Origin of the sequence: Streptomyces sp. NPDC059224 (assembly GCF_042754285.1) — a bacterium.
Taxonomy (GTDB): domain Bacteria; phylum Actinomycetota; class Actinomycetes; order Streptomycetales; family Streptomycetaceae; genus Streptomyces.
The window spans coordinates 1-112,814 of the sequence record NZ_JBHZAN010000032.1 but is presented as its reverse complement, the minus strand read 5'-3'; the positions used below and the strand labels follow the sequence as shown (position 1 = coordinate 112,814).

The window sequence follows — 112,814 nt, the reverse complement described above, 5'->3', positions numbered from 1 at the left end:
TACCTCACGCTGCTGCGCGGGATGTCCTTCGAGCGGGAGAACCTGCGATGGGGTGAGCTCGCGCTGCGCAGGCTGGCGGAACGGGCGGCCGTACATGTTCAACAAAGTGATTAGGTGCACGGACGGGGCGCCCGACATGCGGACGCCCCGTGACCGGGCTCGGATCAGCAGGTGGCGACCCCCGGCAGCCACGCCGGGCCCTTGATGTAGATGTTCGTCATCCAGGCGCCGTTGGTCAGCTTGGACCAGGCGTCGTTGGTGTACCCCTCGGCGGTGACCGTCTGCGCGTGGGACTGGCAGACCACGTTGACCGTCGTGGGCTGCGGGAAGTAGTCGACGACACCGGCGTTCACGTTGGGCTCGCTGTGCGTGCGCACGCCCGTGCCCCAGGTCTGGAACGCGGTGCTGCCCCCGGTCGGCGGCGGGGCGCTGTCGCCGCCGCAGTCCGGGATGCCGGGCAGCTCGGCCGGTCCCTTGATGTAGATGTTGGTCAGCCAGGAGCCGTCGGCCAGCTTGGACCAGATGTCGTTGGTGTACCCCTCGGCGGTCACCGTCTCCGCGTGCTCCTGGCACTGGACCGACACCTGGGTCGGCCCGGCGAAGGTGTCCACGACGGAGGAGCGCACGCTCGGCGTGGAGTGCGTGCGCACCCCCGTTCCCCAGGTCTCGAACGTCGTACCGCCGTTGGCCGGCGGCGGCACCGGCGTGCCCGACGGGTTGACGCGGATCGCGCCCGCGTAGTCGCCGCCCGTGCGCACCGGGGCGACCCGGATGTGGGTGCCCGACTCGTAGGCCTCGACCATCTGCCCGGCGCCCAGGTACATGGCGACGTGGTGGATGTGCCCGCTGCCCCAGAACATCAGGTCGCCGGGGACCAGGGGAGCGGTGCCCTGGGAGGCCGAGAAACGGGCCGTGGCCTGTGAGCTGTGGTACTGGTCGTCGGCCGTGCCGTTGAGCAGGTCGCGGCCGGTCGCCCGGTAGTACGCGTACCGCATCAGGCCCGAACAGTCGAAGCCCCTGCGCTCGTTGTCGTGCAGGCTGTCGGGGTCGGAGCCGTCGTAGTAGCCGTAGGTGGCACCGGGGGTGGCGCCGTGGCCGCCGCCCCAGCTGTACCAGACGCCGATCTGTGAGCAGGCCGCGCCGACGGCGGCCTCCGCGGTGGCCGAGGCGCCGGAGGCCAGTACTCCGCAGGCCGTGTCCTGGGCGGCACGCGGGGCGGCCGCGTGTGCGGTGGCGGGGAGGAAGGCGATCAGCGAGATTGCCGCGGTGGCGGCCAACGCCCGGCCCGGCGAGGTGATTTCGGAGAGTTTCAAGATGCACATCCTTGGTCGACGTGGAGCCGTGTACCGGGGGTCCGGTGGCGTGCCCGGGTGCCGCGCCCCACCCCCGTCGGGACGCGGCACCCGGTGTTCAGCCGCCCAGCGCGGCGCGCATCTTGGCCAGCGCCCGCATCCGGTTGCGCTGGACGGTGCCGCGATGGGCACCGAGCCGTTCCCCGGCCGTGTCGTGGGTGAGGCCCTCCAGATCGACGAGGATCACCGCGGCCGCCTCCTTCGGGGAGAGCACGCTCAGCAGGGCCAGGGCGGTGGCCGAGGCCTCGTACGAGCCGAGCCCGCCGTCCCAGCCGGCCTCGGGCAGGCGGTCGGTGGTGCGCTCACGGCGGGAGGGGTGCAGCCAGGAGTCGCGCAGCAGGTTCAGCGCGACCGTGCAGGTGTAGGCGTACGGATGGGTCTGGTGCGTGAGATTCCGGGCACGGGCCCGCCGGGACAGCCGCAGATACGTCTCCTGCAGCAGGTCGTCGGCGTCGTGCGGATTGCCGGTCAGGGCCAGCAGCCGTCTGCGCAGTCTGGGCATGTCGGCGGTGAAGGCGGCGTCGAAGTCGGCGGGAGTGACGGGTACGTGACCCGCCTCACCCGTTGCCCGTGCGGTTTCGCGCGGCTCCTGCGCACAGGTGCCGCCGTGGCTTTCCATGATCGTCCCCCGTCGGTCGGTCGTGGTCCTCGCGGTGTCCGCGCGGAAGAGGTGCGGTTCCGCTGGTCAGGCGGTGCGGACGGAGGCCGGGGCGGGTCCGTAGCGGGCGGCCGGCGCGCCGCTCAGCAGCGCCCAGTACCGGTCTCCGTAGGACCAGTGCCACCACTCCGTCGGGTAGTTGACGAAGCCGGCCGTGGTCAGGGCCTGCGCCATCAGCGCCCGGTTGGCGCGCGCCTCGGCGCCGATGCCTGCCGCCCCGGTACGGCAGGCGCCCGCGCTCTCCTCCGGGGTGGCGTTGACCTCCGTGCCCAGCGGCAGTTCGGTGCCGTCGGCGGTGCACAGGGTCAGGTCCACCGCCCCGCCGCTGACATGGGGGGCCACCTCCGGCGGGGAGATGTAGGCGCTGGCCAGCTCCCGGATCCGGTCCGGCGGCGCGTCGGGACGGGCCGCGCGCAGCGTCGCCGCGTACTGCTCGAAGTAGCGGCTCTGCAGTTCGGGCGGCCGGTACCCCTCCACCAGCAGGAACCTGATCCCGGCGGGCAGCAGCGACTGCGCGTCCAGGAGCCGGCCGAGCGCTCCGGAGCGCAGGTGCGCGTAGCTGCCGTCCGGGTCCGCCTGGCGGGGGTCGAGCAGCAGGCCGTCAGTGCCGCGCAGATCGACCAGCGGTTCACCGCACTCCTGCTCGGTGACCGCCGCGACCCGGGGGTCGGAGAGCGTGATGATGTCCGTCACGCAGACAACAGTGCCCGGTGCCCCTGCAATTGCCCTGCAGGTTCGCTGCAAGCCGGCACCAGGGGTGGCACGGACCCGGCCGGGTCACGACGGCCCGTCGGCCCGGCGTTCGCGGGCCTCCCGTCCGCCCGACGACCGGAACACCTCCAGCGCCTGTGCCCGGGCCGCCCGGGCGGTCTCCGGGTCGCCGTCCGCCGTCCACACCGCGGCCAGGTCCCAGACCGTCCGCGCCCGCCACAGCGACAGCCCGAGCTCCGTCCAGAGGGCCGTCGCGTGCTCCAGCGGCTCCCGGGCCCCGTCGGTGTCCCCGGCGGCAAGCCGCGCCTCCCCGAGCGTGCGCAGCACCAGCGCCTCGCCGAACCTGTCCTGCCGTTCCCGGGCCACCGCCAGACAGCGCACCAGCCGCCGCGCCGCCTGCTCCGCCCGGTCCGTGCGCAACTCCACCTTGGCCAGGGCCTGTTCTGTGTACATCGCGCCGAAGGTGTCGTGCAGGTCGGTGAAGAGCCGCAGCGCGTCGCGCAGCAGGCGTTCGGCCTCCGGGTACCGGCCCTCGGCCCGGTCGCACAGGGCCAGCGAGCGCAGGGTGAGCCCCTCGCCGTGCAGGTCGCCGGCGGCCCGGTAGAGGTCCAGGGCGCGGGACAGTGCCTTTCGGGCCTGTGTGCCGTGCCCCAGTTCACGGTGCACGTACCCGATGCCGTACAGCACCCGGGCCCGGGGACTCACGTCGCCGTCCTCGCCGTACCGCTCCAGGGCGGTCTCCAGCAGGTTCAACGACTCCGCGTAGCGGGCCTGTTCGTGCCGGACGGTGCCCATACCGGCCAGCGCAACCGCCGACCCCTCCGCCGATCCCTCCCCGAACAGCCGCAACGCGTCCGTGAAGTACGCATAGGACTCCTCGAACCGGTCCTGTTCGTAGCGGAGCTGACCGAGTCCGGCGAGCAGCCAGGCCTCGCCCTCGACGTCGCCGCTGCGGCGCACCGCGGCCATGGCGGCGGTGTGCGAACGGGACCAGGCGTCGAACTGGTTGTACAACGCGGCCGAACTCGCTATCAGCGCCCCGGCGAGGTCCCGGGCGGCCCGCGCCATGCCGTGGTCGGCGCAGTGCGTCACGGCGGCCAGCAGTCCGGGCTGCTCGGCGGCGAACCAGGCCGCGGGCCGGGCGAGCAGCGCATCCTCGGTCTCCGGGTCGAGCGGCCGTACGGCGGCCGGTTCCGGGAAGTGCCGTACCGCGCCGCCGGGGCCGCGGGCGGCCGCCTTCCGGGCCAGGTCCAGCCAGCAGCCGACCAGACGCAGCACCGCGGCGGCACGCTCCTCGGCGCTCTCCTCGGCGAGACAGCGCTCGCGGGCGTGTTCGCGGGCCAGGTCGTGGATCCGGTAGCGGGCGAGCCCGGTGCCGTCCATGCCGATCACGTCGATGAAGTGGCAGTCCACCAGCCGCTCGACGGCTTCCTCGGCCTCCTCGGCCCCTATGCCGAGGAGCGGGGCGGCGATCCAGGCCGCGAAGTCGGGCAGCTCCAGCAGGGCGAGGCGGCGCAGGGCCCGTCGCTCCTGCGGTGCGAGGTCGGCGTAGCCGAGTTCCAGACTGGTGCGCAACTCCAGGTCACCGGCGCGGAGTTCGTTGAGCCGGCGCTGTTCGTCACGCAGACGCCCGGCGAGCCGGGCGGGCGCCCAGTGCGGGCGGGCGGCCAGCCGGGCCCCGGCGATGCGCACGGCGAGCGGCAGCCGCCCGCACAGGGTGACGATCTCCGCGGCCCGCTCCGGATCCGCCCCGGTCCGCCCTTCGCCGGCCACCCGGCGGAACAGGTCGAGAGCCTCGGCCTCGTTTGGCGCGGCGAGGTCCAGATGGGCGGCACCCTCCAGGGCCACCAGCCGGCGGCGGCTGGTGATCAGCACCGCGGAGCCGGGGCCGGGCGGCAGCAGCGGCCGGACATCCGCCTCGCCGGCCGCGTTGTCCAGGACGACCAGGACCCGCCGGTGCCCGATGTGGGTGCGGTACAGGCCGGTCAGCTCCTCGACGCCGGAGGACACCGAGTCCGGGTCGACCCCCATCGCGCGCAGCAGCCGGGCGAGGGCGTCGGCGGGTTCCAGCGGGGTGGTGTCGGCGGCCCTCAGGTCCACGAACAGGCGCCCGTCCGGGAAGAGTTCGGCGGTGCGGTGGCCGACGTGCACGGCGAGGGCCGTCTTGCCCATGCCGGAGCGCCCGGAGATCACCCCGATCGGGGGTGCGGTGCGGCCGCTGTCGCCGACGCTCCGCAGCAGCTCGGTGGCCCACTTCACCTGTTCGGCACGGCCGACGAAGTCGGCGATGTCGGGCGGGAGATGGGAGGGAGCGGGCTCGGCGCTCCGCTGGGCGGGAACCGTGCGGGCCGGCTGCCCCGTCCCCAGCACGTGGGTGTCACCGCTCAGTACGGCCTGGTGGACCGCGCGGAGCTCCGCACCCGGGTCGATGCCCAGCTCGTCACGGAGGACCGTACGGCCGTCCTGGAAGACGCGCAGCGCGTCGGAGACCCGGCCGGTGCGGAACAGGGCCGTCATCAGCTGGCCGCGCGGCCGCTCCCGCAGCGGATGGGCGGCCACATGGGCGAGCAGCGGCGCGATCACCCCGTCGGCGCGGCCCAGCTCCAGCGCCAGCCCGAAGGACTCCTCCTGAGCGACGAGCCGCAGCTCCCCGAGCCGGGCCGCCTCGATCCGCGCGAACGACTGGCCGAGCCCTTCCAGCGCCTCCCGGCCCCGCCACAGCCCCAGCGCCTCGGCCAGCGTCTCGGCGGCCTCCTCCGGACGCCCCGCGGACCGACCCGCCAGGAGGAGTTCCTCGAAGCGGCGGGCGTCCACCCGGCCGGGGGCGAGGTCGGCGACATAGCCCGGGGGACGGGTGCGGATCACCTCGGTACTGCCGACCCGGGACAGCGCCCGGCGCACGGCCGAGACGTGGGTGGCCACCAGAGCGCCCGCGGTGGCCGGGGCCTCCTCGTCCCAGACGAAGTCCACCAGGCGTTCGGTGGAGATCACCTCGCCCAGGTGCACGACGAGTGCGGCGAGGACGGCCAGGGGCCGCGAACCGCCGAGCGGGGCCCGTCGGCCCCCTTCCCAGACCTCCACCGGGCCGAGCAGACGCACTTCGAACATCGGTCCCCGATCGCTCCTGGCGGATGCCGACAACGATATCGGCGGGGGCCGTCCGAGCAGGGCGAGAGGCGGGCCGTCGTGACCGGATCCGTGCTGCCCGGCCGGTGGCCGGCAACCTCCGGGACGCCCGGTCCGCCGATCGCGGGCGGGGCCGTGGGGGTCCCGGGGCGGGATCCGCCGGCGAGCGCAGTTGGCTGGTTTCTGTGGGTGGGCACAGCGGTCCCTGTGCGTGAGACGGGTGGCCGGAGGTCCTCGTATGACCGTGCCCCCGGATTCGCCGCGAATTCCGTCCCGCCGGAACTTCTTCCCGGCCGCATGTCATACGAACGCCCCGCCGGCACCGTCAACGGCGCGAAAGCCCCCAGCCGTCCGCCGCCGCCCAGGGAGTTGCCCGATGAAGCGCCCCGTCCTCCGTCGCAAGGTCGCGCAGCTGAGCGTCGTCGCCGCCGTGGCCGCGCTGGCACTCACCGGCTGCTCCCGGGAGTCCGGCGGCGGTCCGGCACCGGTCGCCGCCGCCAAGGCGCGCGAGCTGACCTGGGCCGAGGACCTCCGGATCTCGGACGCCGAACAGCGCCTGATCGCGCGGTGCATGGACCGCCAGGGCTTCCGCTACTGGTCCGGCAGCTCCCTGTCCCTGGCGGAGAGCCGGCCGGTGGGCTACGTCCAGGACGACGTCCGCTGGGCGCGGACCTACGGCTACGGCAGCCGGATCGCCGCCAAGGAGGACCGCGCCCGGCTGCGCAACCCCAACATCGCCTACCGCAAAGGACTTTCGGCGGACCGCCGAGCCGCCTACGACACCGCCCTGGACGGCGGACGCAAGACGGAGCTGCTGCGCACCGGGGTACCCGGCGGCGGCTCGGTCAGCAAGCGGTCCGGCGGCTGCGACGCGGCCGCCGAGCGCACGCTGTACGGCGATCCGGCCGCCTGGTTCCGGCTGGACTCCACCGCGAGCAACCTGCGTCCGCTGTACGTAGGCAAGCTGCTGCACGACCGGCGCTTCACCGCCGCCGTGCACGACTGGGCGAGCTGCATGAAGCGGGCCGGTCACCCCTACCCGGACCCGGACGCGGCCCGGCAGGCCACGCGGCAGCACCCCGCCGTGCAGAGCCGGGCCGAGGAGGCCCGCAGCTTCGCCGCCGAGACCCGGATCGCGGTCGCCGACGCCACCTGCGCCCGCCAGGTCTCCCTCAAGTCCGTGGGCCGGGACCGGGAGGCCCACTACCTGGCGCGGCTGAACGCGAAGTACGGCACCCAGCTGGACGCCTACCGGCAGGCGCGGCAGCAGGCGCTGGCACGCGCCGAACGGCTGGTCCCCGCCCGCGCCTGACACCGGCGGGCGCCCCACGAACTCCGCGGCACTCCGCCCGCGGCTCCCACCCACACCCACACCCACACCCACACCCGCCTCCGTCGAGGCAGAACGGAATCCGTCATGCGCAAGATGACCATCGCCCTCGCCACCCTGGGCCTGGCGGCCCTCGGCCTGTCCGTACCCGTGAACGCCCACGCCGTCTCCGGCTGCAACGCGAAGTGGCCGGGCCGGGACGGCTACGTGCGGGCCTGGCGGGACGCCGACTGCCAGGGCGAGCTGCTCGGTGCCACCGCGGGCAACGACCCCGACTGGGGCGACAATTACGACGCCTTCCGCAGCGGCGACCAGAACGCCGCCTCCTCGGTGATGAACAGCGGCTTCGTCGGCGGCAAGGACGTCGTGGCCTTCTACTACGTGGCCGGCTACCCGGACTGGGCCTACGGCTGCCTCAAGCCGGGCGAGCTGTACGTGGACAACCTCGCCCGCAACCACTTCACCAACGGCGAGAACATGAACGACAACATCATGTCCCACGTGTGGGTGGCGTCCAGCGCCTGCGCCCCGGGCTCCTTCATCAGCTGAGACCGCACGCCGGCCACGGCCGTCCCGGGCCGTGGCCGGCCCCGCCTCCGCAGCGGCCGACCATCACCTCACGTACCGCCGAGTTTCACATCCGCGCCACCGGACCCTTCCCTGACGTTCGATGCCCTTGGAACACTCGCACCTGCACACAATCCGCCCTGTTCCGGCCATCCCGTACGCCAGGATGAGAGGTCGCACACCCATGACCGAAGTAAACCGGCGCCGATTCCTTCAAGTCGCCGGCGCCACCACGGCGTTCACCGCGCTGTCCAGCAGTGTCCAGCGCGCCGCCGCGCTGCCCGCCAACCACCGCACGGGGTCGATCGAGGATGTCGAGCACATCGTCGTCCTGATGCAGGAGAACCGTTCCTTCGACCACTACTTCGGCACCCTCAGAGGCGTCCGCGGCTTCGGCGACCCGCGTCCGGTGACCCAGGGCGGCAGGTCGGTGTGGCACCAGTCGAACGGCACCAAGGACATCCTGCCGTTCCACCCGGACGCCGACGACCTGGGCCTCGCCTTCATCCAGGACCTCCCGCACGGCTGGGCCGACACGCACACCGCCGTCAACAACGGCAAGTACGACAAGTGGGTCCCGGCCAAGGGCTCCACGACCATGGCGTACCTGAACCGGGACGACATCCCGTTCCACTACGCGCTCGCCGACGCCTTCACCATCTGCGACGCCTACCACTGCTCGTTCATGGGCTCCACCGACCCCAACCGCTACTACCTGTGGACGGGGTACACCGGCAACGACGGCCAGGGCGGCGGCCCGGTCCTCGGCAACGACGAGGCCGGCTACTCCTGGACGACGTACCCCGAGCGCCTGGAGAAGGCGGGCGTCTCCTGGAAGATCTACCAGGACGTCGGCGACGGCCTGGACGCGGCCGGCGGCTGGGGGTGGATCCAGGACGCCTACCGGGGCAACTACGGCGACAACTCGCTGCTCTACTTCAAGCAGTACCAGAACGCCAAGCCCGGAGACCCGCTGTACGACAAGGCCCGCACCGGGACCGACGCCACCCAGGGCGAGGGCTTCTTCGACCGGCTCAAGGCCGACGTCAAGTCCGGCGAGCTGCCGCAGATCTCCTGGGTGGTCGCCCCCGAGGCATTCACCGAGCACCCCAACTGGCCCGCCAACTACGGTGCCTGGTACATCTCCCAGGTCCTCGACGCGCTCACCGCCGACCCCGCGGTGTGGGCGAAGACCGCCCTGTTCGTCACGTACGACGAGAACGACGGCTTCTTCGACCACCTGATACCGCCGTTCCCGCCGGCCTCCGCCGCGCAGGGCAGGTCCACGGTCGACCCGGCCCTGGACCTCTTCAAGGGCGACGCGAGCCACGCGGCCGGCGCCTACGGCCTCGGCCAGCGGGTGCCGATGATCGTCGTCTCCCCGTGGAGCAAGGGCGGTTACGTCTGCTCCGAGACGCTCGACCACACGTCGGTCATCCGGTTCATGGAGAGGCGCTTCGGTGTCCACGAGCCGAACATCTCGCCCTGGCGGCGCGCCGTCAGCGGTGATCTGACCGCCGCGTTCGACTTCTCCCGCAAGGACACCAAGCCGGTCGCGCTGCCGTCCACGGACGGCTACCGGCCGCCGGACAAGGACCGCCACCCCGACTACGTGCCGACCCCGCCCGCCAACCCGGCGCTGCCCAGGCAGGAGCGTGGCTCCCGGCCCACCCGGCCGCTCAAGTACGCCCCGCTGGTGGACGGTTCGCTGGACGCGGCGGCCGGCAGGCTCACGCTGACCTTCGCGTCCGGCGCGCAGGCCGGTGCCGCCTTCCTGGTCACCTCCGACAGTCGTACCGACGGCCCCTGGAGCTACACCACCGAGGCCGGCAAGTCCGTCTCCGACACCTGGAACTCGGTGTACTCGGGCGGCTCCTACGACCTGACCGTGCACGGCCCGAACGGCTTCCTGCGCGGCTTCCGGGGGCGCGGCAAGGCGGCCGGTCCCGAGGTCACAGCCCGGCACCACGGTGACGACATCGAGCTGACCTTCACCAACCGGGGCAGCGGCACGGTGAAGCTGCGGGTGGCGGACGGATACGGCGGCCGGGGCCGCACGTTCACGGTGCGCGCGGGCGCCACCGTCAAGCACATCGCCCACCTCAACCACAGTGACCGCTGGTACGACCTGACGGTCACCTCCGAGTCCGACGCGGCTTTCGTGCGCCGGTTCGCGGGGCATGTGGAGACCGGCCGTCCCGGCGTGAGCGACCCGGCGATCATCACCGTATGACAACGGGGAGGGAACGCATCGTGCGGACTGATCAGGTACCGGTCAGCCCGGGGTAATGTGCCCCGGTGACCACGCAATCGAACACTCCTGCAGACTCGTACCGCGATCCGAACGGTGCCTCTCCGACACTCTTCACCGAGCCGGTCCTGGTGGTGAACCAGAAGGCCAAGCTGATCGAGCTGACCAATGAGTACAAGGTCATGGACCAGCACGGCCAGGAGATCGGCTCGGTGGTCGAGGTCGGCCAGAGCGCTCTGAAGAAGATCCTGCGCTTCGTCTCCAGCCTCGACCAGTACATGACCCACCGGCTGGAGATCCGCGACGCCCAGGGGCAGCCGCAGCTGCTGCTGACCCGGCCCGCGAAGATATTCAAGTCCCGGGTGATCGTGACGCGCCCGGACGGCTCCACGGTCGGTGAGATCGTCCAGCAGAACATGATCGGGAAGATCAACTTCGCGATGATGGTGGACGGCCAGAAGGTCGGCGCGATCAAGGCGGAGAACTGGCGCGCCTGGAACTTCGCGATCGTCGACCACGCCGAGCAGGAGGTGGCCCGGATCACGAAGACGTGGGAGGGGCTCGCCAAGACGATGTTCACCACCGCCGACAACTACGTGCTGCAGATCCACCACCAGTTGCCGGAGCCGCTGCGGAGCCTGGTGGTGGCGACGGCGCTGACCGTCGACACGGCACTGAAGCAGGACTCCCGCGGACTGGGCTGAGGATCGGTCCGCGGCCGCGTGACGGGCCTGCGCACCGGGCGGGAGTGCGATCGGTCCGCGCGCGGCCGCGGGCGTGGGGGCCGGCCCCCCAGTTCCTCCCCCGGCCGAAGGCGGGGGAGGGTCACAGCGCCGTGAGCTGTCCGGGTTCCTGTTTCTGCTGAGGAAGCAGCGCCTGCTCCGCCGCGACCCGTGCCGACTCCAGGGCCAGCACCGCGGCCACCGGATGCTCGTCGCCGTCCGGTTCCACGACCCGGGCGGCCGCCGGGGTCACCCGGGTCAGCAGGATCACGCCGTAGGAGGCGAGGCCGGCGCCCGCCAGTGCGAGCAGGATGCCGGTCGCGCCGCCGTTCAGGCCCTGTCCCAGCAGGGTCAGGCCGATGACCGCGGCCGCCACCGGGTTGGCCAGGGTGACCACCGCGAGGGGGGCGCCCAGCCCGCCCCGGTAGGCGAGCTGGGAGAGCAGCAGGCCGCCCACCGCGAACGCGGCCACCAGGAGCGTCACCACGATCACCTCGACGCCCAGAACCGGGCCGGAGCGGTCCGTGGCCGCCACCGTGACCGTCTGGGTGAGGGCCGAGGCGACGCCCGAGGCGAAGCCGGAGGCCGTCGCGTGCCGCAGGCCCGGCCGGGCGCCGGGGCGCGACAGGGCGCCGATCAGGGCGGCGGTGGTACCGGCCACCGCGAGGGCCTCGGTGAGGCTCAGCACCCGATGGGGTGCGGGGCCGGAGGCCGTGACCAGCAGGGCACCGAGACCGAGCAGGGTCAGGGCCGTGCCCCGCCACTCCGTCACGCTGACCCGGCGCCCGGCCGCCCGCGCGCCCATCGGGACGGCCGCGACCAGGGTGAGTGCGCCCAGCGGCTGTACGAGGGTGAGAGGCCCGTACTTGAGAGCCACGACGTGCAGCAGCGCGGCGCCCGCGTTGAGGCCGACCGCCGCCCACCAGGCACCGGAGCCGAGCAGTCGTACCAGACCCGCTTCGGAGGTCTTCGCCGCGAGCCGCTCCTGGGCGACCGCGGCGGCCGCGTAGGCGACGGCCGAGACCAGGGAGAGCAGGACGGCGATCAGGGCCGCGGCGCTCATCGGCCCACCCCTGCCAGTGCGGGCTCTTCCACGGTGAGTCCCCGGGTGCCGCGTCCGGCCGTGGTGGCCGTGCGATGGGGCGGGTTGATCAGGGCGAGGGCGGCGGCCAGCATCACGGTGGCGACGATCGCGTCCAGCCAGTAGTGGTTCGCGGTGCCCACGATCACCAGCAGGGTGAGCGCCGGGTGCAGCAGCCACAGCCAGCGCAGGCCCGGTCGGAGACCACGGCGCGTAGCGCCTGGTCCGGGGTGGTGGGAGACGGGCGGGCGGGTCGCGACGATCAGGCCGACCGCCACCATCAGGGCCCAGCCGAAGTGCAGCGAGGGCATCGCGGCGAACTGGTTGGAGAGGTGGTCGCTGGCGGGCGGGCCGTACACGGAGGGGCCGTACACCCGGGCCGTGTCGACGAGGCCGGTCGCGGCCAGCATCCGCGGCGGGGCCAGCGGGAAGGTGAAGGGGAGCACCAGGGCGGCGGCGGTGACCACGGCGAGGACCCGGCGGGCCCAGACGTAGTGCGCGGGCCGCTTGAGGTAGAGCCAGATGAGGAAGGCCAGCGTGGCCGGGAAATGAATCGTCGCGTAGTAGGTGTTGGCCAGGTGGACGAGGGTGCCGTCGTGCAGCAGCGGGGACTGCACGTCGGCCTCCGAGGGCAGGTGCAGGGTGCGTTCCAGGTCCCAGATCCGGTGGGCGTTGTGCAGGGCCTCCGTGGTGTGGCCGGTGGCCAGCTGACGCCCGAACTTGTAGACGAGGAAGAGTCCCGCGACGAGCAGGAACTCACGGACGAGCGGCGGCCGGGCTATCGCCCCCGGCTCCGCTGCTGCCGGCTCGGACTGGGATCTCATCCCAGGCCCCCTCACTGACGGTGGTGCTGTACGGGGTCCGGGCGGTGGCCCGGACACGCCGATGCTCATCGATACGAATGCGTACCGATACGCCACTGTACCGATACGTCCGAGTACCGGTACAGTGGCGTATCGATAGACGTAGGCCACACTGGTTGTAGGTTTCCGCCCCGGCCGAACGGCGGGCGGGGAGCAGATGATCCGTAAGTGATGCGCGAGTGAGGAGCAGGGCACATGACGTCGCAGGCCGCGGACGAACCGGAGACGGTTGTCGCCTCGCGCCGCTCCAAGATCACGCCGGAGCGTGAGCGGGAGTTCTTCGACGCCGTGCTCGAACAGATCCGCGAGTGCGGCTACGACTCCGTCACCATGGAGGGCGTCGCCAGCAGCACCCGGTGCAGCAAGTCCACGCTCTACCGGCAGTGGAAGACCAAGCCGCAGTTCGTCGCGGCCGCGCTGCGGGCCACCCGCGAGGTGCGCTTCGCCGGCGTCGACACCGGATCGCTCGCCGGTGACCTGCGCGAGGTGGCGCGGGCCGCGGGGGACTGGTCACGCAAGGACACCAGGCTGCTCTCGGCGCTGAGCCACGCGCTCCACTCGGACGTGGAACTCGCGCAGGCGCTGCGCGAGGCGCTGGTCGAACCGGAGATCGCCGCACTCCAGGAGATCCTGCACCGCGGTGTCGAGCGCGGCGAGGTGCGCGCGGGCCATCCCGCGCTGGAGTACGTGCCCGCCATGATGTTCGGCGTGCTGCGGGTACGGCCGGTGCTCACCGGCGAGTACGCCGACGCCGGCTATCTCGTCCGCTTCGTCGAGGCCGTCGTGCTGCCCGCACTCGGACTGACCCAGACCCAGGCCGCCGTCCACGGGATGACTGGACGGTGACCTGCTCGCGCCGCACCGTGGGGACGGGGGCGGCGCGCACCCCCCGGCCGGGTGGGGCTCCCCTTTGAGCGGAGGGGCGCTCCACCCGGCCGATCTACGTTCCGGTGCCTGAGCGGATCAGACGGTCTGGCCGTCGCCGCCGCCGGAGGACACCTTGATGCCCTTGGTGATGTCGTCTATCAGCGACTGGTCCTGGCCGACGTCGACACCGAACCGGACCACCACGATCTGCTGGGGGTTCGAGGGCGACGGGAAGGCCAGCGACTCGACGTACCCGTCGGCGCCCTTGCTGGTCACCGCCTTCCAGCGGACCAGGTAGCCCTTCTGCCCGGCCACCGTGACCGCCTTGGAGGCCAGCACCTGGTGCGAGGTGATCGAGCCGTAGGTCTTTCCGCCGTACGACTCAGTGGCGTTGGCCGAGATGTCCGCCTTGGCGACCTCCTCGGCGGTGTCGCCCTTGGTGCCCAGCGCCACCGCGGGTGCCGAGTAGGCGCCGCCCGCGGTGCAGGACTGGGAGGTGTCGCCCGGGCACTTGTAGGAGTCGTCGGAGGTGATCTGGGCACCGACGTTGATCGCCTGCCCGGTCCAGCCCTTGGGCACCGGGATGCCGATGGCGTTGATGGAGTCGGACACCGTGCCGCCGCCCTGTACCTTCGGTGCCTCGGACTGGCCGGGCGCCGGTGAGGCGTCTCCTCCGGAGCCGCCCGAGCCGCCGGATCCGGAGCCGCCGCCGGACCCCGAGCCGCCCGACCCGCCGAACGGGAAGCCCTGTCCGCCGTCCTGCCCCTCGGGGCCGCCCTGGCCGAAACCGCCGCCCGCACCGCCCGAGCCCTGCTGCGAGGCCTGGCCGCCGCCGTCGCCACCGCTTCCGGCGGTGAGAGCCCACGCACCCACCCCGATGGCGGCGAGGACCGCCACGGCGACACCGACGGCCACGCCGGTGCGCAGCCCGCGCTTCCCGGTGGCCGGCGGCGTCGGATGGCCGGGGTGCCCCGGATGGGCCGGGTATGCCGGGTAGGCCGTGCCGATCACGTCGGCCGGGGGGTGCGCCGGGGGACCCCAGCCGATGCCCGACCCGGCGGGGCGGGTCTGCTCCGTCCACGTCCTGCCGTCCCACCAGCGCTCGCTGGCCGGACCGTCACTTGTCTGCCCGGGGTCGGGGTACCACCCGGGGGGAGTCGCCTGCGTCATGCCCCCACCGTATGAGGCGTCGGTGAAAGTCGGATGAGAGGATCCGGCGACTTTCGGATGAGTCACCTCGGCGCGCCTCCCGCGAGCCGCCGCACCTCCCCGGTCCGCAGCCGCACCGGCGGTCCCAGAGTCCCCGGCGGCATACGGGGACCGCCCCGCCCCGGGGCCGGGGAGCCCCGCTCAACCCCCTCCCGTCCGCACCGGCCGCGCCAGCGCGAGCACGCTCACCGCGCAGGCCGCCGCCGCGTAGTAGCCGGGAACGTCCAGGTCGCCGGTGCGCCTGACCGCCTCCGTGATGACGAGGCCCGCACAGCCCGAGAACACGGCATTGGACAGGGCGTAGGCGAGTCCCAGGCCCGTGCAGCGGGCGCGCGCCGGGAACATCTCGGCCAGCAGTGCGGGCCCCGGTCCGGCCATCAGCCCCACCACCGCGCCCGCACCGAACAGGGCCGCGCCCTTCACCCCGGCGGACACCCCGCCGTCCTGGAGGAGGCCGAGCAGCGGCAGGGCCAGCACGACCACGAGGCCCGCGCCCGCCAGCATCACCGGCCGCCGCCCAACCCGGTCGCTGACCAGCCCGGCCGGGAGGATCGATGCCGCGAACCCGAGGTTCGCCAGCACGGTCGCCAGCAGGGCCGCACGGAAGCCGGTGTGCAGCGCGGTCTGGAGGTACGACGGCAGGACGACCAGGAAGGTGTACCCGGCCGCGGACCAGCCCATCACCCGCCCGACGGCCAGCGCGACCGCCCCTGGCGACACCCGCACCGTCCGCTCCCCGGGCTCCCGGAACTCGGGCGTCTCGTCCAGCCCCACCCGCAGCCACAGCGCGAGCCCGCCCAGGGGCAGCGCCAGCAGGAACGGCAGCCGCCAGCCCCACGCGTCGAGTTGACCGTCCGTCAGTACGAAGGCGAGCCCGGCCGCCGCGCCCGCCCCGCCCAGCAGCCCCAGCGCCACGGTGAAGGACTGCCACGCCCCGTACAGCCCCCGCCTCCCCGGCGGCGCGAACTCGGTCAGCATCGCCACCGCGCCACCGAACTCCCCGCCCGCGGACAGCCCCTGAACGGCCCTCAGGAACGTCAGCAGCCAGGGCGCGAGCGCGCCTGCCTGCGCATACGTCGGCAGCAGACCGATGAGCGCGGTGGCGCCCGTCATCAGCGCGACGACGAGGATCAGCACCGGCCGCCGCCCGAGCCGGTCGGCCAGTCGCCCGAACAGGGCAGCGCCCAGCGGCCGGAAGAAGAACGCCAGCCCGAACGAGGCATAGGTGCGCACCAGCCCCTCGGCCGCGCTGCCGCCCTCCGGGGTGAAGAACCGCTCGGCGACGACCGTCGCGAAATAGCCGTAGACGCCGAACTCGTACCACTCGATGAAGTTGCCCACCGAGCCCGCCGCCAGCGCCCGGAGGGGGCGATTCCGCTCCTGAACTGCCCGATCTTCGAAAGCCGGCTTCATTTCCATGCCCGTTGGCGGTCCGTTCGCTCGACAGCGGCAGGTCGGGGCGGCAACAGGTGTCCGGTCCCGCCTCCGGACAGCCAACAGGAAGGCTAGGCTCGTGGTCTGTACGTCGTTCGGGCGACTTGGGGAGGTAAGGGATGACAGAGGACCTGTCTCCAGGGGGCTCCTCGGCACCACTCTGGGAGCGTGAGGCGGAGATCACCGCCGTCACCGAGGCGCTCGACCTCCTGTGTGCCGACCGGACGACCTCCGGGAACCTGCTGGTGCTGCGCGGCGAGGCCGGACTCGGCAAGACCGCGCTGCTGGCCGAGACCCGGCGGATCGCCGGGAGCCGCGGGTGCACCGTCTGGTCCGCCCGCGGCGGCGAGACGCTGCGCAGCGTTCCCTTCAACGTCATACGGCAACTGCTCCAGCCCGCGCTGGTCTCCCTGCACCCCGACGAGGCCCGGGAGTACCTCGGCGACTGGTACGACATCGCCGGCCCCGCCCTGGGCATAACCGACCCCGGCGAGCGCCAGGCCGACCCGCAGGGCGTCTGCGACGGCCTGGTCGCCGCCGTCCGCCGGCTGGCCAGACGCGACTGGCCGCTGGTGCTGCTGATCGACGACGCGCACTGGGCCGACCAGGAGACCCTGGCCTGGCTCGCCGCCTTCGTGGAGCGCCTCGACGACCTGTCCGTGCTCGTCCTGGTCGCCCGCCGCCCCGGCGAGGTCAGCGGCGACAGCGCCCGCTACCTCGACACCGTGGCCGCGGCGGCCGCGAGCCCGGCGCGCGATCTCAGCGCCCTCAGCCCGGAGGCCACCGCCGGACTCACCCTCGCCACCCTGGGCGCGCACGCCGACGCCCCGTTCTGCCGTGAGGTCTGGGCCGTCACCGGCGGCAACCCGTACGAGACCGTCGAACTCCTCGCCAAGGTCCAGGACAGCGAGGTCGAACCCGTCGAGGCCCGGGCCGGTGAGCTGCGCGCCCTCAACCGGTCGGCCCGCGGCGGCGGACTCGTCACCCGCCTCGAAGGCCTCGGTATCGACGCCACCCGGTTCGCCTGGGCCGCCGCGATCCTCGGTACCGGCATCTCCGTCGACCTGGTCGCCCAGCTCGCCACCATGAGCGTGGCGGACGCCGAGCGCTGCGCCGCCCTGCTGCGCAGCGCCCGTATCCTCACCGCGCCGGACCCCGCGGGCTCCCGCTCCCACGCCGGTGACCTGGAGTTCGTCCACCCGCTGATCGCCAGCGCCGTCTACAACTCCATCCCGCCCGCGATGTGCACCGCCATGCACGGCATCGCCGCCCAGATCGTCATCGACGACGGCCGGACCATCGCCGAGGCGTCCCGCCATCTGCTCAAGGTGCATCCGGACGACGACGAGGAACTCGTCCAGCAGTTGCGGGACGCGGCCAAGGAACACCTCGCCGTCGGCGCCCCGGACGCGGCCCGCCGCTGCCTGGAACGTGCCCTGCTGGAGCCGCCCGTGCCCGAGGTGCACGCGCGCGTGCTCTACGAACTGGGCTGCGCCACCCTGCTCACCAAGCCCGCCGTCACCATCGGCCATCTGCGCAGCGCGCTCGGCATGCCCGGCCTCGGCGTTGCGCAACGCGTCGACGCCGTCTTCCGCCTCTCCCAGGCCCTCCTCCACAACGACCAGCTGGAGGAGGCCGTCCGTACGGTGGAGGCGGAGGCCGCCCGGCACGAGGAGGGGCCGGCCAGACTCCGGCTCCAGGCCGTCCAGTTCATGTGGGAGGGCCTCGCCGGCGAGGCCGTCTCCCCGCACCGCTCCGAGCGCCTCGGCGCGCTCACCGACACCTGCACCGGCCGGGACAACTCCGAGCGCGCCCTGCTGATGCTGCGCGGCTTCGACCTCCTCATCCGGGGGGGAGAACGCCGAAGAGGTCGTGGAACTGTGCGACCGCGCCCTCGTCAACGGGCGGCTCGCGCCCGGACTCGGCTGGACCGACACCGAGTGGGGCGTCGAACTGCTGCTGATGCTCGCCAGCGCCTACGTCTACACCGACCGCCTCGACCGCGCGGAGAGCCTCTACAACGAGGCCCTGCGCGCCTACGAGGCCTCCGGCTGGAGCGGCGGTCATCTCGCCCTCGCCCATGCCTACGTGGGCCTCGGACACCGCAGGCGCGGCCGGCTGCGGGACGCGGAGACATCCCTGCGGGAGTCCTTGCGGATCGCCGAGCGGGTCGGCCGCGGACTGCCCCTGTACTGGACCGCGACCTGCAACCTGGTCGACACGCTGCTCGCCCGCGGCCATGTCCAGCAGGCCTGGGAGACGGCCGAGCAGTACGGTTTCGCGCCGCCTTACCCCTCCACGATCGTGATGCCGGACCCACGGTCCGTGCGCGGCCGGCTGCTGCTCGCCGTCGGCCGTACGAAGGAGGCCGTCAACGAACTGGAGGCCGCGGAGAAGGCCGCCGCCGCGCGCGGCCACTTCAACCCGGTGGTGGTGCCCTGGGCGCTCGACCTCGCGCGAGCCCTCGCCGTCGAGGACCCGGCGCGGGCGGCGCAGCTGACGGCGGACGCACGGCGGCAGGCCGAGCGGTTCGGCACGGACACGGCCATCGGCGAGGCGCTGCGGTGCGCCGCCGCTCTGGAGACCGGGCAGCGGCAGGTGCGGCTCGCCTCGCAGGCGGTCGCCTATCTGGAGGCGTCGCCGTGCCAGTACGAGCACGCGGCGGCGCGGGTGGAGTACGGGATCGCCGCCCGGTCGGTGGCCGAGTTGAACCGCGGGCTGGCGCTGGCCCGGTTGTGCGGGGCGGAGGGGCTGGTCGCTCAGGCGCGGGAAGTTCTGGACACGGGAAGAGGGCTGCGCTGACCGGTGCGCTGCGGGCCGCGGGTGCCTGGGGCTCTGTCGCGCGCTTCCCCGGGCCCCTGGAAAGAAGAGGTGCTACAGCGACAGGAGTTGGTCAGTGACCGCTGAGAGGCGTTTCTGTACGTCCCTGTCGTACGTCCCCGCGTGCGCCCTGGCGGGATTCGTGCCGTCGAAGTAGCCGCCCGTCCCCAAGTCCCGAGTGGCCAGGGCGAGTACCCCGGGCGCGCCGTCCGCCACCGTGTTCCAGGGCGCGACCCCGCCCTCCCGGACCATCGCGGTGTCCATGAACGTCGCCGGGTGCAGGACGTTCACCGAGACCCCCGTGCCCGCCAGCTTCTCCGCCAGGGCGAAGGTGTGGGCCGCCAGCGCGAACTTCGCCCGGCAGTAGGCCGCGAAGCCCTGGTAGCCGCGGGTGAACTCGGGGTCGTCGAAGTCCAGCGGCTCCTGGCCGGCCGAGCCCACGTTGACGATCCGGGCCGCGGTGCGGGCGCGCAGTACCGGCAGCAGGGCCCGGGTCAGGGTCACCGGGGCCAGGTAGTTCACGGCCAGGCGCAGCTCATGGCCGTCCGCGCTCAGTTCGCGTCCCGAGCCGGGCGCGCCGGCGCCCACGCCCGCGTTGTTGATCAGTACGTCCAGGCCGGGTCGCGCCTCGGCGACGCGGGCGCCCAGCTCGCGGACCTGCGCCAGCGAGGCCAGGTCCGCGACGAAGCCCTCCGCGTCGCCCTCGGCGCGCAACTCCTCGGCCAGCGCCGCGGTACGGCCCGGATCCCGGCCGTGCGCGAGGACCGCGTGTCCGGAGCGGACCAGCTCGAAGGCGACGTACCGGCCGAGCCCGGAGGTGGCACCGGTGATCAGAACAGTCGACATGCTGCCAGCGTAGGCACGGCCCGCCACCGGATGCTTGACCCTGCTGGGGCTACGACTGCCAGGATCACCCTTCCTCTTCCAGCACCCGCTGAGCCGTCGCGAACGCCGAGTTCGCCGCCGGGACCCCGCAGTACACGGCCGTCTGCAGCAGCACCGCGCCGATCTCCTCAGGGGCGAGCCCGTTGCGCCGGGCGGCCCGCACGTGCATGGCCAGCTCGTCGAGGTGACCGTGTGCCACCAGCGCGGTGAGGGTGACCAGGCTGCGTTCGCGGCGGGAGAGGGTGGGGTCGGTCCAGATCTCGCCCCAGGCGTAGCGCGAGATGAAGTCCTGGAAGCGTGCCGTGAACGGCGTCTGGCGGGCCTGTGCCCGGTCGACGTGCGCGTCGCCCAGTACCGCCCGGCGCACCGCCATGCCCCGCTCGGCGCCGCCGTCGAGGTGCGAACGGAGCGCCGTGAGGACGGCCTCGGGACACTGCGCGGGCGCCAGGTGGGAGACGCTCGGCAGCTCGACCAGGGTGGCCGCCGGCACCGCGTCGGCGATCTCCCGCAGATGCGGCGGCGGGGTCGCGGGATCCCGACGGCCCGCGACCAGCAGGGTGCGGACGGCGATCTCGCCGAGCCGGTCCCGCAGGTCGAAGGCGGCCAGCGCGTCGCAGCAGGCGGCGTACGCCTCCGGATCCACCGTCCGCTGGTCCTCGACCAGGCGCGGCACGGTGAAGCCGGGTGTGAACCAGCGGGCGTCCGCGTTCTCCGCGAGCCACGCCACGCCCTCCCGGCGCACCCGTGCGGCCCGTTCCTCCCAGGGCCCGGACCCGTTGAAGTGGGCGGAGGAACAGATCACGGCCAGGCTCTCCAGCCGGTCCGGGTGGTGGACGGCCAGGTGCAGTCCGACCGCACCGCCCAACGACACCCCGGCATACGCGAACCGCTCGATGCCGAGTGAGTCGGCGAGCGCGAGCACCAGGCCGGCGAGGTCACCGACGGTCGCCCCCGCCCTGACCAGGCCGGGCGCCGCACCGCCGTGCCCCGGCAGGTTCCAGCGCACCACCCGGTGGCCGCTCGACAGCTCGGGCGCCACCGCGTCCCACAGCGCGTACGAGGTGCCGAGCGACGGTCCGAGCAGCAGCGGGGGAGCGGAAGCGGGGCCCTCGGAGCGGTGGTTGAGGAGGTTCTCGATCAACGTCGCTCCAGTGCTCGGTCGGTGAGGACACCGGCGGAGCCGGTGTAGCGGGCCGGGTCGGCCGGATCGCCGAGGTCGATGTCCTTCACCCCGGGCTCCTGTGCGAGGAGTTCAGGCAGCGTGCGCCGTTCGGTGTGCGTGCGGCGGGCGAGTTCGGTGAGCAGCTCCTTCGCCCGGTTCCGGCCGAGCGCCGGGGCCAGTTCGGCGGCCAGCCGCTCGGAGACGATCAGACCGCGGGTGAGATCCAGGTTCCGGCGCATCGCGTCCGGGTGCACGCGCAGCCCCGCCGTCAGCTCCGCCGTGTCCCGGGCGGCGCCCCCGACGGCGCGCAGCAGGTCCCGCAGCGGCTCCCACTCGGCGTGCCAGGCGCCGGCCGGCCGTTCGTCCTCCGCGGCCAGTGAGCCGTACAGGACGGCGGCGAGCTGCGGGGCCCGCCGGGCGGTCGCCGCGACGAGCGTGGACCGCACCGGGTTCGCCTTGTGCGGCATCGCCGACGAGCCGCCCCCGCCGCCCTCGGACAGCTCACCGATCTCGGTACGGGACAGCGTCAGCACATCCACGGCGACCTTGCCCAGCGCCCCGGCCGTGAAGGCGAGACACCCGGCGAGATCGGCGATCGGAGTGCGCAGGGTGTGCCAGGGCAACAGGGGCGCGGCGAGGGCGAGTTCGCGCGCGTACTCGGGCGGCAGCTCTTCGGCGTGCGCGGCGCCGTACGCCCCGAACGCCGCCAGCGTGCCCGCCGCGCCGCCGAGTTGCACGGGCAGCGACGCCCGCACCCCGGACACCCGGTCCCGGGCGTCGAGGACCAGCGAACGCCAGCCCGCCGCCTTCAGCCCGAAGGTCGTCGGAACGGCGTGCTGGGTGAGCGTGCGGCCCGGCATGGGTGTGTCACGGTGCTCGGCTGCCGTCCGGGCGAGCGCCTGCTCGGTACGGCCGAGGTCGGCGCGGATCAGGTCCAGGGTGCGGGCCGCGACCAGCATCGTCGCCGTGTCCATGATGTCCTGGCTGGTGGCACCCCGGTGCACGTACGGTCCGTACTCCGCGCCGGCCGCCTCGGTCAGATCGGCGACCAGCGGGATGACCGGGTTGCCCCCGGCGCGGGCCCGCTCCGCGAGGGCGGCGACGTCGAAACGGGCCGGATCGGCCGCCTCGGTCACCGCGGCGGCGGCCTCGTCCGGGACCAGGCCAAGCGCCGCCTGGGCGCGGGCGAGGGCCGCCTCCGCGTCGAGCAGGGCCCGCAGAAAGGCGGTGTCGCCGGTCGCGGACGCGGCGGCGGACCCGGCCCACCCGGGACCGAGCAGCCCGGCGTCACCGCCCCCGTGCCCGGCGGGCGGGGGAGTCACCGGTACTCCAGGAAGACCGTCTCGCCCTCGCCCTGAAGGCGGATGTCGAAACGGTAGGTCTGCCGGCCCTCGTCGGCGGCGATCAGCGTGTCGCGTCGCTCGCCCACCCGGGTGAGCAGCGGGTCGGCCGCGAGCGCCGCGTCGTCGCCCGGCAGGTAGATCCGGGTGAACAGGTGCACCAGCAGCCCGCGCGCGAACAGGCACACGCTGAGGTAGGGCGCGCTTGCCCCGCGGGCTCCGGGCCGCAGCGTCCGCGCGTACCAGTGCCCGTCGGTGTCCGTCTGGATCCGGCCCCAGCCGGTGAACTCCACGCCGTTGCGGCCGAGGTGGCCACCGGTCGCCGGGTCGCGCCGGATCGAACCGTCGGTCGTGGACACGTTCCCGTCCGGGCCGGCGCCCCACAGCTCGACGAGCGCGTCCGGCAGCGGGGCGCCCGCACCGTCGAAGACGTATCCGTGGACCGTGACGGTGTCGGGGTGTCCGAGCGGTGCGATGTCCTCACCGCCGCGGAACGGCAGCGCGTAGCCGTAGAACGGGCCGACCGTGTGCGACGGGGTCGGCAGCACGTTCTCCGGGCTGCTCGTGTCGATCTTCGTCATGGCAGGTCAGCGTCCTTCTTCGAGCCAGGTGGCGTGCGGGCCGTCGAGCACGATGTCCCAGTGGTAGCCCATCGAGAACTCCGGCACGGACAGGCTGTGGTCGTAGGTCGCGACCAGCCGCTGCCGGGCCGCGTCGTCCGTCACCGACTGGATGATCGGGTCGTGGGGGAACAGCGGGTCGCTCGGAAAGTACATCTGTGTCACCAGCCGCTGCGTGAACGCCGTGCCGAACACCGAGAAGTGGATGTGCGCCGGGCGCCACGCGTTGAGGTGGTTGCGCCAGGGGTAGGGGCCCGGCTGGACGGTGGTGAAGCGGTAGCCGCCGCCGGCGTCCGTGATCGTACGGCCGACACCCGTGAAGTTCGGGTCCAGCGGGGCGTCGTGCTGCTCGCGCTGGTGCGCGTAGCGGCCCGCGGAGTTGGCCTGCCAGATCTCGATCAGCTGACCCCGGACCGGCCGGCCGTCCCGGTCGAGCAGCCGCCCGGAGACGGTGATCCGCTCCCCGATGGGCTCACCGTCGTGCTGCCGGGTCAGGTCGTTGTCCATCCCGGTGACGTCCCGCTCCCCGAACGCGGGTGAGTGCAGCTCCACCAGCTCCGGGTCCTTGCCGGTGTCGATGGCGACCAGGGGGTGTCCGGGATGCCGGAGCAGCGAGGACCGGTAGGGGGCGTAGTCCCGGCGGGGGTGGTGTTCGACGGGGGCGCCTTCGGCCACGCGCTCTTCGTAGCGGGCGTGCTCGGCCGCGATCTCGAGGTCGATGTCGCCTTGGGTGAGTGTCATAGGAAGTCCTAGGTGAGGCGCCCTCGTCCGGAGGGGCGTGGGCACGACCAGCCACGACGTCGAGCCACTTCTCGATCAAGGAATTAATCAGGGCACTGAGTATTCAGCGAGATGCCTCTCACGCTGCCACCGGCACCGCCCCCCGTCAAGAGCCTGCCGAGTGGTGAACCGTTGCACAGGACACGATGCGGCGACACCGAGTATCGTTCAGTGCACTTACCAATTACGACCTTGGGGGCGCACATGGCCGCGGTGGACCTCACCACCCACCCCGGGCACCTGGCCCGGCGGCTGCAGCAGGCCCACTACCTGCTGTGGAACACGATGGTGTCGGAGGAGATCACCTCCCCGCAGTTCGCGGTCCTGAACGCGCTCGTCGCCGAGCCGGGACTGGACCAGCGCACGGTGGGGGAGCGGGTGGGGCTCGACCGGTCGACCATCGCCGAGGTCGTCAGCAGGCTCGGACGGCGGGGGCTGGTGGACAAGGTGCGCGACCCGCAGGACGGCCGCCGCTCCCTGCTGCGCCTCACCGGCGACGGGCTGCGCACCCACCGCAAGCTCACGGTGCGCACCGCCCGGATGAACCAGGTGTTCCTGGCCCCGCTCGCGGCCGAGGAGCAGACCCAGTTCCTCGATCTGATCCGCCGGGTCGCGGACGCGGCGGAGGGGCTGCGCCATCCCGTCGAGCCCGTCGCCCCGCAGGCCTAGGACTTCGCGAACACCACCCACACCTGCCCGGCGGCGAAGTCCACCGGAGCGCCGTCGGCCCCGGTGAACGTCGTGGCGTCGGTGGCCTCCCGCCGCGTCCAGGTGGCCTCGAACGACCGCCCGTCCCGCAGTACCTCGGCCCTCCCCGTCCCCACCGTCTCGGTGAACGGCGTGTAGTTGCCGAGCACGTCGTGATACTCCGACGTGCGTATCCGCACGTGTTGCACCACGACCGTCGCGGCCGTCACCCGCCGGCCGGCCGTGGTGCGGGCCGGGGTGCCGTCCATCGACACCAGCCAGCACTGCCGGGCCGCGGACCAGGTGAAGGTGAACCGGGCCACGGGATACCGCACGGTGCGGGTGGTGGTGACCGTGCCGCCGGCCGGGGCCGGCCCGTGGCGGAAGCCGGTGGTGAGCGCCGCCTCGCCGGGTGCGCCGGACATCAGCCTGGCGGGGCGGAGGTACAGGTTGTGCGGGGCCGGCCTGCCGCTGTCCCGGTAGTAGGCGCCGGACGCCGTGTCGGGGGTCTCCGGCCGCAGCGGTGCCCGGTCGATCAGCGGGAGCAGCTTGCGCTGGGCACCGGAGAAGGCGAGCGTCGGCCGGTCGAACTGGCGCAGCAGTTCCAGATCGGACTCACGGGCGCTGCGCACCGGCCCGACGACCGCGGGCAGCCTGGTGGCGTACACCGCCATCAGCCTGCTGAGCCCGCCCTCCACCTGCTCCGCGTACACCACGTCGGCCGAGTCCAGCCCGGTCTGCGGGCGGGCCGCGCCGACGTTGTCGATCTTCACGGCGAGTACGGAGCCGGTGGGGGCGGTGGTCCGGCCGTCCGGTGTCCGTCCGCCGTGCGGGGCGCGGGCGTCGTCCGAGGGGCCGTGCCGGGTGCAGCCGGCCGTCAGCACGGCCGCGGCCAGTGCGGCCTTCAGTGCGGTCCGGCGCGTCGGCGCCCCGTGTCCCATGCCCACCGCTGTCACCCCGTTCGTCCCCTGATTGTGCGCTCGTCGGCACACAGGTGGCCATACCCCGTCGGAACTACGACCCCAGGATCTCCGCCAGGTCGTACCGCACCGGTTCGTCCAGCTGGGCGTAGGTGCAGCTGTCCGGCGTGCGGTCCGGGCGCCAGCGGCGGAAGCGGGCCGTGTGGCGGAAGCGGGCGCCGTTCTCCATGTGGTCGTACGCCACCTCGGCCACCCGCTCCGGCCGCAGCGGCACCCAGGACAGGTCCTTCTTGCCCGACCACCGGCTCGGGGCGCCGGGCAGCCGGGCCGACTCGTGGGCGGCCTCCTCCGCCCAGGCCGCCCAGGGATGCCCGGAGGCGTCGTCCATGCGCAGCGGCTCCAGTTCCCCGATCAGTTCGGCCCGCCTCTTCATCGCGAACGCGGCCGAGACGCCCACGTGCTGGAGGGCGCCCCGGTCGTCGTACAGGCCCAGCAGCAGCGAGCCGACCACCGGGCCGCTCTTGTGCAGGCGGTAGCCCGCCACCACGACGTCGGCGGTCCGCTCGTGCTTGACCTTGAACATGGCGCGCTCGTCCTGGAGGTAGCGCAGGGTGAGCGGCTTGGCGATGACGCCGTCGAGGCCCGCCCCCTCGTACTGCTCGAACCACTGCCGGGCCACGTCCACGTCGGTCGTCGCCGGTGCCAGGTGCACCGGTGGGGTGACCTGGGCCAGCGCCGTGGTGAGCAGGGCGCGGCGGTCGGTCAGCGCAACGTCCAGCAGGGACTGGTCGGCCAGCGCCAGCAGGTCGAAGGCGACGAACGAGGCGGGCGTCCGCTCGGCCAGGGTGCGCACCCGGGAGTCCGCCGGATGGATCCGCTCGCTCAGCGCGTCGAAGTCCAGCCTGCCGTCCCGCGCGATCACGATCTCCCCGTCCAGCACGCACCGCTCGGGCACCCGCTCCGCCAGCGCCGCCACCAGTTCGGGAAAGTACCTGGTCAACGGTTTCCCGGTGCGGCTGCCGAGCTCCACTTCGGCACCGTCCCGGAACACGATCGCGCGGAAGCCGTCCCACTTGGCCTCGTACTGCATGTCCGGCGGGATCGCCGCCACCGACTTGGCGAGCATCGGCTTCACGGGTGGCATCACCGGCAGATCCATGCCACGACTCTACGAGCGGACAACGGGCTGCGCGCGTCGCGCGGCAGACCTTTCGACGGCACTTGTCGATCACAACATGGACACGCCACCCGCACAGCACGTGCACGGACGGGATGATGCCCCTTCGGCAGACACGCTTCGCGGGGGAACATTCATGCGTATCCGTACGACCGTCACCACCGTCCTGCTGCTGGCGGCCACCGCGACGGCCTGCACCGGCGGTGGCTCCGGGACGACCGGCGCCGGCGCGTCCGGCCCGTCCGGCGCCGAGGCCCTCACGCTCGGCACCGGCGCGCACTGGAAGGACGTCGACGGCGACGGCAGCCACATCAGCGCCACCACGACCGCCGTCAGCTACACCCAGCCCGCCGAGGGCGTGCGCCTGCCCACCAACCTCGCCGACTTCCCCGACTCCGAGTGGGCCGTGCTGGAGGTGAGGACGTGCGCGGACGCCGACAGCACCAACGTCATCGTCGCGCAGTCCCCCTGGACCCTCCGGCTCAAGGACGGCACGGAGGTCAAGCCGCTCGGGCTGAAGGGATACGGCGTTCCCGCGCCGGCCTATCCCGTCTCGGCGGGCACCGTGCGACCGGGCGGCTGTCTGCGCGGGAAGATCACCTTCGGCGTGGCCGAGGGCAGCCGCCCCGACAGCATCGTCTACGACGTCCAGCGCCGGCCGGCCGTCACCTGGTCCGTCCCCCGGGCCTAGCCGAAGTCCGTGTCCCCGGGCCGTGCCGAGGCGAGCGGGCCGGCGCGACCGGAGGGTGCGGGCCGGGCACGCGGGTGGGTGCGGATCGGGTGCAACCGATGTGCGCGGGGCGGGCGGTGCGCCTACGGTGGCCGCATGGGCGATGCGGTGGAACTGGAGGTGGCCGGCCGGACCGTACGGCTGTCCAGCCCCGGAAAGGTGTTCTTCCCGGAGCGCGGCTTCACCAAGCTGGACGTCGCCCGCTACTACGCGGCCGTGGCCCCCGGCATCCTGCGCGCCCTGCGCGACCGCCCCACCACCCTGCAGCGCTACCCCGACGGCGTCGACGGCGAGTGGTTCTACCAGAAGCGGGCGCCCAAGAGCATGCCCGACTGGATCCCCACCGCCCACATCACCTTCCCCAGCGGCCGCACCGCCGACGAGATGTGCCCCACCGAGGAGGCCGCCGTGGTGTGGGCGGCCCAGTACGGAACCCTCACCTTCCATCCCTGGCCGGTACGCCGCGCCGACGTGGACAGCCCCGACGAACTCCGGATCGACCTCGATCCGCAGCCCGGTACCGACTTCACCGACGCCGTCCGCGCCGCCCACGAACTGCGCTCCGTCCTCGACGAGTTCGGGGGGCTGCGCGGCTGGCCCAAGACCTCCGGCGGCCGGGGACTGCACGTCTTCGTGCCGATCGAACCCCGCTGGACCTTCACCCAGGTGCGGCGCGCGGCGATCGCCCTGGGCCGCGAGCTGGAACGGCGGATGCCGGACCAGGTGACGATCAAGTGGTGGAAGGAGGAGCGCGGCGAGCGCATCTTCGTCGACTACAACCAGACCGCCCGGGACCGCACCATCGCCTCGGCCTACTCCCTGCGGCCCCACCCCGACGCCCCGGTCTCCGCGCCCCTGCGCTGGGTGGAGGTCGACGAGGTGCGGCCGGGCGACTTCGACCTCGCCACGATGCCGGCCCGCTTCGCCGAGGTCGGCGATGTGCACGCCGACATGGACGACCACGCCTACTCGCTCGACGCGCTGCTCGAACTCGCCCGCCGCGACGAACACGATCACGGCCTGGGCGACCTGCCCTATCCGCCCGAGTACCCGAAGATGCCTGGCGAGCCCAAACGCGTCCAGCCGAGCCGCGCACGGCCCGAACAGCCCTCCTGACGCGGGGCCTTGGGGTGATTCCCGGCGGCCCCCCGAGCCGCCGGGCGCTCCCGTCCCTTCGCCCGCCCGGGGCTATGCTGATCGTCAGCCGCCGAGGAGGAGGGCCGAGGTGTCCGAGGCAGTGTCGCGCCCCACTCTGGAGGCCGTGGCCGCACGGGCCGGGGTGTCCCGGGCCACCGCGTCACGGGTGGTCAACGGCGGGGACGGGGTCCGCGAACCCCTCGTCGAGCGGGTCCGCAAAGCGGTCGAGGAACTCGGGTACGTCCCCAACCAGGCGGCCCGCAGCCTGGTCACCAGACGCCATGACGCGATCGCCGTCGTCATCGCCGAACCCGAGACACGGATCTTCACCGACCCCTTCTTCGCTCTCCAGCTACGCGGCATCAGCAAGGAGTTGACCGCCCGCGACAACCAGCTCGTGCTGCTGCTCACCGAGGGACGGGACGACCACGTGCGGGTGGCCCGCTACCTCACCGGCGGCCATGTCGACGGCGCCCTCGTCTTCTCGCTCCACCTCGACGACCCGCTGCCCGGCCTGATCGAGGGCGCCGGAGTCCCCACCGTGTTCGGCGGCCGGCCCGGCTGGAGCGACGGCACCGACAGCGCCGTGTACGTGGACTGCGACAACCGGGGCGGCGCCCAGGACGCCGTACGCCATCTCGCGGGCCTCGGCCGGACCCGGATCGCCCACATCACCGGGCCCCTGGACCAGACGTCGGCCGCCGACCGCCTGCAGGGCTACCGGGACGTCATGGGCACGCTGGGGGAGACCGATCCGAGCCTGGTCGTGCCGAGCGACTTCACCCCGGCCGGCGGCGCACGGGCCATGGGCGAACTCCTCGACCGCTGCCCGGACGTCGACGCCGTGTTCGCGGCCAACGACCTCACCGCACTCGGCGCACTGCGCGTCCTGCACGAGCGCGGTCGCCGGGTACCCGAGGACGTGGCCGTGATCGGCTTCGACGACGTACTGCCCGTCACCGAACAGACCCGGCCGTCACTGACGACGGTCCGTCAGGACATCGAGGAGATGGGCCGGTTGATGGCCAGACTCCTGCTGGCCTCGCTGTCCCGGGGCAACCCGGCGACGGGGGCGCCGTCCAGCGTCATCCTGCCCACGACACTGGTACGGCGTGCCACCGCCTAGGCACCGGCCGGCTCAGCCCTGCTGCTCGCCCCTGATCACCGCGAACCGGGCGCCGTACGGGTCGGCGAGCTTTGCCATGCGGCCCACACCCTCCAGCGTGGTCGCCGGCATCCGCACCTTGCCCCCGGTCTGCTGCGCCTTCTCCACCACCGCGTCCGGGTCCTCGACCTCGAAGTACGGCAGCCAGTACGCGCCGACCTGCGCCTCGGCCGGGTCCTCCGCCAGCGGAACCATCCCGCCGAACATCGAGTCGTCGTCGCCGTCCGCCGGGTTGACACAGGTGTAGGTGCCGCCGGGGTAGGGCACTCCGGAGGTCTCCAGACCGAGCACCTTGTGGTAGAAAGCGGCGGCCGCCGCGATGTCCGGGGTGTACAGCTCCACCCAGCACAGCGAACCCGGATCGTTCGCCATCTCCACGCCCTTGGTCCGCCCGGGCTGCCAGATACCGAAGGGCACGCCCGCCTGGTCGGCGAGGATCGCCAGATGCCCCTGGCCCATCACGTCCATCGGCTGGGCGAGGACGCTGCCGTGCGCCTGCTCGGCGGTCTTGGCGGTGGCCTGCGCGTCCTCGCTCTGGAAGTACACGCTCCAGCTCGGCGGGCCCTGCTCGGGAGAGGTCTGCATACCGCCGGCGACGGTTTTGCCGTCCAGCTGGAAGAAGCCGTAACCGCCGGCGTCCGGTCCCGCCGACCGGAACTGCCAGCCGAAGAGGCCGTTGTAGAAGGAGACGGCGCCGTCGATCTCGGGGGTGCCGAGGTCGATCCAGTTGGGAGCGCCGTTGACGAAACGGGTGGTGAGCATCTTCGCCCTCCTCGGAAGGGTCCCGTGCGTTGCAGAGCCGAGTCTTCCACCGCCCACTGACAATCGCTGCCGGAGCGCGCCCACCGGCAGCCGGTTACCGTGGGTCACTTGACGCACTCGCCGAGTTCTGGATTCCGTTGCGCGCGCCGCCGTGCGCAGGTGTGGTGCCGTCCCGCATGATCGAGGCTGCCGCGGTCCGTCGCGCCCTCGTTGAGCGGGCGTTGATCGAACGTTTTTCGCCGCCCGGCACGATCCTGGCCATGCACTTCGACACCACCATCCCACCCCGCACGCCCGTCCCGGTCTGGCATGCGCAGGCGCTGTGCGCGCAGACCGGTGCGGACTTCTTCTTCCCCGAGCCCGGCAGCTCGGTGCGCGAGGCGAAGCGCATCTGCGGTATGTGCGAGATGCGTTCGGCCTGCCTGGAGTACGCGCTGGACAACGACGAACGCTTCGGCGTCTGGGGCGGCCTGTCCGAGAAGGAACGGCTCGAACTGCGGCGTGCCTCCCGCTGATCCGAGGGCGGCCCGGAAAACCCAGTGGGATTCCTCCGCCGCATCCGGCTAGGCTCCGGGCACGCGGCCGGACGTAGCGCAGAGGCAGGCGCACCGCCTTGCCAAGGCGGACACGCCGGTTCGAATCCGGTCGTCCGGATCGCCTGCCGAGGTCCTGTAGAGCAGAGGCAGACTCGCCGTCATGGCATGACGGATACGCCGGTTCGAATCCGGCCGGGACCACGAGCGGCGGACACGGGGCGGGACGGATGGGCGAGGCGATCACCGAGGCGGAACTGACGGCTTTCCACGACGTGGTGGGGAAGCTGCGGGCGCTGCCCGTCGACGACCCGGTGCGGCTGCGCGCCGAGCAGGTCGCCGCGTCCTTCGCCCGCGACGGACGGCTGCGCCGCCGCCGGACCCGCTCGACCGAACTGTCGTCGGAGGACGCCGCGGTGATGGCCGCGACCGTGACCGGTGCCCTGGACCGCCGCGAGGACGCGCCGCTGGCCGTATCCGGCGCCGGGGGTGTCTTTAACAAGCCACGCACCTGCTACGTCTGCAAGTCGCCCTACCGACAGGTCGACACCTTCTACCACCGGCTCTGCCCGGACTGCGCCGCCGACAACACCGCCCGCCGCGCGCTGAGCGCGGACCTGAGCGGCCGTCGGGTGCTGCTCACCGGCGGCCGGGTGAAGATCGGCTTCCAGCTGGCGCTGATGATGCTGCGCGACGGCGCCGAGGTCCAGGTCACCTCCCGCTTCCCGCACGACACCGTGCGCCGCTTCGAAGCCGCCCCCGGCAGCGAGACCTGGCGGCACCGGCTGGCCGTGCTCGCCGTCGACCTGCGCGATCCGCGCCAGGTGCTCGGCCTGTGCGAGGAGTTGCGGCAGGACGGCGAGCCGCTGGACATCCTCGTCAACAACGCGGCCCAGACCGTGCGCCGGCCGCCCGAGGCGTACGCGCTGCTGGCCTCCGGCGAGCGCGCCGCGCTGCCCCCGGGAGCCCGGCGGGCCCCCGGGTTCACGTCGCCGCGGACACCGGCCACCGGGGCCGCGGCCCTGCCGGCCGCGCTGCGCGAGGCCGACGAGGCCGGGCTGCTGCCCGATCCCTCGCCGGAGAACTCCTGGTCGGCCCGGCTCGGCGCGCTCGACCCGGCCGAGGTCCTGGAGACCCAGCTCGTCAACGCCCTCGCCCCGGCCCTGCTCTGCGACCGGCTGCTGCCGCTGCTGCTGGCCTCGCCGCACCCACGCCGGTACGTGGTCAACGTGACCGCGGTCGAGGGGCGGTTCGCCGTCCGTAACAAGATGGCGGGCCATCCGCACACCAACATGGCCAAGGCCGCCCTCAACATGCTCACCCGCACCAGCGCCGCCGAACTGGCCGAGCGCGGCGTCCACATGTGCGCCGTCGACACCGGGTGGATCACCGACGAGAACCCGGCGCCGAAGAAGGCCCGGATGGCGGGCGCGGGATTCCGCACCCCCCTGGACATCGTCGACGGGGCGGCCCGCGTCTACGACCCGATCGTGCGCGGCGAGGCGGGCGACCCGGTGTCCGGGGTGTTCCTGAAGGACTACCGGGAGGCCGCGTGGTGAGTGAGGAGCCGACGTTCGCCGGGGTGCCGCGCGTCGTGCCGCGCCCGGCCGCCGAACTCGCCCCGCTGCTGGACTGGTTGCGGGCCGGACGCCCGGCGGGGGAGCGGCTGGACTTCACGGCCGGGACCGCGCTGCCGGACGGGCGCCTCGACCTGTGCAAGCAGGGCGTCGGTGCGGCGGGGGCCGCCCTGATCGCCGAGGCTCTCGGCGCGGGTCCCACGCCGGTACGGCATCTGCTGCTCGGCACGGACGCGCTCGGCGACGAGGGCGCCGCCGCGGTGGCCGGGTCCGGCGCCGGGGTCGAGACGCTCTACCTCGGCTGCAACGGCATCACGGCGGGCGGCGCCTGCCGGATCGCCGACCAGCTGCGTGCCTCGCCCCAGGTCGTCACCGGTGTCTGGCTGAAGCGGAACCCGCTGGGGGGCGGCGGTGGACGAGCCGCCGCCGAACTCGTCGAGTCCGCGCGCTCCCTGCGCACCCTCGACCTCGTGCAGACCGGACTCGACGCGGACGGAGCGGCGGTGCTGGCCGACGCGCTGCTGGTGGCCGCCGACGGCGGGCGCCGGATCGAACGGCTCTTCGTCGGCGGCAACCCGCTGGGCGAGGCCGGTGCCCGGGCGCTGGCCGCCGTCGTCGCCCAGGGCGCGGTCGACGAACTGTACGTGTCCGCCGCCCGGTTGGGCGACGCGGGCGCGCTGCTGCTGGCCGACGCCCTGGACCGGGCCCCGTACGGGCGCCTGACCCGGCTCGCCGCCGCCAGCAACGGCATCGGTCCCTCGGCCGCGGCCCGTCTGGTGACGGCGTCCGCCTCGGCCGGGGTCACCCTGCTCGACCTCGGACGGGTCCGGGCTGCCGCCGTGCTCGCGGCACCGGACAACCGGCTGGACCTGGCCGCCGCCGACACCATCGGGCAGGCCCTGGCCGGCGCCGGGCACCGCCTCTCCCATCTCGTCCTGACCCACACCGGCATGCGCAGCCGCGAGGCCCACCGCCTCCTCGACCACGCGGCCCGGGCCGGCACGGCCACCCGCTACCGTCTCGGTGCCGGCATCGCCGCCAGCGTCAAACGCCGTCTGGACGACCTCAGCGCCCACGTGCCGGCACCGACGGTCCCGGCCGACGTGGCCGCCGTACGCAGTGTGCACCGGACGGCACCGCCGGAAGGCTGAGCGTCCCCGGGGCTGGTGACGCTGTCGCTCCGGCGTCCGCTCGGCGGTCCGGAGGCGCCCCTCTGGGATCTCCCGCACGCGCGGGGCCGTAGCGCAGAGGCAGGCGCGCTGGTCTCCAGAACCGGAACACGCCGGTTCGAATCCGGCCGCCCCGCCCCCCGGCAAGACTGCTGGACGGAGGCAGCGCACCGCCGCGGACCGGAGAGCATGCGGACCGCCCACCCGCGCGGCACGCTGGTAGGGGACCAGGTGGCGACGGGAGGAGCCCCATGGGACACACCGAACAGCGGCCGTCCGTCCGGGCCCGGGCCGGGAAGCCCGTCGGCAGCGGAGGCGTCTTCTTCTCGTTCGCCCCGTGGATCATCTTCGGCGTCGTCGCGAGCCCCAGTACCTGGGAGTACGCGGCGCTGGCGGCGCTGGTCGCCGCGGCCGTGCTGTCCGGCAAGGACATGCTCCGGGGCCGGTTCTTCCTGCTGGACATGGTCGCGATCGTGTTCTTCGCGGTGCTCTGCGTCCTCGCCCTCGCCCTGGACCGCCACGAGCTGATCTGGCTGGAGAGGTACGCCCAGGTCATCTCCAACCTGGTCGTGGCCGTCGTGGCGCTCGGCTCCCTGCTCTCCGACCCCTTCACCGCCCAGTACGCCCGCCACCGGGTACCGCGCGAGTACTGGGGCTCGCCCGTCTTCACCCACGTCAACATGGTGCTGACCACGGCCTGGGGGGTGGTGTTCGCGCTGATGGCCCTGTCCACCTGGCTGGCCATCAGGCTGCCCGGGCAGAGCGACTGGTTCAACTGGGTCGTGCCCATCGCGCTGCTGGTCTGGGCGGTGAAGTTCACCGAGCGCTACCCGCAACGGTACAAGGAGCGGTACCGGGAGCGGGCGGCGGCCTAAGGGCTGTCCCGTAATCCCCGGCGGGCGCACGACGACACCTACGGCACCTCGCAGCGTTGTCGGGCTCGCCCGAATACGCCCAGTATGGGGACGACCCTCCGCCTTGCGATGCACCGCATCTGACGCCGCGCGCTGATCCACCAGGGATTACGGGACAGCCCTTAGACGGACAGGGCGCACCGGGAATTCCGTGCGCCCCTCCGTCGTGGGGTCACGCCTGGGCGCGTGCCGCCATCCGTGCCTTGCGGGCGGCCAGCTTCTCGTCGAACTTCAGGGCCTCCGCGTCCAGTCCGCCCATGAACAGGCCGAGTTCCTCCTGCGCCTGCAGGCCCTCCGGGCCGAGACCGTCGATCTCCAGGACCTTCAGATGACGCAGCACCGGCTGGATCACGTCGTCGTGGTGGATGCGCAGGTTGTAGACCTCGCCGATGGCCATCTGGGCGGCGGCCCGCTCGAAGCCGGGCATGCTGTGGCCGGGCATCCGGAAGTTGACCACGACGTCCCGCACCGCCTGCATGGTCAGATCGGGGGCGAGTTCGAAGGCGGCCTTCAGGAGGTTGCGGTAGAAGACCATGTGCAGGTTCTCGTCGGTCGCGATCCGGGCCAGCATGCGGTCGCAGACCGGATCGCCCGACTGGTGACCGGTGTTGCGGTGCGAGATGCGGGTCGCGAGCTCCTGGAAGGCGACATAGGCGATCGAGTGCAGCATCGAGTGCCCGTTGTCGGACTCGAAGCCCTCGCTCATGTGCGACATCCGGAACTGCTCCAGCTGGTCCGGGTCGACCGCGCGGGAAGCGAGCAGGTAGTCGCGCATCACGATGCCGTGCCGGCCCTCCTCGGCGGTCCAGCGGTGCACCCAGGTGCCCCAGGCGCCGTCTCGGCCGAACAGCGAGGCGATCTCGTGGTGGTAGCTGGGCAGGTTGTCCTCGGTGAGCAGGTTCACCACCAGAGCGATCCGGCCGATCTCGGTGACCTTGGACTGCTCCTTGCCCCAGGCCTCGCCGTCCTCGAAGAAGCCGGGGAAGTTACGGGCGTCCCCCCAGGGCACGTACTCGTGCGGCATCCAGTCCTTGGCCACCTTCAGATGGCGGTTCAGTTCCTTTTCGACCACTTCCTCCAGGGCGTACAGCAGCCGCGCGTCGGTCCATGCGGACGAGCTGCCGAGATGGGAAGAAGTGATCGTCACGAGAACTCCAGGGGGACGCCGAACAAGAGCGGATGAACGGGAGAGAACCGGCGAGCGGTACCGGAAACCTACGTGATCGTAGGCTACGAATCCGTAGGTTACGAAGCCGTAGGTTAAGTACGCTGTAAAGATCGCTGATCAGGCGCTGTGCCCAGGTCGCGCCAGGACACGCCAAGCAGCCCTGGGACCCGCAGGTCCCAGGGCCGGGGGAGTGACTCGATCACCCGGTCAGGCGTGCAACTCCCGCAGCCGCACCGAGAGGCACGTCACACATCCCTCCAGTTTCTCGAACTCGGAGATGTCCACGGCGATCACGTCGTGGCCGAGGTCGGTCAGCAGTTCCGCCGTCTTCGGGGCGCTCGCCGACATCAGCAGCTTGCCGCTGCCCAGCAGCACCACATGGGCGCCGGCCTCCTCGGGCACCGCCAGGAAGCCCGGGAAGAGGGAGGGCCGGTCCACGTTCGGGATGTGCCCCAGCACCGTTCCGTCCGGCAGCGCGGTCACCGCCGACTTCAGATGCAGCACCTTGCTCACCGGTACCGCGACGACCCGCGCGCCCAGCGGCTCGAACACCGCCCGCACCTGCTGCACCCCGGCCGCGTTGGTCCGTCCGCCCCGGCCGACGTAGACGGTGTCGCCGACCTTGAGGACGTCACCGCCCTCCAACGTGCCCGGCTCCCAGACCCAGTTCACCGAGCAGCCGAGGCGGGCCACCGCCTCCTCGACCCCGGCGGTCTCCGCGCGCCGGGACTCGGCGCCGGGCCGGGTGATCAGCGCCACGTTCCTGTACATGACGACGGTGTCCTCGACGAAGACCGAGTCCGGGCAGTCGTCCTCCGGGTCGACCTCGATGGTCTCCCAGCCGTGCGTGCGCAACGTCTCCGCGTATGCCTCCCATTGGTCCTGGGCGAGCTCGACGTCGACCTTCTCCCGCTCGATGTGCGTCACCAGGCCTTCGGCCAGGCGCGGGCTGGGACGGCGGATGAGGGCCTTCTTGCTGGGCACGACGGGTCTCCGGGGTCGGCGGTCGGGTCCGGCGCCCAGTGCGGGGCGCCGGACGGACATCATGCAGTGCGGGTCCGTGCCGACAAAACCCTCGTTGTCAGGCTGTGCCCCTCCTGAGACTCGCCACCTCCTGCGGTGTGGTGCCCGTCAGCTCGCCGTCCGCCATCAGCAGCCAGCGGGTGATCCCGATCGACTCCAGGAAGGGGAGGTCGTGACTGGCCACGATCAGGGCGCCCTGATAGGACTCCAGGGCCGTGGTGAGCTGCCGCACGCTCGCCATGTCCAGATTGTTCGTCGGCTCGTCGAGCATCAGCAGCTGCGGGGCGGGATCGGCCAGCAGCAGCGCGGCCAGCGCGGCCCGGAAGCGTTCGCCGCCGGAGAGCGTGGCCGCCCGCTGGTCGGCGCGGGCGCCCCGGAACAGGAAGCGGGCGAGCCGGGCCCGGATCCGGTTGTTGGTGGCGCCCGGCGCGAACCTGGCCACGTTCTCGGCCACGGTCAGCTCCCCGTCGAGCACGTCCAGCCGCTGCGGCAGGAAACGCAGCGGCACGTGCGTGTGCGCCTGGCCCGCCACCGGTGCCAGCTCCCCGGCGATCGTGCGCAGCAGCGTCGTCTTGCCCGCGCCGTTGCGTCCGATCAGGGCGATCCGCTCGGGCCCGCGCAGATCGAGGATTCCCTTCACCCGTGAGCCGTGCGCGAGTTCCAGGTTCTCCAGCGTCAGCACGTTCCGGCCCGGCGGTACCGCCGTGTACGGCAGCTCGACGCGGATCTCGTCGTCGTCCCGTACCGCCTCGGCCGCTTCGTCCAGCCGCTCCTTCGCCTCGCTGAGCCGCTCCTCGTGCATGATGCGGTGCTTGCCGGCTGACTCCTGAGCGGCCCGCTTGCGCGCCCCCATGACGATCTTCGGCTCGCGTTTCTGCTCGGACATCTTCTGCCCGTACCGCTTGCGGCGGGCGAGCTTGACCTGGGCGTCGGACAGTTCGCGTTTCTGCTTGCGGACATCGGCCTCGGCGACCCGCACCATGCGTTCGGCCGCGTCCTGTTCGACGGCGAGCGCCTCCTCGTAGGCCGAGAAGTTGCCTCCGTACCAGGTGACCTCCCCGGCCCGCAGGTCGGCGATCTGGTCGACCAGGTCGAGGAGTTCACGATCGTGGCTGACCACGATCAGCAGGCCCGGCCAGGACGCGACCGCCGCGTACAGCCGCCTGCGGGCGTACAGGTCGAGGTTGTTGGTGGGCTCGTCGAGCAGCAGGACATCGGGCCGGTCCAGGAGCAGCGCGGCCAGCCGCAGCAGCACCGACTCACCGCCGGAGACCTCGCCCACGGTCCGGTCGAGCCCGATGTGGCCGAGCCCGAGTTCACCGAGGGTGACCAGCGCGCGCTCCTCGACGTCCCAGTCGTCGCCGAGTGTCTCGAAGTGCGCCTCGGACGCGTCGCCCGCCTCGATGGCGTGCAGCGCGGCCCGCCGGGTGGCGATGCCGAGCGCCTCCTCGACACGCAGCGCGGTGTCGAGGGTGACGTTCTGCGGGAGGTAGCCGACCTCGCCGGCCACCTTCACAGTGCCGTCGGACGGGGTGAGCTCACCGGCGATGAGCTGGAGAAGGGTGGACTTCCCTGATCCGTTGACGCCGACGAGACCGGTGCGGCCGGGGCCCACGGCGACGTCGAGGCCGTCCAGGACGGGGGAGCCGTCGGGCCAGGAGAAGGACAGGGACGTACAGGTGACGGAAGCAGACATGGGCGCCTCGCGGTTGCTTGCGGTGTCGGGGGACAGACGCGTGTCGAGACACCGCGGGACGGCAGCCGGGGCCAGGGGAGTTGCCTGTGCCGAAGGACGGCTCGCACGCCGAGGTCGAACGCCACGGACACACCTCACGGGTGTGACGCGGTGTCTCGAATCCTCAGACGAGCAACGTCCTTCTCCTATCGGCGGCAACAGAACCGTCGTCCAAGGTAGGAGGCCGCCGAGGGGGTGTCAACGCAATTGATCGGCGGCTCGCGTCCCACCTGCGTGTCGGATTCCTGCCGGCCCGCGCCCGGCCCCGGATGGTCGAGTCGTCCGCATGACGAACCTGACCACCCTTCGGGAACAGGCCCTTGCCTTTCACGCCCTGCACGTCCCGGGGTGTCCGCTCGTCCTCCCGAACGCCTGGGACGCGGTGAGCGCCCGGCTCGCCGAGGACGCGGGCGCCGCGGCGGTGGCGACCACCAGCGCCGGGCTCGCCTGGGCGCTGGGCGCCCCCGACGGCGACCGGCTGGACCGGGGCCGTGCGGTGGAGGCCGTCGCCCGCATCGTCGCCACGGTGCGGGTTCCGGTCAGCGCCGACATCGAGAGCGGGTACGCCACCGACCCGGCAGGGGTCGCCGACACCGTCCGCGCGGTGCTCGCGGCGGGCGCCGTGGGCGTCAACATCGAGGACGCGTTGTACGACGGCGAGGGGAGCGGGCCGCTGAGGCCGGTCGCGGAGCAGGCCGAGAGGATCGCCGCCGCCCGGGAGGCCGCCGACAGGGAGGGCGTGCCGATGTTCGTGAACGTCCGGATCGACACCTTCCTGTGTGCCACCGGTGACGTGGCGGCCACCCTGGAACGCGCCGCCGCCTTCCGGGGCGCGGGCGCCGACGGGATCTTCGTCCCCGGGGTCGTCGACCCGCAGACGGTCACGGCGCTCGTCGAGGGCGTCGAGGGACCGCTCAACGTGCTGGCGGGCCCGGGTGCGCCGACCGTCGCCGAACTGGCCGCCCTCGGCGTGGCCCGGGTGAGCGCCGGATCGGCCCTGGCCGAGGCGGCACACGCGGCCGTCCGCCGTGCCGCGCGGGAGCTGCTGGACACGGGGACCTACGGGGCGCTGGCGGACGGGCTGGGCTACGGCGAACTCAACGCCCTGCTGACCAGGGAGGGCTAGTTCAGCAGGCGTCCCGCATCAGCTCGGCCAGGTCGTGGTCGAGGTCCAGCCGGAGGTGTTCGAGGCCGGCGGCCACCAGCTCGCCGGTCGCCTCCAGGAAACGCCGGATCTCGCCCGTGCGCACATGGATGACGGCGGTGCCCTCGGGGGCGTGGAACTCCAGCACGGTGCGGTCGTAGCCGTACGGCCGCACCCGGACGTCACCGTCGCCCTCCGGGGCGTCCAGGCCCGCCGTGAGCAGGTCGCGGGAGAACGTCCAGCAGACGTCGACGCCCTCCAGGGTGGCCGGGGCCGGGAAGGTCATACGGACGGCGAAGGGATCCTCGCTGTCGTAGCACAGGCTGGCGGGAATGCTCGGCATCCGCGGCGACGCGGCGACCAGGCGGGCCTCTACGGGCTGCTCGATGACAGTGGACAAGGCCTTGCTCCCTAGCGACGGCTGGACGAATTCCCGGGCGTGTGAGACCTGGCAATGGAAGAGACGAGGGAAGCGCCCGATCCGTGCACGCGAAGTGCGAGTGACCTCTGTCACCGGGCTCATTCACACCCGGGGCTTACCCGGCCCGTGGGACGGCCGGGCCCTCTGGACGGCACCGGGACGGTGGGCTAACTTGCCGCGCCATGAGGCGCTTGGGGAGCACGCGACGGTCAGGACGGACGGGACGAACGAGCCGGACGGTGACGGTGGGGGTGGCGTGCGCGGCGGCGCTGGCCGCGCTGACCGCGGGTTCCGCGCACGCGGCGACACCGGCACCGCGGTGGGTGGTCAAGGACACCGGCACACCGGACGTGCGGTTCCGCGGTCTGGCCGCCGTCGACCGCCACACCGCGTGGCTGGCCGGAACGGCCGGCACCGTGCTGCGCACCACCGACGGCGGGACGACCTGGCGGAACGTCTCTCCGCCGGGCGCCGCCGACCTCCAGTTCCGGGACGTCGAGGCGTTCGACGCACGCCGCGCGGTGGTGCTGGCCATCGGCGAGGGCGAGGCCTCCCGGGTCTACCGCACCGACGACGGCGGGGCGACCTGGACCGAGTCGTTCCGCAACACCGACCCGGCCGCCTTCTACGACTGCATGACCTTCTTCGACCGCCGGCACGGCCTCGCCATGAGCGACCCGGTGGACGGGAAGTTCCGCATCCTGTCCACCGGGGACGGCGGCCGCTCCTGGCGGGTGCTGCCCGGCACCGGGATGCCGGCCGCCCTGGACGGTGAGGCGGGCTTCGCGGCCAGTGGCCAGTGCCTGGTCGCCTCCGGGCCGAAGGACGCCTGGCTGGCCACCGGCGGCGCCGCCCACGCGCGCGTGCTGCATTCCGCCGACCGCGGACTGACCTGGACCGCCACCGACACGCCCGTCCCGGCCGGCGATCCCGCCAAGGGCGTCTTCGCCCTCGCCTTCCGGGACCGTACCCACGGCCTCGCGGTCGGCGGCGACTACCGCCCCGACCAGTCCTCCCCGCGGGCCGCGGCGGTCACCCGGGACGGCGGCCGCACCTGGCAGCCCGCGACCAGCCCGCCGCCCGCCTACCGCTCCGGTGCCGCCTGGCTTCCGCACAGCCGTACCGCCGCCCTCGCCGTCGGTCCCACCGGAACCGACCTGACCACCGACGGCGGCCGCACCTGGCGGACCGTCGACACCGGTTCGTACGACACCGTCGACTGCACCCCCGACGTGAGCTGCTGGGCCGCCGGTGAGCAGGGACGGGTGGCACGTCTGGAGCGCTGACGCGCGGGTGTCCGGGCGGCGGGCGCGCGCATGACGGCGGGTCAGCCCTACCCCGCGTCCGCGGCGCCGTGCGGCGGTGGGCCGCACGCGCGCGTGTGTGCGTCGTACGCTCGTGGTCACCATGACGACCGTATCCGTACCCGCGGACTGGCCCGCGACCGAGGAAGCGGCGCTGGCCGTTCAGGACGGCCTGCGGGGGCGGGTGATCCTCGACGAGCCGGGACCGGCGCCCGGCGCCGGCCACGTCACCGGGGTCGACGTGGCCTACGACGACGAGCGGGACCTGGTCGCGGCGGCAGCCGTCGTGCTGGACGCGGCGACCCTGGAGCCCGTGGCCGAGGCCACCGCCGTCGGCCGGGTCTCCTTCCCGTACGTGCCCGGCCTGCTCGCCTTCCGCGAGATCCCCACGGTACGGGCCGCCCTGGCCGCCCTGCCGTGCCCGCCGGGCCTGGTCGTCTGCGACGGCTACGGCCTCGCCCACCCGCGCCGCTTCGGTCTCGCCAGCCACCTCGGCGTCCTCACCGGCCTGCCCACCGTCGGCGTCGCCAAGAACCCGTTCACCTTCGCCCACGACGACCCGGACACGCCGCGCGGCAGCCACGCACCGCTCCTCGCCGGCACCGTGGAGGTCGGCAGGGCGCTGCGCACCCGGGACGGCGTCAAGCCGGTGTTCGTCTCCGTCGGCCACCGGGTGAGCCTGGACAACGCCTGTGCCCACACGCTGGCGCTCACCCCGCGGTACCGCCTTCCGGAGACCACCCGCCGCGCGGACGCGCTGTGCCGCAGGGCACTGCGTCAGGCCCGGGCCTGAGCACCCGGACCGAGCACCCGGACCGAGCACCCGGACCGAGCACCCGGACCGAGTACGCGTACGGATGTGGCCGCCCCGGTGCCGGCGGCAGGCCGGCCCGCATGACGACACCCCGTGCGCCCAAGCCCCTGGCCGACCCCGCCCAGCCCGTCGAGCGCGCCGTCGACGCGGCGCTCGTCCTGGCCGTGGTGGCGGGGTTCGCCTGGATCACCGGCACGTTCTGCACGGTCGTGGCCTGGTCCTGAGCTAGCGGACGGCGGCCACCCGGAAGCCGATTCCGGCTGCGCGCAGGCGTTCGGTCAGCGCGTCGCCCATCGCCTGCGCCGTGGTGACCTGGCCGGACGTCGCCGGCAGGTCGTCGAGGGCGAGGCACAGCGCGGCCTCGGCGAACATCTTCGCCGTCTCGCCGTAGCCGGGATCGCCGCCCGAGACCTCCGTGAAGACCCGCCGTCCGCCGCCCTCGCCGACGAACCGGACCCGGAACCAGCTGCGGGCCCGCTTCTCCTCGCTCGGCCCCTCGCCGGGCCTGAGCCGGTCCGACAGCCAGCGCCGGGCGGGCGGCAGCTGGGCTGCCGCGGCCACCGCGCCCACCGCCGTGATCCCGCCGAGCGCCATCGGAAGACGCCGGACGGCCGCGTAGTGCCGGTAGCGGAAGTCCGGGCCGTAGCGGTCCAGTGCCTTCGCCGAGCGGCGCACGATCTGGGCGTCGATGGTGGGCAGCGGCAGTGCCCAGGCACCGATCTCGCCGGCGAAGCGCGGCGGTCCGGCCGGGGCGGTCGCCCGGCGGCCCATCAGACGGGGTTCGTACCGGGCGCGGTCCCGGGTGGCGGCGATCATCTGCCGGGGGCGCGCGAACTGGTCGAGGACGGAGGCGAAGGTGCCGCCGGAGAAGGCCGCGTCGGCGGTCACGAAGCCGTCCACGGTCAGTGGCACGCCCTCGGGCAGGTGGCGGACCGTGAAGTAGGCGCCCAGGTCGTGCGGGACCGAGTCGAAGCCGCACGCGTGCACCAGCCGGGCCCCGGTCTCGCGCGCGCGTGCGTCGTGCCGCACGTAGGTCAGGTCGACGAACTCGGGCTCCCCGCACAGGTCCAGGTAGTCCGCACCGGTGTCCGCGCAGGCCGCGACCAGGTCCTCGCCGTAACGGCCGTACGGACCGACCGTGGTGGCCACCACGCGCGCCTGCTCGGCGAGGGCGCGGACCGTGGCGGGTTCGGTGACGTCGGCGCGCAGCAGCCCGACCTCCGTGCCGGCCGGCAGCCGCTTGCGCAGGGACTCCAGCCTGCGCTCGCCCCGGGCCGCGACCGCCCAGCGCAGGCCTTGGGGCGCGTGGGCGGCGAGGTAGCCGGCGGTGAGTTCGCCGACGAAGCCGGTGGCCCCGAAGAGCACGATGTCGTAGGGACGGTCCGTCGTCTTCAGCCTGCTCATGACACCTCTCGGTCGTGCAACCCGTGCCGTTGTCGGTGGCTGAGGCTAGCGTGAGGAGTGCGGACGCACCCCCACCGGGTATCTTGACTAAGCGCTTGCTCGTCCACCCTTGTGCTCGGTAGAACGTGTTCTTAGCATCGTCGGTGTTACATCAGTTGTGTCAATGACTGGGGGCGGCATGACCACGGCAGGGACGCCAGGACACGGCCCGCTCTCCGGCGTGCGCGTGATCGAGCTGGCCGGCATCGGACCGGGTCCGTTCGCCGCCATGCTCCTGGCCGACCTGGGCGCCGACGTGGTCCGCGTCGACCGGCCCGGCGGCCAGGGCCTCGCCATCGACCCGGCGTACGACGTCACCAACCGCAACAAGCGCTCCGTGCTCGTCGACCTGAAGGCCCCGGACGGCCCGGCCCGCGTCCTCGACCTGGCCGAGCGTGCCGACATCCTCGTCGAGGGCTACCGCCCCGGCGTCGCCGAGCGCCTCGGCGTCGGCCCCGAGGACTGCCACGCCCGCAACCCCGGCCTGGTCTACGGCCGGATGACCGGCTGGGGTCAGGAGGGACCGCTGGCCCGCCGCGCGGGCCACGACATCGCCTACATCGCCCTCACCGGCACCCTCGGAATGATCGGCCGCCCCGACGAACCCCCGGCGGTCCCCGCCAACCTGCTCGGCGACTACGCGGGCGGCGCCCTCTACCTGGTCGTCGGCGTCCTGGCCGCGCTGCACCACGCGCGCGCGGGCGGCACCGGCCAGGTCGTGGACGCCGCCATCGTGGACGGCACCGCGCACCTGGCCGCGATGATCCACGGCATGGTGGCCGCCGGCGGCTGGCAGGACCGGCGCGCCGCCAACCTGCTGGACGGCGGCTGCCCGTACTACGGCACCTACGAGACCGCCGACGGCGGACACATGGCGGTCGGCGCCCTGGAGCCGCAGTTCTACGCCGAGTTCCTCCGGCTGCTGGGCGGCCTGGACGACCTGGCCGACGCCCGCAAGGACTGGACCCGCTGGGGCGAGCTGCGCGAGCGGGTCGCCGTCCGCTTCAAGGCCCGCACCCGCGAGGAGTGGACGGCCGTCTTCGAGGGCTCCGACGCCTGCGTGGCCCCCGTGCTCTCCCTGGGCGAGGCCCCGCACCACCCCCATCTGGCCGCCCGCGGCACCTTCACCCGCCACGGCGGCATCACCCAGCCGGCCCCTGCCCCCCGGTTCTCGGTGACCCCCACGGCCGTACGCACCGCGCCCGCCCGGCCCGGCGCGGACACCGTCGAGGTGGCCCGCGACTGGGCCGTACCCGCCCTGCTCGACGACGACAAGGACACCGCCTGATGGAGCTCTCGACCTTCCTCGACTACGCGGGCGACCCGCGGGCCGCGGCGGACCGGGCGGCCGCGCTGGAGTCGGCGGGCCTCGACACCGTCTGGGTCGCGGAGGCCTACGGCTTCGACTCGCCCACCATCATGGGTTACCTGGCCGCCCGCACCGAGCGGATGAAGATCGGCTCCGCGATCCTCAACGTCTACTCCCGCACCCCCGCCCTCATCGCCCAGACGGCCGCCGGCCTCGACGCGATCTCCGGCGGCCGGGCGATCATCGGCCTCGGCGCCTCCGGCCCCCAGGTCGTCGAGGGCTGGCACGGGAAGGCCTACGACAAGCCGCTCGGCCGCACCCGCGAGACCATCGAGCTGACCCGGCGGATCCTGCGCCGCGAGACCATCGACCACCACGGCATCACCGACATGCCCCGCCCCGGCGGCCTCGGCAAGCCCCTGAAGATCCTGACCAGGCCGGTCCGCGCCGAGGTCCCGCTCTACGTGGCCTCCCTCGGCCCCGCCAACGTCCGGATGACCGCAGAGATCGCCGACGGCTGGCTGCCCACCCTGTTCATCCCCGAGAAGGCCAAGGACGTCTGGGGGACGCCACTGGCGGAGGGTGCCGCCCGCCGCGACCCGGCCCTCGGGCCGCTGCGGATCGCCGCCGGCGGGCTGCTGGCCATCGGCGAGGACGCGGCGGCCGCCCGCGACCTGGCCCGGCCCCGGATCGCCCTGTACGTCGGCGGCATGGGCGCACCCGGCAAGAACTTCTACAACGACCTGGCCGTCGCCTACGGGTACGAGAAGGAGGCCCGGCTCATCCAGGAGCTCTACCTCGCCGGCCGCCACCGGGACGCGGCGGCCGCCGTACCCGACGAGTTCTGCGAGCTCATATCCCTGTGCGGCCCGCAGGGATACGTCCGCGAGCGCGTCGCCGCCTTCCGCGAGGCGGGCGTGACCACGCTGGACGTGATCCCCGTCGGCCCGGATCCGGCCCGCCTGGTCGAGACCGTCAAGAACTGGCTCTGACCCCCACCGCCACCGAACCCTCGTTGAAAGGCTTGTCAGTGAGCACCGAAGCGTACGTGTACGACGCGATCCGCACCCCGCGCGGCCGCGGCAAGGCGAACGGCGCCCTGCACGGCACGAAGCCCATCGATCTGGTCGTCGGACTCATCCACGAGATCCAGGGCCGTTTTCCGGGCCTGGACCCGGCCGCGATCGACGACATCGTGCTCGGTGTCGTCGGCCCGGTCGGCGACCAGGGCTCCGACATCGCGCGGATCGCCGCGATCGCCGCCGGCCTGCCCGACACGGTGGCAGGCGTACAGGAGAACCGCTTCTGCGCGTCGGGCCTGGAGGCCGTGAACATGGCCGCCGCCAAGGTCCGTTCGGGCTTCGAGGACCTCGTCCTCGCGGGCGGCGTCGAGTCCATGTCCCGGGTGCCGATGGCCTCCGACGGCGGCGCCTGGTTCAACGACCCGATGACCAACCTGGCCACCAACTTCGTGCCGCAGGGCATCGGCGCCGACCTGATCGCCACCATCGAGGGCTTCTCCCGCCGGGACGTCGACGAGTACGCGGCGCTCTCCCAGGAGCGTGCGGCGACGGCCGTGAAGGAGGGCCGCTTCGACCGTTCCGTGGTCCCCGTCAGGGACCGCGCGGGCCTGGTCGTCCTCGACCACGACGAACACCTGCGCCCCGGCACCACCGCCGACTCGCTCGCCAAGCTCAAGCCCTCCTTCGCCGACATCGGGGAGCTGGGCGGGTTCGACGCGGTCGCGCTGCAGAAGTACCACTGGGTCGAGAAGATCGACCACGTCCACCACGCGGGCAACTCCTCCGGCATCGTCGACGGCGCCTCCCTGGTCGCCATCGGCACCAAGGAGATCGGCGAGCGCCACGGCCTGACCCCGCGTGCGCGGATCATCGCGGCCGCCGTCTCCGGCTCCGAGCCGACCATCATGCTCACCGGCCCGGCCCCCGCCACCCGCAAGGCCCTCGCCAAGGCCGGACTCACCATCGACGACATCGACCTGGTCGAGATCAACGAGGCGTTCGCGGCGGTCGTGCTGCGCTTCGTCAAGGACATGGGCCTGTCCCTGGACAAGGTCAACGTCAACGGCGGCGCGATCGCGCTGGGCCACCCGCTCGGCGCCACCGGTGCGATGATCCTCGGCTCCCTCGTCGACGAGCTGGAGCGCCAGGACAAGCGCTACGGGCTGGCCACCCTGTGCGTGGGCGGCGGCATGGGCATCGCCACGATCGTCGAGCGCGTCTGAAAACCCCGGCGGAACCAAGAGACCTCACGGAGACCCTCACATGACCGAGAGCACCACCATCCGCTGGGAGAAGGACGACACCGGCGTCGTCACCCTGGTCCTGGACGACCCGAACCAGTCCGCCAACACCATGAACGCGGCCTTCGTCGAGTCCCTCGCCGCGGTCGCCGACCGGCTGGAGGCCGAGCAGGACTCGATCCGGGGCATCGTCTTCACCTCCGCCAAGAAGACCTTCTTCGCCGGCGGCGACCTGCGCGACCTCATCCGGGTCACCCCCGAGACCGCCCAGGACCTCTTCGACGGCGGCCTCGCCATCAAGCGCAACCTGCGCCGCATCGAGACCCTCGGCAAGCCCGTCGTCGCCGCGATCAACGGCGCTGCCCTTGGCGGCGGTTTCGAACTCGCCCTGGCCTGCCACCACCGGGTCGCCCTCGACACCCCCGGCACCAAGATCGGCTGTCCCGAGGTCACCCTCGGCCTCCTCCCGGGCGGCGGCGGTGTCGTCCGCACCGTGCGCCTGCTCGGCATCGCCGACGCGCTGCTGAAGGTCCTCCTCCAGGGCACCCAGTACAACGCGCGCAGGGCCCAGGAGAACGGCCTGGTCCACGAGGTCGCCGACAGCCCCGAGGATCTCCTCGCCAAGGCCCGCGCCTTCATCGACGCCCACCCGGAGTCCCATCAGCCCTGGGACGTCCCGGGCTACCGGATCCCCGGCGGCACCCCGGCCAACCCGAAGTTCGCGGCCAACCTGCCGGCCTTCCCGGCCTCCCTGCGCAAGCAGACCAGCAACGCCCCCTACCCGGCGCCGCGCCGCATCCTCGCCGCCGCCGTCGAGGGCAGCCAGGTCGACTTCGAGACCGCCCAGGTCATCGAGGCCCGCTACTTCGTGGAGCTGGCCGCCGGGCAGATCTCGAAGAACATGATCCAGGCGTTCTTCTTCGACCTCCAGGCCGTCAACTCCGGCGCCAACCGGCCGGGGGGCGTCGAGCCCCGCAAGGTCACCAGGGTCGCCGTCCTCGGCGCGGGCATGATGGGCGCGGGCATCGCCTACTCCTGCGCCCGCGCGGGCATCGACGTCGTCCTCAAGGACGTCTCCGCCGAGGCCGCGCAGAAGGGCAAGGCCTACTCCGAGAAGCTGTGCGCCAAGGCCGTCGCCAAGGGCCGCACCAGCCAGGAGAAGGCGGACGCGCTGCTCGCCCGGATCACGCCCACCGCCGACCCGCAGGACCTCGCCGGCTGCGACGCGGTCATCGAGGCCGTCTTCGAGGACACCTCGCTCAAGCACAAGGTGTTCCAGGAGATCGAGTCGGTCGTCGCCCCCGACGCCCTGCTGTGCTCCAACACCTCCACGCTCCCCATCACCGCCCTCGCCGAGGGAGTCGAGCGCCAGCAGGACTTCATCGGCCTGCACTTCTTCTCGCCCGTCGACAAGATGCCGCTCGTCGAGATCATCAAGGGCGAGCGCACCGGCGACGAGGCGCTGGCACGTGCCTTCGACCTGGTCCGGCAGATCAACAAGACGCCGATCGTCGTCAACGACTCGCGCGGCTTCTTCACCTCCCGGGTGATCGGCCACTTCATCAACGAGGGTGTCGCCATGGTCGGGGAGGGCATCGAACCGGCCTCCGTCGAGCAGGCGGCGGCCCAGGCCGGCTACCCGGCCAAGGTCCTCTCCCTGATGGACGAGCTGACCCTCACCCTGCCGCAGAAGATCCGCCGCGAGTCGAAGCTGGCCGTCGAGGAGGCCGGCGGCACCTGGACCGCGCACCCGGCCGAGGCCGTCATCGACCGCATGGTCGACGAGTTCCGCCGCCCGGGCCGCAGCGGCGGCGCCGGCTTCTACGACTACGCCGAGGACGGCCGGCGCGCCGGGCTCTGGCCGGGCCTGCGCGAGCACTTCACCGAGCCGGGTCGTGAGATCCCGTTCCGTGACATGCAGGAGCGGATGCTCTTCGCGGAGGCACTGGACACCGTCCGCCTCCTGGAGGAAGGCGTCCTGACCTCGGTCGCCGACGCCAACATCGGATCGCTCTTCGGCATCGGCTTCCCCGGCTGGACCGGCGGTGTCCTCCAGTACATCAACGGCTACGACGCCTACGGCGGGGCGGATGCCGGCCTGCCCGGCTTCGTGGCCCGCGCGCGTGAGCTGGCGGAGACCTACGGCGACCGCTTCACCCCGCCCGCGCTGCTGGAGGAGAAGGCGGACAAGGGGGAGACCTTCACGGACGGCCGCTGACCGGACCGCCCGGTCCCGGCCCCCGTCTCAGGAGGGCCGGGACTCCTCCGGGCCGGCGAGCCACTGGTGCACCTCGTGCCTGAGCGACCGCTGGAACGTGGTCAGCAGCGCCTGCACCACCAGCGGCTGCACATGGGCGGACAGTGACTTCACGTCCTGCTCGGTCCGCTCCGCCACCTCGGCCCGGAACACCTGCGCCAGCGCGTGGGCGGCTGAGCGCGAGTGCTCGACCAGCACGGTGCGCGCGGCCAGGATCGCCTGCTCGGACAGCGGTACGTCCAGCAGCTGCACGGCGAGCCGGAGCAGGCCCGGGTCGACGCGGTAGGCGTCTCCGTCGGGCCGTACGACGTCCATCGCGACGAGCCGCTCGACGTCCCCCTCGTCCAGCTGCCGCCCGGCCCGCCGGCGCAGCTCGCCGGCGCTCACCCGCTCCTCGGTGTCAGGCGCCCAGGAGGCCACCAGGGCCCGGTGGATGGCGAGGTCGTGGTCGGTCAGCCCGGGCGGCAGCCGGTGCAGATAGCGTTCGATCGCCGCCAGTGTCATGCCCTGGTGCTGAAGCTCCTCGATGAGCGCCAGCCGGGCCAGGTGTCCGGCCCCGTAGTGACCCACCCGGCGGGCACCGATCACCGGCGGCGGGAGCAGCCCCTTGGTGCCGTAGAACCGGACCGTGCGGACCGTGGTGCCGGCCCGGGCGGCCAGTTCGTCGATCGTGAGCACCGGCTCCCCGGAGTCGCTGTCGGTGTCGGTCGTCATGTGCAGCAGTATCGCTGTCACAGCGGCACTGTGACACCGGCATGGCCATGTCATCGATGATCATTTGTTCGCTGGAAATTCATCCACATGACTAGATCATCATCTTGTGAGAAGTGCCGCTGTGTGATGTGTGCCATCGCATACGCCCAGGTGGCCGGGGAAGGGGGCACCTCGGTCCGTGCCGTCACCGAGTGCGCCGACCGAGTACGTCCGGACACCCGAGCGCGACCCGCTCGGGCGCACCAGAGAGTGGAACCACCTGTGAGCAAGAACGCCGTGGACACGGCACAGGCCGTCGCCACCCGGACCCACGCGGCCCAGACGCCCGCGGACGCGGGCGACGCCGGCTACAGCAAGGACCTCAAGGCCCGCCACGTCAACATGATCGCCGTCGGCGGCGCGATCGGCACCGGCCTCTTCCTCGGCGCGGGCGGACGGCTCCACAACGCGGGCCCGGCGCTCGCGCTGGCCTACCTGGTCTGCGGAATCTTCGCCTTCGTCGTCGTACGCGCCCTCGGCGAGCTGGTCCTGTACCGCCCGTCGTCCGGATCCTTCGTGTCGTACGCGCGTGAGTTCCTCGGCGAGAAGGGCGCCTACGTCGCCGGCTGGATGTACTTCCTGAACTGGTCGACGACCGGCATCGCCGACATCACCGCGATCGCGCTCTACACCCACTACTGGTCCATGTTCACCAGCATCCCCCAGTGGACGCTCGCGCTGATCGCCCTGGCCGTGGTCCTCGCGGTGAACCTCATCTCGGTGAAGATCTTCGGCGAGATGGAGTTCTGGTTCGCGATCATCAAGGTCGCCACCCTGGTCGGCTTCATGCTGATCGGCATCTTCCTGCTCGCCACCCAGCACAAGGTCGACGGCCAGACCCCGGGGCTGAGCGCCATCGGCGACCACGGCGGTGTCCTGCCGCACGGGCTGATGCCGGTCATCCTGGTCATGCAGGGCGTGATCTTCGCCTACGCGGCCCTGGAGCTGGTCGGTGTCGCGGCCGGCGAGACCGCCGAGCCGGGGAAGGTCGTCCCGCGCGCGGTGAACTCGATCATGTGGCGCGTCGGCGTCTTCTACGTCGGCTCGGTCGTCCTGCTCGCCCTGCTCCTGCCCGGCTCGGTGTACTCGGCCGACCAGAGCCCCTTCGTGACGGTCCTCTCCAAGATCGGCGTCTCGGGCGCCGGCGACGTCATGAACCTGGTGGTCCTGACCGCGGCGATGTCCTCCCTCAACTCCGGCCTGTACTCCACCGGCCGCATCCTGCGCTCCATGGCGGTGGCCGGATCGGCCCCGAAGTTCACGGCCCGCATGAACCGCAGCCAGGTCCCCTACGGCGGCATCCTGCTGACCTGCGCGGTCTGCGTGCTCGGTGTCGTCCTGAACTACCTGGTGCCCAGCCAGGCCTTCGAGATCGTGCTGAACGTCGCCTCCCTCGGCATCATCAGCACCTGGGTGATCATCATGCTCTGCCACCTGGTCTTCGTCCGCCGCGCGAAGGCGGGTCTGGTCGGCCGTCCCTCCTTCCGCCTCCGCTTCAGCCCGGTCACCGAGATCGCCACGATCGTCTTCCTGCTGGTCTGCCTCGGCATGATGTGGAACGACCCGGAGGTGGGCCGCAAGACCCTCCTGCTCATCCCGGTCATCGCCGCCCTGCTGGTGGCGGGCTGGTTCGGCGTCCGCCGCAGGGTGGTCCAGACCGTCGGCGAGGAGCTGTCGCGGCTCACGAAGTAGCAGGTCAGCGCCACTGTCAGTGGCATAGTCCACGGTGGCGTCATGTCGGAGATCACTTACATCCGGGGTGACGCCACCGCGCCGTCGGGCAAGGGCGTCAAGGTGATCGCCCATGTCTGCAACGACCTGGGGGGCCGGGGGAAGGGCTTCGTGCTCGCACTCTCGCGCCGCTGGCCGGAGCCGGAGCGGGCGTACCGCGCCCAGATCCGGCAGCAAGGGCGTACCGGTCCGCTGCGAGGCGAGCGACACGGCCCTGACCAAGCTGGCCGACGGGACGCTCAGGGGCGCTGGGGGAGGAACTGCGCGACCAGCCGCAACCGGCCCGCAGCCCCCCGCTCACCGCACCCTGCAACCGCTCAGTGCACGTCGTTCGTCGCCTCGATCTTCTTCCAGGACCTCGGCTGGTCAGGCACGCCCGCGGCCTTGAGCGCAGGTACCGCCGGCTTCGCCGGCTCGAACAGCCACGCGTCGAACAGCCCCGACAGCGACTTCCCGGACACCTTCTCGGCGTACTCCTCGAAGTCGGCCACCGACGCGTTGCCGTACGCGTGCTCCCTCGGCCACCCCTTCAGGATCGCGAAGAAGGCGTCGTCCCCGACCGCGTTCCGCAGCGCCTGCACGGCCAGCGCCCCGCGGTCGTAGACGGCGATGTCGAACTGGTCGTCCGGACCGGGATCCCCCGGCTTGACCGTCCAGAACGCGTCGTCGGCCGGGTGCGACGCGTACACGTAGTCGGCGAGTTCCTGCGTCGTCCCCTCGCCCTCGTGCTCGGACCACAGCCACTGCGCGTAGCGCGCGAAGCCCTCGTTGAGCCAGATGTCCTTCCAGCCCTTGACGGAGACGTCGTCGCCGTACCACTGGTGCGCCAGCTCGTGCACCACCACGGAGGTGTTGGAGCCGTTCGCGAACTGCCTGGGGCTGTAGTACACGCGGGTCTGCGTCTCCAGCGCGTACCCCGTCGTCGTGTTCGGCACGTACCCGCCCGCCGAGCTGAAGGGATACGGCCCGAAATAACCGGAGAGCCAGTCGACCAGCTCCCCGGTGCGCTCCACGCTCGCCCGCGCCGCCCCGTCGTTGTCGCCGAGGTCCTTGCTGTAGGCGTTGACGACCGGCACCCCTCCCTCGGAGGTGCTCGTCGTGATGTCGAACCTCCCGACGGCCAGCGTGGTCAGGTAGGTCGCCTGCGGCCTGTTCTGCCGCCAGTTGTAGCGGGTCCAGCCGCGCTGCGAACTCGTCGACTGGAGCGAGCCGTTGGAGACGACCTGGGTGCCGTCGGGGACGGCGACGGAGACGTCGTAGGTGGCCTTGTCCAGCGGGTGGTCGTTGCTCGGGTACCACCACCAGGCGGACTCGGGCTCGTCCGCGGCGACCGCCCCGTCGGGCGTGCGGTGCCAGGTGCTGAAGCCGTACGCGCTCTTCGTGGACGGTACCCCGCTGTAGCGGACGACGACCGTGACCTGCGTGCCCTTCGCCAGTGGCGACTTCGGGGTGACGACCAGCTCGTGCTGTCCGGACGTGGTGAAGGCCGCTGTCGCGCCGTTGACCCGCACCTCGCTCACGTCCAGCAGGAAGTCCAGGTCGAAGCTGGACAGGTCCTGTGTGGTGCGCGCCAGGATCGTCGCCGTACCGGCCAGCTCGTCGGTGGCCGGCTGGTACTGCAGACGCAGATCGTAGTGGGAGACGTCGTAGCCGCCGTTGCCGTAGTACGGGTAGTAGGGGTCGCCGATGCCCGGCGCGCCGGGACTGTGACTCGCGGCCGATGCCGGGATCGCCAGCAGCAGGGAGGCCGCCGCGAGGGCGCCCGGCGCGAGGATTCTGCGGTGCACGAGAACTCCAGGTCGGTAGGGGGCCGAGGCGCCCGTCACGCCCGGACGGGAACGCCAAGTCGATGGAGCACGAAAACTGTTCGGAGCCTATTCAGTCCCTGTGGCCCCTGGCCTGTCCACGGCCCCTTCTGTCACACGATCGCCATTCGGCCGCAATCAGTGCTGCCGGTCCCTCAGATGCCGTCTTTTGCACAGGAGTTGACGGGGGTAGCGTCCGCCGCATGCCGAAACGCACGCGCTTCACGATCTGGAGACCGTTCGTCATCGCGGTCGTCGGGGCCCTGGCGGCCGCCTTCCTCGGCCCGGTCGCGGCCCAGGCGGCCGGGACAGCCCCGCGCGAGAGCAGGCCGGTCTACTCCTACGCCGACGCCATCCGCGAGGCCGTCTGGGTGGACACCGGCCTCGACTCCGACGGCGACGGGAGGACCGACCGGGTCGCCGCCGACATCGTCCGGCCCGCCGAACCCGCCGCGCAGGGGCGCAAGGTGCCGGTCATCATGGACGCCAGCCCGTACTACTCGTGCTGCGGACGCGGCAACGAGAGCCAGCTCAAGACGTACGACGCCGCCGGGAACGTCGTCCGGATGCCGCTGTTCTACGACAACTACTTCGTGCCCCGCGGCTACGCCGTCGTCGGCGTCGACCTGGCCGGCACCAACCGCTCCGACGGCTGTGTCGACGTCGGCGGCCGCTCGGACATCCAGTCCGCGAAGGCCGTCGTCGACTGGCTGAACGGCCGCGCCAAGGCGTACAGCAGCCGCACCGGCGGCACCGCCGTCAAGGCCGGCTGGACCAACGGCAGGACCGGCATGATCGGCAAGAGCTGGGACGGCACCATCGCCAACGGCGTCGCCGCCACCGGCGTCAAGGGTCTGAAGACGATCGTCCCGATCAGCGCCATCTCCTCCTGGTACGACTACTACTTCGCCCAGGGCGCCCCGCTCTACGACTCCGGGCCCGACTGGCTGGCCGGCGCGGTGGAGAGCGACGACGCCTACGCCAGGTGCGGTGCCGTCCAGCAGAAACTGGTCGACGGCGCGCCGCGCACCGGCGACTGGACCGGTCTGTGGACCGAACGGGACTACGTCAGGGACGCCGCCAAGGTACGCGCCAGCGTGTTCCTCGTGCACGGCATGCAGGACCTCAACGTCCGCACCAAGAACTTCGGCCAGTGGTGGGACGCCCTCGCCAAGAACGGCGTCGAGCGCAAGATCTGGCTCTCCCAGACCGGGCACGTCGACCCCTTCGACTACCGGCGCGGAGCCTGGGTCGACACCCTGCACCGCTGGTTCGACCATGAACTCCTCGGCTACGACAACGGCATCGACCGCGAGCCGATGGCCGACGTCGAACGGCACCCCGACCAGTGGGTGACCTCCGCCGTCTGGCCGCCGCGCGGCACCGCGGCCACCACCCTGCGTCCCGCCGCCGGGGCCCGGGCGGGCGTGGGCATTCTCGGCCTCAGCCAAAAGACCGGCACCGAGACGTTCACCGACGACCCGACGCGGAGCGAGACCGACTGGGCGGCCCAGATCGCCACCCCGACCGCGGACAAGGCCGGCTTCCTCACCGCGCCGCTCAGCCGCGACCTGCGCCTGTCCGGCTCCTCCGAGGTCACGGTCACCGCCACCCCCACCACCTCGACGGCCCACCTGACCGCCGTCCTGGTCGACCTCGGCCCCGACACCATCCGGGACTACGCCGACGCCGCCGAGGGCATCACCACGCTCACCGACCGCACCTGCTGGGGCGAGAGCACGGCCGGCGACAGCGCCTGCTTCCTGAGGACCGCGGCCAGGACCAAGGCCGTCGACTTCACGGTCCTCAGCCGTGGCTGGGCCGACCTCGGCACCTACGCCGACCCCGGCAAGGGCGTCCCGCTCACCCCGGGCCGGACGTACACGATCACCCTCGACCTGGCCGCCACCGACCACGTCGTGCCCAAGGGGCACCGGCTGGCGCTGATCGTCGCGGGCACGGACAAGGACCTCATCGATCCGCCGTCCACGACGCCGACGCTCACCCTGGACCTGTCCCGCACCGCGGCCCGGGTCCCGCTCGTCGGGGGAGCGGCCGCGTTCGCCCGCGCCACCTCCGCGCGCTGGACCGCCCCCGGGACGGGCGACCTGACCGGAGTGCGCGCCCCGCGTACCGTGCGGCGGGTCCCCGCGAGCTGACCGCTCAGGCGGCCGGGCCCGGATCCACCAGCCCGGCCGCCTGACGTGCGCAGCCCCAGGCCACCGTGACCCCGGCCCCGCCGTGCCCGTAGTTGTGCACCAGCAGGCGTCCGTCCGGCAGGAGTTCACGTTCCAGCCGTACCGCGTCCCGGTACGGGCGCAGCCCTACCCGGTGCCCCAGCACCCGGGCCCCGGCGATCTCCGGCCGTACCGCCGCGCACCGCGCCACGATCCCGGCCGCGATGTCCGGATCGGGCTCCAGGGACCAGGCGTCCTCGTGCGCCGTGCCCCCGAGCAGCAGTCCTCCCGGCTGTGGGAAGAAGTAGGCCGAGACACTTCCTTCGGCCCCTCCTCCAGGTCCTGCCGCGGTCTTCTCGGCAGAGGTGTACCAGGTGGTGATGCCCGGGTTCTCCACCACGACCAGCTGCCCGCGCACCGGACGCACCGCCGGATCGGGAACCAGCGAACGGGCCCCCAGCCCGCTGCAGTTCACCACCACCGCCGACCGCACCTCGCCCAGCCCGCGCACCACCCGTTCCTCGACCGTCCCGCCCGCCTCCTCCAACCGCTGCCGCAGCCACCCGAGATGGACCGGCATGTCGATCAACGGCAGCCGCGCCGAGAGACCTTCAGATGTGTCGGCCAGCGGCACCCGGGCCGCCCACGGCCCCAGCCCGTCCAGCCGCAGCCCGGCGTGTACACCCTCGACCAGGCGTACGCCCGTCCGCGCGGACCGCGCCGCCAAGTCCTCGTACACGGTGAGGGATTCGAGCGCCCAGTCACCGACCAGCCGCTCCGGCTCGATCCGGTACGGCCACCACAGCGCACCCGCGACCGCCGAGGTCGTGCGCTCGCCGGACTCCCGTGCCCAGACCCGCACCCGGTGCCCGCTCTCCGCCAGCACCACCGCCGTGGTCAGCCCGACGACCCCGCCGCCGACCACGATCACTTCGTCACTCAGCCCTCGGTCCATGCCGGGACGCTAGCCGAATATGTCATGCCGCGCTCAGATCATCCCGTTCTGGGGATACTCACAGCATGTGTGCCGCATACGCGACCTTCGGCCTGGCCCCGGCGATGCGCGCCGGCGGCGTCCGCGCCGACGGCGGTTACCAGGTCCACCGGGACTTCGTGGACTTCGTCGTCGACGGGTCCCCGCTGCTGTTCCAGCTCTCCGACCTGGACGCCGTCTCCCCGCTCGCCTCCGACGTGCCGCCCGCGATCTTCACCGCCCAGGTCCGCGGCCTGCTGCTGGAGTCCGAGGCGCCGCTGCCCGGTGCACGGTACGTCATCTACGGCTGCCCCGACTGCGAGGACCTGGGCTGCGGCGCGGTCACCGCGGTCATCGAGCGGGACGGCGACGACTACGTCTGGCGGGACTTCGCCTGGCAGACCGACGAACACGCCGACCTGGAACTCAACGGCTACCCCGGCATCGGCCCGTTCCGCTTCCCCGGCCCCGAGTACCGCAGGGCCCTCGGTGCCCTCCTGGAGGACCCCGGACCCCCGCCCGGTCGCCGGGTCCTGCTGATCGGCGCGCGAGTCGCCCTGCTCGCCAAGCTGGCCGCGGCCCTGCGCACCATCGGCATCGGCGCCGACATCACCCGAGACGCCGAGGGCGTCCTGGCCGAGGAACTCCGCGGCTACGGTGCCGTGGCCTTCGGCCCCACGGTGGGCGAGGCCGAGCGGGCCGCCGTACGCGGGGCGTTCGACCGGGCCGGCGCGGAAGCCGCCTACGTCGACGGGTTCGCCCCGATCGTCCCCGTCCTCGTCGCCCAGATCGAACACGCCCTGGACCACAGCGCACTCCCGCAGCGCCGGCTGACCCGCCTGGTCGCCGCCGACGGCACGGCCGGCATCGAGGTCACCTCGCCGTGCCGGGTCCGGCTCACCGCCTACCGCCTGGACCGGCTCTCCCGCCTGCGCGCCCAGGACCTCTTCGACGGAGTCCTGGAACCCGGCAGCCACCGCATCCCGCTCGACGGTCAGGCGGCCAAGGACGGCGTCTACGTCGTGGCCCGGACCTCCGGCAGCGTGCTGGTGGCGGCGGTGACGCGCTGACCGGCGGCGAGAGGGGGCTGAAGGCGGGCTCCCGGGCGCATTAGGATCGGCCTTCTGATGACTGCCACCCTCGTCGCCAAGAACCTCGCCGCCGGGCACGGCGACCGCTCCCTCTTCTCCGGGCTCGACCTCGTCGTCGCGCCGGGGGACGTGATCGGTCTGGTCGGTGCCAACGGCGCGGGCAAGTCCACCCTGCTGCGGCTGCTCGCCGGCCTCACCGCCCCCGAGGAGGGCGAACTGCGGCTCTCCCCGCCGACCGCGGCCGTCGGCCATCTGCCCCAGGAGCCGGAGCGCCGGCCGGGCGAGACCGTGCGCGCCTTCCTCGCCCGCCGCACCGGCGTCGCCGAGGCACAGCGGGTGATGGACGAGGCCACCCAGGCCCTGGTCGACGGGGCGCCGGGGGCCGACGACGCGTACGCCACCGCGCTGGAGCGCTGGCTCGGCCTCGGCGGCGCGGACCTGGAGGAGCGGGCCGAGGAGGTCACCGACTCCCTGGGCCTGGCCGTCGGACTCGACCAGCCGATGACCTCCCTCTCCGGCGGCCAGGCCGCTCGCGCGGGCCTCGCCTCCCTGCTCCTGTCCCGCTACGACGTCTTCCTGCTCGACGAGCCGACCAACGACCTCGACCTGGACGGTCTCGAGCGGCTGGAACGCTTCGTGACCGGCCTGCGCGCCGGCACGGTCGTCGTCAGCCACGACCGCGAGTTCCTCACCCGCACGGTCACCAAGGTCCTCGAACTCGATCTCGCCCAGCGGCAGGTCAACCTCTACGGCGGCGGCTACGACGCCTACCTGGAGGAACGCGAGACGGCCCGCCGGCACGCCCGCGACGACTACGAGGAGTACGCCGACAAGAAGAGCGCCCTCCAGGACCGCGCGCAGATGCAGCGCTCCTGGATGGACAAGGGCGTCAAGAACGCCCGGCGCAAGGCGAACAACGACAACGACAAGATCGGCCGCAAGTTCCGCAGCGAGGCCAGCGAGAAGCAGGCCGCCAAGGCCCGCCAGACCCAGCGCATGATCGAACGCCTGGACGTGGTCGAGGAGCCGCGCAAGGAGTGGGAGCTGCGCATGGAGATCGCGGCGGCCCCGCGCTCCGGTTCGGTGGTGGCCACCCTGCGGGACGCGGAGGTACGGCTCGGGGACTTCGCCTTCGGACCGGTGTCCCTGCAGATCGACTGGGCCGACCGGGTCGCGGTGACCGGCGCGAACGGGGCCGGCAAGTCGACGCTGCTCGGCGCGCTGCTGGGCCGGGTGCCACTGGAGGCGGGGCACGCCGCGCTCGGCTCCGGGGTCCTGGTCGGCGAGGTCGACCAGGCCCGCAAGCTCTTCCACGGCACCGAGGCCCTGCTGGACGCCTTCTGCGCGGCCGTCCCGGACACCGAGCCGGCGGAAGTCCGCACCCTGCTGGCCAAGTTCGGCCTCAGACAGGACCACGTCCTGCGCTCGGCGGCCACCTTGTCGCCGGGGGAACGGACTCGGGCCGCGCTGGCGCTGCTCCAGGGCCGGGGCGTCAACCTCCTCGTCCTGGACGAGCCGACGAACCACCTCGACCTGCCCGCGATCGAACAACTGGAGTCCGCCCTCGACGCCTACGAGGGCACCCTCCTCCTGGTCACCCACGACCGCCGCATGCTGGACGCGGTCCATGTGACCCGCCGCCTTGAGGTCGCGGCGGGCAAACTGACCGAACTCGGCCGGTAAGGGGGCGGGAACCGCGCGACCGTCGACGACGGACCCGCGGTTCCCCACGACCTCCCATGGGCGGAGTCAGTGCTTGCCCTTCTTGCCGCCGTCGAGCAGCCCGGCCCGGCGCAGAGCGTCGGCCATCGCGCTGTTGGCGGGCGCAGGCGCCTGACGCGCACCGCCGCCCTGGCCCTGGCCGCCACGGCCGCCGCCCTGCTGCCGCTGCTGCGGCGGACGTCCGCCGCGCTGTCGCCGTTCGCCGCCCTCGCCCTGCCGGCCACCGCCGCCCTGAGGCGCCGCCTCGTCGTCCAGCCGCAGCGTCAGCGAGATCCGCTTGCGCGGGACGTCCACGTCGAGGACCTTCACCTTGACGATGTCGCCCGGCTTGACCACGTCCCGCGGGTCCTTGACGAAGGTCTTCGACAGCGCGGAGACGTGCGCCAGACCGTCCTGGTGGACGCCGATGTCGATGAACGCGCCGAACGCCGCCACGTTCGTGACGACCCCCTCCAGGATCATGCCGGAGGACAGGTCGGAGATCTTCTCGACGCCCTCCCTGAACGTGGCCGTCTTGAAGGCGGGACGCGGGTCGCGACCGGGCTTCTCCAGCTCCTTGAGGATGTCGGTGACGGTCGGCAGACCGAACGTCTCGTCCACGAAGTCGCCCGGCCGCAGCGAGCGCAGCACACCGGTGTTGCCGATGAGCGCGGCCACCTCCTGCTGCGAGGCCTTCACCATGCGCCGTACGACGGGGTACGCCTCGGGGTGGACGCTCGACGAGTCCAGCGGGTCGTCGCCGCCGCGGATGCGCAGGAAGCCCGCGCACTGCTCGTACGCCTTCGGGCCGAGCCGCGCCACGTTCTTCAGCTGGCCCCGGGAGGTGAACGGCCCGTTGGTGTCCCGGTGGGCCACGATGTTCTCGGCGAGCCCGGAGGTGATGCCGGAGACCCGGGACAGCAGCGGGGCCGACGCGGTGTTCACGTCGACGCCCACGCCGTTCACACAGTCCTCCACCACCGCGTCCAGCGACCGCGACAGCTTCACCTCGGACAGGTCGTGCTGGTACTGGCCGACACCGATCGACTTCGGGTCGATCTTGACCAGCTCGGCGAGCGGGTCCTGGAGCCGGCGGGCGATGGAGACGGCGCCGCGCAGCGACACGTCCATGCCGGGCAGCTCCTGGGAGGCGAACGCGGACGCCGAGTACACGGACGCGCCCGCCTCCGACACCATCACCTTGGTGAGATTCAGCTCCGGGTGCCGGGTGATGAGTTCACCGGCGAGCTTGTCGGTCTCGCGGGACGCCGTGCCGTTGCCGATCGCGATCAGCTCGACCGTGTGCTCGGTGGCGAGACGGGCGAGCTTGGCGACCGCCTCGTCCCACTTGTTCGCCGGCACGTGCGGGTAGATGACGTCGGTGGCGACGACCTTGCCGGTGGCGTCGACGACGGCGACCTTCACACCGGTACGGAAACCGGGGTCCAGGCCCAGCGTCGCGCGCGTGCCGGCCGGAGCGGCGAGCAGCAGGTCGCGCAGGTTCGCGGCGAAGACGTCCACCGCCTCGTCCTCGGCGGCCGTACGCAGCCGCAGCCGCAGATCGATGCCGAGGTGGACCAGCAGGCGGGTGCGCCAGGCCCAGCGGACCGTGTCGATGAGCCACTTGTCGGCCGCCCGGCCCCGGTCGGCGATCGCGAACCGGTGGGCGACGATGCCCTCGTACGACGAGGGCCCCTCGGTCGGCTCCTCCGGCTCCAGGACGAGGTCGAGGACCTCCTCCTTCTCGCCGCGCAGCATCGCCAGGATCCGGTGCGAGGGCAGCTCGGTGAACGGCTCGGCGAAGTCGAAGTAGTCGGCGAACTTGGCGCCCGCCTCCTCCTTGCCCTCCCGTACCTTCGCGGCGAGCCGGCCACGCACCCACATGCGCTCGCGCAGCTCACCGATGAGGTCGGCGTCCTCCGAGAACCGCTCGGTGAGGATCGCCCGGGCACCCTCCAGGGCCGCCTGCGGATCGGCGACGCCCTTGTCGGCGTCCACGAACGCGGCGGCGGCGGCCAGCGGTTCCACCGTCGGATCGCCCAGCAGTCCCTCGGCCAGCGGCTCCAGGCCGGCCTCCCGCGCGATCTGTGCCTTGGTCCGCCGCTTCGGTTTGTACGGCAGGTAGATGTCCTCCAGCCGCGCCTTGGTCTCGGCGCCGCGGATCCGCGCCTCCAGCTCCTCGGTGAGCTTGCCCTGCTCGCGCACCGACTCCAGGATCGCCGTCCGGCGCTCCTCCAGCTCCCGCAGATAGCGCAGCCGCTCCTCGAGCGTGCGCAGCTGCGCGTCGTCGAGCATCTCGGTCGCTTCCTTGCGGTAGCGGGCGATGAAGGGCACCGTCGAACCGCCGTCGAGCAGCTCCACGGCAGCCTTGACCTGCCGCTCCCGTACGCCGAGCTCCTCGGCGATCCTGCCTTCGATGGACCCTGGAACCAGGGACCCGGGTGTCGTCACGATCCCGTACCGCCTTCTCCACTGAGGTTGCGCGGCAATTGTGGCAGGTGACACCGACAACCGGGCCGCAGGGCACCGTTCCGCGACACGAAGTCACCGCGAGGGGGGTCAGCCGACCGCTTTCACCCCTTGCCGACCAGATCGGCCGGAAAGGCGCCCGCGGCGAGGGCCGCCCCCGCGAACCCCCTGGCCAGCTCGGTCAGCCGGGCCACGTCGTCGCTCCCCAGGTGTTCGTAGGGCGCCCGGTCCAGCCGGTCCGTCTCCGACTCGATCTCCGCCCGCAGGGCGGTCCCCGCCTCGGTCAGCTCGCCCGCCGTGTCGAGCAGCCCGCGCTCCCGCAGCCGCCGTACCGCCGCGTCCCAGTCGTCCTGACTCCACCCCCGTGTGGCCAGCACCCATTTCGGGGCCATGCCCTTGCCGGTCGCGGTGTGGGTCACCACCGCCTCCAGCCCGTCGAGCCCGGCCGAGATCAGCACCGCGAGGTGCCCGTCACCGCGGTGCTCGCGCAGCAGCGTGGTCGCGTGCCAGTAGGCGAGGTGGGGCTCCTCGGGCACCGGCAGATCCGCGTGCGCCGCGTAGAGCGGGCGGCCGGAGCGGGAACACGCCTCGGCGGCGCGCAGCGCGAGCCGCGCGGCCTCGGCCATCTCGGCGCAGGCCACCGTGTCGGCGCCGAGCAGCCGTCGCATGGAGGCGTCGACGGCACGCGCGCGTGCGGCGAGCACGTCGCCCGGCGAGGCGGTCTGCCAGACGGCCGGGACGTGCCGGGCGACCAGTTCGTACTTGTAGTTGTAGAACGTGGCCGTCACCGTGCCGGGCCCGACCGGCCCCAACGCGGCAGCCCGCACCGCGAAGTTGACGGCCCGCGGGTGGGTCACCCCGAGCGCGGCCAGTTCCTCGGCCAGCTCGGGACTGAAGAAGTGGGTCGCGTGCAGGGAATTGAGCAGGGTGTGACAGCGGCGGCCGGCGCGCGGCTCCAGGACGGCAGTGGTCATGGCGAGCACGTTACCGACTGGTCGGTACGGACTCCAGTGCCGTGCGTGTCCTGACGGTACGGCCTTCGGCCCGCGCCGGCAGGAAAGGCGGGAAATCCGTTGTCGCGGCCATCGCGGCCATCGCGGGGAACCGGTCGTCGCCGACGGCGGGTACGTCACCGCGGCCGGGCGGCTCGGGATCGAGTACGACCCGCTTCATCCTCGGCCGGGGACGGCCCAGCTGAACCGCGGCCGGCGGCGCTCCAGGAACGCGGCGACGCCCTCGGCGGTGTCGCCACTGCCCCGCGCCTGCTCCGTCCAGTGGCCGTCGCGGTCGGTACGGCCGTTGACGAACTCCTTCGCCGCCGCCTGCGTCAGCTGGGAGCGCGCGGTCAGGATCCGGGTGAACTCGGCCACCCGCCCGGTCAGTTCGCCCACGGGCAGCACCTCGTCGACCAGGCCGGTGCGCAGCGCCCGCTCGGTGTCGATCAACTCGCCGGAGTACAGCAGGTACTTGGTGGCCGCGGGGCCGACCAGGGCCACCAGACGGCGGGTGGAGGAGGCCGGGTAGACGATCCCGAGCTTGGCCGGGGTCACGCCGAAGAGGGCGCCCTCCTCGGCGAACCGCAGATCGCAGGCCGCGGCGAGCTGCGAGCCGCCGCCGACGCAGTGGCCGCGGACCGCGGCGAGGGTCGGCTTGGGGAACGCGGCGAGTGCCTCCTCGGCGGCGCAGGCGAGGAACTGCGCCTCGGCGGGAGAGCCCTGGAGGGTGGAGATGTCGGCACCGGCGCAGAAGGTTCCGCCCGCGCCGGTCAGCACCAGGGCCCGGACGCCCGGGTCGGCCGACAGCTCGTCCAGGAGGGGCGGCAGGGCTCGCCACATCGCCGCGGTCATCGCGTTGCGTTTGACCGGGTTGTGGATGACCACCGTGGCCACGGCGCCGGTGACCTGGTGGGAGAGGTGGGGCTCCATGGGCGGGATGCTATCGGCGTGACGGTGCCGGGAAGCGGCGCGGCCCCGCCCCAGGTGTTGCAGTACAACCGTAATAGTGCGCGAAGTCGACTTTACTGGGACAGGAACGGTCTCTCGACCGACCTTGTCGTGCGTCGATGGTCAGAAGCGTTCGATAGTCGCTGACTTGTGTTCAGTCATCCGGAGCGGAGGGCGTCGTTACCAACACTCGTCGTGTGGTGACAATCGAGCGCGAGGGTGGCGACCGGACCATGGAGAACCACGGGCGCGGGCACGACCCGCGTCCAGAGGGAGGCGGCCCTCCGCCGCCGGATCCGCTGCCGTACGAAGGAGTCTGGCGGTTCACCGCCGCCGCCGTGGACGCCTCGGTCCCGCAGGCGCGGCGCGCCGTACGGGACCTGCTCCAGCGCCAGGGCGTCCCGGTCTCGGAGGACCTGGTGTACGGGCTGTTGCTGATCGTCTCCGAGCTGGTCACCAACGCGGTCAAGCACGCGGCGCTGCTGTCGCCGGTGCTCGCCGTCGAGGTCGCCGTCGGCGCCGAGTGGGTGCGGGTGTCGGTGGAGGACAACCACCCCTACCGCCCGACCGCCCTGGAGGCCGACCACGGGCAGACCGGCGGCCGGGGGCTGCTGCTGGTGCGGGAGGTGGCCAGGGAGGCGGGCGGAGTCGTGGACGTGGAGCACACGTCGAGCGGCGGCAAGGTGATCTGGGCCGCCCTGCCGCTCAAACCCGCGGCGTTGCCGTGAGGCCGCTCACCATCCCGCGGACGGGCCCGTCAGCTCCCTGATCGCCGGACGGGCCGCGTCCAGCACCGTCATGAACCACGCCGAGAAGGGGTCCCGGGTGTGCCGCTCGGTCAGCTCGGCGGCCGTCACGAACGCGGTCTCCCCGACCTCTTCGGGGTCCGCCGCGAGCGGTGCCTGCACCATGCCGACGAACAGGTGGTTGTACTCCTGCTCCACGAGTCCGGAGGCCGGGTCCGGGTGGTTGTAGCGGACCGTGCCCGCCTCGCCGAGCAGCGAGGGGGAGACCCCCAGCTCCTCGAAGGTGCGGCGGGCCGCCGCCGCGAACGGGGCCTCGCCGGGGTAGGGGTGGCCGCAGCACGTGTTGGACCACACGCCCGGGGAGTGGTACTTGCCCAGCGCCCGCTGCTGGAGCAGGAGTCTGCCCTGCTCGTCGAAGAGGAAGACGGAGAACGCCCGGTGCAGCTGCCCGGGTGGCTGATGCGCGGCCAGCTTCTCCGCGGTCCCGATGGTCACACCCTTCTCGTCGACGAGTTCAAGCAAGATCGCGTCCGTTGTGCCCTTCGACGTGCTGTGCGTCGCGGTGGCAGGTGTGATCGGCATACCCATCCTTCGCCTCGGTCTTCGTACCAAGTCTGCCGTACGAATCCGACACTCCCGGCACTTCCCGGCACGGGCACGCCGGAAGAGGGACCCGGTAGTTGATCGTGCCCTACGCGTGCGGACGGGAACCGCCCGGGGGTCTCGAACACCAGGACGCCGGGGGAGTGCGGACCGATGCGTTCCCTGCGTTCCGGCGGCCCGGGCGGACCGCGGCGCGGTCAGTGGCAGAGCCGGGCCTCGTGCTGCGCGTGCCCGACCGGCTCCAGCTGGAAGGTGCAGTGCTCCACGTCGAAGTGATGGCCGAGACAGCCCTGCAGTTCGTGCAGCATCTTCTCGTGGCCGATGGCGTTCAGCACGTCCGAGCGGACCACCACGTGCGCCGACAGCACCGGCATCCCCGAGGTGATCGTCCAGGCGTGCAGATCGTGGACGTCCTGCACGCCGTCCAGCGCGAGGATGTGCGACCGCACCTCGGCCATGTCCACGTCCTTGGGTGCCGACTCCAGCAGGACGTCCAGGGTCTCGCGCAGCAGTTTCACCGTCCTCGGCACGATCATCAGTCCGATGAGCAGCGAGGCGATCGGGTCCGCCGCCTGCCAGCCGGTGGTCAGGATCACCACGGCCGAGATCAGCACCGCCAGCGAGCCCAGCGCGTCGGCCGCCACCTCCAGGAAGGCGCCGCGCACGTTCAGGCTCTCCTGCTGGCCGCGCACCAGCAGGGTGAGCGAGATCATGTTGGCGACCAGGCCGATCAGACCGAACACGATCATCACGCGGGCCTCGGTGTCCGCGGGCGTCAGGAACCGCTGGACCGCCTCGTACAGCACGTAGCCGCCGACACCGAGCAGCAGCAGACAGTTGGCCAGGGCGGCCAGGATCTCGGCGCGGGCGTAGCCGAAGGTGCGGTTGGTGCTCGCCGGGCGGTTGGCGAAGTGGATCGCCAGCAGGGCCATGCCCAGGCCCAGGGCGTCGGTCGCCATGTGGGCCGCGTCCGCGATCAGCGCGAGCGAGTCGGCCAGCAGGCCGCCGAAGATCTCGACCACCATCACCCCGAGGGTGATGGCGAGCGCCACCCGCAGCCGCCCGCGGTAGGCCGCCGCGGCCGTGCCGGTGGTCGGCGCGTGGGCGTGCGTGTGACCGTGGTCATGCCCTGCCCCCATGGGATACGCCTCCTCTGTTCCGCCGGGGATCACAGTGAACTACGGGTGGGGGGTATCCGGCAACGCGACGGTGAACACCGTTGTCATGTGCCCTGACCTGCGGAAACGAATCCCAGGTCAGGGCACCCTCAGTCACCCGTCATGAACGGGCGCTCACCCCGGGTCGCCGCCGGACTCTCCTCGGTGCCGCAGTGCCCCATGTCCTCAATGCCCGTTCTGTGAGCACGGTTTGTGAGCCGGGGCCGGGATCACGGATGATGATCTCGGCAAAGGCCGGGGCAGAGCGGGTCGTCCGTGCCGTGAACGGCCGGTGAACAAGCAGTCCGCACCATCCGATAGCCTCTGCCGAATGCCGCCCGGGGGCAACCAGGCACACCACGCCCCACCACGCAGGAGAAACCGGCGTCCGTCGCCGGCACACCAGGGAGTGAGTTCGGTTGCCGACCGCCATCGTCACCGGCCAGCCGGTCCCCGGATCGTCGTTGGAGAGCGATCTGCGGGCGCTCGGCTTCGAGGTGTCCACGGCCCCGGACAGCGCCGGCACCGCGGCCCTCCTCGCGGCCGTGCCCGCCGACCGGCGGGTCGCCGTCGTCGACGCCCGCTTCGTCGGCCATCCGCACGCCCTGCGCCTCGGCCTCACCGACCCGCGCTTCCCGCTCGCCGCGATACCCGGCGCCGTCACCGCCCAGCCGGCCGGCCGCCAGGCGCTGACCTCGGCACTGGCCCGGGAGGCCGCGGCCGGCGGCGGTACCGACCTCGCCGTCGACGGCCTCGTCACCGCCCTGGACGCCGACGTGCACCGCCCCGAGCTGGGCAGTCTCGTCGCCGCCGTCCCCGCCGACCCGCAGGCCCGCAACGAGGCACGGCAGGCCGTCGCCGCCGTCGACGACGAGGCCGTACGCCTGAAGTCCGCGGTGAAGTCCCGGGACGGCTTCTTCACCACCTTCTTCATCAGCCCGTACTCCCGCTACCTCGCCCGCTGGTGCGCCCGGCGCGGACTGACCCCCAACCAGGTCACCACCGCCTCCCTGCTCACCGCCCTGATCGCGGCGGGCTGCGCGGCCACCGGCACCCGGGCCGGGTTCGTCGCGGCGGGCGTACTGCTGATCGCGTCCTTCGTCCTGGACTGCACCGACGGCCAGCTGGCCCGCTACTCCCTGCAGTACTCCACGCTCGGCGCCTGGCTGGACGCCACCTTCGACCGGGCCAAGGAGTACGCCTACTACGCGGGCCTCGCCCTCGGCGCGGCCCGGGGCGGCGGCCACGACGATGTCTGGGCCCTCGCGCTCGGCGCGATGATCCTGCAGACCTGCCGGCACGTCGTCGACTTCTCGTTCAACGAGGCGAACCACGACGCCACCGCCAACACCAGTCCCACCGCGGCCCTCTCCGACCGGCTCGACAGCGTCGGCTGGACGGTCTGGGTGCGCCGGATGATAGTCCTGCCCATCGGCGAACGATGGGCTCTCATAGCCGTGCTGACCGCGGCGACGACGCCGCGGATCACCTTCTGCGTGCTGCTCGTGGGCTGCGCCCTCGCCGCGACCTACACCACGGCCGGGCGCGTGCTGCGCTCGCTGACCCGCAAGGCCAGGCGGACCGACCGGGCCGCCCGGGCGCTGGCCGACCTCGCCGACAACGGCCCGCTCGCCGGATTCGCCTCCCGCGTGCTGCCCGCCCGGCTCGGCTCCCCGCTCCTGGTGGCGCTCGCCGGAGTGGCGGTTCTCACCGTCTCCCTCTTCTCGGGCGTGACCTGGGCGCCGGTCGCGGGTGCCGTCGTCTACGCGCTGGCCTCCGGCCAGGCCCTGGCCCGCCCGCTCAAGGGCGCCCTCGACTGGCTGGTCCCGCCCCTGTTCCGGGCCGCCGAGTACGGCACCGTCCTCGTCCTCGCAGGCAAATCCGGGGTGAACGGAACCCTTCCCGCGGCTTTCGGCCTGGTGGCCGCCGTCGCCTACCATCACTACGACACGGTGTACCGCATCCGCGGCGACGCCGGGGCGCCGCCGGCCTGGCTGGTCCGCGCCATCGGGGGGCAGGAAGGGCGAACGCTGCTGGTCACCGTGGTGGCCGCGGTACTCACCGCCACGCAGTTCGAGGTCGCGCTCACGGTCCTGGCCGTGGCCGTGGCCGGGCTGGTGCTCGTCGAGAGCATCCGCTTCTGGGCGTCCGCAGGGGCGCCCGCCGTACACGATGAAGGAGAACCCGCATGATCGGCCTCGTGCTGGCGGCCGGCGCCGGACGGCGTCTGCGCCCCTACACCGACAGCCTGCCCAAGGCGCTGGTGCCGGTGGGGCCCGCCGGGATAGAGGACTCGATCACGGTGCTCGACCTGACCCTCGGCAACTTCGCCGAGATCGGCCTGACCGAGGTCGCGATCATCGTCGGCTACCGCAAGGAGGCCGTGTACGAGCGCAAGGCGGCCCTGGAGGCGAAGTACGGCCTCGAGCTCACCCTCATCGACAACGACAAGGCCGAGGAGTGGAACAACGCCTACTCCCTGTGGTGCGGCCGTGACGCCCTCAAGGACGGCGTGATCCTCGCCAACGGCGACACCGTCCACCCGGTCTCCGTCGAGAAGACGCTGCTCGCCGCCCGCGGCGAGGGCAAGAAGATCATCCTGGCGCTGGACACGGTCAAGGACCTCGCCGACGAGGAGATGAAGGTCGTCGTCGGCGCCGACCAGGGCATGACGAAGATCACCAAGCTGATGGACCCGGCCGAGGCCACCGGCGAGTACATCGGCGTCACCCTCATCGAGGGCGACGCGGCGCCCGAGCTCGCCGACGCGCTGAAGACGGTCTGGGAGAGCGACCCGCAGCAGTTCTACGAGCACGGCTACCAGGAGCTGGTCAACCGCGGCTTCCGCATCGACGTCGCGCCCATCGGCGACGTCCGGTGGGTCGAGATCGACAACCACGACGATCTCGCCAGGGGACGGGAGATCGCATGCCAGTACTGACCAGGCTGATCCCCTCGCCGGTCGTCGTCGACATCCGCCCGGGTGCCCTCGACGACCTGGCCGGCGTGCTCGCCGACGAACGCATCTCGCACTCCGGCCGTCTCGCCGTCGCCGTCAGCGGCGGCTCCGGCGCGAGGCTGCGCGAGCGAATCTCGCCGAGCCTGCCCGGCGCCACCTGGTACGAGGTCGGCGGCGGCACCCTCGACGACGCGATCCGGCTGGCCGGCGAGATCAAGGCGGGCCGCTACGACGCGGTCGTCGGCCTCGGCGGCGGCAAGATCATCGACTGTGCCAAGTTCGCGGCCGCGCGGGTGGGACTGCCCCTGGTCGCCGTGCCGACGAACCTCGCGCACGACGGCCTGTGCTCGCCGGTCGCCACCCTCGACAACGACGCGGGCCGCGGCTCCTACGGCGTGCCGAACCCGATCGCGGTCGTCATCGACCTCGACGTCATCCGGGAGGCCCCGGCGCGCTTCGTGCGCTCGGGCATCGGCGACGCCGTCTCCAACATCTCGGCGATCGCGGACTGGGAGCTGTCCCACCGCGTCACCGGCGAGAAGATCGACGGTCTGGCGGCCGCCATGGCCCGGCAGGCCGGTGAGGCGGTGCTGCGCCACCCCGGCGGCATCGGGGAGAACGACTTCCTCCAGGTGCTCGCCGAGGCGTTGGTGCTCAGCGGTATCGCCATGTCGGTGTCGGGCGACTCCCGCCCGTCCTCCGGCGCCTGTCACGAGATCAACCACGCCTTCGACCTGCTGTTCCCGAGGCGTGCCGCCAGTCATGGCGAGCAGTGCGGGCTCGGTGCGGCCTTCGCGATGTATCTGCGCGGAGCCCACGAGGAGTCCGCGTTCATGGCCGATGTGCTGCGCCGGCACGGACTGCCGGTGCTGCCGGAGGAGATCGGCTTCACCGTGGACGAGTTCATCCGGGTCGTCGAGTTCGCCCCGGAGACCCGGCCCGGCCGCTACACCATCCTCGAACACCTCGACCTCAAGACCCACCAGATCAAGGACTTCTACGTCGACTATGTCAAGGCCATCGGTAGCTGAACTCCGTCCGGTCGTCCACCCCGCAGGGGTCAAGGACCGGCGCAGCGGTGAGCACTGGATGGGGCGCCTCTATATGCGCGAGGTGTCCCTGCGGGTCGACCGCTACCTGGTGAACACCAGGGTCACGCCCAACCAGCTCACGTACCTGATGACCGTCTTCGGCGTGCTCGCGGCCCCGGCCCTGCTGGTGCCGGGGATCACGGGCGCCGTGCTCGGCGTGGTCTGCGTCCAGATGTACCTGCTCCTGGACTGCGTCGACGGCGAGGTCGCGCGCTGGAAGCAGCAGTACTCGCTGGGCGGGGTCTATCTCGACCGGGTGGGCGCGTACCTGACCGACGCGGCCGTCCTGGTCGGCCTCGGGCTGCGCGCCGCCGACCTGTTCGGCAGCGGCCGTATCGACTGGCTGTGGGCCTTCCTCGGCACCCTGGCCGCGCTGGGCGCCATCCTGATCAAGGCCGAGACCGACCTGGTCGGCGTCGCCCGGCATCAGGCCGGGCTGCCGGTGGTCAAGGAGGCGGCCGCCGAGATGCGTTCCTCCGGCATGGCGCTGGCCCGCCGGGCCGCCGCCCTGCTCCGGTTCCACCGGCTGATCCTCGGCATCGAGGCCTCGCTGCTGATCCTGGCCCTGGCGATCGTGGACCACGTCCGCGGCGACCTCTTCTTCACCCGGCTGGGCACCGCCGTGCTCGCCGGCATCGCGCTCCTGCAGACCCTGCTGCACCTGGTCTCGGTCCTCGCGTCGAGCAGGCTGCGGTGAGCGCCGGGCTGAAGGTCGGCGCGGTCGTCATCACCATGGGCAACCGCCCCGACGAACTGCGTGCCCTCCTCGACTCGGTCGCCAAGCAGGACGGCGACCGGGTCGAGGTCGTCGTCGTCGGCAACGGCTCGCCGGTCCCGGACGTCCCGGACGGCGTCCGCACCATGGAGCTGCCGGAAAACCTGGGCATCCCCGGCGGCCGCAACGTCGGTATAGAGGCCTTCGGCCCGAGCGGCCGCGATGTCGACATACTGCTCTTCCTGGACGACGACGGCCTGCTCGCCGAGCACGACACCGCCGAGCTGTGCCGGCAGGCCTTCGCGGCCGACCAGCGGCTCGGCATCATCAGCTTCCGCATCGCCGACCCGGAGACCGGGCAGACCCAGCGCCGGCACGTGCCCAGGCTCCGGGCCGCCGACCCGATGCGCTCCTCGCGGGTCACCACCTTCCTGGGCGGCGCCAACGCCGTCCGCACCCAGGTCCTCGCCGAGGTCGGCGGCCTGCCGGACGAGTTCTTCTACGCCCATGAGGAGACCGACCTGGCCTGGCGGGCGCTGGACGCGGGCTGGATGATCGACTACCGCTCCGACATGGTCCTCAACCACCCCACCACCGCCCCCTCCCGGCACGCGGTCTACCACCGGATGGTCGCCCGCAACCGGGTGTGGCTCGCGCGGCGCAACCTGCCCGCCCCGCTGGTCCCCGTCTACCTCGGGGTGTGGATGCTGCTGACCCTGGTGCGGCGCCCCTCGCGCCCGGCCCTGCACGCCTGGTTCGCCGGCTTCCGGGAGGGCTGGACCACCCCGTGCGGACCCCGTCGGCCCATGCGGTGGCGCACCGTGTGGAAGCTCACGCGACTGGGCCGGCCTCCGGTGATCTGAGAAGCTCGAAGGTGCGTGTCCGCGTTCCCGGGGGTGTCCGGCGCGCGGACAGCCCCGGGAACGTGTCCCATGGCGGATACGTGTCACCTCCGGTAGCACAATTCCGTAAGACGCACGTAAGACGAATCCGAGGACGAAGGCTTCCACCCTTGAGTGAGACAACGCATGACGTCGGAATCGCGGTGAGCGCGGTGCCGTCGCCCGACGAGGGCCTGACGGCGGGGCAGCTGGCCGCCAGGTACGGGCTCACGGTGAGCGGTGCACGTCCCTCGCTCGTCGAGTACGTACGCCAGCTCTGGGGACGCCGGCACTTCGTCCTCGCCTTCTCCCAGGCGAAGCTCACCGCCCAGTACAGCCAGGCCAAGCTCGGCCAGGTCTGGCAGGTGGCCACACCGCTGCTGAACGCGGCCGTGTACTACTTCATCTTCGGCGTCATCCTGCACGCCAGCCGCGGGATGTCCCAGGACATATACATCCCGTTCCTGGTCACGGGCGTCTTCACGTTCACCTTCACGCAGAGCTCGATCATGACCGGCGTGCGCGCGATCTCCGGCAACCTCGGCCTGGTGCGGGCGCTGCACTTCCCGCGTGCCGCGCTGCCGGTCTCCTTCGCGCTCCAGCAGCTCCAGCAGCTGTTGTTCTCGATGATCGTCATGATCGCCGTGGTGATCGGCTTCGGTACCACCCCGGGCCTGTCCTGGCTGCTGGTCCTGCCGACCCTGGTGCTGCTGTTCCTCTTCAACACCGGCCTGGCGATGATCGTGGCCAGGCTGGGCGCCAAGACGCCGGACCTGGCCCAGCTGATGCCGTTCGTGCTGCGCACCTGGATGTACACGTCCGGTGTCATGTTCTCCATCAGCAAGATGATGGAACACCGGCCGGAGTGGGCGCGCCTGCTCCTCCAGGTGAACCCCGCGGCCGTCTTCATGGACCTGATGCGCTTCGCGCTCATCGACGGCTACGGCTCCGAGAACCTCCCGCCGCACGTCTGGGCCGTCGCCCTGGCCTGGGCGCTGGTCGTCTTCGCGGGCGGTTTCGTGTACTTCTGGAAGGCGGAGGAGCGGTACGGTCGTGGCTGAGCTGAACGACACGGAGCAGCAGGGGGCGCGGATCCCCACCGTCATCGCGGAGGACGTGCACATCGTCTACCGCGTCAACGGCGCCAGGTCCGGCAAGGGCAGCGCGACGGCCGCCCTGAGCCGCATCGTCAAGCGCGGCTCCGACGACGCGGCGCGCGGCGTCCGCAAGGTGCACGCCGTGCGCGGGGTGTCCTTCGTCGCCTACCGGGGCGAGGCGATCGGCCTGATCGGCTCCAACGGGTCCGGCAAGTCGACCCTGCTGCGGGCCATCGCCGGCCTGCTGCCCGCGGAGAAGGGCAGGGTCTACACCAACGGCCAGCCCTCGCTGCTCGGCGTCAACGCCGCCCTGATGAACGACCTCACCGGCGAGCGGAACGTCATCCTGGGCGGCCTCGCCATGGGCATGTCCCGGGAGCAGATCAGGGAGCGCTACCAGGAGATCGTCGACTTCTCCGGCATCAACGAGAAGGGCGACTTCATCACGCTGCCCATGCGCACCTACTCCTCCGGCATGGCGGCCCGGCTGCGGTTCTCCATCGCCGCCGCCAAGGACCACGACGTCCTCATGATCGACGAGGCGCTGGCCACCGGTGACGCCGCGTTCCGCAAGCGGTCCGAGGCCCGGATCCGCGAGCTGCGCGAGCACGCCGGCACCGTGTTCCTGGTCAGTCACAACAACAAGTCGATCCGGGACACCTGCGACCGGGTCCTGTGGCTGGAGCGCGGTGAGCTGCGCATGGACGGTCCGACCGAAGAGGTGCTCAAGGAGTACGAGAAGTTCACGGGCAAGTAGCCCTGCGTTCCCCGGGCCCCGCCGGAACCTTTCCGGCGGGGCCCGGCGTCTGCAAAGGAAACGTCAACTCCGGCTCGCCTTAGGAATCTTGACGTCAATCGGTGTGTTGTTGTGATCTGCGGGACACCCCGACGAACCTCGATGCGTTGTACAACGTAAGCTGTACCGGTCCCGGAAAGCGGCAAGTGGGGCGATAATGCGCGACACCCTCGGCCGGTCCGCCCTGCGGATTGCCGGGCGGCGTGTCCGAAATAGTGTGTATTGGGTCGGCAGTGTAGAACGGGAGATGTGACGGCAATGGCTACGGAAACTCCCCAGCTCAACGCAGGCCACGCCGTCCCGGCCCCGGGCAGCGAACGGTGACGGCGACCACGCCGGCGCGCACCGGAGACGCCGGGCGAGGCATTCTGGACAAGGCCGCGGACGAGAACTTCCCGGTGGCCCCGTTCTTCCTGCCGAGGGCCTGGCGCGACGACCTGATGGCCGTGTACGGCTTCGCCCGTCTCGTCGACGACATCGGCGACGGCGATCTGGCCCCCGGCGGCGACGACGCCCGACTGCTCGGCGTCTCCCCGGCCGAGGGCGACGACCGCCTGGTTCTCCTCGACGCCTTCGAGGCCGACCTGGCCCGCGTCTTCGACGGCACCCCGCACCACCCCCTGCTGCGCCGCCTCCAGCCCACGGTGCGCCGCCGCGACCTGGCGCCCGAGCCGTTCCTCGGGCTGATCGCCGCCAACCGCCAGGACCAGCTGGTCACGCGGTACGAGACCTATGACGACCTGCTCGCCTACTGCGAGCTGTCGGCCAACCCCGTCGGCCGCCTGGTCCTCGCCGTCACCGGTACCTCGACCCCCGAGCGGATCCGGCTCTCGGACGCGATCTGTACCGCACTCCAGATCGTCGAACACCTCCAGGACGTGGCCGAGGACCTCGGCCGCGACCGGATTTATCTGCCCGCCGTGGACATGAAGCGCTTTCATGTCCAGGAGGCGGATCTCGCCAGGAAAACCGCGGGCGCATCGGTGCGTGCTCTGGTTGCATACGAAGCGCAACGCGCCCGCGATCTCCTGAATGAAGGCGCCCCCTTGGTGGGTAGCGTCCACGGCAGGTTGAAGCTGCTGCTCGCGGGGTTCGTGGCGGGGGGAAGGGCGGCGATCGCAGCGATCGCCGCCGCCGAATACGACGTACTTCCCGGCCCGCCCAAGCCCGGCAAGGGCCGGTTGCTGCGTGAGGTGGGCCTGACTCTGCGAGGAGAGGGGTGATCCGGACCGTGGACTCTCCCACACCTGTGTCCGCACCGGTACTCGCCGCCTACAGCTACTGCGAGACCGTCACCGGACAGCAGGCACGGAACTTCGCCTACGGCATCAGGCTGCTGCCCGCGCCCAAGCGGCGCGCCATGTCGGCGCTCTACGCCTTCTCCCGGCGCGTCGACGACATCGGCGACGGCGTGCTGGCCGACGACGTGAAGGCGGCCCGTCTGGAGGACACCCGGGCGCTGCTCGCCCGGGTCCAGGACGGCGCGGTCGACGAGGACGACACCGACCCGGTCGCGGTCGCCCTCGCGCACGCGGCCCAGGTCTTCCCGATCCCGCTGGGCGGCCTGGACGAGCTGATCGACGGCGTGCTGATGGACGTACGCGGCGAGACGTACGAGACCTGGGACGACCTGAAGGTCTACTGTCGCTGTGTGGCCGGTGCGATCGGCCGGCTCTCGCTCGGTGTGTTCGGCACCGAGCCGGGGGCGCGCGGCGCCGAGCGAGCGCCGGAGTACGCCGACACGCTCGGGCTCGCACTCCAGCTCACCAACATCCTCCGCGACATCCGCGAGGACGCCGGGAACGGCCGCACCTATCTGCCCGGCGACGACCTCGCCAAGTTCGGCTGCGCGGCCGGGTTCCACGGGCCGACCCCGCCGGAGGGCTCGGACTTCGCGGGCCTAGTGCACTTCGAAGTACGGCGCGCCCGGGCCCTGTTCGCCGAGGGCTACCGGCTGCTGCCCATGCTGGACCGGCGCAGCGGTGCCTGTGTCGCCGCCATGGCCGGCATCTACCGCCGGCTGCTCGACCGGATCGAGCGCGAACCGGAGGCGGTGCTGCGCGGCCGGGTCTCGCTGCCCGGGCGCGAGAAGGCGTACGTCGCCGTACGCGGCCTGTCCGGCCTGGACACCCGGCGCCACGCCTCCCGGCGGACCGTCAGGAGGCGCGCCTGATGGACGAAGTGGGCCATGCTGACGCCACCGGGGAAAAACGGCAGGCAACCCTCCGGCGCGGCGCGGCGTCCCTGACTGCGACGGCCCGCCCCGCCCCGCTCCACCGGCACGGCGGGTGGGCAGGGGAGGCTGCACGATGACCGACGGCACGCGATCCGAACGGACGCACGACGACATCCCGTCCGGGCGCACCGCCGTCGTGATCGGCGGCGGCCTGGCCGGCGTCACGACCGCACTGGCACTCGCCGACGCCGGGGTGCGGGTGACGCTGCTCGAAGGCAGGCCGCGCCTCGGCGGGCTCGCCTTCTCCTTCCGGCGCGGCGACCTGACCGTCGACAACGGCCAGCACGTGTACCTGCGTTGCTGCACCGCCTACCGCTGGTTCCTCGACCGCATCGAGGGCGCGGCGCTGGCACCGCTCCAGGACCGGCTCGACGTGCCCGTGCTCGACCTCGCGAAACCGGAGGGGCGCCGACTCGGCAGACTCCGCCGGGACCCCCTGCCGGTGCCCCTGCATCTGGGGCGCAGCCTCGCCTCCTACCCGCATCTCTCGCTCGCCGAGCGCGCCGCGGTGGGCAGAGCCGCTCTCGCCCTCCGAGCACTCGATCTCCGCGATCCCGCGCTCGACGCACAGGACTTCGGCAGCTGGCTTGCTGCCCGTGGCCAGTCGGCGCGGGCCATCGAGGCACTGTGGGACCTGGTGGGGGTCGCCACCCTCAACGCGGTGGCCCAGGACTCTTCCCTGGCGCTCGCCGCGATGGTGTTCAAGACCGGTCTGCTGTCCGACCCGGGCGCGGCCGACATCGGCTGGGCCCATGTGCCGCTGGGAGAACTGCACGACCGGCTGGCCCGCAAGGCGCTCGACTCCGCGGGCGTGCGCACCGAAGTCCGTACACGCGTCACCTCCGTCTCCACTAACGAGAACGGCACGTGGAGCGTTCAGGTTCCCGGCGAGACGCACACCGCCGACGCCGTGGTGCTCGCCGTGGCCCAGCGCGAGGCGTACGACCTGCTTCCCGAGGGTGCCCTCGACGCACCGGAGAACCTCCTGGAGATCGGCACCGCGCCGATCCTCAACGTCCATGTGGTCTACGACCGTACGGTGCTCACCAAGCCGTTCTTCGCGGCCCTGGGCACCCCGGTCCAGTGGGTGTTCGACCGCACCCATGCCTCCGGGCTGCGCGAGGGCCAGTACCTCGCGCTGTCCCAGTCGGCCGCCCAGGACGAGATCGACGCGCCCGTCGCCGTACTGCGCGAGCGCTACCTGCCCGAACTGGCACGGCTGTTGCCCGGCGCGCGCGGCGCCGAGGTGCTGGACTTCTTCGTCACCCGGGAGCGCACCGCGACGTTCGCCCCCACCCCCGGCGTCGGGCGGCTGCGGCCCGGCGCCCGCACCAAGTCACCCGGCCTCTACCTGGCCGGAGCGTGGACCGCCACAGGGTGGCCCGCGACCATGGAGAGTGCGGTCCGCAGCGGTGTGAACGCGGCCGACGCCGTGCTGCGCACCCTGGGCCGGCCCCGCCCCCGTCACCTCTTCGAGTTGGAGGAGGCGGCGTGATGCTCGGTCAGCAGGCGGCAGGCCCCCGCACCCCCGGTACCGCAACAAGAGGAGAAACTGTGCCCACTGTGCCCCCGGCCGAGACGGCTGCCGACGCGGTGGACGTGACCGCGCTCCTGGAGCGCGGCCGGACCCTTGCCACCCCGGTACTGAAGACGGCCGTCGACCGCCTGGCACCCCCCATGGACACCGTGGCCGCCTACCACTTCGGCTGGATCGACGCCGAGGGCAACCCCGCCGACGGCGACGGCGGCAAGGCCGTGCGGCCCGCGCTCGCCGTCCTCTCCGCCGAGGTCACCGGCGCCGGCCCCGAGGTCGGCATCCCGGGCGCCGTCGCCGTCGAGCTCGTCCACAACTTCTCGCTGCTGCACGACGACCTGATGGACGGCGACGAGCAGCGCCGCCACCGCGACACCGTCTGGAAGGTGCACGGTCCCGCCCAGGCGATCCTGGTCGGTGACGCCCTGTTCGCCCTCGCCAACGAGGTGCTGCTGGAACTCGGCACCGTCGAGGCCGGCCGGGCCACCCGCCGGCTCACCACCGCCACCCGCGCCCTGATCGACGGCCAGGCACAGGACATCTCCTACGAGCACCGCGACCGGGTCAGCGTCGCGGAGTGCCTGGAGATGGAGGGCAACAAGACCGGCGCACTGCTCGCTGCCTCCAGCTCCATCGGCGCGGTGCTCGGCGGTGCCGACGACCGCACCGCCGACACCCTGGAGAAGTACGGCTACCACCTCGGCCTCGCCTTCCAGGCCGTCGACGACCTCCTCGGCATCTGGGGCGACCCGGACTCCACCGGCAAGCAGACCTGGAGCGACCTGCGCCAGCGCAAGAAGTCCCTGCCGGTCGTCGCCGCGCTCGCCGCGGGCGGGCCCGCCTCCGAGCGGCTCGGCGAGATCCTCGCCGCCGACGCCAAGAGCAGCGACTTCGAGAACTTCTCCGAGGAGGAGTTCGCCGCCCGTGCCGCCCTCATCGAGGAGGCCGGCGGCCGGGAATGGACCGCCGAAGAGGCGCGTCGTCAGCACACCATCGCCATCGAAGCCCTGCACGCCGTCGACATGCCCGAGCTGGTCCGGGCGCAGTTCACGGCGCTGGCCGACTTCGTCGTCGTACGAAAGAGATGATCACTATCGGTCGAATAGCCCTCGCGTAGTCGCCGGCCGGTGCGAGCGCGCAAGCAGCACCGGCCGACGGCGGACCCACAGCAGAACGATTTCGTACGACTGCACGAAGGGGAAGCCATGACAGCGACGACCGACGGAAGCACCGGGGCCACCCTGCCGCCCCGCGCTGCCTCGGCCAGCACGGACCGCACCACCCCCGCGGCGACCGGGGTGAAAGAAGCCGCCGAACGCGCCATGCGGCGTGCCACCGACCATCTGCTCGCCCGTCAGGACGCGCAGGGCTGGTGGAAGGGTGACCTGGAGACCAACGTCACCATGGACGCCGAGGATCTGCTGCTCCGTCAGTTCCTGGGTATCCGCGACGAGGCCACGACGGCCGCCGCCGCGCTCTTCATCCGCGGCGAACAACGCGAGGACGGGACCTGGGCCACCTTCTACGGCGGCCCGGGCGAACTCTCCGCGACCATCGAGGCGTACGTCGCCCTGCGGCTGGCCGGCGACGCCCCCGACGCGCCCCACATGGCGAAGGCGTCGGCCTGGATCCGCGAGCGCGGCGGGATCGCCGCCGCCCGGGTCTTCACCCGGATCTGGCTGGCCCTGTTCGGCTGGTGGAAGTGGGAGGACCTGCCCGAACTCCCGCCGGAACTCCTGTACTTCCCCAAGTGGTTCCCGCTCAGCATCTACAACTTCGGCCAGTGGGCCAGGCAGACCATCGTGCCGCTCACGGTCGTCTCGGCCAAACGCCCGGTGCGGCCGGCCCCCTTCCCGCTGGACGAGCTCCACACCGACCCGGCCGTTCCCAACCCGCCCCGTCCGCTGGCCCCTCCGATCAGCTGGGAGGGTCTCTTCCAGCGACTCGACAAGGTTGTCCGCGGCTACCGCAAGGTCGCCGTGCGCCGGCTGCGCGGCTCCGCCCTGAGGTCCGCCGCCCGCTGGATCATCGAGCGGCAGGAGAACGACGGCGCCTGGGGCGGTATCCAGCCGCCGGCCGTGTACTCGGTGATCGCCCTTCATCTGCTCGGCTACGACCTCGACCACCCCGTGATGCGCGCGGGCCTGGAGTCGCTGGATCGTTACGCCCTGTGGCGCGAGGACGGCTCCCGGATGATCGAGGCCTGTCAGTCGCCCGTGTGGGACACCTGCCTGGCCGCCATCGCCCTCGCCGACGCCGGACTGCCCGCCGACCACCCGCAACTGGTCAAGGCCGCCGACTGGATGCTCGGCGAGCAGATCGTGCGGCCCGGCGACTGGTCCGTCAAACGGCCGCAGCTCCCGCCGGGCGGCTGGGCGTTCGAGTTCCACAACGACAACTACCCCGACATCGACGACACCGCCGAGGTCGTCCTCGCGCTGCGCCGGGTCAGGCACCACGACCCGGAGCGGATGGAGAAGGCGATCGGGCGCGGGGTGCGCTGGAACCTCGGCATGCAGTCGAAGAACGGCGCCTGGGGCGCCTTCGACGTGGACAACACCAGCCCGTTCCCCAACCGGCTGCCGTTCTGCGACTTCGGCGAGGTCATCGACCCGCCCTCGGCGGACGTCACCGCGCACGTCGTGGAGATGCTCGCCTTCGAGGGCATGGCCCACGACCCGCGCACCCGGCGCGGCATCGACTGGCTGCTGGCCGAACAGGAGCCCAACGGCTCGTGGTTCGGGCGCTGGGGCGTCAACTACGTCTACGGCACGGGCTCCGTGGTGCCCGCGCTGACCGCGGCCGGACTGCCCGCCTCGCATCCGGCGATCAGACGCGCGGTGACCTGGCTGGAGCAGGTCCAGAACGAGGACGGGGGCTGGGGCGAGGACCTGCGCTCCTACAAGTACGCCGGTGAATGGAGCGGACGCGGCGCCACCACCGCCTCCCAGACGGCGTGGGCGCTGATGGCGCTGCTCGCGGCCGGGGAGAAGGACTCCAAGGCCGTCGAGCGGGGCGTGCGGTGGCTCGCCGAGACCCAGCGGGAGGACGGCTCCTGGGACGAGCCCTACTTCACCGGCACCGGCTTCCCCTGGGACTTCTCCATCAACTACCACCTGTACCGGCAGGTCTTCCCGCTCACCGCGCTCGGCCGGTACGTCCACGGCGAGCCCCTGCCCGAGGCCGAGAGGAGCTGAATGAGCACCACGCCCGCTCCGGCTCCGCTGCTGATCGCCTGCGCGCTCGGCATCGAGCATCTGGCCCTGCGCGCCGGCGAACGCGGCGGTGCGGGCGGGCCGGTCACCGTACTGCGCACCGGCATGGGCCCCAGGGCGGCGGAACGGTCCGTCACCCGGGTCCTGGCCGGTCCGGCGCTCGCCGGTGCCGCCGTCCTGGCCACCGGCTTCTGCGCGGGACTGGCCCCCGGGATGCACCCCGGCGACCTGGTCGTCGCCGAGGAGACCCGGGACCCGCGCGGCAGCGTCCCCTGCGTCGGCACCGAACTCCTCGTGAAGGAACTCGTGCGGACCCTGCCCGGCCGCACCGTCCACACCGGGCCTGTCACCGGCTCCGACCACGTCGTCCGCGGAAACGAACGGTCCGACCTGTTCGGGACCGGCGCGATCGCGGTCGACATGGAATCGGCGGCCACGCTCCTGAGCGCCGTGCGCGCGGGTGAACGCCCCGTCGCGGCCGTCAGGGTGGTCGTGGACGCTCCCGAACATGAACTCGTCCGGATCGGCACGGTGCGCGGTGGAATATCTGCTTTCCGCGTTCTTCGATCCGTTCTTCCTGCTTTCTTCGAATGGCACCGTTCTTTGTTGCTCCCCCGGAGGTGAGCCAGATGGCCATGCCGCTGCGCCAGTCCATCAAGGTCGCGACTTACTTGGCTGAACAGAAGCTCCGCAAGCGGGACAAGTTCCCGCTGATCGTGGAGCTGGAACCCCTCTTCGCATGCAACCTGAAGTGCGAGGGCTGCGGCAAGATCCAGCATCCGGCAGGTGTGCTCAAGCAGCGCATGCCCGTCGCGCAGGCCGTCGGAGCGGTGCTGGAGTCCGGGGCACCGATGGTGTCCATCGCGGGCGGCGAGCCCCTGATGCATCCTCAGATCGACGAGATCGTGCGGCAGTTGGTGGCGAAGAAGAAGTACGTCTTCCTCTGCACCAACGCCATGCTGCTGCGCAAGAAGATGGACAAGTTCACGCCGTCGCCCTACTTCGCCTTCGCGGTGCACATCGACGGGCTGCGCGAGCGGCACGACGAGTCCGTGGCGAAGGAGGGCGTGTTCGACGAGGCGGTGGCGGCCATAAAGGAAGCCAAGCAGCGCGGCTTCCGGGTGACCACCAACTCGACCTTCTTCAACACCGACACCCCGCAGACCATCATCGAGGTGCTCAACTTCCTCAACGACGACCTCAAGGTCGACGAGATGATGATCTCGCCCGCCTACGCCTACGAGAAGGCTCCCGACCAGGAGCACTTCCTCGGCGTGGCGCAGACCCGGGAGCTGTTCAAGAAGGCGTTCGCGGGCGGCAACCGGCGCAAGTGGCGGCTCAACCACTCCCCGCTCTTCCTGGACTTCCTGGAGGGCAAGGTGGATTTCCCGTGCACGGCCTGGGCGATCCCGAACTACTCGCTCTTCGGCTGGCAGCGCCCCTGCTACCTGATGAGCGACGGGTACGTGCCGACGTACCGCGAACTCATCGAGGAGACCGACTGGGACAAGTACGGCCGCGGCAAGGACCCGCGCTGCGCCAACTGCATGGCGCACTGCGGCTACGAGCCCACCGCCGTCCTCGCCACCATGGGATCCCTCAAGGAGTCGCTGCGCGCCATGCGCGAGACGGTCAGCGGAAACCGGGAGTGACCGCATGACCGCCATCTCCCTGGGACTCCCCGAGGTCCCGGCCCGGCCGATCGCCGAGCGACGCGTGTCGCGGCGGATCCACGTCGGGCCGGTGGCCGTCGGGGGCGGTGCCCCGGTGTCGGTGCAGTCGATGACCACGACCCGTACCTCGGACATCGGCGCCACCCTCCAGCAGATCGCCGAGCTCACCGCGTCCGGATGTCAGATCGTCCGCGTCGCCTGCCCCACGCAGGACGACGCGGACGCCCTGGCGACCATCGCGAAAAAGTCCCAGCTTCCGGTGATCGCGGACATCCACTTCCAGCCGAAGTACGTGTTCTCGGCGATCGAGGCCGGCTGCGCGGCCGTCCGCGTCAATCCCGGCAACATCAAGCAGTTCGACGACAAGGTCAAGGAGATCGCGGCGGCCGCCAAGGACCACGGCACTCCGATCCGCATCGGCGTCAACGCCGGCTCCCTGGACCGCCGGCTGCTGCAGAAGTACGGCAGGGCGACCCCCGAGGCCCTGGTCGAGTCGGCCCTGTGGGAGGCGTCCCTCTTCGAGGAGCACGACTTCCGGGACATCAAGATCTCCGTCAAGCACAACGACCCGGTCGTGATGATCGAGGCGTACCGGCAGCTCGCCGCCCAGTGCGACTACCCGCTGCACCTCGGTGTCACGGAGGCCGGCCCCGCCTTCCAGGGCACCGTCAAGTCGGCGGTGGCCTTCGGCGCGCTGCTCTCCGAGGGCATCGGCGACACCATCCGGGTCTCCCTGTCGGCTCCTCCGGTGGAGGAGGTCAAGGTCGGCAACCAGATCCTGGAGTCCCTCAACCTCAAGCAGCGCGGCCTGGAGATCGTCTCCTGCCCGTCCTGCGGACGCGCCCAGGTCGACGTCTACAAGCTGGCCGAGGAGGTCACGGCGGGCCTGACCGGCATGGAGGTTCCGCTGCGCGTCGCGGTCATGGGCTGCGTGGTGAACGGCCCCGGCGAGGCCCGCGAGGCCGACCTCGGCGTCGCCTCTGGCAACGGCAAGGGGCAGATCTTCGTCAAGGGCGAGGTCATCAAGACCGTCCCCGAGTCCAAGATCGTGGAGACCCTCATCGAGGAAGCGATGAAGATCGCCGAGCAGATGGAGCAGGACGGCGCCGGGTCCGGAGCACCCGCCGTCACCGTGAGCTGAACAGCACGGACCGAGAGGGGGCCGAGCGTGACGATTCTGGAAACCATCCGGCAACCACGCGACCTGAAGGCGCTGTCCGAGGCGGAACTTCGCGAACTGTCCGAAGAAATACGAGAGTTCCTGGTGCACGCGGTCGCCAGGACCGGCGGTCACCTCGGCCCCAACCTGGGCGTCGTGGAACTGACCGTCGCACTGCACCGGGTCTTCGAGTCCCCGGCCGACCGCATCCTCTGGGACACCGGTCACCAGAGCTACGTGCACAAGCTCCTGACCGGCCGTCAGGACTTCTCCAAGCTGCGTGGCAAGGGCGGCCTGTCCGGGTACCCCTCGCGCGAGGAGTCCGAGCACGACGTCATCGAGAACAGCCATGCCTCCACGGCACTCGGCTGGGCGGACGGCCTGGCCAAGGCGCGCCAGGTGCAGGGGGAGAAGGGGCATGTCGTCGCGGTGATCGGCGACGGCGCGCTGACCGGCGGGATGGCCTGGGAGGCGCTCAACAACATCGCGGCCGCCAAGGACCGGCCGCTGATCATCGTCGTCAACGACAACGAACGGTCCTACGCCCCCACCATCGGCGGGCTCGCCAACCACCTCGCCACCCTGCGCACCACCGACGGCTACGAGCAGGTGCTGGCCTGGGGCAAGGAGGTGCTCCTGCGCACCCCCGTGGTCGGCAACACCATCTACGAGTCCCTGCACGGCGCCAAGAAGGGCTTCAAGGACGCCTTCGCCCCGCAGGGCATGTTCGAGGACCTGGGCCTCAAGTACGTCGGTCCGATCGACGGCCACGACATCAGGGCGGTCGAGTCCGCGCTCAGGCGGGCGAAACGTTTTCACGGGCCGGTGCTCGTGCACTGCCTCACGGAGAAGGGCCGCGGCTACGAACCCGCCCTCGCCCACGAGGAGGACCGCTTCCACACCGTCGGTGTGATGGACCCGCTCACCTGCGAGCCCCTCGCGCCGCCCAACGGACCTTCCTGGACCTCGGTGTTCGGCGACGAGATCGTCCGGATCGGCGAGGAGCGCGACGACGTCGTGGCGATCACCGCGGCGATGCTGCACCCGGTCGGCCTCGGCAAGTTCGCAGCCCGATTCCCCGCCCGGGTCTGGGACGTGGGCATCGCCGAGCAGCACGCGACGGTCTCGGCGGCCGGCCTGGCGACCGGCGGACTGCACCCGGTCGTCGCCGTCTACGCCACGTTCCTGAACCGGGCCTTCGACCAGTTGCTGATGGACGTGGCGCTGCACCGCTGCGGGGTGACGTTCGTGCTGGACCGGGCGGGCGTCACCGGAGTCGACGGAGCCTCGCACAACGGCATGTGGGACATGTCCGTCCTTCAGGTGGTCCCGGGGCTGCGGATCGCCGCCCCGCGTGACGCCGAGCAACTGCGCCTCCAGTTGCGTGAGGCGGTCGCGGTGGACGACGCGCCCACGCTGGTGCGGTTCCCCAAGGAGTCGGTGGGCCCCGAGATCCCGGCGGTCGACCGGATCGGAGGGCTGGACGTGCTGCGCGGCGACGCGGACGCCCAGGTGCTGCTGGTCGCGGTCGGTGTGATGGCGCCGGTCTGTCTCCAGGCCGCGGAGTTGCTGACCGCCCGTGGCATCGGATGCACGGTGGTGGACCCCCGGTGGGTCAAGCCCGTGGACCCCGCGCTGCCGGTCCTGGCGGCCCAGCACGAGCTGGTGGCCGTCGTCGAGGACAACAGCAGGGCCGCCGGTGTCGGCGCGGCGGTCGCGCTCGCGCTCGGCGACGCGGACGTGGATGTGCCGGTCCGGCGGTTCGGGATTCCTGAGCAGTTCCTGGCGCATGCGAAGCGGGGGGAGGTGCTGGCCGACATCGGGCTGACGCCGGTGGAGATCGCGGGGCGCATCGGGGCGAGCCTCGCGGGTCGGGCGGCCGAGCGCGCCCACGGAGGTGCCGCGGGGGGCCGTGCGGCGGGGGCGGCCTCGTCCGGGCTGGTCGCGCCCGCGCGACGGCAGCCGTATATCGAACGCAGCCCCGCGCCCCTTCAGGGCGCCACAGCCGACAGCGCTTTCATCGATGGCGCCGCCAAGGAGAAGTGATGAGCACGGAGTTCGACCTCGGCGCACTGCTGGCCGAGCGTGGCGGTGAGCGGTACGAGCTGCATGCCAGGTACCTGAACCACCAGCTGCCGCGCATGCTGCACACCATCGGCTTCGACAAGGTCTACGAGCGGGCCGAGGGCGCCCACTTCTGGGACGAGGACGGCAACGACTACCTGGACATGCTCGCCGGGTTCGGGGTGATGGGCCTGGGACGCCACCACCCCGTCGTCCGCAAGGCCCTGCACGACGTCCTGGACGCGCAGCTGGCCGACCTCACCCGCTTCGACTGCCAGCCGCTGCCCGGGCTGCTCGCCGAGCGGCTCCTGGCCCACAGCCCGCACCTGGACCGGGTGTTCTTCGGCAACAGCGGCACCGAGGCGGTCGAGACCGCTCTGAAGTTCGCCCGCTTCGCCACCGGCAGACCGCGTGTCCTCTACTGCGACCACGCCTTCCACGGCCTGACCACCGGCTCGCTGTCGGTCAACGGCGAGGACGGCTTCCGGGACGGCTTCGCCCCGTTGCTGCCCGACACGGCCGTGCCCCTCGGTGACCTCGACGCCCTGGCGCGTGAGCTGCGGAAGGGCGACGTCGCCGCCCTGATCGTCGAACCGATCCAGGGCAAGGGCGTGCACGAGGCGCCGCCCGGCTACCTGCGCGGAGCCCAGGAGCTGCTGCACAGGCACAAGGCGCTGCTGATCGCCGACGAGGTCCAGACCGGCCTCGGCCGTACCGGCGACTTCTACGCCTACCAGCACGAGGACGGTGTCGAGCCGGACCTGGTGTGCGTGGCCAAGGCGCTGTCCGGCGGCTACGTCCCGGTGGGCGCGACCCTCGGCAAGGACTGGATCTTCAAGAAGGTCTACTCGTCCATGGACCGCGTCCTGGTCCACTCGGCGAGCTTCGGCGCCAACGCCCAGGCGATGGCGGCCGGACTCGCCGTCCTGTCCGTCATGGAGAACGACCAGATCGTCGCGAACTCCCGGTCGGTGGGGGAGCTGCTCAGGTCCCGGCTCGCCGGACTGGTCGACAAGTACGAGCTGCTCGCCGACGTCCGCGGCCGGGGTCTGATGATCGGCATCGAGTTCGGCAGGCCCAGCTCGCTGAAGCTCCGCAGCCGCTGGACCATGCTCCAGGCCGCCCGCAAGGGTCTGTTCGCGCAGATGGTCGTCGTACCGCTGCTGCAGCGGCACCGGATCCTCACCCAGGTCTCCGGCGATCATCTGGAGGTCATCAAGCTCATCCCGCCGCTGATCGTCGACGAGGCCGACGCGGACCGCTTCGTGGCCGCCTTCACGGACGTCATGGACGACGCGCACAGCGGCGGCGGCCTGATGTGGGACTTCGGCAAGACCCTCGTCAAGCAGGCGGTGGCCAACCGCTAGCTTTTTGTCTCTGGGGCAAGAAAATTGCCGCGGAGGCAAATCTTTGGCTGAATGGAGGCATGAACGCCTCCGAGGACGAGCGCGCGGGCGGTCCCGTCGAGGACCTGCCCGCCGTCGCTCCGCAGCTGCGGTCCCTGCGCCGCCGCGCCGGTCTCACCCTGGAGGCCGCGGCCCGCGACGCCGGACTGTCGGCCGCCCATCTCTCCCGGCTGGAGACCGGGCAGCGCCAGCCCTCGCTGCCGATGCTGCTCGCCCTCGCCCGTGTCTACAGTACGACGGTCTCGGAACTGCTGGGCGAGACCGTCGCCGAGCGGGACGCGATCGTACGCGCCGGCGACATGGAACCGACCCGCGCCGGCGGCTGGACGTACTGGCAGGCCGGCTCCTCCGGCCGCGGGATGCAGTCGCTGCGCGTCCGGGTGCCGTACGGCTCCCAGGGCGACATCGTGCGGGTGCATCCCGGCGAGGAATGGCTGTACGTCCTGAGCGGGCGGCTGAGGCTGCGCTTGGGCGACACCACCCATGTCCTCGCCCCCGGCGACAGCGCCCACTTCGACTCGCTGACCCCGCACCGCCTCGCCGCCGAGGACCACGACGGCGTCGAGCTGCTGTTCGTCCACACCCTGCTGCAGAGTCCCACGGCCACGCTGTGCCTGGGACCGATCACTGGAGAGCTGCTGTGAGCAACATCGAGGAGAAGTTCCCCCGCGCCCTGTGGGTCCGGCTCATCATCTACATCGCCGTCGGGCACGTCTTCGCCGCCTTCCTCTACCTGCTGTTCGCCGTGGGCGGCAAGGGCTGAACGCTCCCCGCTCGCCCGGGCGTCAGTCCAGGAGGCGGGCGCGCAGCCGCTCCCGGGTCTGCGGAGCGAGCTTCAGACCCTGCTCCAGGTACGTGTCGGCATCGCCCCACGCCTCGTCGATGCTCTCGAAGGCCGCCGTCAGATACTCCGCGCGGGCCTCGAAGAGCGGACTCAGCAGCTCCATCACCTCGGGGCTGTACGCGCCGTCCCCGCCGCCGCTGCGCCGCACCTTGTAGCGGCGGTGCTTGGCGTTGGACTCCAGGTAGTCGGCGAGGATCGCGTCCCGCTCCACGCCCAGCGCGAGGAGCGTCACCGCTATGGAGACGCCCGCCCGGTCCTTGCCGGCCGCGCAGTGCATCAGCGCCGGCACGCTGTCCTCGGCGAGCCCGTGCAGCACACGCGAGTGCTCGCCGGTGCGGTCCCTGACGATCGTGCGGTACGAGGTGATCATCCGGTTCGCGGCCTTGCCGTCGCCCAGCAGCCCGCGCAGCTGCTCGGTGTCGCCCTCGCGCACCATCGTCCAGAACTCGGCGCCGTGCGCCGGGTCGGTCAGCGGCAGGTTCAGGTTCCGCACGCCGGGCAGATCGACGTCCGGGCCCTCCAGCTTCTGGTCGGCCGCGTTGCGGAAGTCGAAGATCGTGTGCAGACCGAGGGAGGCGAGGAACTCCGCGTCCTGCGCCGTCGCGTGTGCCAGATGTCCGCTGCGGAACAGCACACCGTGCCGCACCCGGCGCCCGTCCACGGTCGGCAGGCCGCCCACGTCACGGAAGTTGCGCACACCGGCCAGCTCGGGCTCGGTCGACGGGACCTGCTGCGTCACGGGGGCTCCTCCCGGCCGGCCCCGTCGGCGCTGCTCGTCGACGGGCACTGGATCGACCATACGACATCGGTTTCCACGGGCAATGAGTTGTCCACAGGCGTTGCCTCCAGGCCCCGTGGCCTTGATGATGTTGGTGCTTGAGCGGATCTGTTGGCACCTGTGTGAGGTTTCTCGTGGTGGACATCGCCGAAAACGGTCGTACGTGGCTCCTGTCGGGCCCGGGCAGCAGTTACGCGCTGCACCTCACGGAGGACGACGAACTGCTCCACCTCCACTGGGGCCCGAAGATCGGGCTCGCCGACGCCGAGGAGCTCAGCACCCGGGCGCTGCCCGGTTACTGGCCCTTCGAGTCCCCGCTGGACGGCCGTGAGGAGTACCCGGTCGAGGGCGGCCCGCGTTTCGTCCGCCCCGCGCTGTCCGTGCGCACCGAGGAGCGCCGCGGCACCGAGTGGACCTTCGAGTCGTACGAGACGGAGGGGGACGCGGCCGGCCAGGAGCTCCGGCTGCGCTTCAGGGACGGCCGGATCCTCATCACCCTGCACTACCGGATGCGCGGCGACGTCGTCGAGCGCTGGGTGACCGTCGACAACCAGGGGGACGCGCGCCTGGAGCTGCTGCGGGCCGATCCCGCCGCCTGGACGCTGCCCGACCGTGAGGGCTGGCGCCTGTCCCAGCTGCACGGCCGCTGGGCCGCCGAGTCGCGCCTCACCAGCGCCCCGCTCACCTACGGCGAGAAGGTGATAGGCAGCCGCCGCGGCCACACCGGTCACCAGCACCTGCCCTGGGTCGCCCTCGACACCGACGCCACCGAGGAGCGCGGCGAGGTCTGGGGCTGCGCCCTCGGCTGGTCCGGCTCCTGGCGCATCGCGGTCGCGCAGCTCCCCGACGCGCGCGTGCAGATCACCGGCGGCGCCGGATACGACGACTCGGGCCTGCTGATGCTGGCCGGGGGCGAGTCGTACACCAGCCCGGTCTTCGCGGGCCTGTGGACCGACGGCGGCTTCGGCGGGGCCAGCCGCGCCTGGCACGCCTACCAGCGGGCGTACGTCATCCCCGACGCCGACCGGGACCGGCCGGTGCTGTTCAACTCCTGGGAGGCCACCACCTTCGACATCTCCGAGGAGCAGCAGGCCACCCTCGCCCGGCGGGCCGCCGCGATCGGCGTCGAGCTGTTCGTGGTCGACGACGGCTGGTTCGGCGCCCGCACCAGCGACCGCGCGGGCCTCGGCGACTGGACGCCCAACCCGGACCGCTTCCCCAAGGGCCTCAAACCCCTCGCCGACCACGTGCACGCCCTCGGCATGCAGTTCGGCATCTGGGTCGAGCCCGAGATGGTGAACGCGGACAGCGACCTGTACCGCGCGCACCCCGACTGGGTGCAGTACCAAAAGGGGCGAAAGCGGACAGAACTCCGCAATCAGCTCGTCCTCAACCTCGCCCGCGAGGACGTCCAGGAGTACCTCTGGGAGCGGCTCGACACCCTGCTGTCCAGCGCCCCGATCGACTACGTCAAGTGGGACTTCAACCGCTGCTTCACGGACGCGGGCTGGCCCGGCGAGCCCTACCCGCAGCGCCTGTGGGTCGACCACGTCCGCGGGCTGTACGCCCTGCTCGACCGGCTCCGGGCGGCCCACCCCGACGTGGCCATCGAGTCCTGCTCCGGCGGTGGCGGCCGGATCGACCTCGGCATCATGAGCCGTACCGACGAGGTGTGGACCTCCGACAACACCGACCCGCTGGACCGGCTCGCCATCCAGCACGGGTTCAGCCAGATCCACCCCGCCCGGGTGATGTCCGCCTGGGTGACCGACAGCCCGAACCACCAGCTCAACGGCCGGGTCAGCAGCCTGCGTTTCCGCTTCGTGAGCTCCATGGCCGGGGCTCTCGGCGTCGGGGGCGACCTCTCCCGGTGGACCGAGGAGGAGCTGGCCGAAGCCGGCCGTTGGGTGGCGCTCTACAAGGACATCCGGCCCCTGGTGCAGCGCGGGGACCAGTACCGGCTGCGGCCGCCGGCCGGCGGGCTCAGCGCCGTGCAGTACACGCTCGGCGACGAGACCGTGGTCCTCGCCTGGCTCCAGGCGCAGAGCTACGGCGAGCCGATGCCGGCGCTGCGGCTGCGGGGGCTCGATCCGACAGCATCGTACGAATGCCGCGAAACGGGCGAAGTGCACCGAGGTGCCGTCCTGTTGCATCACGGGCTGCGCACGGAGCTGCGCGGCGACCTGGATGCGGCAATTATTCGCCTCCGTCGCATATGACGTCTTTGTCCGAATTGAAACATTCATTCCAACTGGTTCTGGAATAAAGGGGCGTGGTGCGGCGCGCGTGAGGAGCGTCATATTCGTGACCGTCCGTCGCGCGTCATGTCCACGTAATTCCCGTGCGTGCCAAGGGTGTTGGAAAGGCGCGAAAAGCCGGAATTAACGGAGGGTGACCAGGAATTCCCGTAACGGATCAAGCGAAATCCGGACAGAGGGAATTTGATGCTTGTTTATACGCGTCCTACTCGCTTACGTTCCACGCAACCGGACGGAACGCCGAATCCTGCCGCCGCCCGGAGTTCCCCACACACACTCACCCGTGCCCGGCAGGAGCGGGGGACCCACCAGGTATGACCGCCTGTTCCGGTTCCCGGGACGGCTAGGGGTGTAGCCACGTCTTCCCGCGTGGCCGGGCAGCTCCAGCCCGAACCCGACAGCTCACCTCGCAGGCGCCGGAGAGGAATGCGTCATGCCCGCGAAGGGTAAGCACCGCCGCCCCAAGTCCCAGCGTCTCACCCGCTCGATGGCCGTGGCCGGAACCGGTGGCGCCGCGCTGGCCCTGCCGCTCATGGGAGCCACCGGCGCCCACGCGGCCACCGTGCACTCCGTTTCGGGAAAGGCCACGCAGTCGCTTCCGGCCGTCGAGAAGACGGCCGTCGAGAAGACGGCCGTCGAGAAGACGGCCGTACGGAAGTCCGCCGTCCGGAAGTCCGCCGTCCGGGAATCCGCCGTCCGGGAATCCGCCGTCCGGGAATCCGGCACCGGGAATTCCGCGCACCGCGTCTACACGGTGGTGTCCGGCGACTACCTCTCGAAGATCGCCCGCGAGCACAACGTCGACGGCGGCTGGCCCCGGCTCTACGCCGACAACCGGCAGGCGGTCGGCGACAACCCCTCGCTGATCCACCCCGGTCTCAAGCTCACGCTCGGCGGCCGGCACACCGCCCCGGACACCTCCGGCCCGGACTCCCGGTCCGAGACGCGGTCTCCTTCGCGGTCCTCCGCCTCCGCCCCACGGTCCTCCACCCCCTCCTCGGACGCGGCGTCCTCCTCGGAGTCCTCGGACACCTCCACGACGGCCGTCTCCGGTTTCACCCTCCCGGTGAGCGGCGGCACCATCGGCACCGGTTACCACGTGGCCGGCAGCATGTGGTCCAGCGGCTACCACACCGGCGTCGACTTCGTGGTCCCGACCGGCACCCCGGTCAAGGCGGTCGGCGAGGGCACGGTCGTCACGGCGGGCTGGGGCGGTGCCTACGGCAACCAGGTCGTCATCAGGCTCGCCGACGGCTACTACGCGCAGTACGGCCACCTCTCCGCGCTCTCCGTCTCGGTCGGCCAGACCGTGACCGCGGGCCAGCAGATCGGCCTCTCCGGCGCCACCGGCAACGTCACGGGTCCGCACCTGCACTTCGAGATCCGGACCAGCCCCTACTACGGCTCCGACATCGACCCGGTCGGCTTCCTCCGCCTGAAGGGCGTGGTCGTCGGCTGACCCGTCGACCCCGCCGATCCGACACGCACTCCGAAGGCCGGACCCTCGATCCCCGGGTCCGGCCTTCGGTCGATCGACGCTTCAACGCCCCTGCTCAGAGGCTTATTCCGGGCTTGGCCGAGTATTTACAAGTGTCTTATCTCACCGCTCGTCAACCCTTTATTACGGTCGCGTAGGTCACAGGCCAAGGTGAATCATGGTCCGACGTGGCAGACGATTCGAAGAGTGACAATGCATCAGTGATCGGGTCGTACGTGGCGGTGGGGGACAGCTTCACCGAGGGCGTCGGCGACCCCGGCCCCGACGGGGCGTTCGTCGGCTGGGCGGACCGGTTCGCGGTCCTGCTGTCGGACCGGCGGCCCGAGGGCGACTTCGAGTACACCAACCTCGCGGTGCGCGGGAAACTGCTCGACCAGATCGTGGCGGACCAGGTGCCGCAGGCCCTGGCGCTCGCCCCCGACCTGATCTCCTTCTGCGCCGGCGGCAACGACATCATCCGCCCCGGCACCGACCCCGACGAGGTGGCCGAGCGGTTCGAGCGGGCGGTGGCCCAACTGACCGAGGCCGTCGGCACGGTTCTGGTGACCACCGGGTTCGACACCCGGGGGGTGCCCGTCCTCAAGCATCTGCGCGGCAAGATCGCCACCTACAACGGCCATGTCCGCGCCGTCGCCGACCGGTACGGCTGTCCGGTCCTCGACCTGTGGTCCCTGAAGACCGTGCAGGACCGGCGGGCCTGGGACGGCGACCGGCTGCACCTGTCGCCCGAGGGACACACGCGGGTGGCGCTGCGGGCCGGGCAGGTGCTCGGCGTCGACGTGCCGGCCGACCCGGACCAGCCGTGGCCGCCGCTGCCGCCGCGCGGCACCCTGGAGGTCCGCCGCGACGACGTGCACTGGGCCCGTGAGTACCTGGTGCCGTGGATAGGGCGACGGCTGCGCGGCGAGTCGTCGGGCGACCACGTGACGGCCAAGGGGGCGCTCTCCCCGGACGACATCAAGATGCGGATCGCTTCCGTGGCTTGAGGCTGTGGCGGCGGTGAGGGGGCGGCATCCTGGCGAGCCGCCCCCTCACCATTCCTCGGACAGCCCCAGTTCGCGCGCCAGCGCCTCGTCGACCCACTCCTGCGCCCGGGAGCGTGACAGGGCGCCCGGGTAGGAGGTCAGCTGGACGGCGAGCCCGTCGAGCAGTGCGGTCAGCCGCAGCGCCGCGGCCGCGGGGTCGGGGCAGCGGAACTCACCGGCGGCCACCCCCTCGGTGATGACCTCGGCGATCGCCGCCTTCCACTGCTGGTCCAGCTCCTTGGCGACGTCGCGCAGGGCGGGTTCGCGCAGTGCCACCGCCCAGCCCTCGATCCACAGCCGCCAGCCCTTGGCCTGTCCGGTCGGCGCGTACCAGCGCACCGCCGACCGCAGCCGCCGTGACGCCGACGTACGGCGCCCCAGCAGCTTGCGCAGATGCGCCAGGTCGCCCTCGGCGGCGTAGGCGAAGGCGGCGGCGACCAGCTTCTCCTTCGTCGAGAAGTGGTACAGCACCAGTGCGTTGCTCACGCCGAGGGCCGAGGCGACATCGGCGATCCGTACCGCCGCCACGCCCCGCGCCTCGATCTGCTCGATGGCCGCCCGCAGCAGTTCCTCACGCCGCTCGGCCACGCTCAACCGCACTCTCGCCACGCGGTCACCCTAATCGGTCCTCCCCCCGCGCGCGTTGCCGTCCCGGTCCAGCGGCAGCCGCATGAGCGTGAGGTCCAGCCGGCGGCCGAACTTGACGCCCACCTCCCGGACGGTGCCCGCGTGCTCGAAGCCGAACCGCTGGTGCAGCCGGACGGACGCGGTGTTCTCCGCCTCGATGCCGGCGATCATGACGTGGTGGCCGGCCTCGCGCGCCGCGGTGACGAGGGCGCCCAGCAGCGCGGAACCGATGCCGAGCCCGTGGCGTCCCTCGCGGACGTAGACGGAGTCCTCCACCGTGTGCCGGTAGCCGTCCAGCTCTCGCCACGGGCCGTACACCGCGAACCCGGCCACCTCGCCCGCCACTTCGGCCACGAACGCCGAGCCGCGCGCCAGATGGGCGGCGAGCCAGGCCGCTCCCTCGGCGGAGGACTGGGGGGCCGAGGTCCACAGTGCGGTCGAATGCTCGATCGCCTCGTTGCGGATCGCGCGAACAGCCTCCGCGTCACCGGGGTGCGCCGGGCGGACCGTCACCGTCCGGCTTCTCTCGTATAGTGGATTCATGTCCAACATAGTAGATCCGTCGACGGACTCCCTGGCGGCACGGATCGCGGCCCGGGTCCGCACCGAGCGGGAGCGCCGCCGCTGGACGCTGGCGCAGCTCGCGGACGCCTCCGGTGTCTCCCCGGCGATGATCAGCCGGATCGAACGCGGCGAGAGCAGCCCCACCGCCGTGGTCCTCGGCAAGCTGTCCGCCGCCTTCCAGCTGAGCGTCGCCTCCCTGCTGGCCCTCGCCGAGGGCGCGCGGGACACCGCGGCCGACACCGCGGGAGTGCGGCGTGACGCCGACGCGGCCGAGTGGTGCGACCCCGGCACCGGTTACCGCCGCCGCCAGATCACCGGACCGCGGTTCCCGGCGGAGATCGCCGAGATCCGCCTGCCCGCCGGCGCCCGGGTGCCCTACCCGGCGGCCGCCTTCGCCTTCGTACGGCAGCTCGTCTGGGTCCTCGACGGCCGCCTGTCCTTCCACGACGGCGACACGGTCCATGAACTCGGTGCCGGCGACACCGTCGAACTCGGGCCGCCCGCCGAGCGGGTCTTCGCCAACACCACCGACGCGGAGTGCCGCTACGCCGTCGTCCTCACCCGGGACGCGCGGCCCTAGGCGCGGTGCCGCCGGGCGGCCGGTCCCTCACCGGTACCAGCCGAACCGCTCCGCGATCACCGGCAGCCGGTCGCTCACCAGGGCGTGGGCCGCGGCGCGCGGGGTCGTGCCGTCGGACTCCGCGCGGTCCAGCATCAGCTCCACCAGGGCCCGCATCGAGCGGCGGGTGTGGGCGAACGCCTCGTCGGCGTCCGGGCCGATGTCGCCGAACAGGGTCCACCACCACCAGGCGTTGGTGCCCGAGTTGACCGCCACGTCCGGCAGCACGGTCACCCCGCGCGCCGTGAGCCGCTCCTCCGCCTCGGGCAGCACCGGCATGTTGGCCGCCTCCACGATCCAGCGGGCCGTCACCAGGTGCTCGTTGGACGCGTCGACGGTGTACGACACCGCGGCCGGCACCAGCACCTCCGCGTCGGCGCACAGCCACGCGTCGCCCGGCAGTTCGAGATCGCCCGGGCGCAGCACCGCGCGGTCGACGGTGCCGTACGTGTCCCGCGCCCGCAGCAGCGTCTCGACGTCCAGGCCCGCCGGGTTGGCGATCGTGCCCTTGACGTCGGCGACGGCCACCACGGTGAGCCCCGCGCGGGCGAGGAAACGCGCCGTCGCCCCGCCCATCGTGCCCAGCCCCTGCACCGCGACCCGCGTCCCCGGGTACGGCACCCCGGCCCGGTCCAGGGCCGTCAGCGCCGACTCGGCCACCCCGCAGCCGCCGACCAGCTCGTCGAGGCCGATGCCGTCGACCTCGATGGCGAAGGCGTCCGCCAGCCGCCGCCGGGCCGCAGCCTCGTCGTCCAGCAACGGATACACGGCCTGGATCGAAGAGACCAGCCCGGCCTCGACGGCCGCCCGGTCCACCAGGTCCTGGGTGAGCCCGAGGTCCTCGCCGGTGGTCCAGAAGCTCTCGACGTACGGCCGCACGGCGCGCAGATAGCGGACCAGCAGGGCGTAGGACCCCGGGTCCTGCGGATCGCAGTCGATGCCCCCCTTGGCGCCGCCCAGGGGGATGTAGCGGCCCGCGGGGTTGTAGTGCAGGGCCTCCTTCATCGTCATGCCCCGCGCCAGCCCGGTGACCTCCTCCAGGGTGCAGCCCGGCCGCATCCGCAGACCGCCGCTGGCCACCCCCCGCACCAGCCGGTCGACCACCAGGAACCCTTGACGTCCGGTGATGTGGTCGGTCCAGACGAGAGACATCAGTGGAGCGGCCATGGTGGCTCCCGAGAGGTTCGTGAAGGAGGTTACTACTGAATGGTAATTCAGTATCAGGAGGTGGACGGCAGGGTGTCAACGCCGACCGCCCGAGGGGCCGACCATAATGGAGGACCTCGGCGACACCACTGGAGGTACCGTGACCCGTTTGCGTTCCCTGAGCTCCGGGCTCCGCGTGCTGCGGCCCGCTGCCTTCGGCGTGGACCCCAGCGGTGAGCGGATGGCTCGCATCCAGGCCTCACCGCACTTCAAGGACGGTGTCTTCCAGAACCCCGGCGGTACCGCCCGTACCCGCCCCTCGGGCTCGATGCTCGACTTCGCGAAGATCTACTTCGAGAAGGAGCAGCGCGTCCGCCGCGCCCCCCGGGGCACCGTCCCGGTGCACGCCACCACCGTCGCCGACCTCGCCCGGCCCGCCGCGAGCGGGCTGCGGGTGACCTGGTTGGGACACTCCAGCGTGCTCGTGGAGATCGACGGACACCGGGTCCTGTTCGATCCCGTCTGGGGCGAGCGCTGCTCCCCGTTCCCGTTCGCCGGGCCCAAGCGGCTGCACCCGGCACCGCTGCCGCTGGCCGCGCTCGGCCCGGTCGACGTGGTGGTCATCTCGCACGACCACTACGACCACCTCGACCTGCCCACCATCAAGGCGCTGGCCGGCACGGACACCCTCTTCGCGGTGCCGCTCGGGGTGGGGGCCCACCTCGAGCACTGGGGCGTCGCCGCCGACCGGCTGCGCGAGCTGGACTGGCACGAGGAGACCAAGGTCGGCGGCCTGACCCTGACGGCTGCCCCGGCCCGTCACTTCTGCGGCCGCGGACTGCGCAACACCCAGCACACCCTGTGGGCGTCCTGGGTCGTCGCGGGCGAGCGGCACCGGATCTACCACAGTGGTGACACCGGCTATTTCGAGGGCTTCAAGGACATCGGCGCCGACCACGGGCCCTTCGACCTGACGATGATCCAGATCGGCGCGTACAGCGAGTTCTGGCCCGACATACACATGACGCCCGAGGAGGGCGTGCGCGCCCACCTCGACCTCCAGGGCGGGGGCCCGCACGGAGTGCTGCTGCCGATCCACTGGGGCACCTTCAACCTGGCCCCGCACGCCTGGGCCGAGCCGGGGGAGTGGACGAAGGACACCGGCGACGGGGCGGGCCAGGCGGTGGCGCTGCCGCGCCCCGGTGAGCCCTTCGAGCCGTCCGGGAAGCTGCCCGCGGACCGGTGGTGGCGCGAGGTGTCGGCGCCGGTCGCCCGGCCGTGGCGTACCGCGGTCCCCCCGCGGAGCGAGGCCGGTCAGGATCTCGGCCTGGCCGGCGACACGGCGACGCCGGACGCGGACGACCTCGTGAAGTGAGCGCGGCGCCGGTGCGGCGGTGACGTGAGCGGCGTGCCTGCCCGTGCACGGCCGGGGCGGGGACATCGGCGTGCGTCATCCGCATGTGCCAACCCCCGCTTCTTTACCGGGAGTTGAGCTGTCCCGGCGGTTCTGCACCGAGGCCGCGCGCTCGCTGCCGGAGGAGTCCGCACCCGGGGTTCCGCACTCGGCGGCCCGGGTGGCGGATCAGACCCATGCCCGCCGAGCACCTTCCCAAGACCTTTCACGGCCGGCGCACCCACTTCGCCGCCACGGGGGACCCGGACGTCCGGGTCGTGCGCGTCACCGACGGCCCGGTGCGCCACCGGGTCGAAGTGACCGGTGTCCCTCGGCCCCGCCTCCGGTGCCACCCCGGCCGACTGGCTCGCCACCCCCGCCCAGCTCCTCGCGGAGGCCACCGCGGGCGCCGTGTTCCACCACGGCCTCCCCACGCTCTCCCCGGCACGGGCCGCTCCCGGCTGGCACCCGCATGACCTCTGGCTCCGTGTCCTCGCCTGCCAGTGGCGCGCATCGCCCAGGGGGAGGCGCTCGTTCGGCCGTTGCGCGAGGCCGGCGACGAACTCGGTTCCGCCGCCGCGGCCGCCCGCCTGGTCCGCGACCCCGTGTGGCTCTGCCTTCCGATGGGCCGGCGCTGTCCGCCGTACGGCAGGTGGCTCGGCGGCGCCTTCGACCGGATGCCCGCGGCGGCCCCGGCCCACCCCCGTGCTGTGAACGCCGCCCTCGCCGCCACGCAGGCCGGCCTGCCCGACTGGCACGCCCGCGAGCGGCAGCCGGCGCACGCCTACGAGATCGTCCCCCGTCTGCACAACGAACTGGAGCTCACCGACCGGGCCCGCCGTACCAACCCCCGGCCCTTCCGGGTACTGCGCGCCGACCGCTTCCCACGGGCCCTGGTCACCGCCATCAAGGCCCCCGGCATACGGGGCCTGCCCGTCGTCGGCGCGGAGGACCAGTTCGTCGACGTCGCGGAGGTTCTGGGCCGCCCGGACCGGACGCGGGCCGTCGTCCAGGCGGTGACGGACTTGGACCGGCACGACGGCCCGACGGTGGAGACGGGACGCGGCGGCAGAAGGCGAAGAGGTCACCGTGAGTGATGTTCTGGGGGGTGATGGCGGGGGTGGAGCACGCTTCCCGGCCGCTCGGCCGGGCCCGCCGAAGGGGTGTGGAGCGACGGTCGGCGAGGGCTGTGGCGCGTCGGTCGTACCGCTTCACGCCTTCGGTGCCTGACCGTTTTTGAGCAGGTCGGATCGGCCATTGGCCGATCCGGGGCGGAGTGTCGACGGGGACTATCGGTCTTCCGTGCGACGGCTCATACCAGAGCGGGACCCTCTCCGGGGGACTTTGTCAACTGCCCGCCGCACATGATGCGTTGCCGACTACTGTGAGTGTCCGCCGGGCGACACGGGGCCGAATTCTTGCGCGGTCCCCTCGGCCGGCAACGCGATGGCGCATGCCCAACTCGCGCGGCCCGCGCGAGCAGTTCAGGCCCGACGGACCAGTACGAGGACGCAGATGTCTCACCTCCGTGCACCGGCCGCCCGTGCCGAGCCCCCGGAGGGCGGCCGGCACGGACGGCCGGTCGCCCGACCCGTTCCCGCGCTGCCCGAGACCCACATACGGCCTCAGCTGATGCGCCTCGCCGTGCTGCCGCCGGTCGCGGTGGCGCTCAGCGGCTGCGCGGCCGTCCTGTTCACCGTGCGCTCCACCGGGGCCCGGCCCAGCCTGACCCTGCTGGCCGTGCTGACCGGGGCGGTCTCGGTGACGGCCGCGGGCATCGTGATCGCCGCCGTGGCCGCGGGCCGCGCCGCCCGCTCGGTCAGCGACCGCGTCGGCATGCTGCGGCGCAACGCCGCCCGCGGCGAGGCCGACCTGCTGGCCCTCGTCGACGCGCTGCGCCGCGGTGAGACCCCCGCCCCGCGCAAGTCGCGCGGCGGACCGCCCGCGGACGCCGACGACTTCGAACTGCTCGCCGCCGACCTGTCCCGCGCGCACGACGGCGCCGTCACCGCCGTCGTACAGGCGGCCCAGCTCTCCAGCCAGGCCGGCAGCGAACAGAAGCTGGAGGTCTTCGTCAACCTGGCGCGGCGGCTTCAGTCCCTCGTGCACCGGGAGATCTCGATCCTCGACGAACTGGAGAACGAGATCGAGGACCCCGACCTCCTCAAGGGTCTCTTCCACGTCGACCATCTGGCCACCCGCATCCGGCGGCACGCCGAGAACCTCGCGGTGCTCGGCGGTGCGGTGTCCCGACGGCAGTGGAGCAACCCCGTCTCCATGACCGAGGTGCTGCGTTCCGCCATCGCCGAGGTCGAGCAGTACTCCCGGGTCAAGCTCGTCCCGCCGATCGACGGCGAACTGCGCGGGCACGCCGTCGCCGACGTCATCCACCTCCTCGCCGAACTCGTCGAGAACGCCACGGTGTTCTCCGCCCCGCACACCCAGGTGCTGCTCCGTGCCAACCTCGTCACCTCCGGCCTCGCGGTCGAGGTCGAGGACCGCGGACTCGGCATGCCGGTCGGCGAACAGTCCAAGATGAACGCCCTGCTCGCCGACCCCGACCAGGTCAACGTCGCCAGCCTGCTGGCCGACGGCCGCATCGGCCTCTTCGTGGTCTCCCAGCTCGCCCGCCGCCACGGCATCCACGTCCGCCTGCAGTCCAACATCTACGGCGGTGTCCAGGCCGTCCTCGTCGTCCCGCAGGGCGTGCTGGGCACGGCACCGGGCAGCACCGGGGCGGTACCGCAGCCACGCGACGCGGAGGCCGGGGGCGGGACGCCGGCCTCCGGGACCGTACGGCCGTCCGTCGTCATGGGGACACCGGAAGGCGTCCATGGCGCCCCCGGCCCCGCGCCTGCGGACCGACGTCCAGTGTCGCGGCCGGGACCGGCCGCGCCCGCCGTCGGCGGCGGGCGGCGACGGCACGCGCAGGCCGAGGGCACACCCGCGCCGTTGCCGGTGCGCGGCAGCCAGGAGACCCGGCCCAACCCCGCCGAGGCGCTGCCGGGCATCCGGCCCGAGGACCGGCCCGCGGTCGCCGAGCACGCCGGGGCCCCGCCCGTCCCGCGCGTCGGGGCCGTACGCGGCACCATGGGCAAACCCCAGCTGCCGCGCCGCCGCGCGCAGGAGCACATCGTCCCCCAACTGCGCGGTGGACCGGCACCTCGCCAGGACAACGAGGCGCCGGCCGGGCACGATCCCGGTCTGATGGCCGCCTTCCAGCGCGGCATCGGCCTCGCGGAGGCTCAGCAGCATCTGGAGGGCACCCGGACGGAGCCGTCGGCCGCCGCCGACCCCCCCTACCCGATGCTGAACGGTATGGGCGCCACCGCCATGAGCCCGAACGGCATGGACGGCGGCAACGGATCCGGCGGGACGACGTCCGGGCAGAGCACCGGGGACGGGGCCGGCAGCGCGTCCCACGCCACACACGCGGACGGCATGCACATGGATCTCCCGCACACGGATGTCCCGCGCACGGGTGCCACGCCTCTGGATGCCGCCCACGGTGAGGCGGCGCACGGTGAGCCGGCACACCGGGAGACCGGACACACGGCCGCGGACTACACGGTCACGGACCCCATCGGCTCTGACCACCCGGTCTCCGACCACCTGCGCCCGGACCACCCGGGCTCGGCCCACACGGCCCCGGTCCACATGGTTCGGGCGTATGGGGAGCCGGCCGACCCCCCGTCCGTGTCCCGAGCCCAGTCGCACTCCCCGGTCCTGCGCCCGGTGCACACCTCGGAATTCAACGCCCGGCCGGACGGGAGCGCACCGGCCGGATGACCAGCACCGTCTCCACCCCCACCCCCACCCCGTTCCCCACCGCTCCCGAAGACCTTCGTACCTCAAGGAGTCGATCCACCATGGCGAGCGATGCGCCGACCGCCCAGGTATCCGACCTCGACTGGCTGATGAGCGGCCTCGTCCAGCGCGTACCCCACACCACCAGCGCGGTGCTTCTGTCCTGCGACGGGCTGGTGAAGTCCGTCCACGGTCTCGACCCCGACAGCGCCGACCACATGGCCGCGCTCGCCTCCGGCCTCTACTCGCTCGGCCGCAGCGCGGGCGTCCGCTTCGGCGACGGCGGGGACGTCCGTCAGGTCGTCGTCGAACTCGACTCGACGCTGCTGTTCGTCACCACCGCCGGCTCCGGCACCTGCCTCGCCGTGCTGGCCGGCCGCGAGGCCGACGCCGCCGTCCTCGGCTACGAGATGGCGATGCTGGTCAAGAGCGTCCGCCCCTACCTCGTCACCGCGCCCCGGCAGCATGCCGTCGACTCCACGGCGATGAGGCCTTGAGGGTGGCGGCAGCCGGCGACGGGCCATGGCTGGACGATGCGGCCGGACGCCTGGTGCGCCCGTTCACGGTCAGCAACGGCCGCACCGAGCCCAGCATCTCCTTCGACCTGATGTCGCAGGTGATGGCCACCGGCGCCACCCCCCTCGGCTACCTCGGCCCCGAGCACGCGCAGGCCCTCGACCTGTGCCGTGCACCGGTCTCGGTCGCCGAGATCGCCGCGCACCTCAAGCTGCCGGCCGTGGTCACCAAGGTGCTGCTCTCCGACCTGGTCGACTGCGGGGCGCTGACCGCCAAGCCCCCCGTGTTCCACCACAACCCCACTGACCGGTCTCTTCTGGAGGCAGTGCTCGATGGACTACGACGACAGCTGTGACCCCTTCCCCACCGCGCTGAAGATCCTGGTGGCCGGTGGGTTCGGGGCCGGCAAGACCACCTTCGTGGGTGCGGTCAGTGAGATCGCGCCGCTGTCCACGGAGGAGCTCCTCACCACGGTGAGCGCCGCGACCGACAGTCTCGACGGCATCGAGAACAAGGTCGAGACGACCGTGGCCATGGACTTCGGCCGTATCACCCTGGACTCCGAACATGTGCTCTACCTGTTCGGCACGCCGGGACAGGAGCGGTTCTGGTTCATGTGGGACGAGCTGTCCGAGGGCGCGCTCGGCGCGGTCATCCTCGCCGACACCCGCCGTCTGGAGGACTGCTTCGCGGCCGTCGACTTCTTCGAGGAGCGCGGTCTCGGCTTCATCGTCGCGGTCAACGAGTTCGACGGCTCCTACCGGTACGACCCCGAGGAGGTGCGCGCCGCCATCGACCTCGACCCGGAGGTCCCCGTCGTCCGCTGTGATGCCCGTATCTCCAGTTCCGGCGTCCAGACCCTGCTCGCGCTCGTCCGCCATCTCATCGCCCACGCGCCGGTCTCCGCGCCGAGCCACGGCGCCCACATGTGAACCCCACACACCCTCACGGAGCCCCTGTATGTCCCACGTCCACAGCGGCGGAGCCCGCCCATGAGGTACGACCCGTCGCGCCCGTCCGGCCGGCTGCTGCTCACACCGGAGGACAAGGAGGCGCCCGTGCGCATCCGGCGCCTCGGCCAGCTGGGTCTCGGTGAACATCCCGACCCGGAGCTGGACGCCTATGCCAACCGGCTCGCGGAGGTCACCGGGACGCCGTACGCCATGGTCAACTTCGTCGGCGAGCACCGGCAGTTCTTCGCCGGACTGCACCTGCCGGCCGTGCCGCCGCCGGTGGTGAAGCCCGACGGCACCACGCCGGTGCTGGGCCGTGCACTCGCCCGCGACCATGGGTTCTGCCCCCATGTGGTGGTCCGGCGCAAGGCGCTGGTCCTGGAGGACGTCTGCGACTACCCGCGGTTCGCGGGCAACGCGGTCGTCGACGAGTTCGGCGTCCGTTCCTATCTGGGCGCCCCGCTCATCGACAGCACGGGGACGGCGCTCGGCACGGTGTGCGTGGTCGACGTGGCGCCGCGGCCCTGGGGCCGGCCCGGCCTGGAGGCCATCAAGTCGTCGGCGGCGGAGCTGGTGGCCCGCATCGAGCGACGCGAGGCGGACGGACTGCCGCTGCTGTGACGACGGGAACGGTTCCGTCACTAGCCGACCGGTCTATTACGTCCGTACTCTGGTGACATGGGACGCACCAGTGACGCCAAGCGCAAGATCCTCGACGCCGCCTGCTCGCTGATCGAGGGGCGCGGGTACTCGGCGCTCGGGGTGGCCGAGATCTGCCAGGCGGCCGGGGTGCCGAAGGGCAGTTTCTACTACTTCTTCGAGTCCAAGGAGGCCCTCGCGCTCGCGGTCGTCGACGAGCACTGGGCGGCCCAGAGGCGCGAGTGGACGCAGGCCCTCACCGGCGAGGAGGAACCGCTCCAGCGGTTGCGGCGGCTGTTCGAGGAGACGGAGGCCGGTCAGCGCGCCGTCCAGGAGGGCTGTGGCACGGTGGCGGGCTGCCTGTTCGGGAACCTCACCCTTGAGCTGAGCAACCGGACCGAGGTGGTCCGTGGGCGCCTCCAGGAGATCTTCGAGGCGCAGGTCGGCATGGTCGAGTCCGTCATCGTCGAGGCCCGCGAGCGCGGCGAGGTCGGTGTCACCGACACCCGGGAGGCGGCTCGTGCGGTGGTGGCCCAGCTGGAGGGCCAGGTGATGTTCGCCAAGCTGTACAACAACACCGGGCGACTGAGCCCCCTGTGGCAGAACTGCCGGGCCCTGCTCGGCGCGACCGCGGCCCAGGGCGGTGCAAGCTAGCGGCCCAGGGCCGTGACATGGAAGGACCCTGGGCCGTGACATACCCCGGTCTAGGGGCGTGCGGCCTCCGCGGGCCGCAGGCGCCGTACCGGTGCTGTGTGCTCCGCGCCCATGTGGTGCGGGAAGCCGATCCGCAGCACGGCGGCGGCCGCGGCCGCGGCGAGGACCACCAGGGCGGCCAGGAGCAGGGCCTGGTGGTAGCCGTGGCGCAGCAGCGGGGCGACGACCAGAGGGCCCATGATCTGGCCCACGGAGTACCCGGCGGTCAGCAGCGCGACGGAGCGTGGAAAGCGCAGGTGCGCCCCGGTGGCCAGGGACAGGGTGCTGACGCCCAGGAACGTGGCGCCGAACAGCACCGCCGAGCCGAGGGCGGCGGCCGTGCTCCCGGTCACCGCGGGCAGGGCGATGCCGACGGCCTGGACCGTGAGCGCGGTGAGCAGCAGGCCGGGCCGGGACCACCGGCGCCCCAGCCGGGCCCACAGCGCCGCGGACGGTACGGCGGCCAGCCCCACCAGCACCCAGGCGCCGCTGCCGAGCCAGCCGGGGGAGCCCTGGCCGATGGCCGCGACCAGGAAGGTGCCGGCGACGATGTAGCCGACGCCCTCCAGGAAGTAACTGACGAACAGGGCGCCGAACCAGCGGTGGGTCCGGGCCGTCGCCGGGCTTCCGGGCACCGGCGCGGCCGGTGGGTCCTCGGGCCGCAGATTCCACGAGGCCGCGGTCAGCACCAGGGCGAGTGCGGCGGCGGCCCACCAGGCGGCCCGCCAGTCCGCGACCGGCCGCAGGGCCAGCACCAGCAGACCGGACAGCGCGATACCGGCGCCCACACCGCCGAAGGCCCAGCCGGGCAGATGCGCCGGATGGTTCCGCAGATGGTGCAGCAGGGAGGCAGCGGCGACGACGAACACCAGGGCGCTCGCGGCTCCTGCCAGCAGTCGCAGCACGCCCCACAGCGCGGTGCTGTGGGTGAGCGGCATCGCGGCGAGCGTGGCGGTCAGCAGGAGCAGGCAGCCGCGCAGTACGGCGCTCGACCGGACCAGCGCGGGAGCCAGGGTGCCGGCCAGCGCGCCGACGAGATAGCCGGCGTAGTTGGCGGTCGCCAGGTTCGCGCCGGCGGCCGCGGACAGGCCCGCCTGGGTGTGCATCAGGGGCAGGATCGGGGTGTAGACGAAGCGGCCGACGCCCATGCCCGCGGCGAGCGCGGCCCCGGCCCTGGCGGCATGGGTCCAGGCGGATACTTTGGTCATCGGGTGCCGTCGCTCCGGCCCGGGTCGTTGGGGTGGGACTGCAGCGGGGTGACGGTCAGCGTCATCCACGGGCGCAGCGGCAGGGTGCCGAGCACCTTCTCGTGGAGTTCCGCCTCGTCGGTGGCGCACCAGACACCGATGCTGCGCAACTCGCCCACGGGGCGCCACAGCCGGGACAGATGGCCGGTCGCGGCCAGTTCCCCCGCACGGACGGCTTCCGCGGCCCGACGCCGGTCGACCTCCTCCTGGCCCGTGCCCGCGGGGACGGTGGTGGTGATCTCGACCAGGAACTCGCGCACGGTGCGCTCCCTTCGCTCTCGGTACGTTCATCGTGCTCCCGTGGCGGCGCCGATGCCACGACAGGTTGCCTCGCTGTTGAGAGGCGCGACCTAGCACCGCGCGTAGCATGGCGCGCGTGGAACTGCGCCAGCTGAGGTACTTCGTTGCGGTCGCCGAGGAACTGAACTTCGGCCGGGCCGCCGAGCGGCTGCTCATCGCGGGCCCCTCGCTCTCTCAGCAGATCAAGGCGCTCGAACGCGACCTGGGCGTCCGGCTGTTCGACCGGGACCGGCGCTCGGTGTCGCTCACCCCGGCAGGCGCGGCCCTGCTGCCGCACACCCGTGCCCTGCTGGAGCGGGCCGACGACCTCAGGCACCGGGCGGGTCAGCTCTCGGGTTCGCAGTCCGTACGGCTCGGTTACGTCAACTGGCTTCCCCCGGACCTGATGTCGCGGACGGCGCCGGTGGCCCGGGTGCACGTGGACGCCTGGGTCGCGCCCTCCCACACCCAGGCGGCCCGGGTCGCCGACGGCAGTCTGGACCTGGCCGTCTGCTGGGTGCGTACCGAGGACCTCGAACGGCTCGGGCTGCGGGCCCGGCTGCTCGGCGCCGACCGGCTGTACGCGGTGGCCAAGGGCACCGACACGGGCGATCTGCCGGCCCGGGACGCCGACGTCCTCATCGACGACGACATGACCTCCTGGGCCTCCTGGAACGGGTACGCGGAGGAACTGACGCGCGCCGTCGGCGCCCGTGCCGTACGCATCTCCGACGGAGCCGTCACCGGTCCCGCCTTCTTCGAGCACGTCCGCCGCTGCACCCGCCCGGTCATCAACTCGCCCAAGGGCCAGACGGTCCCGCTCCCGTCCGACCTGGTCCGCCGGGAGATCGTCGCGCCGAAGGTGTACTGGACATGGTCCCTGGTCCGCCGGGAGAACGAGGACCGCGCAGGAGTCCTGGCCGTCATGGACGCCCTGTGCGAGGGGGTCGGTGACCTCGGCATCCGCGCCGCGGACGCCTGGCTGCCCGCCGGCGACCCGTACGCACTCCCCGGCTGAGCTGTGCTGGGAGGCAACGCCTCCCAGACGTGAGGAAAAGAGTCCTGGCACCCCGGACCCGCCCGGGCTACCTTCCAAATAGTCGACCGGTCGGCTAGTACCGGTCAGCCACTACGGAGAAGGTCACCATGAGCACGCAGAACCAGAAGGTCGCCATCGTCACCGGTGCCTCGCAGGGCATCGGAGCCGGTCTCGTCGAGGGCTACCGCAAGCTCGGATACGCCGTCGTAGCCACCTCGCGCACCATCGCCCCCGTCGACGACCCGGAGGTGCTGACCGTGCAGGGCGACATCGCCGACCCGGCGACCGCGGAGCGGGTCGTCGCCGCGGCCGTCGAGCGGTTCGGCCGGATCGACACCGTGGTCAACAACGCGGGCATCTTCGTCGCGAAGCCCTTCACCGACTACACGGCCGCCGACTACGCCGCCGTGCGGGGCATCAACATGGACGGCTTCTTCCACCTCACCCAGAAGGCCCTGCCGCAGCTGCTCGCCCAGGGCGGTGGACACGTCGTCAGCGTCACCACCAGCCTGGTGGACAGCGCGGACGCCCGGGTCCCCTCCGCCCTGGCCTCGCTGACCAAGGGCGGTCTGCAGTCCGCGACCAAGTCCCTGGCGATCGAGTACGCCACCCGTGGCGTCCGGGTCAACGCGGTGTCGCCCGGCACCATCAAGACCCCCATGCACCAGCCGGAGACCCACGAGTTCCTCGCCGCCCTGCACCCGGTGGGCCGGATGGGTGAAGTGAGCGACATCGTCGACGCGGTGCTCTTCCTGGAGACCGCGCCGTTCGTCACCGGAGAGATCCTGCATGTCGACGGCGGCATGAGTGCCGGCCACTGACCGTATTCAGGAACTGACAGCAGGTCACCTCACGTCATCAGGAGCGGACATGACCACCACGACGGGCGACACGGCGATTGTGAGCGGAGTGCTCGACCGATGGAAGGCGGCCGTCGACGCACACCAACCCGAGCGCGTGGCCGCCCAGTTCACCGAGGACGCCGTCTTCCAGGGACTGCATCCCTACAGCGTCGGACGGCAGGGCGTCGCCGAGTACTACGACTCCCAGCCCCTCGGTATGAAGGCCGAATACCGCGTCCTGGAGACCCGGCGGCCCGCGGACGGCGTCGTCCTCGGCTACCTGGCCGTCGAGTTCTCCTTCACCGACCGGCCTCCGCTGGACGTGAAGCTCTCGGTCCTCGTGACCCGAGCGGGGGACGACTGGTACATCAGCCACTACCAGGTCTCCCGCCTCGGCTGAGCGCCTCGCCGCGAGCGTCGCGGCGGGCCGGCGCCGGGGCGTGAAGTGGAGCTGTGGCGGCGGTTAAGAAATCCTCGATGGACCCGGACCGCCCGGGTACGGCAGATTGCTGTGCGATTCCACCCCCCTCCCCGGCCGCGGGACGCTTCGGCGTACCCGCGGCCGGGACCTCACGCACAGGAGCCGTAGCGTTGAAGGCGCTGGTCAAGCAGAAGGCGGAGCCCGGACTGTGGCTCGCGGACGTGCCGGAACCCACGGTCGGCCCGGGTGACGTACTGATCAAGGTGCTGCGGACCGGCATCTGCGGAACCGACCTGCACATCCGGGCCTGGGACGGCTGGGCCCAGCAGGCGATCACCACCCCCTTGGTGCTCGGGCACGAGTTCGTCGGCGAGGTCGTCGGAACCGGCCGCGACGTCGTGGACATCAAGGCCGGTGACCGGGTCAGCGGCGAGGGTCATCTCGTCTGCGGCAAGTGCCGCAACTGCCTTGCCGGGCGGCGCCACCTGTGCCGGGCCACGGTCGGTCTCGGCGTCGGCCGCGACGGCGCGTTCGCCGAGTACGTCGCGCTGCCCGCCACCAACGTCTGGGTCCACCGCGTCCCCGTCGACCTCGACGTGGCCGCGATCTTCGACCCGTTCGGCAACGCCGTGCACACCGCGCTCTCCTTCCCGCTCGTCGGCGAGGACGTCCTGATCACCGGCGCCGGGCCGATCGGTCTCATGGCCGCCGCCGTCGCCCGGCACGCGGGCGCCCGCCACGTGGTGATCACCGACGTCAGCGAGGAGCGCCTCGACCTCGCCCGCAAGATCGGGGTGAGCCTCGCCCTGAACGTGTCGCAGGGCCGGATCGCCGACGGACAGCGGGAGCTGGGGCTGCGCGAGGGCTTCGACATCGGTCTGGAGATGTCCGGCCGCGCCGAGGCGCTGCAGGACATGATCGCCAACATGACGCACGGCGGCCGTATCGCCATGCTCGGCCTGCCCGCCCAGGACTTCCCCGTCGACTGGGCCCGGCTCGTCACCTCGATGATCACCATCAAGGGCATCTACGGCCGTGAGATGTTCGAGACCTGGTACGCGATGTCGGTCCTCCTGGAGGGCGGACTCGACCTTGCCCCCGTGATCACCGGCCGCTACGGGTACCGCGATTTCGAGGCCGCCTTCGCCGACGCCGCCAGCGGGCGGGGCGGCAAGGTCATCCTCGACTGGACCCTCTGACGACAACCAAGGACTGATGATGTTCGACTCCGTGCGCGACGACCTGCGCGCCACCCTCGACGAGATCCGCGCCGCCGGCCTGCACAAGCCCGAGCGGGTCATCGGCAGCCCGCAGTCCGCGACCGTCAACGTGACCGCGGGCGGCCGCCCCGGCGAGGTCCTCAACTTCTGCGCCAACAACTACCTGGGCCTCGCCGACCACCCCGAGGTGATCGCCGCCGCCCACGAGGCCCTGGACCGGTGGGGCTACGGCATGGCCTCCGTCCGCTTCATCTGCGGCACCCAGGAGGTCCACAAGGAGCTGGAGGCGCGCCTCGCCGCGTTCCTCGGCCAGGAGGACACGATCCTCTACTCCTCCTGCTTCGACGCCAACGGCGGGGTCTTCGAGACCCTCCTCGGCGAGGAGGACGCCGTGATCTCCGACGCCCTCAACCATGCCTCGATCATCGACGGCATCCGGCTGTCCAAGGCCCGCCGCTTCCGCTACGCCAACCGTGACCTGGCCGACCTGGAACGCCAGCTGAAGGAGGCACAGGGCGCCCGGCGCCGGCTGGTCGTCACCGACGGCGTCTTCTCCATGGACGGCTACGTGGCGCCGCTGCGCGAGATCTGCGACCTCGCCGACCGCTACGACGCGATGGTCATGGTCGACGACTCGCACGCCGTCGGCTTCGTCGGCCCGTCCGGCCGCGGCACCCCCGAGCTGCACGACGTGAGGGACCGCGTCGACATCATCACCGGCACCCTCGGCAAGGCCCTCGGCGGGGCCTCCGGAGGCTACGTCGCGGCCCGCGCCGAGATCGTCGCCCTGCTCCGCCAGCGCTCCCGCCCCTACCTGTTCTCCAACACCCTCGCCCCGGTGATCGCGGCGGCCTCGCTGAAGGTCCTCGACCTGCTGGAGTCCGCCGACGACCTGCGGGTCCGGCTCGCCGAGAACACCGCGCTCTTCCGCCGCCGGATGACCGAGGAGGGCTTCGACGTCCTTCCGGGCGACCATGCCATCGCCCCGGTGATGATCGGCGACGCGGCCGTGGCCGGCCGGATGGCCGAGCTGCTGCTGGAGCGAGGCGTGTACGTGATCGGCTTCTCGTATCCGGTGGTCCCGCAGGGCCAGGCCCGGATCCGGGTACAGCTGTCCGCGGCCCACTCGACGCAGGACGTGAACCGCGCGGTGGACGCGTTCGTCGCGGCGCGCGCGGAGCTCGCCGACTGAGCCTGCGGGACATATTGCAATAATCAACCCCATGATCGAGGCGCGGCGGCTCCACATCCTCCGTGCGGTGGCCGACCACCGCACCGTGACGGCGGCTGCCGCCGCGCTCTACCTGACCCCGTCGGCCGTCTCGCAACAGCTGGCGGCCCTGGAGCAGGAGACCGGCCACCGCCTGGTCGAGCGCAGCGCCAAGGGCGTACGGCTCACCCCGGCCGGCGAGATCCTGCTCGGCCACACCAACGCGGTCCTCGCCCAGCTGGAGCGGGCCGAGGCCGAACTGGCCGCGTACGGCTCCGGCGAGGCCGGCACGGTCACCGTCGCCGCCTTCGCCACCGGCATCGCCCAGGTGGTCGCCCCGGCCGTGGCGCACCTCGCCCGCACCACCCCCGGCATACGCATCCGTGTCCAGGACGCCGAGGGCGACGCCAGCCTGCCGATGGTCCTGGACCGGCAGGTCGAGGTCGCGGTCGCCGTCGAGTACCGGGGAGCCCCGTCCGCGGACGACCCCCGGCTCACGCACGTCTCCCTGTACGCCGAACCCTTCGACGCGGTCGTCCCGCTCCACCACCGCCTGGCCGGAGCCGCCGAGGTCCCCCTGGCCGAACTGGCCAAGGACCCCTGGATCGGCCCGTATCCCGGCAACCCGTGCCACGACGTGGTCGTCCTGGCCTGCGAGAGCGCCGGTTTCCAGCCCCGCCTCGAACACTCTTCCGATGACTTCCGGGCCGTGGTGGCCCTGGCCTCGGCCGACGCGGGCGTGGCCCTCGTCCCCCGCTCGGCCCTGCGCGGCATGGACCTGGCCGGCGTCGTCGTACGCCCGGTCGACGGCGTCGCCCCGACCCGGCGCGTCTTCGCCGCCGTACGGCGCGGAGCGGAGGACCATCCGCTGATCCGCCCGGTGCTGGACGCGCTGGGCGAGGCGGCCCGGCCGTGAGCCTTCCTTTACGGCGGCGTTTCATATCGGGGATACCGTCCCGCGCATGAAACGCGCCGAACCGCGGACGAGCCGCGTCGAGGCGGCGGCCTCTGGCCGACGTCAGCCGTCGCATCCCGCTCCCGACCCCGTCGACGTCCGCCTCGCCGGACTGCGGGCCGAGCACGGCTGGTCCCTCGGTGAGTTGGCGGAACGCAGCGGGGTGAGCAAGTCCACCCTGTCCCGGGCCGAACGGGCCGAGACCAGCCCCACGACGGCCCTCCTCAACCGGGTCTGCAACGTCTACGGGCGGACCATGTCCCAGCTGCTCAGCGAGGTCGAGGAGGCACCCGTGCCGGTGCTGCGCGCCGCCGAACAGGCGGTCCGGGAGGACCGCGCCGCCGGTTTCGTACGCCGGTCGGTGTCACCGCCGCACGAGGGTCTGCGCGGCGAACTCGTGGAGGGCCGGCTCGCGGCGGGCGCGGACATCGCCTACGACCGCCCGCCGGTACCCGGCCTGGAGCAGCACCTCTGGGTGCTCGCCGGGAGCCTCGCGGTGACCGTGCGGGAGGCCGAGCATGTTCTGGACACCGGCTGCCTGCGTTTGCGGGTGTGGGGGTCGACACGGTTCCGATGCGTCGGGCCGGTGGAGACGCGGTACGTCCTGGCGGTGGTGCGGCCGTGACGGCAGTGCGCCTCGGGGCGGATCAACTGACCCGGCGGGTGGGGGAGTTGGCCGAGCTCCTGACCGACACCGTGAACGGCGGGGCGTCCGTCGGCAACCCCCCGCCCCAAGGGGGCGCAGGACCCCCACCCCGGGGGGCGGGGCCCGCCGAAGCCCCGGCCCCCCCGCCCCGAACCGGGAGGGCCCCCCAAGACAGCGCGGAGCCGGGGCT

At 72.2% G+C, this 112,814-nt stretch carries 101 protein-coding genes, 3 tRNA genes, 3 pseudogenes and 1 riboswitch (1 of these 108 running past the window's edge); of the genes and pseudogenes, 72 read left to right on the top strand and 35 right to left on the bottom strand.

The genetic code is table 11. From position 1 onward, the window contains the following. Positions 1–114: the final stretch of a PadR family transcriptional regulator gene (locus tag ACFXI4_RS32430; RefSeq protein ID WP_384997593.1), read on the top strand. Its footprint begins 465 nt before the window's first position; the window shows 114 of its 579 coding nt (coding positions 466–579); its start codon lies off the left edge, out of view; it ends in the stop codon at positions 112–114. A gap of 50 nt (positions 115–164) precedes the next feature. Here the strand turns inward: ACFXI4_RS32430 and ACFXI4_RS32425 are convergent, their stop codons facing one another. The 4 genes from ACFXI4_RS32425 to ACFXI4_RS32410 form a co-directional block, all read right to left on the bottom strand. Continuing rightward, positions 165–1,313 carry a C40 family peptidase gene (locus ACFXI4_RS32425; RefSeq protein WP_384997591.1) on the bottom strand — a complete coding sequence of 383 codons (1,149 nt, stop codon included), beginning with the start codon at positions 1,311–1,313 and terminating at the stop codon, positions 165–167. A gap of 97 nt (positions 1,314–1,410) precedes the next feature. Continuing rightward, positions 1,411–1,971, bottom strand: coding sequence for an RNA polymerase sigma factor (locus ACFXI4_RS32420; protein ID WP_384997589.1), 561 nt, complete (start codon positions 1,969–1,971; stop codon positions 1,411–1,413). Between the two features lie 66 nt (positions 1,972–2,037). Beyond that, complete coding sequence (locus ACFXI4_RS32415) at positions 2,038–2,703, bottom strand: M15 family metallopeptidase (protein WP_384997587.1); 666 nt, start codon at positions 2,701–2,703, stop codon at positions 2,038–2,040. An 84-nt stretch (positions 2,704–2,787) separates the two neighbouring features. Next, positions 2,788–5,829, bottom strand: a complete 3,042-nt coding sequence (locus ACFXI4_RS32410) for a BTAD domain-containing putative transcriptional regulator (protein ID WP_384997585.1) — start codon at positions 5,827–5,829, stop codon at positions 2,788–2,790. Positions 5,830–6,223: 394 nt separating this feature from the next. On the opposite strand from ACFXI4_RS32410, the gene ACFXI4_RS32405 reads away from it, so the two are divergent. From ACFXI4_RS32405 to ACFXI4_RS32390, 4 genes are all read left to right on the top strand, one after another. Beyond that, the gene (locus tag ACFXI4_RS32405; protein WP_384997583.1) at positions 6,224–7,159 is read left to right on the top strand and encodes a hypothetical protein; all 936 of its coding nucleotides are present in this window, start codon (positions 6,224–6,226) and stop codon (positions 7,157–7,159) included. Between the two features lie 105 nt (positions 7,160–7,264). Continuing rightward, entirely contained in the window at positions 7,265–7,726 is a 462-nt protein-coding gene (locus tag ACFXI4_RS32400; protein ID WP_363014281.1) for a hypothetical protein, read from the top strand. 202 nt (positions 7,727–7,928) lie between these two features. Beyond that, positions 7,929–9,977, top strand: a complete 2,049-nt coding sequence (locus ACFXI4_RS32395; protein WP_384997581.1) for a phosphocholine-specific phospholipase C — start codon at positions 7,929–7,931, stop codon at positions 9,975–9,977. Between the two features lie 65 nt (positions 9,978–10,042). Next, positions 10,043–10,699, top strand: a complete 657-nt coding sequence (locus tag ACFXI4_RS32390; protein WP_384997579.1) for an LURP-one-related/scramblase family protein — start codon at positions 10,043–10,045, stop codon at positions 10,697–10,699. Between the two features lie 121 nt (positions 10,700–10,820). Here ACFXI4_RS32390 and ACFXI4_RS32385 read toward each other — a convergent pair whose 3' ends face one another. Next, a complete protein-coding gene (locus ACFXI4_RS32385) occupies positions 10,821–11,780 on the bottom strand; it encodes a hypothetical protein (protein WP_384997577.1) in 960 nt (319 codons plus the stop codon). Next, entirely contained in the window at positions 11,777–12,622 is an 846-nt protein-coding gene (locus tag ACFXI4_RS32380; RefSeq protein ID WP_384997575.1) for a phosphatase PAP2 family protein, read from the bottom strand. The genes ACFXI4_RS32385 and ACFXI4_RS32380 overlap by 4 nt, the downstream gene beginning before the upstream one ends. 234 nt (positions 12,623–12,856) lie before the next feature. Between ACFXI4_RS32380 and ACFXI4_RS32375 the strand changes: the two genes are divergently transcribed. Continuing rightward, complete coding sequence (locus ACFXI4_RS32375) at positions 12,857–13,507, top strand: TetR/AcrR family transcriptional regulator C-terminal ligand-binding domain-containing protein (protein ID WP_384997573.1); 651 nt, start codon at positions 12,857–12,859, stop codon at positions 13,505–13,507. Positions 13,508–13,624: 117 nt separating this feature from the next. On the opposite strand, the gene ACFXI4_RS32370 is transcribed toward ACFXI4_RS32375, so the two are convergent. After that, a complete protein-coding gene (locus ACFXI4_RS32370; RefSeq protein ID WP_384997571.1) occupies positions 13,625–14,698 on the bottom strand; it encodes a DUF2510 domain-containing protein in 1,074 nt (357 codons plus the stop codon). A 180-nt stretch (positions 14,699–14,878) separates the two neighbouring features. Continuing rightward, positions 14,879–16,150, bottom strand: coding sequence for an MFS transporter (locus ACFXI4_RS32365; RefSeq protein ID WP_384997606.1), 1,272 nt, complete (start codon positions 16,148–16,150; stop codon positions 14,879–14,881). 140 nt (positions 16,151–16,290) lie between these two features. Between ACFXI4_RS32365 and ACFXI4_RS32360 the strand changes: the two are divergent. Beyond that, a pseudogene (locus ACFXI4_RS32360) lies at positions 16,291–18,973 on the top strand (ATP-binding protein). Positions 18,974–19,045: 72 nt separating this feature from the next. Here ACFXI4_RS32360 and ACFXI4_RS32355 read toward each other — a convergent pair. From ACFXI4_RS32355 to pcaH, 5 genes are all read right to left on the bottom strand, one after another. After that, on the bottom strand, positions 19,046–19,837 hold the full coding sequence (locus ACFXI4_RS32355) for an SDR family NAD(P)-dependent oxidoreductase (protein WP_384997569.1): 792 nt from the start codon (positions 19,835–19,837) through the stop codon (positions 19,046–19,048). 64 nt (positions 19,838–19,901) lie between these two features. Then, the gene (gene pcaC, locus ACFXI4_RS32350; protein ID WP_384997567.1) at positions 19,902–21,017 is read right to left on the bottom strand and encodes a 4-carboxymuconolactone decarboxylase; all 1,116 of its coding nucleotides are present in this window, start codon (positions 21,015–21,017) and stop codon (positions 19,902–19,904) included. After that, positions 21,014–22,360, bottom strand: coding sequence for a 3-carboxy-cis,cis-muconate cycloisomerase (pcaB, locus tag ACFXI4_RS32345; protein WP_384997565.1), 1,347 nt, complete (start codon positions 22,358–22,360; stop codon positions 21,014–21,016). Before pcaB ends, pcaC begins: the two co-directional genes overlap by 4 nt. Beyond that, the gene (pcaG, locus tag ACFXI4_RS32340; RefSeq protein WP_384997563.1) at positions 22,357–22,959 is read right to left on the bottom strand and encodes a protocatechuate 3,4-dioxygenase subunit alpha; all 603 of its coding nucleotides are present in this window, start codon (positions 22,957–22,959) and stop codon (positions 22,357–22,359) included. The genes pcaB and pcaG overlap by 4 nt, the downstream gene beginning before the upstream one ends. A 6-nt stretch (positions 22,960–22,965) precedes the next feature. Further along, positions 22,966–23,739, bottom strand: a complete 774-nt coding sequence (gene pcaH / locus ACFXI4_RS32335; RefSeq protein WP_384997561.1) for a protocatechuate 3,4-dioxygenase subunit beta — start codon at positions 23,737–23,739, stop codon at positions 22,966–22,968. Between the two features lie 243 nt (positions 23,740–23,982). On the opposite strand from pcaH, the gene ACFXI4_RS32330 reads away from it, so the two are divergent. Next, entirely contained in the window at positions 23,983–24,447 is a 465-nt protein-coding gene (locus tag ACFXI4_RS32330; protein ID WP_384997559.1) for a MarR family winged helix-turn-helix transcriptional regulator, read from the top strand. Here the strand turns inward: ACFXI4_RS32330 and ACFXI4_RS32325 are convergent. Together ACFXI4_RS32325 and ACFXI4_RS32320 are read right to left on the bottom strand one after the other, a co-directional pair. After that, positions 24,444–25,406, bottom strand: a complete 963-nt coding sequence (locus ACFXI4_RS32325) for a DUF3048 domain-containing protein (RefSeq protein ID WP_384997557.1) — start codon at positions 25,404–25,406, stop codon at positions 24,444–24,446. The genes ACFXI4_RS32330 and ACFXI4_RS32325 overlap by 4 nt on opposite strands. A 73-nt stretch (positions 25,407–25,479) precedes the next feature. Further along, the gene (locus ACFXI4_RS32320; RefSeq protein ID WP_384997555.1) at positions 25,480–26,544 is read right to left on the bottom strand and encodes an ATP-dependent DNA ligase; all 1,065 of its coding nucleotides are present in this window, start codon (positions 26,542–26,544) and stop codon (positions 25,480–25,482) included. A gap of 154 nt (positions 26,545–26,698) precedes the next feature. Here ACFXI4_RS32320 and ACFXI4_RS32315 point away from each other — a divergent pair, with 154 nt between their 5' ends. The 3 genes from ACFXI4_RS32315 to ACFXI4_RS32305 all read left to right on the top strand — a co-directional run bounded on the left by ACFXI4_RS32315 (position 26,699) and on the right by ACFXI4_RS32305 (position 29,555). Beyond that, positions 26,699–27,253, top strand: a complete 555-nt coding sequence (locus ACFXI4_RS32315) for a hypothetical protein (RefSeq protein ID WP_384997553.1) — start codon at positions 26,699–26,701, stop codon at positions 27,251–27,253. A gap of 135 nt (positions 27,254–27,388) precedes the next feature. After that, positions 27,389–28,408 carry a non-homologous end-joining DNA ligase gene (gene ligD, locus ACFXI4_RS32310; RefSeq protein WP_384997551.1) on the top strand — a complete coding sequence of 340 codons (1,020 nt, stop codon included), beginning with the start codon at positions 27,389–27,391 and terminating at the stop codon, positions 28,406–28,408. A gap of 109 nt (positions 28,409–28,517) precedes the next feature. Next, positions 28,518–29,555 (top strand): LacI family DNA-binding transcriptional regulator, encoded by a 1,038-nt coding sequence (locus ACFXI4_RS32305; protein WP_362725081.1) that lies wholly within the window; start codon positions 28,518–28,520, stop codon positions 29,553–29,555. A 12-nt stretch (positions 29,556–29,567) separates the two neighbouring features. On the opposite strand, the gene ACFXI4_RS32300 is transcribed toward ACFXI4_RS32305, so the two are convergent. Further along, entirely contained in the window at positions 29,568–30,356 is a 789-nt protein-coding gene (locus ACFXI4_RS32300; RefSeq protein ID WP_384997549.1) for a VOC family protein, read from the bottom strand. 221 nt (positions 30,357–30,577) lie between these two features. Between ACFXI4_RS32300 and ACFXI4_RS32295 the strand changes: the two genes are divergently transcribed. The 7 genes from ACFXI4_RS32295 to ACFXI4_RS32265 all read left to right on the top strand — a co-directional run bounded on the left by ACFXI4_RS32295 (position 30,578) and on the right by ACFXI4_RS32265 (position 34,510). Next, the gene (locus ACFXI4_RS32295) at positions 30,578–30,871 is read left to right on the top strand and encodes a WhiB family transcriptional regulator (RefSeq protein WP_362725093.1); all 294 of its coding nucleotides are present in this window, start codon (positions 30,578–30,580) and stop codon (positions 30,869–30,871) included. 67 nt (positions 30,872–30,938) lie between these two features. After that, a tRNA-Gly gene (locus ACFXI4_RS32290) sits at positions 30,939–31,010 on the top strand. 11 nt (positions 31,011–31,021) lie between these two features. Next, a tRNA-Ala gene (locus tag ACFXI4_RS32285) sits at positions 31,022–31,093 on the top strand. Positions 31,094–31,119: 26 nt separating this feature from the next. Then, a complete protein-coding gene (locus ACFXI4_RS32280; protein WP_384997547.1) occupies positions 31,120–32,448 on the top strand; it encodes an SDR family NAD(P)-dependent oxidoreductase in 1,329 nt (442 codons plus the stop codon). Further along, on the top strand, positions 32,445–33,617 hold the full coding sequence (locus ACFXI4_RS32275; protein WP_384997545.1) for a ribonuclease inhibitor: 1,173 nt from the start codon (positions 32,445–32,447) through the stop codon (positions 33,615–33,617). Before ACFXI4_RS32280 ends, ACFXI4_RS32275 begins: the two co-directional genes overlap by 4 nt. An 80-nt stretch (positions 33,618–33,697) precedes the next feature. After that, a tRNA-Trp gene (locus tag ACFXI4_RS32270) sits at positions 33,698–33,773 on the top strand. Positions 33,774–33,886: 113 nt separating this feature from the next. Then, a complete protein-coding gene (locus tag ACFXI4_RS32265; protein ID WP_384997543.1) occupies positions 33,887–34,510 on the top strand; it encodes a hypothetical protein in 624 nt (207 codons plus the stop codon). A gap of 211 nt (positions 34,511–34,721) precedes the next feature. Here ACFXI4_RS32265 and ACFXI4_RS32260 read toward each other — a convergent pair whose 3' ends face one another. The 3 genes from ACFXI4_RS32260 to ACFXI4_RS32250 form a co-directional block, all read right to left on the bottom strand. Beyond that, the gene (locus ACFXI4_RS32260; RefSeq protein ID WP_384997541.1) at positions 34,722–35,696 is read right to left on the bottom strand and encodes an acyl-ACP desaturase; all 975 of its coding nucleotides are present in this window, start codon (positions 35,694–35,696) and stop codon (positions 34,722–34,724) included. 228 nt (positions 35,697–35,924) lie between these two features. Beyond that, complete coding sequence (ddaH, locus tag ACFXI4_RS32255; RefSeq protein WP_362726313.1) at positions 35,925–36,701, bottom strand: dimethylargininase; 777 nt, start codon at positions 36,699–36,701, stop codon at positions 35,925–35,927. Between the two features lie 97 nt (positions 36,702–36,798). Further along, positions 36,799–38,436 (bottom strand): ABC-F family ATP-binding cassette domain-containing protein, encoded by a 1,638-nt coding sequence (locus tag ACFXI4_RS32250; RefSeq protein ID WP_384997539.1) that lies wholly within the window; start codon positions 38,434–38,436, stop codon positions 36,799–36,801. A 325-nt stretch (positions 38,437–38,761) separates the two neighbouring features. Between ACFXI4_RS32250 and ACFXI4_RS32245 the strand changes: the two genes are divergently transcribed. Then, positions 38,762–39,601 carry an isocitrate lyase/phosphoenolpyruvate mutase family protein gene (locus ACFXI4_RS32245; protein WP_384997537.1) on the top strand — a complete coding sequence of 280 codons (840 nt, stop codon included), beginning with the start codon at positions 38,762–38,764 and terminating at the stop codon, positions 39,599–39,601. A 1-nt stretch (position 39,602) separates the two neighbouring features. On the opposite strand, the gene ACFXI4_RS32240 is transcribed toward ACFXI4_RS32245, so the two are convergent. Then, complete coding sequence (locus tag ACFXI4_RS32240; protein ID WP_362732335.1) at positions 39,603–40,019, bottom strand: SsgA family sporulation/cell division regulator; 417 nt, start codon at positions 40,017–40,019, stop codon at positions 39,603–39,605. A 203-nt stretch (positions 40,020–40,222) separates the two neighbouring features. Here ACFXI4_RS32240 and ACFXI4_RS32235 point away from each other — a divergent pair, with 203 nt between their 5' ends. The 3 genes from ACFXI4_RS32235 (at position 40,223) to mmpA (ending at position 42,382) form a co-directional block, all read left to right on the top strand. After that, on the top strand, positions 40,223–41,326 hold the full coding sequence (locus ACFXI4_RS32235; protein WP_384997535.1) for a WD40/YVTN/BNR-like repeat-containing protein: 1,104 nt from the start codon (positions 40,223–40,225) through the stop codon (positions 41,324–41,326). 121 nt (positions 41,327–41,447) lie between these two features. After that, entirely contained in the window at positions 41,448–42,137 is a 690-nt protein-coding gene (locus ACFXI4_RS32230) for an endonuclease V (RefSeq protein WP_384997533.1), read from the top strand. Positions 42,138–42,238: 101 nt separating this feature from the next. Beyond that, positions 42,239–42,382, top strand: coding sequence for a morphogenic membrane protein MmpA (gene mmpA / locus ACFXI4_RS32225; RefSeq protein WP_384997531.1), 144 nt, complete (start codon positions 42,239–42,241; stop codon positions 42,380–42,382). Between the two features lies 1 nt (position 42,383). Here the strand turns inward: mmpA and ACFXI4_RS32220 are convergent, their stop codons facing one another. After that, on the bottom strand, positions 42,384–43,562 hold the full coding sequence (locus ACFXI4_RS32220) for a saccharopine dehydrogenase family protein (RefSeq protein ID WP_384997529.1): 1,179 nt from the start codon (positions 43,560–43,562) through the stop codon (positions 42,384–42,386). A 178-nt stretch (positions 43,563–43,740) separates the two neighbouring features. Here ACFXI4_RS32220 and ACFXI4_RS32215 point away from each other — a divergent pair, with 178 nt between their 5' ends. From ACFXI4_RS32215 to ACFXI4_RS32200, 4 genes are read left to right on the top strand one after another with little or no spacing between them, the layout of a single operon-like run. Then, the gene (locus tag ACFXI4_RS32215; RefSeq protein WP_384997527.1) at positions 43,741–44,889 is read left to right on the top strand and encodes a CaiB/BaiF CoA transferase family protein; all 1,149 of its coding nucleotides are present in this window, start codon (positions 43,741–43,743) and stop codon (positions 44,887–44,889) included. Then, complete coding sequence (locus ACFXI4_RS32210; RefSeq protein ID WP_384997525.1) at positions 44,889–45,902, top strand: LLM class F420-dependent oxidoreductase; 1,014 nt, start codon at positions 44,889–44,891, stop codon at positions 45,900–45,902. The genes ACFXI4_RS32215 and ACFXI4_RS32210 overlap by 1 nt, the downstream gene beginning before the upstream one ends. A 38-nt stretch (positions 45,903–45,940) precedes the next feature. Beyond that, complete coding sequence (locus ACFXI4_RS32205; RefSeq protein WP_362718245.1) at positions 45,941–47,155, top strand: acetyl-CoA C-acetyltransferase; 1,215 nt, start codon at positions 45,941–45,943, stop codon at positions 47,153–47,155. Positions 47,156–47,195: 40 nt separating this feature from the next. Then, positions 47,196–49,391 carry a 3-hydroxyacyl-CoA dehydrogenase NAD-binding domain-containing protein gene (locus ACFXI4_RS32200; protein WP_384997523.1) on the top strand — a complete coding sequence of 732 codons (2,196 nt, stop codon included), beginning with the start codon at positions 47,196–47,198 and terminating at the stop codon, positions 49,389–49,391. A gap of 27 nt (positions 49,392–49,418) precedes the next feature. Here ACFXI4_RS32200 and ACFXI4_RS32195 read toward each other — a convergent pair whose 3' ends face one another. Continuing rightward, positions 49,419–50,144 carry a MerR family transcriptional regulator gene (locus tag ACFXI4_RS32195; RefSeq protein ID WP_384997604.1) on the bottom strand — a complete coding sequence of 242 codons (726 nt, stop codon included), beginning with the start codon at positions 50,142–50,144 and terminating at the stop codon, positions 49,419–49,421. Positions 50,145–50,405: 261 nt separating this feature from the next. On the opposite strand from ACFXI4_RS32195, the gene ACFXI4_RS32190 reads away from it, so the two are divergent. Further along, a complete protein-coding gene (locus ACFXI4_RS32190) occupies positions 50,406–51,875 on the top strand; it encodes an amino acid permease (RefSeq protein ID WP_384997521.1) in 1,470 nt (489 codons plus the stop codon). A gap of 42 nt (positions 51,876–51,917) precedes the next feature. Then, a pseudogene (locus tag ACFXI4_RS32185) lies at positions 51,918–52,302 on the top strand (Appr-1-p processing protein). Here the strand turns inward: ACFXI4_RS32185 and ACFXI4_RS32180 are convergent. Continuing rightward, the gene (locus ACFXI4_RS32180; RefSeq protein ID WP_384997519.1) at positions 52,232–53,701 is read right to left on the bottom strand and encodes a M1 family metallopeptidase; all 1,470 of its coding nucleotides are present in this window, start codon (positions 53,699–53,701) and stop codon (positions 52,232–52,234) included. The pseudogene ACFXI4_RS32185 and the gene ACFXI4_RS32180 overlap by 71 nt on opposite strands. A gap of 221 nt (positions 53,702–53,922) precedes the next feature. Between ACFXI4_RS32180 and ACFXI4_RS32175 the strand changes: the two genes are divergently transcribed. Next, on the top strand, positions 53,923–55,878 hold the full coding sequence (locus tag ACFXI4_RS32175; protein WP_384997517.1) for a Xaa-Pro dipeptidyl-peptidase: 1,956 nt from the start codon (positions 53,923–53,925) through the stop codon (positions 55,876–55,878). Between the two features lie 4 nt (positions 55,879–55,882). Here the strand turns inward: ACFXI4_RS32175 and ACFXI4_RS32170 are convergent, their stop codons facing one another. Continuing rightward, positions 55,883–56,851, bottom strand: a complete 969-nt coding sequence (locus ACFXI4_RS32170) for an FAD-dependent oxidoreductase (RefSeq protein WP_384997515.1) — start codon at positions 56,849–56,851, stop codon at positions 55,883–55,885. A gap of 65 nt (positions 56,852–56,916) precedes the next feature. Between ACFXI4_RS32170 and ACFXI4_RS32165 the strand changes: the two genes are divergently transcribed. Then, positions 56,917–57,939, top strand: a complete 1,023-nt coding sequence (locus ACFXI4_RS32165; protein ID WP_384997513.1) for an oxidoreductase — start codon at positions 56,917–56,919, stop codon at positions 57,937–57,939. A 57-nt stretch (positions 57,940–57,996) separates the two neighbouring features. After that, positions 57,997–59,643 (top strand): ABC-F family ATP-binding cassette domain-containing protein, encoded by a 1,647-nt coding sequence (locus ACFXI4_RS32160; protein ID WP_384997511.1) that lies wholly within the window; start codon positions 57,997–57,999, stop codon positions 59,641–59,643. 66 nt (positions 59,644–59,709) lie between these two features. Here ACFXI4_RS32160 and ACFXI4_RS32155 read toward each other — a convergent pair whose 3' ends face one another. The 3 genes from ACFXI4_RS32155 to ACFXI4_RS32145 form a co-directional block, all read right to left on the bottom strand. After that, the gene (locus tag ACFXI4_RS32155; RefSeq protein WP_384997509.1) at positions 59,710–62,112 is read right to left on the bottom strand and encodes a Tex family protein; all 2,403 of its coding nucleotides are present in this window, start codon (positions 62,110–62,112) and stop codon (positions 59,710–59,712) included. Positions 62,113–62,234: 122 nt separating this feature from the next. Continuing rightward, positions 62,235–63,104, bottom strand: a complete 870-nt coding sequence (locus tag ACFXI4_RS32150) for a hypothetical protein (protein WP_384997507.1) — start codon at positions 63,102–63,104, stop codon at positions 62,235–62,237. A 195-nt stretch (positions 63,105–63,299) separates the two neighbouring features. Beyond that, a complete protein-coding gene (locus ACFXI4_RS32145; RefSeq protein WP_384997505.1) occupies positions 63,300–64,055 on the bottom strand; it encodes an enoyl-CoA hydratase/isomerase family protein in 756 nt (251 codons plus the stop codon). A gap of 251 nt (positions 64,056–64,306) precedes the next feature. Here ACFXI4_RS32145 and ACFXI4_RS32140 point away from each other — a divergent pair, with 251 nt between their 5' ends. Then, positions 64,307–64,801, top strand: coding sequence for an ATP-binding protein (locus tag ACFXI4_RS32140; protein WP_362730986.1), 495 nt, complete (start codon positions 64,307–64,309; stop codon positions 64,799–64,801). Between the two features lie 6 nt (positions 64,802–64,807). Here ACFXI4_RS32140 and idi read toward each other — a convergent pair whose 3' ends face one another. Together idi and ACFXI4_RS32130 are read right to left on the bottom strand one after the other, a co-directional pair. Next, positions 64,808–65,401, bottom strand: coding sequence for an isopentenyl-diphosphate Delta-isomerase (gene idi, locus ACFXI4_RS32135; protein WP_384997503.1), 594 nt, complete (start codon positions 65,399–65,401; stop codon positions 64,808–64,810). 218 nt (positions 65,402–65,619) lie between these two features. Next, positions 65,620–66,561, bottom strand: coding sequence for a cation diffusion facilitator family transporter (locus tag ACFXI4_RS32130; protein WP_384997501.1), 942 nt, complete (start codon positions 66,559–66,561; stop codon positions 65,620–65,622). A gap of 437 nt (positions 66,562–66,998) precedes the next feature. Here ACFXI4_RS32130 and ACFXI4_RS32125 point away from each other — a divergent pair, with 437 nt between their 5' ends. The 20 genes from ACFXI4_RS32125 (at position 66,999) to ACFXI4_RS32030 (ending at position 88,168) form a co-directional block, all read left to right on the top strand. Then, positions 66,999–68,771 carry a DUF5941 domain-containing protein gene (locus ACFXI4_RS32125; protein ID WP_384997499.1) on the top strand — a complete coding sequence of 591 codons (1,773 nt, stop codon included), beginning with the start codon at positions 66,999–67,001 and terminating at the stop codon, positions 68,769–68,771. Further along, complete coding sequence (locus tag ACFXI4_RS32120; RefSeq protein ID WP_384997497.1) at positions 68,768–69,520, top strand: sugar phosphate nucleotidyltransferase; 753 nt, start codon at positions 68,768–68,770, stop codon at positions 69,518–69,520. Before ACFXI4_RS32125 ends, ACFXI4_RS32120 begins: the two co-directional genes overlap by 4 nt. Beyond that, a complete protein-coding gene (locus ACFXI4_RS32115; RefSeq protein WP_384997495.1) occupies positions 69,508–70,569 on the top strand; it encodes an iron-containing alcohol dehydrogenase family protein in 1,062 nt (353 codons plus the stop codon). The genes ACFXI4_RS32120 and ACFXI4_RS32115 overlap by 13 nt, the downstream gene beginning before the upstream one ends. Continuing rightward, entirely contained in the window at positions 70,547–71,326 is a 780-nt protein-coding gene (locus ACFXI4_RS32110) for a CDP-alcohol phosphatidyltransferase family protein (RefSeq protein WP_362729448.1), read from the top strand. Before ACFXI4_RS32115 ends, ACFXI4_RS32110 begins: the two co-directional genes overlap by 23 nt. Positions 71,327–71,334: 8 nt before the next feature. Further along, the gene (locus ACFXI4_RS32105; RefSeq protein WP_384997602.1) at positions 71,335–72,207 is read left to right on the top strand and encodes a glycosyltransferase family 2 protein; all 873 of its coding nucleotides are present in this window, start codon (positions 71,335–71,337) and stop codon (positions 72,205–72,207) included. Between the two features lie 149 nt (positions 72,208–72,356). Further along, positions 72,357–73,286 (top strand): ABC transporter permease, encoded by a 930-nt coding sequence (locus tag ACFXI4_RS32100; protein ID WP_384997493.1) that lies wholly within the window; start codon positions 72,357–72,359, stop codon positions 73,284–73,286. Further along, positions 73,279–74,079, top strand: coding sequence for an ABC transporter ATP-binding protein (locus tag ACFXI4_RS32095; RefSeq protein WP_362718677.1), 801 nt, complete (start codon positions 73,279–73,281; stop codon positions 74,077–74,079). The genes ACFXI4_RS32100 and ACFXI4_RS32095 overlap by 8 nt, the downstream gene beginning before the upstream one ends. 359 nt (positions 74,080–74,438) lie before the next feature. Then, the gene (hpnC, locus tag ACFXI4_RS32090) at positions 74,439–75,341 is read left to right on the top strand and encodes a squalene synthase HpnC (RefSeq protein ID WP_384997491.1); all 903 of its coding nucleotides are present in this window, start codon (positions 74,439–74,441) and stop codon (positions 75,339–75,341) included. Next, on the top strand, positions 75,338–76,291 hold the full coding sequence (gene hpnD, locus ACFXI4_RS32085; protein ID WP_384997489.1) for a presqualene diphosphate synthase HpnD: 954 nt from the start codon (positions 75,338–75,340) through the stop codon (positions 76,289–76,291). The genes hpnC and hpnD overlap by 4 nt, the downstream gene beginning before the upstream one ends. After that, entirely contained in the window at positions 76,291–76,431 is a 141-nt protein-coding gene (locus ACFXI4_RS32080; protein WP_384997487.1) for a DUF6380 family protein, read from the top strand. The genes hpnD and ACFXI4_RS32080 overlap by 1 nt, the downstream gene beginning before the upstream one ends. Next, a complete protein-coding gene (hpnE, locus tag ACFXI4_RS32075) occupies positions 76,428–77,849 on the top strand; it encodes a hydroxysqualene dehydroxylase HpnE (RefSeq protein ID WP_384997485.1) in 1,422 nt (473 codons plus the stop codon). Before ACFXI4_RS32080 ends, hpnE begins: the two co-directional genes overlap by 4 nt. Then, positions 77,849–78,976 (top strand): polyprenyl synthetase family protein, encoded by a 1,128-nt coding sequence (locus ACFXI4_RS32070; RefSeq protein WP_384997483.1) that lies wholly within the window; start codon positions 77,849–77,851, stop codon positions 78,974–78,976. The genes hpnE and ACFXI4_RS32070 overlap by 1 nt, the downstream gene beginning before the upstream one ends. Positions 78,977–79,093: 117 nt before the next feature. Next, the gene (gene shc, locus ACFXI4_RS32065; protein WP_384997481.1) at positions 79,094–81,085 is read left to right on the top strand and encodes a squalene--hopene cyclase; all 1,992 of its coding nucleotides are present in this window, start codon (positions 79,094–79,096) and stop codon (positions 81,083–81,085) included. Continuing rightward, entirely contained in the window at positions 81,086–81,727 is a 642-nt protein-coding gene (locus tag ACFXI4_RS32060; protein WP_362718696.1) for a 1-hydroxy-2-methyl-2-butenyl 4-diphosphate reductase, read from the top strand. 5 nt (positions 81,728–81,732) lie between these two features. Then, positions 81,733–82,755 (top strand): adenosyl-hopene transferase HpnH, encoded by a 1,023-nt coding sequence (gene hpnH / locus ACFXI4_RS32055; protein ID WP_362718698.1) that lies wholly within the window; start codon positions 81,733–81,735, stop codon positions 82,753–82,755. A gap of 4 nt (positions 82,756–82,759) precedes the next feature. Beyond that, positions 82,760–83,917, top strand: a complete 1,158-nt coding sequence (gene ispG, locus ACFXI4_RS32050; RefSeq protein WP_384997478.1) for a flavodoxin-dependent (E)-4-hydroxy-3-methylbut-2-enyl-diphosphate synthase — start codon at positions 82,760–82,762, stop codon at positions 83,915–83,917. A 27-nt stretch (positions 83,918–83,944) separates the two neighbouring features. Next, positions 83,945–85,981, top strand: a complete 2,037-nt coding sequence (gene dxs, locus ACFXI4_RS32045) for a 1-deoxy-D-xylulose-5-phosphate synthase (RefSeq protein ID WP_384997476.1) — start codon at positions 83,945–83,947, stop codon at positions 85,979–85,981. After that, complete coding sequence (locus ACFXI4_RS32040) at positions 85,981–87,366, top strand: aspartate aminotransferase family protein (RefSeq protein WP_362718216.1); 1,386 nt, start codon at positions 85,981–85,983, stop codon at positions 87,364–87,366. The genes dxs and ACFXI4_RS32040 overlap by 1 nt, the downstream gene beginning before the upstream one ends. A gap of 59 nt (positions 87,367–87,425) precedes the next feature. After that, a complete protein-coding gene (locus tag ACFXI4_RS32035) occupies positions 87,426–88,049 on the top strand; it encodes a helix-turn-helix domain-containing protein (protein ID WP_384997474.1) in 624 nt (207 codons plus the stop codon). Then, on the top strand, positions 88,046–88,168 hold the full coding sequence (locus ACFXI4_RS32030; RefSeq protein WP_123972047.1) for a DUF6126 family protein: 123 nt from the start codon (positions 88,046–88,048) through the stop codon (positions 88,166–88,168). Before ACFXI4_RS32035 ends, ACFXI4_RS32030 begins: the two co-directional genes overlap by 4 nt. Positions 88,169–88,190: 22 nt before the next feature. On the opposite strand, the gene ACFXI4_RS32025 is transcribed toward ACFXI4_RS32030, so the two are convergent. After that, positions 88,191–88,988 carry a tyrosine-protein phosphatase gene (locus ACFXI4_RS32025; protein WP_384997472.1) on the bottom strand — a complete coding sequence of 266 codons (798 nt, stop codon included), beginning with the start codon at positions 88,986–88,988 and terminating at the stop codon, positions 88,191–88,193. 173 nt (positions 88,989–89,161) lie between these two features. On the opposite strand from ACFXI4_RS32025, the gene ACFXI4_RS32020 reads away from it, so the two are divergent. From ACFXI4_RS32020 to ACFXI4_RS32010, 3 genes are all read left to right on the top strand, one after another. Further along, positions 89,162–91,246, top strand: coding sequence for an alpha-galactosidase (locus ACFXI4_RS32020; RefSeq protein WP_384997600.1), 2,085 nt, complete (start codon positions 89,162–89,164; stop codon positions 91,244–91,246). 307 nt (positions 91,247–91,553) lie between these two features. Next, a riboswitch (cyclic di-AMP (ydaO/yuaA leader) is annotated at positions 91,554–91,714 on the top strand. A gap of 4 nt (positions 91,715–91,718) precedes the next feature. Continuing rightward, positions 91,719–92,744: a peptidoglycan DD-metalloendopeptidase family protein gene (locus ACFXI4_RS32015; RefSeq protein ID WP_384997470.1), complete on the top strand. Its 1,026-nt coding sequence runs from the start codon at positions 91,719–91,721 to the stop codon at positions 92,742–92,744. Positions 92,745–92,983: 239 nt separating this feature from the next. After that, the gene (locus ACFXI4_RS32010) at positions 92,984–93,769 is read left to right on the top strand and encodes an SGNH/GDSL hydrolase family protein (protein WP_362718228.1); all 786 of its coding nucleotides are present in this window, start codon (positions 92,984–92,986) and stop codon (positions 93,767–93,769) included. A 45-nt stretch (positions 93,770–93,814) separates the two neighbouring features. Here the strand turns inward: ACFXI4_RS32010 and ACFXI4_RS32005 are convergent, their stop codons facing one another. Next, positions 93,815–94,417 (bottom strand): TetR/AcrR family transcriptional regulator, encoded by a 603-nt coding sequence (locus ACFXI4_RS32005; protein WP_384997468.1) that lies wholly within the window; start codon positions 94,415–94,417, stop codon positions 93,815–93,817. A gap of 9 nt (positions 94,418–94,426) precedes the next feature. Next, positions 94,427–94,978, bottom strand: a complete 552-nt coding sequence (locus ACFXI4_RS32000) for a GNAT family N-acetyltransferase (RefSeq protein ID WP_384997466.1) — start codon at positions 94,976–94,978, stop codon at positions 94,427–94,429. On the opposite strand from ACFXI4_RS32000, the gene ACFXI4_RS31995 reads away from it, so the two are divergent. After that, positions 94,977–95,579, top strand: coding sequence for a helix-turn-helix domain-containing protein (locus ACFXI4_RS31995; protein ID WP_384997464.1), 603 nt, complete (start codon positions 94,977–94,979; stop codon positions 95,577–95,579). The two genes, ACFXI4_RS32000 and ACFXI4_RS31995, sit on opposite strands and share 2 nt — an antisense overlap. A 27-nt stretch (positions 95,580–95,606) precedes the next feature. Here the strand turns inward: ACFXI4_RS31995 and ACFXI4_RS31990 are convergent, their stop codons facing one another. Further along, positions 95,607–96,785, bottom strand: coding sequence for a Glu/Leu/Phe/Val dehydrogenase dimerization domain-containing protein (locus tag ACFXI4_RS31990; RefSeq protein ID WP_384997462.1), 1,179 nt, complete (start codon positions 96,783–96,785; stop codon positions 95,607–95,609). Positions 96,786–96,891: 106 nt separating this feature from the next. Here ACFXI4_RS31990 and ACFXI4_RS31985 point away from each other — a divergent pair, with 106 nt between their 5' ends. From ACFXI4_RS31985 to ACFXI4_RS31945, 9 genes and pseudogenes are all read left to right on the top strand, one after another. Next, complete coding sequence (locus ACFXI4_RS31985; protein ID WP_384997460.1) at positions 96,892–98,139, top strand: MBL fold metallo-hydrolase; 1,248 nt, start codon at positions 96,892–96,894, stop codon at positions 98,137–98,139. 342 nt (positions 98,140–98,481) lie between these two features. Continuing rightward, a pseudogene (locus tag ACFXI4_RS31980) lies at positions 98,482–98,649 on the top strand (DUF4037 domain-containing protein); the annotation flags it as partial. 11 nt (positions 98,650–98,660) lie between these two features. Continuing rightward, positions 98,661–99,254 (top strand): hypothetical protein, encoded by a 594-nt coding sequence (locus ACFXI4_RS31975; protein WP_384997610.1) that lies wholly within the window; start codon positions 98,661–98,663, stop codon positions 99,252–99,254. Between the two features lie 418 nt (positions 99,255–99,672). After that, positions 99,673–101,946: an ATP-binding protein gene (locus tag ACFXI4_RS31970; RefSeq protein ID WP_384997458.1), complete on the top strand. Its 2,274-nt coding sequence runs from the start codon at positions 99,673–99,675 to the stop codon at positions 101,944–101,946. 80 nt (positions 101,947–102,026) lie between these two features. After that, complete coding sequence (locus ACFXI4_RS31965; RefSeq protein ID WP_361290652.1) at positions 102,027–102,461, top strand: roadblock/LC7 domain-containing protein; 435 nt, start codon at positions 102,027–102,029, stop codon at positions 102,459–102,461. A gap of 2 nt (positions 102,462–102,463) precedes the next feature. Further along, positions 102,464–102,835 (top strand): DUF742 domain-containing protein, encoded by a 372-nt coding sequence (locus ACFXI4_RS31960; RefSeq protein WP_384997456.1) that lies wholly within the window; start codon positions 102,464–102,466, stop codon positions 102,833–102,835. Then, positions 102,813–103,412 (top strand): ATP/GTP-binding protein, encoded by a 600-nt coding sequence (locus tag ACFXI4_RS31955; RefSeq protein WP_384997454.1) that lies wholly within the window; start codon positions 102,813–102,815, stop codon positions 103,410–103,412. The genes ACFXI4_RS31960 and ACFXI4_RS31955 overlap by 23 nt, the downstream gene beginning before the upstream one ends. A gap of 60 nt (positions 103,413–103,472) precedes the next feature. After that, entirely contained in the window at positions 103,473–104,054 is a 582-nt protein-coding gene (locus ACFXI4_RS31950; protein WP_384997452.1) for a GAF domain-containing protein, read from the top strand. A 57-nt stretch (positions 104,055–104,111) separates the two neighbouring features. Then, a complete protein-coding gene (locus tag ACFXI4_RS31945) occupies positions 104,112–104,726 on the top strand; it encodes a TetR/AcrR family transcriptional regulator (protein ID WP_384997450.1) in 615 nt (204 codons plus the stop codon). Between the two features lie 50 nt (positions 104,727–104,776). On the opposite strand, the gene ACFXI4_RS31940 is transcribed toward ACFXI4_RS31945, so the two are convergent. Beyond that, positions 104,777–105,973, bottom strand: coding sequence for a YbfB/YjiJ family MFS transporter (locus ACFXI4_RS31940; protein ID WP_384997448.1), 1,197 nt, complete (start codon positions 105,971–105,973; stop codon positions 104,777–104,779). After that, positions 105,970–106,272, bottom strand: a complete 303-nt coding sequence (locus ACFXI4_RS31935; RefSeq protein ID WP_384997446.1) for a muconolactone Delta-isomerase family protein — start codon at positions 106,270–106,272, stop codon at positions 105,970–105,972. Before ACFXI4_RS31935 ends, ACFXI4_RS31940 begins: the two co-directional genes overlap by 4 nt. 107 nt (positions 106,273–106,379) lie before the next feature. Between ACFXI4_RS31935 and ACFXI4_RS31930 the strand changes: the two genes are divergently transcribed. From ACFXI4_RS31930 to ACFXI4_RS31900, 7 genes are all read left to right on the top strand, one after another. Further along, complete coding sequence (locus ACFXI4_RS31930) at positions 106,380–107,309, top strand: LysR family transcriptional regulator (RefSeq protein ID WP_384997444.1); 930 nt, start codon at positions 106,380–106,382, stop codon at positions 107,307–107,309. A gap of 128 nt (positions 107,310–107,437) precedes the next feature. Next, positions 107,438–108,151 (top strand): SDR family NAD(P)-dependent oxidoreductase, encoded by a 714-nt coding sequence (locus ACFXI4_RS31925; RefSeq protein ID WP_384997442.1) that lies wholly within the window; start codon positions 107,438–107,440, stop codon positions 108,149–108,151. Positions 108,152–108,200: 49 nt separating this feature from the next. After that, on the top strand, positions 108,201–108,572 hold the full coding sequence (locus tag ACFXI4_RS31920; protein WP_362730177.1) for a nuclear transport factor 2 family protein: 372 nt from the start codon (positions 108,201–108,203) through the stop codon (positions 108,570–108,572). A 191-nt stretch (positions 108,573–108,763) separates the two neighbouring features. Continuing rightward, a complete protein-coding gene (gene tdh, locus ACFXI4_RS31915; protein WP_384997440.1) occupies positions 108,764–109,792 on the top strand; it encodes an L-threonine 3-dehydrogenase in 1,029 nt (342 codons plus the stop codon). A 19-nt stretch (positions 109,793–109,811) separates the two neighbouring features. After that, positions 109,812–111,005: a glycine C-acetyltransferase gene (locus ACFXI4_RS31910; RefSeq protein WP_384997598.1), complete on the top strand. Its 1,194-nt coding sequence runs from the start codon at positions 109,812–109,814 to the stop codon at positions 111,003–111,005. A 31-nt stretch (positions 111,006–111,036) separates the two neighbouring features. After that, positions 111,037–111,939: a LysR family transcriptional regulator gene (locus tag ACFXI4_RS31905; RefSeq protein ID WP_384997438.1), complete on the top strand. Its 903-nt coding sequence runs from the start codon at positions 111,037–111,039 to the stop codon at positions 111,937–111,939. A gap of 46 nt (positions 111,940–111,985) precedes the next feature. Continuing rightward, positions 111,986–112,603: a helix-turn-helix domain-containing protein gene (locus ACFXI4_RS31900; protein WP_384997436.1), complete on the top strand. Its 618-nt coding sequence runs from the start codon at positions 111,986–111,988 to the stop codon at positions 112,601–112,603. The last annotated feature ends 211 nt before the right edge of the window (positions 112,604–112,814 follow it).

Coding starts and splice junctions, on each gene's coding strand:
- ACFXI4_RS32420 (WP_384997589.1), bottom strand. CDS start 1,971: ATGGAAAGCCACGGCGGCACCTGTGCGCAGGAGCCGCGCGAAACCGCA.
- ACFXI4_RS32410 (WP_384997585.1), bottom strand. CDS start 5,829: ATGTTCGAAGTGCGTCTGCTCGGCCCGGTGGAGGTCTGGGAAGGGGGC.
- ACFXI4_RS32405 (WP_384997583.1), top strand. CDS start 6,224: ATGAAGCGCCCCGTCCTCCGTCGCAAGGTCGCGCAGCTGAGCGTCGTC.
- ACFXI4_RS32400 (WP_363014281.1), top strand. CDS start 7,265: ATGCGCAAGATGACCATCGCCCTCGCCACCCTGGGCCTGGCGGCCCTC.
- ACFXI4_RS32395 (WP_384997581.1), top strand. CDS start 7,929: ATGACCGAAGTAAACCGGCGCCGATTCCTTCAAGTCGCCGGCGCCACC.
- ACFXI4_RS32385 (WP_384997577.1), bottom strand. CDS start 11,780: ATGAGCGCCGCGGCCCTGATCGCCGTCCTGCTCTCCCTGGTCTCGGCC.
- ACFXI4_RS32380 (WP_384997575.1), bottom strand. CDS start 12,622: ATGAGATCCCAGTCCGAGCCGGCAGCAGCGGAGCCGGGGGCGATAGCC.
- ACFXI4_RS32375 (WP_384997573.1), top strand. CDS start 12,857: ATGACGTCGCAGGCCGCGGACGAACCGGAGACGGTTGTCGCCTCGCGC.
- ACFXI4_RS32370 (WP_384997571.1), bottom strand. CDS start 14,698: ATGACGCAGGCGACTCCCCCCGGGTGGTACCCCGACCCCGGGCAGACA.
- ACFXI4_RS32365 (WP_384997606.1), bottom strand. CDS start 16,150: ATGAAGCCGGCTTTCGAAGATCGGGCAGTTCAGGAGCGGAATCGCCCC.
- ACFXI4_RS32355 (WP_384997569.1), bottom strand. CDS start 19,837: ATGTCGACTGTTCTGATCACCGGTGCCACCTCCGGGCTCGGCCGGTAC.
- pcaG (WP_384997563.1), bottom strand. CDS start 22,959: ATGACGAAGATCGACACGAGCAGCCCGGAGAACGTGCTGCCGACCCCG.
- pcaH (WP_384997561.1), bottom strand. CDS start 23,739: ATGACACTCACCCAAGGCGACATCGACCTCGAGATCGCGGCCGAGCAC.
- ACFXI4_RS32330 (WP_384997559.1), top strand. CDS start 23,983: ATGGCCGCGGTGGACCTCACCACCCACCCCGGGCACCTGGCCCGGCGG.
- ACFXI4_RS32325 (WP_384997557.1), bottom strand. CDS start 25,406: ATGGGACACGGGGCGCCGACGCGCCGGACCGCACTGAAGGCCGCACTG.
- ACFXI4_RS32320 (WP_384997555.1), bottom strand. CDS start 26,544: ATGGATCTGCCGGTGATGCCACCCGTGAAGCCGATGCTCGCCAAGTCG.
- ACFXI4_RS32315 (WP_384997553.1), top strand. CDS start 26,699: ATGCGTATCCGTACGACCGTCACCACCGTCCTGCTGCTGGCGGCCACC.
- ligD (WP_384997551.1), top strand. CDS start 27,389: ATGGGCGATGCGGTGGAACTGGAGGTGGCCGGCCGGACCGTACGGCTG.
- ACFXI4_RS32300 (WP_384997549.1), bottom strand. CDS start 30,356: ATGCTCACCACCCGTTTCGTCAACGGCGCTCCCAACTGGATCGACCTC.
- ACFXI4_RS32280 (WP_384997547.1), top strand. CDS start 31,120: ATGGGCGAGGCGATCACCGAGGCGGAACTGACGGCTTTCCACGACGTG.
- ACFXI4_RS32265 (WP_384997543.1), top strand. CDS start 33,887: ATGGGACACACCGAACAGCGGCCGTCCGTCCGGGCCCGGGCCGGGAAG.
- ACFXI4_RS32250 (WP_384997539.1), bottom strand. CDS start 38,436: ATGTCTGCTTCCGTCACCTGTACGTCCCTGTCCTTCTCCTGGCCCGAC.
- ACFXI4_RS32245 (WP_384997537.1), top strand. CDS start 38,762: ATGACGAACCTGACCACCCTTCGGGAACAGGCCCTTGCCTTTCACGCC.
- ACFXI4_RS32235 (WP_384997535.1), top strand. CDS start 40,223: ATGAGGCGCTTGGGGAGCACGCGACGGTCAGGACGGACGGGACGAACG.
- ACFXI4_RS32230 (WP_384997533.1), top strand. CDS start 41,448: ATGACGACCGTATCCGTACCCGCGGACTGGCCCGCGACCGAGGAAGCG.
- mmpA (WP_384997531.1), top strand. CDS start 42,239: ATGACGACACCCCGTGCGCCCAAGCCCCTGGCCGACCCCGCCCAGCCC.
- ACFXI4_RS32220 (WP_384997529.1), bottom strand. CDS start 43,562: ATGAGCAGGCTGAAGACGACGGACCGTCCCTACGACATCGTGCTCTTC.
- ACFXI4_RS32215 (WP_384997527.1), top strand. CDS start 43,741: ATGACCACGGCAGGGACGCCAGGACACGGCCCGCTCTCCGGCGTGCGC.
- ACFXI4_RS32210 (WP_384997525.1), top strand. CDS start 44,889: ATGGAGCTCTCGACCTTCCTCGACTACGCGGGCGACCCGCGGGCCGCG.
- ACFXI4_RS32200 (WP_384997523.1), top strand. CDS start 47,196: ATGACCGAGAGCACCACCATCCGCTGGGAGAAGGACGACACCGGCGTC.
- ACFXI4_RS32195 (WP_384997604.1), bottom strand. CDS start 50,144: ATGACGACCGACACCGACAGCGACTCCGGGGAGCCGGTGCTCACGATC.
- ACFXI4_RS32175 (WP_384997517.1), top strand. CDS start 53,923: ATGCCGAAACGCACGCGCTTCACGATCTGGAGACCGTTCGTCATCGCG.
- ACFXI4_RS32170 (WP_384997515.1), bottom strand. CDS start 56,851: ATGGACCGAGGGCTGAGTGACGAAGTGATCGTGGTCGGCGGCGGGGTC.
- ACFXI4_RS32165 (WP_384997513.1), top strand. CDS start 56,917: ATGTGTGCCGCATACGCGACCTTCGGCCTGGCCCCGGCGATGCGCGCC.
- ACFXI4_RS32160 (WP_384997511.1), top strand. CDS start 57,997: ATGACTGCCACCCTCGTCGCCAAGAACCTCGCCGCCGGGCACGGCGAC.
- ACFXI4_RS32150 (WP_384997507.1), bottom strand. CDS start 63,104: ATGACCACTGCCGTCCTGGAGCCGCGCGCCGGCCGCCGCTGTCACACC.
- ACFXI4_RS32145 (WP_384997505.1), bottom strand. CDS start 64,055: ATGGAGCCCCACCTCTCCCACCAGGTCACCGGCGCCGTGGCCACGGTG.
- ACFXI4_RS32140 (WP_362730986.1), top strand. CDS start 64,307: ATGGAGAACCACGGGCGCGGGCACGACCCGCGTCCAGAGGGAGGCGGC.
- idi (WP_384997503.1), bottom strand. CDS start 65,401: ATGCCGATCACACCTGCCACCGCGACGCACAGCACGTCGAAGGGCACA.
- ACFXI4_RS32130 (WP_384997501.1), bottom strand. CDS start 66,561: ATGGGGGCAGGGCATGACCACGGTCACACGCACGCCCACGCGCCGACC.
- ACFXI4_RS32120 (WP_384997497.1), top strand. CDS start 68,768: ATGATCGGCCTCGTGCTGGCGGCCGGCGCCGGACGGCGTCTGCGCCCC.
- ACFXI4_RS32115 (WP_384997495.1), top strand. CDS start 69,508: ATGCCAGTACTGACCAGGCTGATCCCCTCGCCGGTCGTCGTCGACATC.
- ACFXI4_RS32110 (WP_362729448.1), top strand. CDS start 70,547: ATGTCAAGGCCATCGGTAGCTGAACTCCGTCCGGTCGTCCACCCCGCA.
- ACFXI4_RS32080 (WP_384997487.1), top strand. CDS start 76,291: ATGGACGAAGTGGGCCATGCTGACGCCACCGGGGAAAAACGGCAGGCA.
- hpnE (WP_384997485.1), top strand. CDS start 76,428: ATGACCGACGGCACGCGATCCGAACGGACGCACGACGACATCCCGTCC.
- ACFXI4_RS32070 (WP_384997483.1), top strand. CDS start 77,849: ATGCTCGGTCAGCAGGCGGCAGGCCCCCGCACCCCCGGTACCGCAACA.
- shc (WP_384997481.1), top strand. CDS start 79,094: ATGACAGCGACGACCGACGGAAGCACCGGGGCCACCCTGCCGCCCCGC.
- ACFXI4_RS32060 (WP_362718696.1), top strand. CDS start 81,086: ATGAGCACCACGCCCGCTCCGGCTCCGCTGCTGATCGCCTGCGCGCTC.
- hpnH (WP_362718698.1), top strand. CDS start 81,733: ATGGCCATGCCGCTGCGCCAGTCCATCAAGGTCGCGACTTACTTGGCT.
- ispG (WP_384997478.1), top strand. CDS start 82,760: ATGACCGCCATCTCCCTGGGACTCCCCGAGGTCCCGGCCCGGCCGATC.
- ACFXI4_RS32040 (WP_362718216.1), top strand. CDS start 85,981: ATGAGCACGGAGTTCGACCTCGGCGCACTGCTGGCCGAGCGTGGCGGT.
- ACFXI4_RS32035 (WP_384997474.1), top strand. CDS start 87,426: ATGAACGCCTCCGAGGACGAGCGCGCGGGCGGTCCCGTCGAGGACCTG.
- ACFXI4_RS32015 (WP_384997470.1), top strand. CDS start 91,719: ATGCCCGCGAAGGGTAAGCACCGCCGCCCCAAGTCCCAGCGTCTCACC.
- ACFXI4_RS31995 (WP_384997464.1), top strand. CDS start 94,977: ATGTCCAACATAGTAGATCCGTCGACGGACTCCCTGGCGGCACGGATC.
- ACFXI4_RS32000 (WP_384997466.1), bottom strand. CDS start 94,978: ATGAATCCACTATACGAGAGAAGCCGGACGGTGACGGTCCGCCCGGCG.
- ACFXI4_RS31990 (WP_384997462.1), bottom strand. CDS start 96,785: ATGGCCGCTCCACTGATGTCTCTCGTCTGGACCGACCACATCACCGGA.
- ACFXI4_RS31985 (WP_384997460.1), top strand. CDS start 96,892: ATGGAGGACCTCGGCGACACCACTGGAGGTACCGTGACCCGTTTGCGT.
- ACFXI4_RS31970 (WP_384997458.1), top strand. CDS start 99,673: ATGTCTCACCTCCGTGCACCGGCCGCCCGTGCCGAGCCCCCGGAGGGC.
- ACFXI4_RS31965 (WP_361290652.1), top strand. CDS start 102,027: ATGGCGAGCGATGCGCCGACCGCCCAGGTATCCGACCTCGACTGGCTG.
- ACFXI4_RS31955 (WP_384997454.1), top strand. CDS start 102,813: ATGGACTACGACGACAGCTGTGACCCCTTCCCCACCGCGCTGAAGATC.
- ACFXI4_RS31950 (WP_384997452.1), top strand. CDS start 103,473: ATGAGGTACGACCCGTCGCGCCCGTCCGGCCGGCTGCTGCTCACACCG.
- ACFXI4_RS31945 (WP_384997450.1), top strand. CDS start 104,112: ATGGGACGCACCAGTGACGCCAAGCGCAAGATCCTCGACGCCGCCTGC.
- ACFXI4_RS31940 (WP_384997448.1), bottom strand. CDS start 105,973: ATGACCAAAGTATCCGCCTGGACCCATGCCGCCAGGGCCGGGGCCGCG.
- ACFXI4_RS31930 (WP_384997444.1), top strand. CDS start 106,380: ATGGCGCGCGTGGAACTGCGCCAGCTGAGGTACTTCGTTGCGGTCGCC.
- ACFXI4_RS31925 (WP_384997442.1), top strand. CDS start 107,438: ATGAGCACGCAGAACCAGAAGGTCGCCATCGTCACCGGTGCCTCGCAG.
- ACFXI4_RS31920 (WP_362730177.1), top strand. CDS start 108,201: ATGACCACCACGACGGGCGACACGGCGATTGTGAGCGGAGTGCTCGAC.
- ACFXI4_RS31910 (WP_384997598.1), top strand. CDS start 109,812: ATGTTCGACTCCGTGCGCGACGACCTGCGCGCCACCCTCGACGAGATC.
- ACFXI4_RS31905 (WP_384997438.1), top strand. CDS start 111,037: ATGATCGAGGCGCGGCGGCTCCACATCCTCCGTGCGGTGGCCGACCAC.
- ACFXI4_RS31900 (WP_384997436.1), top strand. CDS start 111,986: ATGAAACGCGCCGAACCGCGGACGAGCCGCGTCGAGGCGGCGGCCTCT.